The following is a 95,044-nucleotide window of genomic DNA, read 5'->3' as shown; positions in this document are numbered from 1 at the left end:
TCAAGATGACTTTTATCCAATATACCTTTGGTATACGGTCCATGCGCCAAACCATTAAAGAGATTGAAACCAACATGGCATACCGATGGTTTCTAGGCTTTGGTTTCCATACCGAGGTTCCCCATTTCTCAACTTTCGGGAAAAACTATGTCCGTCGTTTTGCAGACACAGATCTATTTGAGCAGATTTTCTACAGAGTATTAAAGGAGGTCGCAGATCGTGGGCTCCTAAGCCCGGATCATGTCTTTATTGATTCGACCCATGTGAAAGCTAGTGCGAATAAGAGAAAGTTTGAGAAGAAGGTTGTTCGTAAAGAGACGCGGGCTTATGAAAAGAGGCTCCAGGAGGAGCTCAACCTCGACCGGGAAAAGCATGGGAAGAAACCATTCCCACCTGAAAAGTTTGAAAAGGAAGAGTACAAGGAGATTAAGGAATCGACAACAGATCCTGAAAGTGGTTACTACGTAAAAGATGAACGGACAAAGCAGTTCGCCTATTCTTTTCATGCTGCAACAGACGAGAAGGGTTTTGTGCTTGCAAACATTGTCACACCTGGAAATGTTCACGACAGCCATATGCTTGAACCACTGGTTCAGAAGGTCATCGACCGGGTGGGACGCCCAGTCGTTGTTGCCGCTGATGCAGCCTACAAGACACCAGCTATTGCGAATTTCCTTTTAGAGAATCATGTCCTTCCTGCACTTCCGTACAAACGACCAATGACAAAAGAAGACTTCTTTAAAAAACACGAGTATGTTTATGACGAACATTATGACTGCTATCTCTGTCCCGAAGGACAGGTTCTTAACTACCGAACAACAACGAAGGAAGGTTATCGCCAGTATGCCTCAACTCCTTCTATTTGTGCCACGTGTCCAGTGATTGACCAATGCACGCAGAGTAAGAATAAACAAAAGATGATTCAACGTCATATCTGGCAAGATTATTTGGATGTAGCTGAGGACTTACGTCATAACTATGAAATGAAAGAAATTTATGGGAAGCGTAAAGAGACGATCGAGCGTGTCTTTGCCGATGCCAAAGAAAAGCATGGTATGCGATGGACAACCTTAAAGGGTCTTAAAAAATTGTCCATGCAGGCGATGCTAACTTTTGCTGCCTTAAATCTTAAGAAGTTGGCCAGCTGGACCTGGAAAATGCCAAAAATGGCGTAAAACAAAAAAATCGAGAGTTGAATTAGCTCTTTTTCCAGAATGTAAACTGTGATAATAGCAAAAGGGTTGGAAATCGTTTCGATTTCCAACCCTTTTGTCTACACTCTGAGCTTATTGATTTTAAAATCATAAGCTGTTTATTTTTTTTATTTAATTTCCTTTTAGGAAAGCACCTATTATCTTTCCTACTTTTCTTGATTTGTCATGATGAGAGGGCGGGGAAGCAATAATTTCTTTATTCATGACATAGTACTTTGACAGACATAGTAATTTGATATACATTGTAATAAGAGGTGATAGGCTTGTCAGAAAATGAAGTAAGTGCTGATTTAATAAGGGGTCATATCGATACCATTATTTTAAAGGTTTTAAAGGCAGGAGATAATTATGGATATGAAATTATGAAGGCTATCTCAGTCGGTAGCAATGGAGAGTATATATTGAAAGAGCCGAGTTTATATAGCAGTCTGAAACGATTAGAAAAGATTGGATTTATCCAGGCATACTGGGGTGATCAGTCACAAGGTGGCCGACGAAAATATTATACGATTACAAAAGAAGGCTTAGCGGCCTACGAAGAAAATGTAAGAGCATGGAATCGCGCAAAGGTGCTCATTGATCGATTAGTGTTAGGAGGAAGTGATTAAGATGAATGAGGTTCGAAAGTATGTTAATAAGATGTTCACTGGATACCCAAAAAATGAAGAAACATTAGAGTTGAAAGAAGAAGTCATCGGAAATTTAGAGGCAGAAATTGAAGACTTAGTTGCGAATAAGGGTTTAACTGCAAAACAAGCTTTTAGGATTAGTACCGAGAAAATGCCTAAACTGGATAGTGTAATAGAAGGCTTACAAACAGTTCAATTAAGCAAAGTGTTGGTCGAGCTTACGCAATGGTCGCTGATTTATTTATTGATAGCATGGATCATCTCTATTCCGTTTAATGTTTTTAGTTCCTTAAGGGCTACGAGCTGGCTGTTGTTAATAATCATATTAATAATTGGCGTATTTTATATCGTGTTAAAAATCATAGCAGGTTCTTTAACGAATGAAAGAACAATCCAATTAGCTTTTATGAATAGATGGCAAAAATGGATTTGGATTATTTGGGCATTGTTTATGGTAGCGCAGTGGGGAATGATTACTGCCATCCATTTTGGTAGTGATCTATGGTTTGGCCGTAATATCTCTATTGAAGGTCCTTATCAATTCGGTCAGACTATAGCAGCCTATTTGGCTCCATTTTTCTCCATCATTGTACCTTTATTAATTAACAGATTTAAAAACATAGTTATCAGAGGAGGTAATGAAGCGAACTATGAAGAATAAGTTAATAATTGGATTATTCATTACTGGGCTTATACTTTTTGGATGGATGAACCTTTTTTACCTACCAGAAAAAGAAAATTTACAAGCGGAAGAAATGCTACGGCAGCTTGATCCAGAGACCCATGATTTTAGCAAGGTGCTAGTATATGAAAATATATATATGGGAAACAACTCAAATAATGCTCATTTGTTTCAATCACTTCCTTTACAAAATTATTTGAATGGCTTTGAACAGGACCCTGATCGTTTTTTGTTAATCGTGAATTATAAAGATTTAAGTGACGTTTCTCCTCGTCAAGTACAACAATCGGTCATTTATAATACTACAGCTGCTTTTGTACTTATTAAGAATTTGGAACAAATAGAGTTAAGACTTCCAAATGAAACTTTTCTCGTTAACAGAAGCAATGTAGAGAGTGTTCTAGGGAATTTAGATGAGCTTTTAGATCCTCTGTTATTTGAAAAAGAAGTGCAACAGCGATTAAAAACGGAAGAGATAAAGGATTGGTTTGACCAGTATTTACAAGTCAGCAAGGAGGGCTAACATGAAGGATCGTGTCATTCAGGCGTATAACCAGCTCGCCGATGATTATGAATTTAACGTCGATCAAAGAAGTATATATAACACGGAGTATGAGAGACCAGAAATGGTCAAACAAATGCCTTCTAATTTAAATAATTTAAGCGTTTTGGATGCGGGTTGTGCTGCAGGATGGTATACCTCCCAGCTTATACGTGAAGGGGCAACGGTTACAGCAATCGATATCAGTCCTAAAATGGTAGAGGCAACGAAAAGAAGAGTAAGGGACAAAGCTAATGTTCTTTGCTTAAGCCTAGAAGAAGAACTTCCCTTTGAAGACAATAGTTTTGATCTCATTATTAGCTCATTAGTCCTTCATTATATCAATGATTGGGAATTGACATTTAGAGAGTTTCAAAGAATCTTAAAGCCAGGCGGTCAATTCATATTTTCGGTACACCACCCATCTATGGATATAAGATTGGCTAAGGAAGGAGATTATTTTTCACATGAATTTATAATAGATCAGTGGAAGCGTGATGGGAAAATAATTGAAGTGCCTTTTTATAGGAGACCTATGCAAGCCATCTTAAACGAAACTTTAAAATTCTTTAAATTAGAGCGTCTTATAGAGCCACAGCCTACTGAAGAATTTAAGAAGATAGATCCTAAAGGTTATCACAAGCTGATGACAACTCCACATTTTTTGATAATTAACGCAAGAAACTGAGGGACATAAGGGTTAAGGGGGGGATTAAATGTGTCTAAAGAGTTTATTGCCATAATATCAATAGTTTCTGTAGTGATCTGGATTGTAGTTTCCCAAGAGGCTGTAAAACCCTCAAAAGAGATAAATTGGTGGAAAATGATAAGCTTACTTTCTGTAGGAACCGTATTGGCATTAGGGTTAACCATTTCCCTTTTTCAAAGCCTGCCGTTCTAGGATAGGTAACTGGGTTCTTGTTGAATATCTAAACAACCATATGATTTATAAAAGGACTTAGTTTGTTTGAGTAAGCTAAGTTCTTTTATCCTACTAAAATGATTACACTTTATAATAAATTTTATATTTACTTATCTTGGAGGAGTTAAAATGTCTATAAAAGTAATCCATCATTACACTGAAAAGCATTTAACAGACTTGTATCAATTATTTCAAAATGAATGGTGGACAAAAGAGCGTAGCTTAGCTGATATAAAAACAATGATTGATTTGAGTCATGTAACGATAGGCTTAGTTGATCAGGACTCAGGTGATCTAGTGGGTTTCGCAAGAGCAATTTCAGATGGGGTATACAGGGCGTTTATTTTTGATGTAATTGTAAAAGAAAACGGTCGGAAGCAAGGATATGGGTTAACTCTAATGAACAGTCTGTTAAATCACTCAGTCATTCAGGATGTAGAGCGAGTCGAGCTTTATTGTCCTGAAAGATTAGTTTCCTACTATGAGCAATTTGGATTTTCTACCGATGTGAATGGTAGTACATTAATGAGGTTAAAATGATAACGGAAAGGACAAGGAACAGGGGGAAATATGGCTTTTATAGATTGATTACCTTTACAAGGGGGGAAACAAAATGATTGAAAGGAAATATCTAAGTATAGAAGAGATTATTTCATTACCAACTTTATCGGATATCCATATTAGTGAGGATGGTAAAAAAGTAGCGTTTGTTAAGAAGACAGCCAGCTGGCAACACAATAAATACAAAAATCATATATGGATATATGGAAAAGATAAAGAGGACTGTAACCCATTAACAACTAGAGATATAGAAAGTACATATCCGTTATGGGCTCCAAATTCTAAAGATATTGCATACCTTAGTCCAGTTGGTGAACAGGCTGATAAAAAGAATCAAATCTTTGTTAAATTGAAAGAAGGAAATAGATCAGTTCAAATTACTGATGAAAAAGAAGGAGTCAGTAAATTCAAATGGGAGCCAACTGGCAAGGGTATATATTATCTTGCACAGTCAAAAGAATCTGAGGTACTAAATAAACGAAAGGAATTATATGGGGATTATCTTCATATAGGTAAGGAATACGAAAATAATTGTTTATATTATATAAATCTTGGTAAAGAGGTACAAAATGACAATCCAGAAAAACAACATAAAGTAGTTCAACTTACCAATGGGAAAGATTTTCATGTTCAAGAATTTGATATTTCATTAGACGGAAAAAAAGCAGGAATTTTGGCTACACCTAGCCCTGATATGGGTGATTATATAAAGAGTGACTTATACATATTGGATATTCAAGCTGTCGAGCTTCAAAAGCTGAATATAGATAGGCTATTGGGTGGCTCCATTTGCTTCTCTCCAGATGGCAACAAAATTTGTTACCAAGCAAGTATTAAGGAGAAAGATTACTATGAAACTCATATAGAAGACAGCACGTTAGAAATTTATGATATGAATAGTGGAAAGGTAATTCATCCGTTAACTGATTTTGATAGTACGGTAGTTCCTATACGGTGGACAACTAAAGGGATTTTAATCAAATGGCAGGACAAAACTAATTACCTTATGGGATTGTTATCTGAGTATGGAGCGCTAGAAATGCTAAGTGAAAAAGTAGATAGTTTTATAATGAATGCTTACATAACGAAAGATGGAAATCATATATCCTATACTAAGGCTAAAATAAATGAAACCTTTGAAATCTATTTAAACGATAAAAAGATTACGAATGAAAACAGCTTTTTTAAAGGAAAGCTTAAAAGTAACAGGGAAGTAACCTCATGGAAAAGTAAGGATGGGGTTGATATAGAAGGGGTTTTATCAACACCAGTAGATTTAGACCCGAATAAAAAATATCCTTTATTAGTGGTAATCCATGGTGGTCCTGCTTGGGCAGCATTCCCAATATTTTCGGACTGCTTTAATGAGAAGTATCCTATAGAGCAGTTTATAGAAAAAGGATTTATAGTTTTAGAACCTAACTACAAGGGAAGTTCTGGTTATGGTAATGAATTCTTAAAAGCAAACTACAGAAAACTTGGAATTGCTAACTATGATGATATTATAGCTGGAGTAGATAAACTGGTTGACGTAGGGATTGCGGATCATGATAGGTTAGGAGTTATGGGATGGAGCAATGGAGGATATTTATCCGCATTTTGTTCTACTTTTAGTAATAGATTTAAAGCTGCTTCCGTTGGAGGTGGTATTACTAATTGGAGAACCCATTATGTTAATACAGATATACCATACTTTATTCGGATGTGTTTAGGAAATAATCCATGGAATGACCCAGAGATATATTCAAAAACGTCACCAATGCATTATATTACATCCGCCTCTACTCCGACTTTAATACAACACGGCGAAATGGATGCAAGAGTACCCATTCCAAATGCATATGAGCTATATCAGGGATTAAAGGATATGGAAGTTGATACAGAGTTAGTTATATTTAAAGGGATGGCGTATAGTCCCGATCAACCGGGAATGAATGTGGCTATTATGAAACAGAATTTAATGTGGTTTTCACATTATATTCTTGGAGAAAGTATGAAGGACTTTTAGGAGTAATAATAAATGAATCCCATAAAGCTATAAGTGTCTAATTCAAAATAAAGCTCCAGAAATTTTGCTTTTTGCAAAATTTTTGGAGCTTTTTAGAGGGGCAATTTTATTCCCTGCAAATATTCGATTATTTATTATTCCTTTTTATTAGCTCTGTTTGTTTAAGCATTCGTTTATTTGCTTTATGGTCATGTACTACAAGGATAGCATGAATAATTCCAGGTACGTAACCTAAAAAACATAGTAGTAAATTAAGAAAAGCTTGAAATGGCTTCCCGGAGAATAAAACTGCTACTGGTGGTAACACAATAGCTAAAAGATACATCATAGTTACTAGCTCCTTACAAGGATTTGTACACAATCATACAGAACAACTTGTAGGATTAGCAAACTATAATATAGTGGTATATAATGGGTACTTTTCCTGAAGTAATAATATTAATTAATGCTTTCTAATGCAATCTTTAAATTAGGGTAAATGACATCTGCAGCCACATCTATTCCTTCATTAATGGTCATTTTAGCTAAATCAGGGCAAATCCCTGTTGCCATAACACTAATTCCCATTATACGAATCATTTGAACCAATTCGTTTATATATTGAACGTTTCCTTTATCGATTTTATATACCCCTGAAAAGTCAATTATAACGTAAAATACACCAGCACTTGCAATTTTAGGAGTTAAATTTTCTATCATATAGTCTATCCGATATATATCAATGTGTCCTACCAATGGCAAAACTATAATTCCTTCTTTAACAGGAACTATTGGTGCTCCGACCTTTGCTAATTCCATTTGGGACATCTTTTGGTATTCGCTTGCTAGATACTCATAATTGGCAACCGTTTCGTTAAGGCTCATATCTAACATTCTGTTAACCTGTTTAATCAATTTACTTAGCTCTTTCAAATTAAGATCGAATGTGATTGCTAAATTAGTCAGTATGTCAGTAATTACATTGCGAGTAGGGAGATATCTGACTACTAGGGTAGATAGATTACCATCAAGAGAAACCATTGCTGCATTCTTTTTACTCCATATTAATAAGGATTCAGGGATTTTCTCCTCACCACTTAAAATATACTCTCCAATAAAGGTAACAAACTCAATATACATATTTTTAGCTTGTTCCTGTTCCCAACGAGGTATATCCATATCAAGAGAATTTATTACCTCATCAACGATATTACTAGCCAACAATTCTTTATTATTAAAGATATAATCTGAAATACTAATAAGTGGGCTCATATTTCTTCTCCCTTTTTTTTGGCTTCTTACTCATCATAAAAATTCATTTCTTTTAAGTCAAGCTTTCTCTTGTTCAAGTAGGATATTCTATAACCAAGAGAGATTAAAATTATGATTTCAAGCAGGTAAAAACGTTAATATGATAGAAGATAGTATTATTAGAAAATTGAAAAGATGCTAAAGAGTCGATAACTAATGTTAGCAGGGGGTTACGAAGTTGAGGTGAATCCCATTATATATGGACCTGTTACTGGCTTATGGATGCCACCTGAAGAGAATAGTGCTGAACTTATAGTTGAGAAGGCATTAAACCTATTAATAAATTAATTATTAAGAAAATATGCTAAGTAAGTCATGTAACAATGATTGAGCCAATATAAATAAAACCCATTTTGAAATATCAAAATGGGTTTTATTTATTAAATTAAGCATTAAATTTTTGTACTTCGATAAATTGGATATGATTGTCTTGTTTTTCATTGATGGAGAATATATAACCTCCATACTCAATTTGTTCATCCATGTGTAACTCTATGTCCTGAGTGTAATACCATCCACCAATTGTATCTACATCAGGATTATAAAGATCTATTTTCAACAATTTCGCGACATCATCAAGTAACACATTTGTGTGAATGATATAGTGGTCTTCTTTGACTTTCCGAACATCTGCTATTTCGTCGTCATCAAATTCATCTCGAATTTCTCCTACAATTTCCTCCAAGATATCTTCAACGGTTACAAGCCCAGACGTACCACCATATTCATCTAACAATATAGCCATATGAATACGCTCTTTTTGCATTTTCAATAACAGACTGTTAATCGGAGTAGTTTCTATAGTATTAATCACAGGATTAACAAAATCCTCTATATTGAAGTTCTCCAATGTTATACGATTATTAATACCTAGTGTTAAGAAATCTTTAATATTAATAAATCCGATGATATTATCTCTATCTTCTTCATAAACAGGGTAGCGTGTATAACGTTCCTCAGAAATCGTAGTTAATACCTCATTAAAGGTAGCTTTTCTTTCAAAACCAATAATTTGAGTACGAGGTACCATGATTTCACGAGCAATGCGGTCATCGAATTCAAATACATTATTTACATACTTCAATTCATTTTGGTTAATTTCCCCGCTCTTATAACTCTCCGCAAGTAATAATCGAAGCTCTTCTTCTGTATGAGATAGTTCATGTTCTGATGCTGGTCTCATACCAAAAAGCCCAACGAGCAAGCGAGCAGATCCATTTAGGAACCAAATGAATGGATATAGGATTTTATAGAAAATCATAATCGGTTTAGCAAAAACAAGGGTAACTGCTTCTGCTTTTTGGATAGCTATTGTTTTTGGAGCCAACTCACCGACCACGACATGTAAAAAAGTAGCGATTAAAAATGCAGCACCAATCGTAAAGTAATGAATGTTGTCCGTACTAATTCCAATTGTTTCAAACAATGGATGTAGGATAAATTCGAATGTCGATTCACCAACCATCCCTATTCCTAAAGCAGTTACAGTAATACCAAGCTGACAGGCAGACAGGTATTCATCTAAGCGTGATGTAACTTGTTTTGCAGCCTTAGAACCTTTACGACCTTCTGCTACTAACTGATCTATTCTGGAATGACGTACCTTTACGATAGCAAACTCCGTAGCTACGAAGAATGCGGTTAAAGCGATTAATATGACAAAAATAGTTAAATTCAATGCGGTCAATAAGTTGTCTTACTCGAAAGTAAGACTTCACCTCCTAAGTGATTAATAATAATAAGGATTGCATAAGAGCAACACTTTCTGATGAAACTTTCTGTTTGATGGAATGCTTTGTGTTATCTTCCTTCTCATTTATTTGTTCCAATAAGTGAGAAACTTCTTTTTCTAAATATTGCATCTGTAATCGTATTTCCTGGATATCAATCTCTTCTATACTATCTTTGGCAAGCTCTCTTTTTATTTCTTCAAGTGACATACCTTTTAACTTTTTCTCTTCTATAACTCTTAGTCTTTCAATAGCCTCATAAGGGTAGTAACGATAGTTGGAACTAGAACGTTCAGCATCTAATAGCCCTAGAGTAGTATAATAATCGATGGTACGCTTAGTAATGCCACTTTTTTCAGCTAACTCGCCAATTCTTAGTTTCTCTGTCCCAATAGTATCACTCCTAACCATAACGTTAGGGTTTAGTATAGTATGAATTTGAGGTAAATGCAAGGAACATGAAGGGTTACAAGCTGTGAGCAGTGGAGGATTAAAGCAATCTCTTTATTCCAATTTGTATGAAAAGTTATTATTAAATAATAAGTTTTTCTTCCAAGACCTAAGTTTACCTAATAAATCGAATCAATGAAGCAACTGTTCTTGTTATAATTGTAGAGTAGGAGAAACTACATGTAACTTATTAAAGGTAGTTTTCTGGAAAATGTATTATGCATAAACGGAGGATGCTATGAATATCAGGCTTGCGCAGAAAAAAGATATAGCTCAGTTAATTCAAATGCGTTGGGATTTTACAATAGAGCATAATGAAAAAGCGACTGATCATAATCTAGAGGAATTTCAAATGGAATGTAGACAATTTTTGGAACGAGCAATCGAAAGTAATTCATGGGTTATATGGATTGCAGAAATAAATGAACAGGTAGTATCTCATATTCATATGGAGCTTATTCATAAGGTTCCTCGTCCAGGTAGAATTACTCATCCATTTGTATATATGACCAATGTTTACACTATTCCCGCGGAACGAAACAAAGGAATTGGCTCTAATCTTCTTACAGTAGTGAATAAATGGGTGGAATCGAACGAGTACGAGTTTGTTATCGTTTGGCCAAGTGATGATAGTATTGAGTTTTATAAACGTAAAGGTTATATCAGCTGTAATGAAGCAATGACATTTACGCCTTCAATTAAGAGTTAACCTATTTACGAAAGGGAAAAATAATGCCAACTATTATATATGAGATTTTAATAGATGCTCCAATAGATCTTTGCTTTGATTTATCACGGGATGTAGCCATACACACTCAAACGACTGGAAAAACAAAGGAAAAGGCTGTTGGTGGTAAAGTAAAAGGGTTATTAGAAAAAGGAGATAGTGTAACATGGGAAGCTACACACTTCGGTGTTCGGCAAAGGTTAACTGCAAAAATTATTGAGATGGACAAGCCTCATACTTTTAGAGACGTTATGGTAAGCGGAGCCTTCCATTCATTTACACACACCCATCAATTTAGCAGACAAGAAAATGGTACATTGGTAAGGGATGAGTTTGTGTATCGTTCCCCTTTGGGAGTTCTGGGGAGGTTGGCAGATTTATTATTCCTCGAAAAATACATGACAAATTTTATTAAACATCGTTCTCTGGAATTAAAAAGGATAGCGGAGAGCATAGAAAGTAAAAGCTAAAACGGAATTTTAAATTTGTTGCTTAATGTTCTATTTTAATAGTTTTGTAATCTATTATCATTAGAAATGGAGAGGATAAAATTGGCAATTACTACTATGAGTTCAACTGCAAATTTAGTGGATAAGCTTCAAGTGGAGGTTGGAACACGCGGACATCAAGTTAACATCGACGAACCGGAACGTTTAGGTGGTACAGACAAAGGTATGAATCCTTTAGAATTATTGCTTTCATCGCTAGGTGCCTGCCAAACAATTGTTGCGCAAATGTCAGCAAAGAAATTTGGCATTCAGTACGATCATATATCTGTTGATTTAGAAGGAGATATTGATACGGATGGTTTCCTTGGACTTTCAGATATTCGTCCTGGTTTTTTAGAGGTAAGATATAAAGTTAATATTCAATCTAGTGAATCGCCTGAGAAAATTGAAGAATTCATTACATATGTAGAGAATCATTGTCCCGCACTCGACTCTTTAATTAATGGTGTTAAGGTTGTTTCTCAAGGTATAGAGATTCAGCAAACAGACAAGATATAATTTAAAAAAGCTATGGAGATTTTACAGTCGTAAAATTTCCATAGCTTTTTTATATTTGGTTTCAATTTTGGTTCTGCTTAAGGGCTTAGAATCCTCTTCTATATGCCTTTGGAACATTTGCTTTTCCGTCTAATACTTCTTCCGTATGCAATGCCCAATAAGGGTCTTTTAGCATACCTCGACCGATGGCTATCAATTCTATATCCTCTTCTGCCAAAGTCTTTTCAGCTAAAACTGGCTCTTCTAAAATTCCTACAGCAATGACCGGTAAATCTAAAGCTTGTTTATAAGCTCTTGCAAATGGAACTTGATAACCAGGTGTATTTGCCGGCTTCACTTTCCCTGGATTTGCTTCACCACCGCTGGAAACATGGAAAACGTCCACTCCTGCTTCTTTGTACTGTTTTGCTATTTCCAATGAGTGCTCCAAGCCATAGCCACCATCAATATACTCAATTGCGGATATACGGAACAAGAGAGGCATATCTTCTGGTATAACGCTTTTCACTGCTCTTATAACTTCCATACCAAATTTAGCATAATCCTTTCCGTATTCATCAGTTCGGTTATTAATAGAAGGTGAGTGGAACTGGTGTATTAAATAACCATGGGCTCCGTGTAATTCTATTGTATCGAACCCGGCCTCTACTGCCCGGCGAGCCGCTTCTTTATATTTATTAACCATTTCGTTTATCTCATCAATTGTTAAGGGTCTTGGTTCCTTCCATGTACCATCAGATTCAACAGGAATGTTGGAAGAACTAACTGGTTGTTTAGCATCTGTTGCTTTTCTTCCAGCATGAGCAATTTGTATACCTATTTTGGCATCGTGTTTATGTACTTCTTCAACTATTCTTGCATAAGCAGGAATCTGTTCATCTGACCATAAGCCTAGATCATAATCGGTAATTCTTCCATCAGGCTCTACGTCTGTCATTTCTACAATGATTAAGCCGGTCCCGCCTACTGCGCGAGATACATAATGGACGAAGTGCCAGTCATTAGGAGTTCCATCCTTGGCCTCGACAGAGTATTGGCACATAGGAGCCATTACTATTCTATTTTTTAAGCTTAAGCCTTTTACGCTATATGGTGTAAATAATTTGGACATTTCTTTGAATCACTCCTTTTTCATATTATCGCTTGTTTTGTCCGTTGATTCAAATAATGCGCGTTAAGAGAGTAATAGTTTTTATAAATAATTAATATATTTGTATAATTAATAAATTTATAGTTGTATTTATGCATTTTGAGTGTTACATTATGTATATTAATACAAAATAACCGTATATAAATACATTGGAGGAATATTTAATGAACAAAAAAGTTGTTTTAGCATACTCAGGTGGATTAGATACTTCTGTAGCAATTACTTGGCTTAAGGATGAGGGCTATGATGTAGTAGCTGTTTGTTTAGATGTAGGAGAAGGAAAAGATTTAGAATTTGTGAAGAACAAAGCCCTAGAGGTTGGAGCTATTGAAAGCTATATGATTGATGCAAGAGAAGAATTTGCAAATGAATATGCATTGATTTCTTTGCAAGCTCACACATGGTACGAAAATAAATATCCTTTAGTATCTGCGCTATCAAGACCGCTAATTTCTCAGAAACTAGTAGAAATTGCAGAGAAAACTGGTGCTACTGCTGTTGCACATGGTTGTACTGGTAAAGGAAATGACCAAGTTCGTTTCGAAGTTTCTATCAATGCTTTAAATCCGGAGTTAGAAGTAATTGCCCCTGTTCGTGAGTGGAGCTGGAGCCGTGAAGAAGAAATCGCTTATGCCAAAGAGAAAAACATTCCAATTCCAATTAACCTAGACAGTCCATTTTCTATAGACCAAAACCTTTGGGGACGTGCGAATGAATGTGGCATTTTAGAGGATCCATGGGCAGCACCACCAGAGGATGCATACGATTTAACAGTTTCTTTAGAAAATGCACCAGACGTTGCAGATATTATTGAAATTGAATTTTTACAAGGGGTTCCTGTAGCTATAGACGGAGTTAAATATCCATTACATGAACTTATTCTTAAGTTAAACGATATTGCTGGTAAGCATGGGGTTGGTCGTATCGATCATGTAGAAAATCGCCTAGTTGGTATAAAATCGCGTGAAGTCTATGAGATACCTGGCGCACACACACTGCTTCTGGCACATAAGGAGCTTGAAGACATTACGTTAGTGAAAGAGCTAGCTCACTTTAAGCCAGTAATGGAAAAGAAATTGACAGAACTTATTTATGAGGGTCTTTGGTTCTCTCCATTAAAAACTGCTCTTGTGGCATTTTTAAAGGAAACACAGCAATATGTAAATGGTACTGTACGTGTGAAACTATTTAAGGGCCATGCAATTGTGGAAGGGCGTAAATCTCCAAACTCTTTATATAATGAAAAACTTGCAACGTACACTGCAGATGACGAATTTAACCATTCTTCTGCTGTTGGGTTCATTGAACTGTGGGGACTTCCAACAAAAGTACATGCAATGGTAAACAAAGGAGAAAAGAAGGTGCAAGTATGAGTAAGCTATGGGGTGGAAGATTTCAGAAATCTGCCGAACAATGGGTGGATGAATTCGGAGCTTCTATTGAATTCGACCAAAAACTAGTAATGGAAGATATCGAGGGTAGTATGGCACACGTTAAAATGCTTTTCGATTGCAATATTTTACCCCATGAAGATGTAAGGGATATTCTTGGTGGCTTACTCCAGCTAAAGCAGCTTGCTACTGAACACAAGCTTGAATTCTCTGTTGCTAATGAGGATATTCACTTAAATTTAGAAAAAATGCTCATTGATCTAATAGGTCCGGTTGGTGGAAAGCTCCACACAGGACGAAGCCGTAATGACCAAATTGCAACAGATATGCACTTGTTTTTAAAGAACCGAGTAAACGAAATCATTGAATTGATAAGAGTTTTTCAAGAAACAATAGTTAACCAAGCAGAGAAGCATATAGAAACATTGGCGCCTGGTTATACACATTTACAACGAGCACAACCCATTTCCTTTGCCCATCATTTAATGGCTTATTTCTGGATGCTAGAGAGAGACAAGGAACGCTTTTTAGATTCCATGAAACGTATAGATATTTCTCCTCTTGGGTCTGGGGCACTTGCAGGAACAACATTTCCAATAGATCGCAAGCTGTCTGCAGATTATCTAGGGTTTACTAACGTATATGCAAATAGTATGGATGCTGTAAGTGATCGCGACTTTATCGTTGAATTTTTAAGCAACTCATCCTTACTTATGACGCACCTTTCTCGTTTTGCGGAGGAAATAATTTTATGGTCTAGCTCAGAGTTTAACTTTATTGAATTGGATGATTCCTTTTCAACAGGCTCAAGCATCATGCCACAAAAGAAAAATCCTGACATGGCAGAGTTAATACGTGGTAAGACGGGTCGTGTCTATGGGAATTTAATGGGTCTTTTAACAACATTAAAAGGATTGCCTCTAGCGTATAATAAGGATATGCAAGAGGATAAGGAAGGGATGTTTGACACGGTAGAGACAATTGTTGGGTCCCTTAAAATCTTTGAGGGAATGGTTCGAACAATGTCCGTGCATACAGAGCGTTTGCATGAAACAGTACACAATGACTTCTCTAATGCAACGGAGCTTGCAGACTACTTAGCTGCAAAGGGACTTCCTTTCCGTGAAGCTCATGAAGTAACAGGTAAACTAGTTTTCCTTTGTATACAACGAGGATATTTCCTTCTGGATCTTCCATTAAGTGATTTACAAGAAGCTAGTAGCTTAATAGAAGCAGACATTTATGATGTCTTGTCCCCATTAGCTGCAGTTAGAAGAAGAAATTCATTAGGCGGTACAGGTTTCGATCAAGTTAAAATACAAATAGAAGAAGCTAAAAGTAAATTAAGGTAACTTATAGACCGTGTTAAAGGAATAAACCCTTTAACACGGTTTTGCTTTTTACCAACTAGGAAGGTAGTTTATTGATTGATTGTTAAGGGCTATGACATTAACTCAAGTTAAGTAAAGAGAGATAAGATTCTATATTATTTAGTTTAGATAAATATAAATACACATTCAAAGGTATAATTATTATTAATAAAACTATGGTTATATAAAATAACATATTCTTTTTATTTTTGCTTATATATGAAACGATATCAAATATAAATCCTAGAATGACCATACAGCTTACAATCCAAAGTATTTTCAAACTGGTAATTTCACTTTTTAGTAAGATAGCCCTTAGCTCGTTATCATGAGTGATTGTAATTTCTATGTTTTCTTTTTTTAGAAAACTGGTTTTTTCAATAGAAAATGATTCAGTCGTCTCATTTTCAATGGAGTATCCACCAGGATAAACATTAAAAATAGATAGTATTAACAAAAAGGCCAAGAATCCAAAAATAAGAATACTGAGGTTACGTAATTGTTTACTCGAAGTATCTTGAGTATCTTTAAGATTCAATTAATCACTCCCTGAGTTTTTTAATAATACTCTATTTAGGGGTTTTTAAAACCATAGAGTCCAGCAAATATTATCATTGAATAATTTATCAAACTAAATATTATGATAAAAACTAAATAATTTCTAAAGGTATTCCTTTTACCCAATGCTGCAAGTAATAGGGCTATAAGCACCAAAAGTATTGGCATAAAAAATCCTAAGTTTCCATCAATTCCGTAAGTAAAATAGTCTGAAGAGTTAAGAAATATTATCAAAGCAAAGGGTATAGTAGATGCTAAATAGAAAAACAAGGAAAAATAAAGAAGATTATTTTTGTGCAAGAAGCCACCACCATTAACTTGTTAATATTTAGTTTCAGTTAAATATTAACATATAAAACAAAATTTCACTCATATTCGTATGTTACTCTCTCATTCTTTTATATCTATATCTAGATATAAATATTTTGGATAGGTCTTATAGCTTTAACTACAATATGCTTGTACTCTTCAGCAAGTAACTAGCGTCTTTAAGAGCAAAGGTTCCCTTAACGGAAAGAAGATGATATGATAATCGAAGAATTTTTTTCAAAGGAGATTATCATGGAAAGTTTAAAACAACAATGGTTTGGAAATATACGGGGCGATATCTTATCCGGAATAGTAGTTGCTCTTGCCCTTATTCCTGAAGCCATTGCTTTTTCAATCATAGCTGGTGTCGATCCGATGGTAGGGCTATATGCTTCTTTTTGTATAGCAGTCATTATTGCCTTTGTAGGCGGACGACCAGGTATGATATCTGCAGCGACTGGAGCAATGGCTCTAGTTATGGTGCCTCTTGTTAAAGAATACGGATTAGATTATTTATTAGCAGCAACCATCTTGACAGGGATTATTCAACTACTATTTGGTGTATTTAAGATTGCTAAGCTGATGAAGTATATTCCTAATGCTGTGATGATTGGGTTCGTCAATTCGTTAGCAATACTAATATTCATGGCTCAAGTACCACATTTCATTGGGATCTCAACGATGACGTATATTTTTGTAGGAATTACACTTATTCTTGTTTATACATTACCACGTTTCATCAAAGTAATACCGGCACCGTTAATAGCGATCGTCACATTAACTATCGTTGCTATTTACAGTGGATTTGAATTAAAAACGATAGGTGATTTAGGAAATATTTCACAAACCTTACCATCCTTTTTGCTTCCAAATGTTCCTCTAAATTTAGAAACGCTACAGATAATTTTCCCATTTTCTATAGCACTTGCAATAGTGGGATTAGTAGAGTCGTTACTTACATCTCAAATTTTAGATGATATGACTGCAACCGAAAGTGATAAAAATAAAGAGGCTAGAGGTCAAGGTATTGCTAACTTCGTAACAGGATTCTTTGGTGGTATGGCAGGATGTGCGATGATTGGACAATCAGTGATTAACGTTAAATCAGGAGGAAGAGGTCGACTTTCTACTCTAGTAGCAGGTTTGTTCCTTATATTCCTAATCATTGTTTTAGGTGACTTGGTCGTTAAAATTCCAATGCCAGTCTTAGTTGGAATCATGATTATGGTATGTATCGGTACATTTGACTGGAACTCATTTAAGTATTTAGTAAAAGCACCAAGAACAGATGCACTGGTCATGCTGACTACTGTAATAATTGTAGTGTATACACACGACCTGTCAAAGGGAGTTATCGCAGGAGTTATATTAAGCGCGGTTTTCTTTGTTGTAAAAATTTCTACCCTAAAAGTTATAGAACAGGATCAGCGATACATTATAGAAGGGCAGCTATTTTTTGCCTCTACTGATAGCTTTGTAGATTACTTTAAAAAGTCGACTACACTATCGGATACTATACAAATTGATTTTACTAATAGTAGGATCTGGGATGATTCCGGGGTAGGAGCATTATTTAAAGTGAAGGATTTACTAAGTGAGCGAGGACTTCAAGTAGAATTAATCGGCTTAGATTCATATAGTAAAAAAATGATTGCTCAAATAGATGCTCTATCCACTCATTAAAGGGGGAATCCGCACCATGTATAACCATATTGTTTTAGCAGCAGATGGCTCTGAAAATGCTGTTCGAGCAGCGAAGGAGACAATCAAAATTGCTTCTTTAAATAAGCAATGTTTGGTGGAAATAGTTTATGTAGCAGATTTTGAAAAAGCAAGGACAGAGGTACTGCATGCAGGCTCTACAGAGGTGTTAGAATTAGAACGTCGAAAGAAAAAAAAAAATGTTGAGCTACTTTTAAAGGAATCGGAAATTAGCTATAAAATCAATATACTGCATGGTATCCCTGGTCCTGAGATTGTTAAATTCGCCAATGAAAATAAGGTAGATCTTTTAGTCATTGGGAGCAGAGGCTTAAATTCCCTACAGGAAATGGTTTTAGGAAGCGTCAGTCATAAGGTAATAAAACAAGTTCAATGCCCAGCTTTAGTAGTTAAGTAAATTCATGTTAAAGTCCTGTTTATAACAGGGCTTTTATTTTTGGTGGAGTTTTCATATAATTTAATAAACTAGAGGAGGTTACTAATGGGCACTCAAGAAGGAATATATATTCGTCTTCTTCAAATGAAAGATACAGAAGCGGCACTGGACTTAGAAATAAGAAACAAGGAATTTTTCAAGCACTATTCAGTTTTAAGAGAGCCGGATTTTTACACATATGAAAAAATAAAGGAACGCATTGAAAATGGGATAACAGGTGCAACAAATGATACATTGTATGCGTTCGGCATCTTTTTATCCAAAACAGATGAATTAATTGGCAATGTTGCCCTATCACACATCTCTCGAGGTCCAGCTCAAAGTTGTATGATTGGTTACACCTTAGACGAACAGCAAAATGGGAAGGGCTACATGACGGAAGCAGTTAAGATGGCCGTTGCTTATGGCTTTGAAACATTAAAATTACATAGAATCGAGGCTGGAGTTATGCCCCACAATACACCTTCAATAAAAGTGTTGGAAAAAGCAGGCTTTCATAAAGAAGGGATTGCTAAAGAAAATGTACAAATAAATGGTAAATGGCAAGACCATCTCATCTTAGCTATTATTAATCAAGAAAATTAAGAGGGCTTTAAGTAATTAGAGTTTTATAGGAGACAAAGAAAATGATAGATATGAAAAGAATTAGTTTAGAGCCTGGCAAAAGAGTAATAGTGATCTCGGATATACATGCAAACTTACAGCTATTTAAAAAGTTATTAGACAGAGTCAATTACCAGCTGGATGATTATCTATTTATTAATGGGGACTTATGCGAAAAAGGAGATAACAGCTTAGAGGTTGTGGAATTTGTCCGCTCGCTTCAAAAGAGCTCAAGCAACGTTTTTATTGTCAAAGGTAATTGTGACGTTGTTCATCGGTACGTTTTTCAAGAAAGTGAAGGAATAATTCCTTACATGAAAAGTCGAAAATCTATTTTAAATGAGATGCTTGCAAAGAATAACAAGCGTGTTGAGGAATTTAATAGCGTAAAACACTTGTCAACGTATTATAAAGCACATTTTCAAGACATAATTGATTGGCTAGAAGCTCTACCGGTCGCTTATGAAACCGATGATTTTATCATCATTCATGCAGGAATTGATCCTAAAACAGATTGGAAGCAAACGGACGAAAAAATTGCTTTATATACCTCCTTTTTTCTAGATAAATCTCATCAGGCAGGTAAGCCAGTAATTGTTGGTCATTGGCCAGTGATTAACTACAGAGCAACCGATGTAAGCTCCCATAACCCTTTGGTAGATTTAGAGAAGAATATAATAGCCATTGATGGTGGAAACCAACTGAAACAAGACGGTCAGTTGAATGCTTTAATCATTCAGGACGGGACATATTCCTATACATTTGTGGACAGTCTTAATCATTACATAATAATAGAACATGATCATATGGCTGACTTAAACAGAACTGGTACAGTCACTTATCCTAATTACGAATTAAAAATAATGAAAAGGGGGGCATTTTTTACACGATGTCAAAATGTACTCCTAGGAACAGAACAATGGATTAAAAATGAATATATTATAGAAAAAAATGATTCCATCCTATGTAAAACAGATGTAAGCACTACCTTCCTTCCGGTAAAGCGAGGAGAAAAGGTTTGGGTAGTTGATGACACATGTGAAGGATATATCCTTGTTAAAAATGAAAATGGAGAAATAGGATGGATTGAACGTTGAGAGATGCTTAATGACTGTTTTGTAATTTTATCCAACTACCACAATCAATCGAATTGTTGGTAGTTTTTTGAATTAATATATATTTTAACCTAGTTAGATGGTATATTAATTATAAGTTTTTTGAATATTTGTTTACAATTCTTTTCGGCAAAAGAAAGCAACACTTAGTACCATATTAAAATTTTTAAAAATTATACATTACGAGTCCATACATAGGAGTGTTTTATAGTGAGCCAAAAATGGTTGGAATGGGCCAAACGAATACAAGCATTATCACAATCTGGATTGGCTTTTTCAAAGGATATATACGATATCGAGCGATATGAAGAGTTAAGAGCTATAAGTGTTGAAATTTTGGCGGAGCATACGGGTTTAGAATTTCAAAAGGTAAGTGATTTATTTGCTACAGATAAGGGATATCAAACACCAAAAGTAGACGTGCGTGGGGTAGTTTTTAAGGACAATCAAATTTTAATGGTTCGTGAAAGCCTGGACAACAAATGGGCATTACCGGGTGGTTTTTGTGATATCGGATTATCCGCAGCGGAAAATATCGTAAAGGAAATAAAAGAGGAATCTGGTTATGAAGTAAGGCCAGTAAAATTGCTTGCATTAATGGATAAGGACAAGCATCCCCATCCACCTGAGGCTTACCATTACTATAAAATTTTTATTCGTTGTGAAATTACTGGAGGGGCACCTGCTAGCGGAGTGGAGACAAATCATGTTCAATTCTTTTCTCCAACTAACTTACCTACACTATCTACTAACAGAAATACAGAATCTCAGATTAAGACTATGTTTGAATTTCTCATTAATCCAGATAAAGAAACGATCTTCGATTAACGTATGGAGGTACATGAGCCGATGATATATGTAGTACGACACGGAGAAACAGATTTAAATAAGGAAGGTCGCTTACAAGGTAGAAACGGCCTCCCATTAAATGAAAAAGGAAAACAGCAAGCTGAATACGTAAGAAAACTTTTAAAAGAAGTTCCTTTTCACTTAGTTTTTTCTTCCCCTCAGGAAAGAGCAATACAAACTGCAGAAATTGTAACGGGTAGAACAGCTACCATAGATTCCAGGCTAGATGTTTTTGATTTGGGTGGGGCAGACAGAGTAAAAAAAGAAGAAGTGAAGCTGGCAGGTGCGATACCTGATCCAACTATTTATAAGGGTGTGGAAGATATCACTATATATGTTACACGAGTATTTGATTTCATGTTTCACCTAGAAAAGACATACAACAAGTTTCAAGGAAATATACTCATCTCTGGGCACCGTTGTACGACAGGTTGTATAGGTGCTTATTTTGAAGGTATACCGAAAGATAAAAATATCTTACGCTATTCCTCAAATAATGGAGAGTTCAAAGTCTATACCTTTAAGGAGGAGTTACATGTTCATTGTTAATGTGGAGGGTGCTATATATAAAGAAGGAAAGTGGCTTCTAGTGAAACGAAGTGAGCAGGAGGAGCATGGTGCGGGAGGCCTGGCTCTTGTTGGTGGTAAGGTAGATCAAGAAGGGAATTCAAGTGATATTTTCGAAAGAACGCTAATTCGAGAGATTGATGAAGAGGTAGGCATTGAAGTAACAAATCTTCAATATGTGAATAGCTCGACCTTTATATCAGATACAGGAAAACCTGTTGTAGATATTGTCTTCGTTTGTGACCACTTCTTTGGGGAACCATACGTGAAATGCAAAGAAGAATTAGACGAAGTAATATGGATGACCACGGAAGAAATCTTAAATGGGGAAGAGTTTCCAGATTACCTTAAACGGAATATTACTCAAGCAGAACAGTTAAGAACACTAACAGAACAAATTAAAGTAGGTTAAAATATAGAAGTTACCTCAACTTGTAATTTCAATCCAAAATGGTATAATTTAGAAAAAGTGAGCGATTTTATAATAAAGCAAATACATATATTGTTGTTCAAGGGAGAAAAGAACGGATGGGAAATTCTCAAAGCAGGTTGAAGAAGAAATCTTCTTCTAAAAAGAGAAAGATTAAAAATATAGTATTAATTGGTTTAATGGCATTGACTTCGGCTATTATTTTCTTCGCGATTAATTTATCCTGGGAAGCCAAGCATGCAAACAATAAAATGTTTGTGCCATTGGAAAAAGACCTAAAAGACACTTCGATTAAGAATGAGCTAGTAGCAAAGGCGGATGACTCACCTTTTACTATTCTTTTAACAGGCGTTGAGCGAGGAAAGACGGAAAAATATGGTCGTTCAGATATGCTAATTGTAGCAACTGTTAATCCGTCTACAAACAAAATTTCTATGGTAAGCATCCCTAGAGATACGTTAGTTCATATCGAAGGATTAGACAGGGAAGATAAGATTAACCATGCTTATGCAAACGGGGGAATTGATTGGGTATCAGAAGCAATAGAGACCATGCTAGGTATACCTATCGATTATTATGTCTCCACTGACTTTCAGGGCTTCCAAGATATAGTCGATACCATAGGAGGCGTTGAGGTAGATGTACCTTTTACATTTAAAATTCAACTCGCTAACTTTGAGTGGAAAACTTTTACGGAAGGTCCTATGTTTTTAGAAGGTGACGAGGCACTGGCGTATGTACGAATGCGAAAAAAAGATCCTGAGGGAGATAAGGGCCGTAATGAACGGCAACAGCAAGTTATCGAATCATTATTAAACAAGATGACCAATGTGGGCATGATTACTAAAATTGATGATTTAATAGAGGATGTAGGGGATAATGTCAAAACGAATATCCCGTCCTCAGATTATTTAAAACTAGCCAAAATGTATCAAAAATTTAAAAACAGTCCTATTGAGCATTTACAGTTAGATGGCAGTGGTAAAATGATCTACAGTAAAGAAGCAGGACTGGACCTTTGGTATTTTGTTCCAGAAGAAGACTCACTTAGTAAAGTCGGGGAGCAGCTAAAATCCAACCTAGTTAGTACTACATATAAAGCAGATGTAGAAGAAGTAAAGGATTTATCAATAGGTAAATAAAACGTGTCCGGGTACCATCCCCGGACACGTTTTTTATTTTGAGATAAATTGTTTGCTTCCTAAGTGAACATTTGATATTATAACTGACGAACGTTCGTTAAAAGGAGCGATAGGTGTGAAACATATAGAATTAAAAGAAGCTGCTCTCAAGTATTTTACGATTCATGGATATGAAGGAGCCTCATTATCTCAAATAGCTGAAGAAGTGGGTATGAAAAAACAGTCCATATATGCACACTTTAAAGGAAAAGATGACCTTTTTCTTCAAGTCTTAAGAGATGCCAAGCAAATCGAGCTGAACACAAAGCTTCATTATTTTCGTCCTCTTGATGCTGAAGATCCTTTAAAGGATTTATATGGCTTCTTAAAAATGGTTATTAATCTTTTTCAAAAAGACGAGCATTTAAAATTTTGGCTAAGGATGTCATTTTTTCCTCCAGCGCACTTAGCTAAAGATATCGAAGAAGATGTACTTGATATAGAGAAACAAGTGCAAGCTGTATTAGAAGAAAAATTTCAACAATGGATAGATGCAAAGCTAGTTGACGGTGAGTCAGCATTGATTTTGACATATGCTTTTTTAAGCATGATAGATTCGATGATGCTTGAACTTGTCTATAACAACGATGAGAAGCGTTTATCAGAGAGATTAGATGCCTCCTGGAAGGTATTTTGTCGTGGTATATCTAATCATTAAAGTTAAAGAAAGAAGTGCGTAGGATGAACAAACCATTAAAAGAACAAAAATCCGTAGTTATTATACTTCTTAGCAATATATTCATTGCTTTTTTAGGAGTAGGCTTAGTAATACCTGTTATGCCATCATTTATGAATATCATGAATCTTACAGGAAGTACAATGGGGTATCTAGTTGCGGTATTTGCAGTTGCCCAATTGATAACCTCCCCCTTTGCAGGTCGATGGGTTGATCAAATCGGCCGTAAGAAAATGATTACTCTAGGACTATTATTGTTTGCTATTTCCGAGCTTATTTTTGGAGCTGGAACAAATGTTTGGGTGCTTTACTTATCAAGAGCATTGGGTGGGATTAGTGCAGCCTTTATAATGCCTGGTGTAACTGCTTATATTGCAGATATAACTACGATAAAGGAACGTCCAAAAGCGATGGGCTATATTTCAGCAGCTATTAGTACTGGTTTTATCATTGGACCAGGAATCGGAGGGTTTTTAGCTGAATTTGGCATAAGAGTACCTTTTTACTTTGCAGCAGGTATAGCATTTATTGCTTGTATCACCTCTTTATTTATCCTAAAGGAACCACTCTCTAAAGAAGAGCTTGCAGAAATATCCACTAATAGTAAGCAAACCAATTTTATAGGCGACTTGAATAAATCATTTAAACCAATGTACTTCATAGCCTTTATTATTATATTTGTGTTAGCATTCGGATTATCTGCTTACGAAACTGTGTTCAGTTTATTTTCTGATCATAAATTTGGCTTCACTCCAAAGGACATTGCTCTCATTATAACTATCAGCTCGATATTCGGTGTAGTCGTGCAAATATTTATGTTTGGCAAGCTTGTTGATTGGCTAGGAGAAAAAAAGTTAATACAAATCTGTTTAATAGTTGGGGTCTTATTAGCGTTTGTTTCTACAATGGTTACAAGCTTCCTCATGGTACTATTAGTCACAAGTTTTATTTTTCTAGCATTTGATTTACTGCGTCCTGCTTTAACGACATTTTTATCAAGAGCGGGAGGAAAAGAGCAGGGATTTGTTGCGGGCATGAATTCCACTTATACGAGCCTAGGTAATATAGTAGGACCAGCTCTCGGAGGTATTCTTTTCGATGTGAATATTCATTACCCTTACCTGTTTGCCGGACTTGTTATGTTGGTGGGGCTTGTGATCACTGTGTATTGGAAGGATAAGCAATGGGAGACTAGTTTATAAAAAATTTAAAACTATTAAGAAGTATTGCAACGGAAACGTTTAGCAATACTTCTTTTTTGCAGGGATGTATTTCATAGAACGGGAAGAAATCGGAATCTGAGCTAATACCAATTGGCGATATTAAAGGTAAGGTTGATTTTAAATACACATAAAAAAATAAGCTTGGATATTTTTCCTGATTCATTTTACTTTAAAATTATTTTTTATTAACGAACCCTCTAGCTTGATAAGACCTTTTTATATTTTACCTTCTTTTATCCATGTCCGAATTTGGTAACTTCCGAACACTGATGCTAAGAAAAGTAAAAGCATAATTATAACGTAAAGCGAAAGTCTATTGATTTCTAGTAAGCCTTCGCCGGTTGCCACTGTCCAAATGGATAATCCAAATAGCATTAAGTAACAAAATACATTAGGAACAATCCATGCGATTCTTAACTTTGTATTTTTCAAAAAAATTCCCCCTCGGACTATATACGAAAGTCAACATGAATAGATTCCAAATAAATATTTCCTTCTCGAAGTAAAGCACACCGTTATTTCAACAAGAAACGTAGCTCCTTTTAATTATTTTTAGTGAAATTAACCCATTGGTCAGTAGGTCCTGTGTTATCTATTATGAATAAACTACCGTCTTTCTTATAAAGAAAAATTTCATTCCCAGATTCAGCACCATCTCCTAATGCTGTTAATGTGTTTGTTGAGACAATTTGACTCATATCCACTTCATCTTTAGGAATAATCCTTTTAAAAACATACTTCTCACCACCATAATTTATCCATTGCAGTGGAGTAGGTTCGCTAATTTCAGGCTCTTCAGTAGTTTCTTTCTCCGATGAATTGTTACTAATAGCTGATGAATCGTTAGTGCAACCCGATAAGATAGCAATAGCTATTAATGAAAAGAAAAAGTATTTTATTCTAATACGATTTTCCTCCTTTTCCCAATAAGTCGTTAATTTTCAGTTAAAGTTTCATTTATTGTTATTAAACTAACCAGCGTCGCCGCCTAATCAACATATATTATTCTCTCTATTATTGTTCACGTTTTTACAAAATATCAGGAGTAGTTATTTCAATTTAAAGGAGTTAACTATTCTGATATGGAATACTAATATAGGATCTTCCATAAGGGTGTCTACCTTGAATTAATTTTGCATCGTAGTCATTTTGATATTTCTTTTTATGGCTATTCTTATATAGCTTTGGTAGAAGGCTGAAATGTATGATTTACAAAAGTAGGATATTAGCAGTTTAGAAAATAGGGGGCATTGTATGTGGACGCAAGGTTTTATTGAGACGACTAGAGGTACATTTGAATTATTTGAGAAAGGTTCTGGACCACCTATGGCTATTACTCACCTTTATAGTGCGTTTGATAGTCGAGGAAATCATTTTGCAAATCCTTTCACAGACCATTACCATGTCTATTTGATAAACCTTAGAGGTGCCGGAAATTCCGTACAGGCTAAAGAGGAATCGGAATATAGCATGGATGAATCGGTATTAGATTTAGAGGCAATACGGATAGCCTTGAATATAGATACATGGGCATTTGGTGGACATTCCACAGGGGGCATGCTTGCTTTAAAATATGCTACATTAGCTCAGAAGTCATTAGACAAAATAGTAGCAGGTGGAGCTTCTGCTAGTGTTGCTTATAGTCAGGATGTAGAAAGTATTTATAATCAACAAAACCCTAATTTTAAAAGAATAATAGAAATAATGGATTTACTAAACGATGTACAAACTCCAATCGAAATTCGCCAAAGTATAAGCTATGAATGGACTTTGATGTCTTATCATAAAGAGGAGAACTTAAAGGAAGCCTTAAGGACACCTAACAGTGGAAAGACAGTGGGGCCAAGGCTTGATTATTTTAGAAAAGTAGAATGTGCTACATATGATATTCGAGAAGAATTGAAAAGTGTCTATATACCTGCGTACATATATGCTGGAAGATTTGATACACAATGTCCGTATAAGTATGGAGAAGAGATAGCTCGATTATTGCCTAATTCAACGTTTGTTTCTTTTAATGAAAGTAATCACTTTCCTTATTCAGAGGAAGCAGAAAAATTTCATAAATTCGTGATCCAAACACTTGATTAGATAGCTCTGCACTTGAAATATCATAAGACATTTTTATTAGCAAATAAATTTTAGGAGTATGGTCTAGATGAATATACTAAGACTAAAAGAAGAGTGGCTAATGGAAGAAGCGAAAAGCTTTAAAGGATGGGATTTTTCTCATTTAAAAAACCGTTGGGAAGAGCAAGCGACACCATGGGATTATCGAAAAATTATAGATCAATACTTATCTAATGAGCATTCTCTTCTAGATATGGGAACAGGTGGAGGTGAGTTCCTGCTCACCTTAGGTCATCCCTATGAAAATACATCCATTACAGAAGGGTGGGAGCCCAATATAAATTTATGCAAAGAGACTTTGGAGCCATTAGGGATACATGTTAAGCAGGTGTTTGATGACAATCTATTACCTTTTGAGGACCAAACCTTTGATGTTATTATTAATCGCCATGAATCCTATAATTTGAAGGAAGTTCGAAGAGTTCTTAAAAAAGACGGCATCTTTATAACCCAGCAGGTAGGGGGAAGGGATAATGAGTGGCTTTCTAACAATTTAATCCCTAACTTCAAGTCTCTATATCCTAATTTCTCTCTCGAGAACGAAGCCCAAAAGTTTACGGCTGAAGGATTTTCTTTACTATATAAAAACGAATCATATCCTTCGTTGAAGTTTAGGGATGTCGGAGCAATTGTGTACTATGCAAAAATTATAGATTGGGAATTTCCAGGATTTACAGTCGACTCCTGTCTGGAACGATTAATAGAATTAGAGAAAATGAAGGAAAGTCAAGGATATATAGAAAGTCTACAACATCGCTTTATATTAGTGGCGAAAAACGGGTGAATAAAAATATTTAACAAGAAAATTGTCATTAAATTATATTCATTTAATAAACGATATAATCCCGAATAAATGCACTATTTCTCTATGAATATGATTATCTAGCAAATCATGTGCCTGCATTTAATTTCACATAAGCCATTAAAATATTATTTAAATCTATTGAATTTAATGTTCCGCGATAAGTTTCCGCATCTTCAAGATTAAAATATTCTTCAGAATCTATTTCTGCATAGGATGGTTTGTCGAGCATAGCTTCTTGCCAATATGTAATTTTAACGCGATTAGGATACCTATTAGTTGGAGCGGTACCAGTAATCTTTACCATAAGGGCTAAAGCAGTACCATCTTGAGAAACTGAAATAATTAATGCCGGTCGACCTTTTGCAGAAGAACCGTCCGCAGGAAGTGGTGGTTTAAATGGAAAAACAACATCGTAGATATCCCGGCTTTCATTAGTCTTCTAGCCACCTCTTATGATTCGGATTATTATAGTCAAAATTAGTAATTACTCCTGCTTTATTTACTTTAAGTACTTCTGTATTATTTTTAAATTTTATTTGAGCTATTTGATTGGAAAGTAATTCATTTTTCATTTCTAAACTTATTTTTCTATTTTGACGACCTAGTTTAACTCTTCTCGAAGATGGAACTCTCGCTAATTTAATCATCTTCTTTTCCCTCCTTTTCCTCATTTACAGCACATCCTTCATATTTATTATACATAGTATATGCTGTAAGAATTAAAAATAACCTTTTCTTACTTATATATTACCCAATCTCAAGATAAATAGTCAATACTTGGAAAAAAGTTGGACACTGCTTATGTGACAATCCACATGCTTCAAATAATTATTGTAATCCATATATAGCTAAATGAGCGATAAATTAGGCAATACGTACTCACTAGTGTTTTAAATTTTACTTTTGTATTCATTTATAAATGAGTAATTTTTTTATTTATTGATTGTAGGGCAGGCGGCGACTCCAGTAGGATGAGGGAGACAGATAAGACATCACAACCACGCGCGTTAGCGATGGGTGATGGCTTATCGCTCACCCCACGGAAAGCGTCCGAGATATGAGCGGAAACCAATTCTACTTTACACATAAAAAAATAATCCTACTTCAACAATTAATTTTAGGTAAATTAGCATATCTTGGACTAGCCTTTTTAACTGAAATGTCGTTTCTGCCTTACATAGTAAAGGAAATAACCCTCTACACATCGAATTAGTAAAATACTAATCCCGTGTGTAGGGGGTTAATCGTTTTATAAGAACATAAAGGGGGGAAGGAAAAGAACGTTGTTAAGGAATTAGCCTGTATAAAATACTTTAAAAGGGGAGATATAAAAATGACTAATTATACACCCAAGAAAAAATATTATATTCCAACTAACATTGAAGATAAACTTTCAAAGGATTTCGTTCAAGGAATAACACGTAATTTTGAAATGTTAGATGAAATGGATGGTGGAACAGCTAAGACGATTAAGGCCGACACAACCGGACGGACAATGATTCAAGAATTAATCCAACTTGCTTTTGATCACGCTAGAGATGGAGACACGTTAATTCTCCCACCAGGGCGTTATTGGCTAGAAAAAAACAACAAACTAAAGGATTTTCCAAATAATGACCAGCCATGCCTGCTCCTTAGAGGGAAAAAAAGAGTGCATTTAGTTGGCTACGGTGCAGTATTGTTTACAAGGACACATGCCCAAGGAATTTTAGAGCTTCAGCAATGTGAGGATTGTGTAATCGAGGGGATTACGTTTGAAGGGTATGGGGAATTTCCGGGCATAGATCCAGTCACAGGATATGGGGAAAAAGGAACGAAAGCTGGAGGATATCCCACGTCTGGTTTTTGGAACTACCGTAAAAATAATAGCTTTGATACAAGCGAGCGCGCAAGAAATGATGGAAAACCTTTTGGAATATTTGGTGGCGGGTTCATCGGGAATGTCGGCAGCGGAGTATTAGTGCATCGTGGCTGCAAAAATGTTCTATTTAAGTCATGTGAGAGTAGTGGTTTTAACTTTTCTGGTTTTGCAGTTGGTCATTTGGGAGACTATTTGCCAACAGATTTACAATACGAGGATAACAAAGACATTACCTTTCTAGAATGTAATGCCCATGACAATTACTCAAGTAATTTTGTTTTTTCTGCAGTGGAGAGACCGAGAGTGATTAATTGTATAAGCGATCGAGCTGGTCATCCAAACGCCTCTAAGCTGCATACGTATGTTGATCCGGGTTATGGAATAAATGCTCTTGGGACTATGTTTCCTAAGGCAAACGACCTTTTAGTAACTGGATGTACATTAAGAGGAAATAAGCGAAAAGCAATCGATGGACACGCAGCAGGTGGCTTAATCGCAACTGATAATTTAATCTCGGACTCCATGGTCGGTGGTGTGTTCTATAAATGGACGAATGTGGACCAGTTTACGAAAGACTGCATCGTAGTGAACAATAAAATTGAAGATTGTGGCTATGCTAAAAATCCACTTGGAGCGATATATGTTGGTGGGGTACAACGAGAATCAAGGGAAAATCAAGAAATGAATACGATAATCTCAAACAATCATATAAAGAATTGTTTTGGAACCGAGGGTGTGATTTTTGCTGGAGCATTTGATCGACTGATTATTGAGGGAAATATCGTTCATGGCACACCACGGGAGTTAGACGTAGCTAACACTACTTTTGAGCCATACGTTATGTATGTTGGATATTCGATTGCTACACAGCCAAACTTTGCTGGTAATATATCTAATAACGTAATTGATGTAAATCATCCACAAATAGCTGGAGGGATTTTAGTTCGAAATTTGGAGGACGGCTCTGTTCTAGGTAACACGATTAAAACACAGAATCCATTGACTCTTTACGGCTTAAGATTATGGAACTGTAAGGACGTAGGGGCAGTTGGGAATACGATTAAAATGGGTCCAGAAGGAATACCTTTGGATGCAGAAACAACAGGGGTAGTAGCACACAACACATTGTTTGGAGGAAATGCTGCATTTCAGCCTCTTCAGGGTCAATCAATTTTCTTTACTATCAATGCAAATAACGGGAATGGTGCGGTGCAATTTAAAAGCGGACAATCTTATATTTCAATCATAGAAAGCAATGAAAAAGGACTAGAGGTTAAGCTTCGAAATACCTCTCCTGGTATTCAGCCAATGGTGAAGGTTTCCCAAACGGGAGAAAAGGGGCTTATTGCTTCCGAGCAATTCATCAATTATATTTATACCCATCAAGTATCTCAACAAAGTATCATTATTGGTATAAAGGCTGACAAAGAGTCTAATCATATACCTTTTGCAAATATGACCCATGGTGGTCTTGAAATTGAAATTATTATTTAGGTGAGAAAAATAGTTTGACAATTTAAAGTATTCCTATTAACATAGACAATAACTTTTATGTTCGGGTAAAGGCAGAAGGCATTGAGAGCAATGTCGCCATTAGAACAGACGAGTCGAGATGAGTATAGCTGAGAAATTGTTTAAATAAGAGAAGTAGCATCAGTGATGCAATTAAGAGAGTCAGTGGTAGGTGTGAACTGATTTGCAACTGATGTGAATGGACTTATCAGAGCTACCTTGATAACATTTTTGTTTTAGAGGTAGACGTATTTCCTACGTTATAAGGAACAAAGGGGGAGTATATATACTCCAACTAGAGGTGGCAACGCGGTTAACATCGTCCTCTTCATGGGAATTTTTATATTCCTATGGAGAGGATTTTTTTATTTAGCTGAGATGAGACGAGGAGAGATTAGATGAGAGAGTATATTGAACAGGTGAATAATAATGAGCATTTATCATTCGAGGAAATGAAGGAAGCTTCCAGAATTATTTTTGAGGAAAGTACAGATTTAAACTTGATACAGGAATTTTTGATTGCTTTATCTAAAAAAGGAGAAACGGCAAACGAAGTAGCAGCCCTTGCTACGGTAATAAAATCTTTAGCCGTCAAGGTAGATGTACCCTCCGGTAATTATATGGATAATTGCGGAACTGGAGGTGACGGATCTAATAGCTTTAATATTAGTACGGCCTCAGCGTTTGTTATGGCAGGTGCGGGTGTAAAGGTAGCTAAGCACGGGAATCGAAAAATCTCCAGTGCATCTGGAAGTACAGATGTATTAGAGGCACTGGGAATAGAATCTATGATTGATATACAAGATTCTTTAAATATATTAAAAAATGAAGGCATTACATTTTTATATGCACCAATCGTACATCCGAAACTAAGAAGAATCGGCCTAGTAAGGCAGCAAATAGGTAAACCAACTATCTTTAATCTCGTTGGTCCACTTACAAACCCAGTTCCACTCATCAGTCAATACACCGGCATTAACCGGCCAGACTTTACGATGGAATATGGGAAGGTACTACATATGCTTGGAAGAGAACGAGCAATTGTAGTTTGCGGGACAGGAGGTATGGATGAGGCTTCCCTAGCAGGCAGTAATTCTTTCGTGTTAGTAGAAAAGGGGGACTTGATTCCTTTCACCCTTTCTCCTGAGGATGTCGGCCTAACCACATATCCAGCCTCAGCTGTACAAGGAGGAACTGCTCAGGAAAATGCCATTATAATGCGGAACTTGCTTAACGGTAAGCAAGATGCTTATTTTGATAGCGTTATATTTAACGCAGGTATCGGTCTTTTTGCCAATGGAGTTGTTAATAATATACCTGAGGGTGTAAAACTAGCTAAAGACAGCATTCTCTCTGGCAAAGCTTTTGATAAATTGGAGGCGGTTATCGCCTATAGCTCCTCTGCAGCGCAGGAGGTAATACTATGACTACGATTCTCGAAAAAATTCTTAAAGAAAAAGAGAGCTTTGTTAATCAGTTGATGCAAAAAAAGCTACCGATATCTAAAAAAGATATTAAAAGATCTTCTCTTTTTGAGCTTTTATATAAGAACAAGCAGCTCCAAGTCATTGCAGAGATTAAACGAGCATCCCCTTCCAAGGGTTTAATTCAAGGCATGGTTGACCCTGCTCACCAAGCTTTTCTCTACCAAAATTCCGGGGCTGCCTGCATATCCGTTTTAACCGATACTCCTTTCTTTCAAGGTAGTTTTGAAGATTTAATGACTGTAGCAGATACAGTAGACATACCGATTTTGTGCAAGGACTTTATCATACACGAAATACAAATAGATTTTGCTAAAAGTGCTGGTGCGTCTGTCATTCTTCTCATTGTCGCAGCACTTTCAAAGGAAAAGTTAACAGATTTATATGCATATGCAGTGTCAAATGGTCTAGAGGTGCTAGTAGAAGTTCATAACGCCCGAGAGCTTGATGTAGCACTTCAATTAGATGCAAAACTTATTGGAGTGAATAACAGAGACTTACATTCATTTGAAGTTCATTTAACTAATACCGCTGATTTGGCAAAGCATTTTCCATTTCAAGAGAAAAGGGTGTTAATCAGTGAAAGCGGTATATGGACTGCAGAGGATGCCAAAAGAGTTGCGGGCTATGGTGCCAGTGCAGTACTAGTAGGGGAAGCCTTAATGAGAAGCGGTAAAGTGCAGGAGTCTATCCGTAGCTTACAAGTTGAACGGGAAGTGGTTGTCCTATGACTAAGGTGAAGATATGTGGTTTGATGCAGAAAAGTCATGTGATTGCAGCAGTAGAAGCCGGCGCCGATGCCGTAGGCTTTGTTTTTGCACCTAGCAAAAGGAGAATCACAATAGACCGGGCGCATGAGCTAGCAAAACTAGTTCCAGCAGAGTTGTTAAAAATAGGAGTGTTTGTTAATCCGGAGGTAGAGGAACTGGAACAAGCAATCCGTGAAGTCCCTCTGGATTATATACAATTACATGGTAATGAGGGATCCGAATTAATAGAGGCTGTTAAGTTTCCCACTATTAAAGCAATTGCTATTAGAGAAGAACAGGACGTTGAGAAAGCGAGTAATTTTGATACAGAATATATGCTTTTTGATGCCCCAGGCACGAATTATATGGGCGGTAGTGGTATGACCTTTGACTGGAAGCTTTTAAATGGACACCGAATATCCCCTAAGCGAGTAATTTTGGCCGGTGGGCTGAATGTATCTAACGTAAAAGAGGCTATTGAAAGAGTAAAGCCTTTTATGGTGGATGTATCCAGTGGAGTTGAGATAGATGGAAAAAAAGATGAGCAATTGATACGTGAATTTATACTTACGGTCAAGGATGAGGAGAGATGAGCATGGTACAAACGAAGGCTGGACGATATGGACGTTTTGGGGGGCAGTATGTCCCGGAAACATTAATGACTGCATTAGGGGAATTAGAGGCTGCCTATGAATTAGCAATCCAAGATGCCTCCTTTTTAGAGGAAGTGAACTATTACCTAAAAGATTATGTTGGAAGAGAGACACCTTTATATTTTGCAGAAAGACTCACCAAGGAAATAGGTGGGGCAAGAATTTTATTGAAACGCGAAGATTTAAATCATACTGGTGCACACAAAATTAATAATACGATTGGGCAGGCATTACTCGCTGTTAGAATGGGAAAGAAAAAGATTGTAGCTGAAACAGGTGCAGGTCAGCATGGAGTCGCAACCGCTACTGTTTGTGCCCTATTCAACCTCGAATGTATCGTTTTTATGGGGAAAGAGGATGTACGCAGACAGCAACTGAATGTTTTTCGAATGGAGCTACTAGGTGCCAAGGTAGTGTCAGTAGATCAAGGCTCTGGAACCTTAAAGGATGCAGTCAATGAAGCTCTTAGGTACTGGGTAGCCAATGTAGAGGACACCCATTATATATTAGGATCTGCCCTTGGTCCTCACCCATTCCCTAGAATAGTTCGCGACTTTCAACGTGTCATTGGTGTTGAAACTAGGAAGCAAATAGTTGAAAAGGAAGGGAAGCTACCGGATGCCATCGTAGCCTGTGTTGGCGGAGGAAGTAACGCCATTGGAATGTTTCATCCATTTATAGACGATATAAACGTTGCTTTATACGGAGTTGAGGCAGCGGGAGAAGGTATCGAAACTGGAAAGCATGCTGCAGCCATTGCAGGCGCTAAAGAAGGTGTACTACATGGTGCGTATATGTATATCCTCCAGGATGATGATGGATTTATACAGGAGGCACATTCTATTTCAGCTGGGTTAGATTATCCGGCAGCTGGGCCAGAGCATAGTTATTTAAACGATATTGGAAGAGTGAAGTATGATGCAGTAAGAGATTCTGAAGCATTAGAAGGATTACAATTACTCGCCAGAACAGAAGGCATTATCCCAGCCTTAGAAAGTGCCCATGCTATCTATTATGCAGCCAACCTGGCTAAAGAAATGAGTCCTGAAGAAACACTAGTTATCTGTCTATCTGGTCGTGGGGATAAGGATGTCCATACAGTCAGAGATGCTTTAGGAGGGTTGAATCATGACTAAAAAGAAAAGGAAACTTGAACAGGCAATAGTAAGCTGCTTAAAAAATGGACAAAAAGCTTTCGTTCCTTACATTATGGCAGGGGATGGTGGTCTAGATAAGTTGAAGGATAGAATTCTATTCCTTCAAAAGGCAGGAGCTACTGCTATTGAATTAGGAATTCCATTTTCAGATCCGGTAGCGGATGGACCAACTATTCAACAAGCGGGCGAAAGAGCTCTTCAAAGCGGAGCTACCTTAAAAAATATCATGAGGGAATTAGAGGATTTCTTTCATGAGGTGACTATACCTTTGATTCTAATGACATATTATAATCCTTTATTAAGCTATGGATTAAGTAATTTTGCAAAGGATTGTCATCATCTTGGTATTGGTGGCTTAATCGTCCCTGATGTGCCTTACGAGGAAAGTGAGTCTTTACGGACAGTACTTAGTGAAACGGACGTAGCATTAGTGCCACTTGTGTCTTTGACAAGTCCTAAAGAACGTATCAAGAAAATCGTAGATGCTGGTGAAGGATTTATATATGCAGTCAGCATCAATGGCATAACTGGGGCTCGGACTGAATTGAATAATAATTTAGGTGAGTACCTCTCTTCTATTAAAGAAATAAGTAATTTACCAGTGATGGTGGGGTTTGGGATATCTACTCCCGATCAAGTAGAAAAAATGACCGAAATAGCAGACGGGGTTATTGTTGGTAGTGCAATTGTAGAGGCGTTTAATGAAGGAGATTCTGAGCAAATAAAAAATTTAATAAACGCTTCCAAAAGTAAAATAATTTCTTGAATAAGCTTAGCAATCCGATAAAAAAGACATCGGATTGCTATTTCTTTATAAAATGGTTTGTGGAAGTTACTTCTTAATATATATATCACTGGATTGGATTGTTTAAAATCTGTATTCAACTTGCCTTTTTTATGAATAGCTGTCTTCTTTTTTACTATAGGCTTCATAAGCAAAGTATCCAAATAAGAAACCGAACCCAGTTGCCCAATTGATTGCAGTTAGTAAGGAGATTGGGAAGAATATGTTTAAAAGTACAGCAATTGCAAGTCCACTCATCAATCCAAATGGTATTAAACTATCTAATAAAATTTGATCACTTTTTGATTTTTTCTTACCAAGGGTACCGTTTTCATACTTTTTCTTCATTCGGAGTATAACAAATACTACAATTCCTCCGACTATTACAAGAGGAAATAATGTATTAATCATGTCCAATGCTATATACATACTTTAAGCCCCCTTCTTGAGATGTCTAATTTATTCCAATTTTAGCACAATATTCACCAATTCTCTAATCATCCACATTTTACACGTTGGAAATTACTGTTTATAACATTGTCTACTCCTCTAAAATAAAGAGGATTTCTAGCCGATATATAGAATTACTGTATTAGGCTCATAATAGGAGCAGGAGAAACTAATAACCCCTTTGAACCAAGCTTCTTTAGTAAGCACTATATTATAATTAGAATAGAGGCAATAACATGTTAGAAATTAATAAGCCAACGAACCTAACAAAGCTTTCAACATTTCTTGAAACACTTAATAATCAATCCATATACCATATCGGCTATTGTGGACTAGACGCGGAGGAAATAAAATATACAATACTACACGAGTTTTCTGATTTGGATTTAGAGCATTCCTTTGCTGTAGCCTCTGAGCTAGACACGATTAAAGGTGCTCTTGGCTTTGACATAGATGAGGAAGAGAGAACCATTGAGGTATGGGGACCATTTGTTTTAGAGTCAGAGCAATATAAGGAAACAGCAGATGCCATGTGGAAACACCTGGTTTCAAAGCTGCCTTTTGAAATTAAAACCTTCGAATTCTTTGTCGGTAAGGAAAACTTTCGTACAAGAGAATATATTCGTGAAACTTGCGGAGTGGAAACCGGTCAGCATTTGATCCTAACAGCTAAAAAAGGAAGCTTTTTTGCAGAAAGTACAGAGGTTGTTGAATACGACCATTCTTTTAAAGAATCATTTGAAGCCCTTCACACTGTTACGTTTCCAGAGACCTACTATAATAGTTCAGAAATTTTAAGTAGGTTGGACAAACATAATAGACTAATGGTGGTAGGAGACGGAAATAAAAAAATAAAAGGTTATGTTTATGTAGAGGCAGAGCCTAGTTTTAACGATGGGACAATAGAGTATATAGCAGTTTCTATTGAATATCAGAAACAAGGAGTAGGGACCCAGCTTCTGCAAGCTGCCTTACAATACTTATTTTCCTACGAAAGTATTACGGAAATTACTTTAAGCGTTAGTTCTGGTAACGACGAAGCGTTAGGTCTTTATAAGTCATGTGGTTTTGATTTAAAAAGTGAGCTAGTCGCCTATAGGAAGTGATCTTGGGACTTAATAAAGTAAATAAATTTAACTTCCTAATTATGAACATATATTAAAGGGGAATAACAAATGGAATTATACCATTATGTAGGACACCAGCAAGATAGTAATGAATACATCAATCCAGAGCAAGCAATGAAACAAGGGTTAAATATTTCTACAAAAACAGGTTCCTATACAAACGGAGGCCGATTGTTTTCTAAAGTAACAGAAAAATATAGACCACTACGTGCACCGACATGGATTGATTTTGGTCAAGCAATAGGAGCAGAATTTACGGAACCCTCCAAGCCTTATTTCAAGTTTCCTATTTTCACAAACAAAATCCTCATTTTTAATAGAGAAATCTCTAGTGATTTGTTTGCTTACATAGAGGACGATTATATGAAAGAAGAAACAGGGGGAGGTTATTTTACTAAGGGGCTCCCTTCTAAGGAAACCTTAGTAAAACAATACTGGGAAAGCATGATCAGTATCGAGGATTATTTAGCAAATAGGCCATATGAAAATGCAGAAATCCTAATTTTTATGACGGTTTCACCGGAAATACTTGAGTTTATTGAATAGGTAACTTACATATTTATTCAATATGAAAGAAATAAATCTTTGCAGAGGCACTAGCTTTGGTTAGTGCCTTTGCTATTTAAACTAATTTTAGGAAGGGTGCTAATTATGGAGTTTCACAAAATACATTTTCTCCAAAACTACTCGTCGTTCCAACTAATAGAGGAAGGATATTCAGAGGACGAGAAATGGTGTGTAGATCAAAAATATTTACTCCGTTTATCCAGTAATACAGATCTTCAACAATTAAAAAATCAAGCTGAGCTCACAAATAAAGTACATAAATTAGATCACCATATCCCATATGTCTATGAGGTTGGGGTTTTAAAGGATAGAAGTTACGTAATTTTAGATTACATAAAAGGCGAAAATGGAGAAACGAAACTTCCTACTCTATCAAAAAAGGTTCAATATCAAGTAGGTATACAGGTTGGAGAAACACTCCGTAAAATGCATAGTATCACAGCTCCACCTAATACTCCTTGTTGGGAGGAAGTATGGACAAAGCGTATTATAAAATTGACACCACAATTTCTACCTATAGTAGAGGCAAATCCTGATTATAAATGCATACTTCCTTTTATAGACAGTCAAATTCACCTATTAAAAGGAAGACCAAGCTGTATTCAGCATTATGACTTTCATACTGGTAATATTTTAATTGATGATGACAAGTTTAGTGGTTTAATCGATATGCAAAAAATTAGATATGCCGATCCAGTCAATGAATTTTATAAGCTTGAATATTTTAATGTACAGGTTAGTAAATTTTACTCAAAGGGAGTATTAGATGGATATCATAAGCAAGGGGAAATACCTTCTAGCTTTTGGGAGTTACATCGGTTTTATGCTGCAGTTCATCTAATTTCAGCTGAGGTATGGGGACATCAAGTTGCAATCAAACAAAAAGAAAAGTTCCAAGCATTTACCCGATTTACGTTAGACCAATTTAATAATTTCCAGCTTTTAATACCTAAATGGTATACCGATCAATAACTAAAGTGTATAAGAAGACTGCTCCTGTCATTTAAATATCGAGAGGGAATTTTGCTAGTGCCTGACCATATAGTAAGCAACTATTCTTCTAGTAAATATAAAAATGTCTAGTATTTTTTTATATACTCATCTACAATTGGCACTAGGTACTAATTGTAGATGACAAGGTGGTTAATATGTATAAGTTTGTATTAGGTATAGCTAAAATTATTGTAAGATCTTTTGGTAAAGTAGAGGTATTGCACCAGGATCGTTTGCCAAAAGAAGAGGGGTATATTGTCACATGCACTCATAGAGGGTGGCTGGAAATAGTTATATTAGGAATTGCAGTTCCAGTACCAATTCATTTTATGGCAAAAAAAGAGCTATTCAATAATAGAATCATCGGTTTTCTGTTACGTAAAATCAATGCGTTTCCAGTAGATCGTGACAATCCTTCACCGAGTACTATTAAAATTCCAGTTAAATTATTAAAAAGCAAGGAAGTAGTAGGTATTTTCCCAAGTGGAACACGCAATTCTGAAGGAGCTCCATTAAAAAGAGGGGCAGTGACAATTGCAAACCTATCTAAAACTCCAATTATTCCAGCTTATTATGAGGGACCTCGTACTTTAAAGGAATTAAAGCAAATGAAAAAAGCTACCATCATATTTGGGGAACCCATTTTTATACAAGTAAAAAACAAAGATGAATTTGCCTTATATACCGAGCTGTTAAATGACCAGACACAATTATTGGCAGAAAAATTCCAAAAAACTAAACATCCATAAATAATCAGACCTAAGGCTTAGTAAACAAAAGCCTTAGGTCTATTTTAGATCATTCCTACATTTACTATAATTTAGGAAAGGTCTAAAAAGGTGGTGAGTTCGTGAAAAACATTAAAAAGAAGTTAATTATTTGTACAATTTTTTCCGCAATTTTATTCAGTATCCTCTTAGTTGTGACTTCTTTATCTCCAATGGCTGATATTGGTGAAAACTCAAATAAGTTTGGAACAACGGGCATGTGGCTAGGTTTAGCATTCTTATTAGTTTGCTATCTAGTGCCCTTACTTTTATATTCCGTCGGTATTTCTTTTATGAAATATATTATGGCTGTTGCATGTGCATTAGGTGCAATTAGCATATTCTTTTTAATCATTGCATTTGTGATTATTGGTGCGATCTATTCGATTGGAATACAGCTATTTATAGCAATAGGAATTAGTATCTTATTGCTGATCGTAAACAGCCGTTGGATGTACCTTGCTTTTATTTCAAAGCCTATTACGCAGAGCGATTAAGCTTAAATGATATTTGTTTCAAAATACAGCCCCTTTGACATAGAAGGGATGGAGGGAAAGTATATGAATTTAAAAAGGATAGTCTACGTTTGTATAACCATTTTATTGGTTGGAATTGTTATTAATATTGCCTTTAATGTAAGAGGATTTTATCAAGTAGACGCCGCTAAGGTAACAACCATAACTGAGCAGTTTGATCATGTGGAAGTCACTTCTGACAATGCATCTATTAGTGTATTACCTTCGTCTAGTTCGGATGCGTCAGTTGAATATACATCCAAACAAAACAGAAAAAATCTTTCGGTAAAAGTGAAGGACAATACTCTATTAGTAGAGCTAAAGCAAAAGTGGTGGAATAATTTTCGATTTGTAATAAACACGAGCAGTAATAAGCTAATCATTTATTTACCTGAAAAAGAATATGAAGAAATAATGGTGTCTACATCAAATGGCAGTGTTGAAGGAAATGAGATTAAGGCAAATCAACTTATTTTTGAATCTGATAACGGTTCAGTAGAATTAGAAGACATTATTGGCAAAGATGTCTATGCCGAAACGAATAACGGTAAAGTTTTCATGAAAAATGTCGAAGGAAAAATCGAGGCAGATTCAGACAATGGATCGATTACTTTAGAAACGAAAACCTTGGATCAGTATATCAGCCTAAGCACTGACAATGGTAGCATTGAAGTGAACTCTGATCAGGAGCCTACAAACGCAACCATTACAGCAAGCAATGATTTCGGTGGTATTAATATTTACGGATCCTCTGATAAAACCATCACATATGGTAAAGGCAAGTATCAAATTGAGCTGGATACGGATTTAGGCAGTATATCTGTTAAATAAATTTTTAAGGAAGATATAATAAGAGTTAGAATGGACTTTTATAGTTCATTCTTTTTTTAATGGGGAATGTTTTGATCAAACCTGCTAGAGTATAAAAACCTTGCACAGAAGTAAATAAATCTTGTGGAGACAAAAGAGAATCTTGCAGAGATGGGTAACAACCTTGCAGAGATGAACTCAAACATTGCGGAAATGAACCAGAACCTTGCAAAGTACAAACTAGAAACTCTTCACATCAAATAATTCCTTGCAAATCAATAGTTGTATGTACTTACCAGAAAGGGTCATAATATTTGATTATATCCAACGTATTGTTAGTTGAGCTTTAGCTTTTAAACTTCCTCTATTTTCACCTTGATAATAGACTTCTTCAATCAATGATTATTCATCTATACGAACTGCCATCTTCCTGCTTACTGTTTGCATTCCAAGACTTTTGTAAAAGGAAATGGCTCCATTATTGAATTCCCACACGTTCAGTTCCAATGAAGTAGATCCATGGCTTTTTGCCCAGTCCATGCATGCATGGAATATTTTTTTGCCGATACCCTTTCTGTTATGCTTGCTTGCCACTCCAAAGTCATTGATATATGCAAATTTTCTTGGGGTTAGTGAGTCGAACAGAGGAGCTTCTTTAACCTCTAATACCGCAAACCCAACTACCTCATTAGCAAGCCTCGCTATTAATATTTCACTGGATGGATTTGTTAACAACGAATGGAAGTATTCATGCGGCATTACTTGGTCGACCTGTCTAAAAATATTTGGTAAGGCAAGGGAATGTTCGTCATGCCCTTCTTTAACTAATAAATTAATCGAATTAAAATCATCTAAAGTTGCACATTCTATTAATATTTCCATTCTATGTCTCCTACTTATACTATATATTTTAATTTATTTTACTAGAGTGCTATGTTTTTGCAACTCTAAAATTCAAATTTTCTTACTTTATAAAATAAACAAGGAATATAATAGAGAAAACTAGTTTTTCAAGTATAGGTCAAATAACAATAAAGGATGAAGGCAAAATGAAGTATCCAGCAGCATTTGTAGATAAAATAACAGGAGCTTTCCAAGAAGAAGGAAAGCAATGGCTCAATCAATTACATCTAATAATAGAAGAATATAAAGAAAAATGGGAGTTGTCGATAGAGGAACCAGTAGACAATTTGTCTTATAACTATGTATTAAACGTAACGCAGCAAGATGGAACACAGGCAATTCTCAAAATAGGAGTTCTTAACTGGGATTTTTCTAATGAAATTAACACGCTTATTACATATAACGGAACAGGATGTGTAAAATTAATTCGATTTGATCACAAGGACGGGATTATGTTACTCGAAAAACTATCCCCAGGCAATATGCTTTCTGATTTGCCAGAGGAAGAGGCAATCGAAACATATGTTGAGGTATGGAGCAAACTACCAAGAATAGTAAATCCGACATACTCAATGACAGAAATCATTACATGGTTCTCAGGTTTTGATCGTTTTTTGAGGAGTGAGTATGCAGACAAGTATCCTTTGAAGAAATTTGTATTAGAAGCCAAATCTTTTGTTAGCGACTTTATAAACAACAAAGATGAGATATTTCTTTTGCATGGAGATTTGCATCATGAAAACATCCTATTTTCCGACTCACATGGTTGGACAGCTATAGATCCAAAAGGAGTGATAGGTCATCTATATTTTGACTTTACTTCCTTTATGGTCAATCATCTTCCGAAAAATCAGGATGTGAAACAAGTATTACACAACAGAATAAATAAAATTTCTGCTTTATTACATTTAGATAAACAAAAACTAATTAAAGCTAGTTTTATAATGGGAACTTTGAGTGCTTGCTGGGCAATCGAAGACAAAGATCCGAGCTGGGAGATATCTTACATAAGCACTCAACATTTTCGTAGCTTCCTAGTTGAGTAAGTTATTTAGCTTGGTTATGTTAAAAGCTCGGGTTGATTTTTAGGGAAGTGGTTTTATTTGGGAAATGTTACACTTAAACTAACGTACGCAGGCTAGTTGAACAAGGAATTTTTGGTAGGATGTCGAATAGTTAATAAAAAGGGGAGGTAGCATACATTGAAGAAAATTTCTATGTACGTTTTTATTATCTTTTTAATGTTGATGTTAGCCTCTTGTCAAAACAATAGTGGTTTTACATTCAAAGGCGAAGGTGTAAATTGGAATGGCGAACTAATTACTAAATATGATTTTTTGGGAAAAGAGATTCAGAGTATAAAGATTACCTATAAAGGGGAAACACCTGAACTACTAAGTGTACTTAATTTACTTGTAGAAAGTTCTGACTTCTTAACTTGGGGTAAAGGCGAGATAGAATTAGATAAAAAAGGTATCTATTATGGTGAAGATGTTTTTGAATTGGAAACTAAAACTCCCTCTTCGTCTCAGATAATATTAACAATAGATGGTGAAGAGTCTGAAAGTATAACGTTAATTTCAAATTCATAAAACACTATTAAATTTTTCAGCTAACGAGGTACTTTACTTCAAGAAGGGGTGCGAAATGAAAAAAACACTATTACTTTTAATATTTCTGTTATTATCAGTAGTTTTAATCGCGTGTAACAATGATAACCAGGAGTCTCAAAAGAAGGAAGAGCCAAGTCAAGTATCCAAAGAGAGTACTAAAAAAATACAGACTGAAAAAAATACTGTTGAAAATGAAGAAAATTTCCTTCCAGCTTTTAAGGCTCTTGTCACCCCTGAAATTACCCATTTGTCTGCTGAGGGGAACGTGAAATATCTGTTTGATTCCTCGTATGGAGAAGTATGTTGGAATAATTGTGATGAATTAATTCATTACAATTACCCTAATATCCATAGCGGAGACGTTGAAGCTGGTAATCGACTTCAAATTGATTGGAGTTCGTTAAAACCACAACCAACAGAAATTCATTTAATACACGTTGTTAATAGAGATGAATATGACTCAAAAGAAGTGAGTAGAAAACAAAAGACTCCTGAAAATACACCTTTAACAATTACAGTTGATGAAGAAATGATTGGAAATCAATATGCTTTCGAATTCATATGGAAAAATGGAGAAGTGGTTGAGGGAAGAAGTATAATGAATTTTAAACTTGAGTAGTGGATTTATCAAAAAGGTCTTCTTACACTAAGGTACTTTAGTAAAATATAATATTAAAGTAAAATGAGCCAGGAGAAAACATCCTAGCTTATTTTTTATTTAACTTCTATTCATAAAGAAGTTTCTTATCAGCTACGGATGCTTGAGAAAGGATTACACAAATGGATCTTGAGCCGAAGAAAATTAACTTCCTTAGAAAGCATATAAATGTCATAGTTCTCTATTTATTTAGCATAAAAATTCATAAATGGATTTTGAAATCCACTTTTTGGAATATAATCGTTTACAAGGTTCTTATAAAGGGAAGCGTCTAATAAATATAGAAAAGGGGTGTACTAATGAAAGCTGCAACACAATATAACGGCCTAGTGTTACTAAATGGATATCTTCAAAGGCTTTATGTATTTGAAAAAACAAAAGGCTTACTTAATAATGGTTCATTTAATGTAGAAAAAATAGATACGATCACCCAACAATTAAAAAAAGTACTAGATATAGCAGAGGTTTTTAATAGTAAAAAAAGTTTAGATGAGCCTAACAAGAATAATTTGTTAGAAATCGCCGAAATAACAGAAAAATTATCTGAAGAATACAAAAACGAAATGATAAAAAGCAAGGTGTTTAAGGAAGAGCTTGCAGTGACTGCATCAGCAATTTATGCCGAGGAGCATATAAATAATGGAATAATACAAATGGGAGAGCTATTTAACCCAGAGGTTAAAGATCGCTTTATGCAGCATATACTTTATTACAGAAATCGGGTAGCTGTTGTGAATTCTGTTGTCCAAAAAGAAACGGAGGGAACAGAGCAACTATTAGAAGATACCTTTCAAATCAAAACATGGTTTATTCAAACATTACAAAACGCTGAATACATTTCGAAGGATTTTGAATCTATAAAAGAGTATCTTAGGAGCAAATAATAGAGTGGATTTTGAGAGATATGTTAGAGGTAACTATACGGAAATAATATTCTAAAACGCTCTCAGAGGCAATCTCAAGCGCCCGAAATAATAACATAAATTCCACTTTAAGTTATTTTAAAAAAAGAATTTTAATAAGGTTCCCAAATTCATATTTGGGAACCTTATTTTGTGATAAAATGGATGTTATGAGGTGAGCGAAATGCAACAAGAAATTCCGAGATTATTAAAGGACTTTTTAGTATATTTGACAACTATTAAAGGGAAATCTCCTCGAACTAGAAAAGAGTACGAATATGATATTAGTCTGTTCTTACGTTTTATAAAATCTATGGACGAGGACATTCCAGCAAACAAAATAGAAGAAGTAAATATAAAAGATATTCAGATAGATCGAATAAGAGAAGTCACATTAGAGGATCTTTATATGTTTATTGAATTTTGTGAGGTACAGAGAAATAATAGTGCAGCAACTAGAGCGAGAAAGGTTGCAACACTAAAATCTTTTTTCAAATATTTAAAGGGGAAACGAAAATTATTGGAGGATAATCCTGCAGATGAGCTGGAAAGCCCTAAAATCGGGAAAAAGTCTCCTATTTACATGAACCAAGTAGAGGCAGAACAATTTATAGCAGGTATAAAGCGTAACAATCATTACTATAGAAACTACTGCATGATTATGCTGTTTTTGAACTTAGGACTTCGTGTCTCTGAGCTATGTAGCTTAGATCTTAATTCGATACATGATCGAACCCTTCGAATCGTCGGTAAAGGAAACAAGGAGCGCACGGTATACTTAAATAACGCCTGTATTAATTCTATTCAAATGTATTTTGAGAAGGAAAGACCAACTATACAAGGGGCAAAAGACAATAATGCTTTATTTTTATCTCAAAAAGGAACACGTCTAACAAGACAAACCGTTGCTAAAATAGTGAAAAAGATCAACGTAGACTCTGGACTTAAAAATGATAAAATTACTCCACATAAGCTACGGCATTCAGCTGCAACTATTATGTACAAGCATGGAGCAGACATAAGAAGTCTACAGCATATTTTAGGTCATACGAGCGTTTCCACTACTCAAATCTATACGCATGTGGAAGACAAAGAAATACAACAAGTTTTAGAGAGCAATCCATTCAATCAAATCAATTAGTTACATATAACTTTATTATGTAAACTAGACATAGCCTAAAAGACAAACACTGGATTCTGTTAACTTCTTATCCTTTAGATCGTAATGGAGTAGTGTAATGCATTAGAATCAACACAGAAAAAGTCGAGTCCGATTACATAAGGATTCGATTTTTCCTGTTTTTCTTATAGCTGATAGTCTTGGATTAGATTAAAGCGAAGATCCTTATTTTTCTTCTACTACATTTAAAAGGCATCGGTCTTGTGGACAATATAAGAGAAAGGATTACAAGTGCTTGTTCAACAAAAGTGGTACAAAATAATGGTTGTTTTCATTTTATTTACTTATAATATTATTATGTAAACTAATTGTTCATCCTTTTTTACCGATAACTTAAGTCATTTTTTCATGGACGAATATACTACAACAGGAATATGAAAAGATGAGGGGAAGCAATGAAAATAAGGGACATATATAATCGTTTACTAAAGGGTGAGAAGTTCAAAGACGTCAGTGAAATAAAGCTAAACCAATTACCCGTGAAGCATCCAGCAGACTTGGTTGGACCATCGCCAATTATGCAGGAAATGGCTGAAAAGCACTCGAAGCATTTCAAAGAAAAAAATAGAAAGTACCCACTTTAAAATAGTGGGTACTAACTGTTGTTTTGAAAATAAGTTATTCTCTTCACTAATGGCTCTGTTTTTTTTACGTGGATTGGTTTAACTAGGTCTCCCGTAATCGCTACCGTCTTAACATGTTTGGTGCTTTTTTTGGATGCATTGAATCCACTTAGCTTTTTTGCTGCCCGACTCCTCACATCTTCCGTGCAAATAGGAACCTTTTCACTTAGCATACTCAACACTCCTTAAGAAATAAAATATTTATTGGTTTTCCATTTGTTCCGAGTTAGTTAAAGCTACCATGTACTCGATGTTTTCAATATTTTTTGCAATAGTTTTATGAAGCAGCTCAAAGAGATATTTGTCAATAATATCAAATGAATAGGTAAAGCTTTCAATCACGGTTATAAATTCTAGGTCGTCATACGTGAAATGATAAACTAAATAATTTTTCTTCCATATATTTAACTCATCTGTCTTATTAAACACGACAGCCTCGCCGGTTTCCTTCGATTCCTCTATTAAATCAATCAGCTTTTCTGGGGTATCTCTTGTATAGACCTGAAAAGAGAACGCTCCATGAATCGGATAATTTTTGTATCCTACTTGTGTTTCCTCTAAAAAGTACTCCAAGACCTCTTTGAAATCGATTGCCGATCTGAACAAAAATTCTAATGTCCTACCTGAGGCATCGTCTCCTGTAAAATATGCCATGAGCTTTGCCTTTGTTCCACTAATTTCCACAGTTTCAATAGCCGCCTGCTCAATATTATCCACTTCAAATTCTAAATTCATAAACTTAAACCTTTTCAATCTCTTAAAGGCAACTGGAATCAATAGAAAAAGCAAAAACCATATAAAAAGCAAAAAGATGCCTCTAAATATGACCTGATGAAAATTAGATTGTACAAAGGGTTGTATAATAATCGAAAAAGCAGTGTCTTGGATCACTTGCTCGGCTTCTATTTCTTTAATCTCGGCATTTTGAAGGAAAAATGCTTTAGGACTCTCTTGCCATGTAGAAATGCCAATAAGCAGGGAGGAGGTAGCCATCCAGGCGACAATGATTAGAATTCCAATTGTATAAATGTAAGGGATGATCATATTTATCCATTGAAAAAGAGTACGTCTTTCTTGGAATGGGAATCTCATCTTTGGACTAAGCCTCCAGACATACTTAACGTTTTTATATTTGTCTATCATTTGATTTTATGTGACAGAGCCCAAATTATGACCTTTTCTATTAAACATATATAAGCTGTTTACAAAATTAATACTACAAACCAATAAGAGAAATAGATCAAAAACATAGGAGACATTTTCATGTGTGGTTAATCCGAAACGTTATTGACGGAGAGTCCTAATTGGAGAGTGGGATATTTTAAATGACTTCTTGTGTTAAAAAAAGACTTCTATAGGAAGGGTATATAACTAGCTGTAATACTACTTGGATTGAATAATTAACTAAAAATCTTCCCATACTTCATCACAAAGGGGGAGTCGTATTGCAACAGAAAACAGAAATACACAAAGAAATCCAACGACTTAATAAACAATTCCTCCACTCATCTGATTTCATATCAAAAGAAATCCCCTTGGGACCAAATGAGCTGGTTATTCTTTGTTTTTATTCTTCCCTTGTGAAAAAAAGTGAAATAGATCGCCTACTTTACTTACTAAGAGCATCAAGAAAAACGGTCTCAGGCTCTGGGTCATATACAGCACAAAACAAATCCAACCTGACTGAAAACATTCAGTCTGATCAGATAGAAAATAACGCTCAGTTAGAGCTAAGCGAACAGTTGCCTTTAACGACACCAATACTAGACGATTCAGTAACCATTACAACGGAGCCATATAATAATCAAAAACTAATCGAATATGTTTGCAATGGTGAATCAATTGTAATACTGCTAGATACAAATGAAATGATTAGACTTAATAGCCCTAACTTTGTATACCGAACACCAGATGAACCCGCCAATGAAGAAGTTTTACGAGGATCACACGAAGGATTTGTAGAGAATTATGATTCAAATGTTTCTCTAATTAGAAAACGTATAAAAAATAATAAGCTTATTGTTAAAAAGATTGTAATTGGAAAAGAGACTAATACTCTTGTTTATTATTTTTATATGGAAGATGTAGTGGATCAGGAGGCACTGAAAACGGTAGAGGAACGTTTAAACGCAATTGATATTGATATGTTTTATAGTGGGGGGCAGCTTAGCGATTATTTAGATGATCAAGTTTGGTCCCCGTTCCCTCAACTTTTAAATACAGAGCGACCAGACCGAGTCGTTGCTAATATACTAGAAGGCAAAATAGCAATCATGACAGATATTACACCAACCGCTCTCATAGGTCCCGTGACATTTTTTTCATTTTACCAATCTCCTGACGATTTTAACTCACGTGTATTAGTTGGAACGTTCTATCGGGTAATGCGGATATTAAGCTTTTTAACAGCTATTTTTTTGCCAGCATTCTATATTGCAATTGTCAGTTTTCATTTTGAAGTGTTACCACTTGAATTGGCAAATAAAGTAAAGTCAGATATTAATCAGATCCCATATCGACCACTTATTGAAGCACTAATCATGGAAATTACTATTGAATTAATTCGAGAGGCGAGTGTTCGTCTACCAAAATCGATTGGACAGACCATTGGTATTGTTGGGGGACTAGTCATAGGTGAATCGATTGTGAGTGCAGGTTTAGTATCTAACTTAATGGTAATTGTCGTTGCATTTACAGCCATTTCAAGTTTTGTAGCACCATCTGTGGAGCTTAACACTTCTATTCGGGTACTACGGTTTCCGTTTATGATCTTGGCTTCGTTGTTCGGCTTTTTTGGTATTATGATTGGGACCTTTATATTAGTTGTACATTTACTGAATTTAAGTTCATTAAAAAGGCCATATTTTTCACCGATTATTCCATTTGAACCAAAAGAGCTGCATAAGATTTTCTTCCGGGAGCCCTATTATAAAGCGAAAAAACAGGTAACAAGCTTTTCGCCGCAAAAGGATGAAGAGTCGTGAAGATTAAATTAACGAAAGTACAACTATTCCTTTTAATGTTCGTTATGCAGACCGGTTTAGTGTATACCTCTTTTCAAAATGTTTTAATTGAGCAAGGCAAACGTGACTCCACGATTCAATTCATCATAGTAGCCATTTTGTTCTTTTTACTTTTGTTGTTTTTTGAGCGAATGCATAAGTTTTTCTTTTTGAATCGTTTTACGAAAATACTCTACCTTACGTACTGGTCTTTGTACCTTGTTGTATTCATCGTTTATATTACCTATGTGTTAACGACGTGGGTATTTCCAAATACTCCTGATATTGTACTAATAGCCGTGTTTTTATCTGTATGTTTTTATGCGAGTGTTAGCAGACCTGAAACAGCCGTCAATATCGGGGTTGTATTACTGCCGATGCTTTTCTTATTTCTCATTTTTATGTTTCTAGCTATTCCAAATTTACATATCACAAATTTGCTACCGTTGTTTCACGAGGATAAGGATACTTGGATGATGGGGTTAATTTATTCGACGTATGCCTTTGGTGGGGCAGAAATGTTTGTGATGCTACGGAAATATATAATAGAGAACAAAAAGATTAAAAGTAAAGTATTGGCCACATACGCTATCATTTTGACAGGCTTTTATTTTATGTCCATTTTATTTACACTGATGTACTTTTCACTTGAAGAAATTCTTTTAATTCCTGAACCGCTTATATATATACTTCATTCATTAGAGGTTACATTTGTTAAGCGTCTCGATTTATTTTTTATTTATATTTGGTTATCTTGGTCGTTAGTAGCAATAGTGAATTACGTACTTGTAATGCGACTCGTTTATTTTGAAAACAAACGTAAAGCTCCTGTCCTCCAGCAACTCATTTTTTTACTAGTATTGGCGTGATTTCTAGCGTTCTTACCCGCTTTGCTGTACTTGACATTTTTAAAAATTACTTAGTTTATGTAAATATTACATTTTCATTTTTATTACCTACTATTATCATCGTAGTAAATAAAATAAGGAGGCGATCTTTATCCAAATTCGAATCTTCATCTTAGTGTTAGTACCGCTAATACTGGTAGGTTGTTGGGATGAGCGGCTTTATAAAAACTCATCAGTAGTCTCACTAACTGGCTTTGAAGGGAAAATGGGCGATGTTAAGGGGTATTATGCATATCCGGAAGCAACAACGGAGGAAATGAAGACAATTGTAATTACTGGAGAAGGAGTGTCACCACGAGCTGTTCGACAAAGTGCTGAGATAAAAGTAGAGCAAACATTGGATTTATCTGTACTGTCAACCATCCTTATTTCTGAAGATACTGCCAAAAATGATATTTATGAGTATTTAGATATTTATTTTCGAGATGCGGCCAATCCGATTACTTCAAAAGTAGCCATTATCCAAGGTGAGTTGAAGCCTTTTTTTGAACTGAATGAACAAAAGCAAAGTACATCTGGAGAATTTTACGATCGTTTTATTACTAGTTTGGAAGAAAACTCCATGGTCATTCCCTATACTTTGCAAACAGCAGGGTCGATTCTTTTTGAAAAGGCGCAAGATTTAGCACTTCCATATATCAAAATGGATAAGGAAGATAGACCGATAGCAGACGGTGTAGCGTTATTTTCAGGTCGTTCGTTTTCCGGCGAAACCTTAAATCCAGAGCAAGGAGTTCTATTAAATATTTTAAATGAGACACTTGGACATTCCACACGGATTACTTATCTATATGAAGGGAGTCCGGTGTCAATCCGTATCAATAAATCAAAAAGAAATATCACTGTTTTAGAAACTGAAATTGAAATCGAACAAAAAATTGAAGTTGTCGTAACAGAATTTCCGCAAGATCATTTAAAAGATAAACAAATTCGAAGTAAGCTTCAACAATTTCTTACGGAGAACATAGAGAAAGATATGAATGAAGTAATGGAAAAATTACAAAAAGCAAAAAGTGATGCAATTGGACTTGGCCGAATTGTCCGAGCATATCATCCTAGTTTGTACAATGAAGATTGGAACGAACATTTTTCAACATTAAATATACCCGTAAAAGTCAATGTTGAATTAGTGAAAACTGGAATATTATACTAAAAAAATTCTAAAAATCAAATTACCCTACAAGTAGGCTCTTAAAAAGGCATACTTGTAGGGTACTTTAGATCAAAAAATTATAAGTTGAAAGCGGAAAAAATATTAATAACTTTACTTTACCCTATCCATACTTTCCCTAGGCGTTGCTATTTTTAATTTAGCTTGTCATGAATATCTAGGAGCTTTAATAATAGCGTAACCGTTACATCCAAGAGTTAACGTACTACCATCGATATGCGCTGTATCGTTATATATTAACTCATGCTCACTCGCTTCACCAAACTCCACTGATTGCTCCAATCGTTCTGGATTAAATAACACAGTGATAGAATATTTTTCATTGAATTTTTCATAACCGAAAATCCCATTTTCAGTAGTGGGAAGTATAAATCTGACGGAGCCTTCGTTGGCAAGCAGCTTTTCTTGTTTTCTCAAATCAATCAGTGTCTTAATATGATTTTTTAAATCCTGATTATGGTTAGATTCATCCCAATCCATACATTTTCTACAACCAGGGTCCTGACCACCAGTTAAGCCAATCTCATCTCCGTAGTATATACATGGCGTACCCATGAAAGTTAGTAGAAGGGTAAATATTTGCTTCACTTTACTTATATTGTCGTCACATTCTGTTAATAATCTAGCAGTGTCATGGCTACCAACTAAATTAAATGTATAGTCAAAAACATTTTTAGGATAGTTATAGTAGACCCTTGTGATATTTTCTACAAACTGTGTAGAATTAATGCTTTCATTTACTAAAAGATTAAATAGATTTGTTTTGAACGGATAGTTCATTACTGCATCGAACTGATCTCCACGAAGCCACGGCATGGAGTCATGCCAAATTTCACCTAGAATATATACGTCAGGCTTAATTGCTTTAACAGTTTCCCTAAACTCACGCCAGAATTTATGGTCCACTTCATTTGCCACATCTAATCTCCAACCATCAATGTCATATTCCTCTATCCAATATGCACCTACATCCAATAAATACTTTTTAACTTCCGGATTGGCAGTATTTAGCTTCGGCATAGACTCTACAAAACCAAATGCCTCATAGTTCGGTCTTTCACCACCACGAACAGGATAACTATGGATATGAAACCAATCCTTATAACGTGAACTTTCCCCATTAACTAAGACATCTTGGAACGGGGGAAAGTAGTAGCCACTATGATTAAAAACAGCGTCTAACATCACTTTAATGCCACGCTCATGACACTCTTTTACAAGTCGCTTCAAGGATTCTTTGTCACCAAACTGTGGGTCTATTTCCAAATAATCAATTGTATCGTATTTATGGTTGGAGCTTGCCTTGAACACAGGAGTGAAGTAAATACCGTTTACACCTAAATCACTCAAATAGTCTAAATGCTGAATGACGCCTGCGAAATCCCCACCAAAGAAATTGTTTATAGCGGGGGGCTCGCTACCCCAGGCCTTAGCCGTTGGAGGATCTATAGAAGGATCACCGTTAGCAAAGCGTTCTGGGAAAATTTGATACCAAATGGTGTCCTTTACCCAGGCTGGTGCGTCAAAAAGGTCAGTATTGTGCAAATAAGGAAAACAAAAATAGTAGTCCGAATCTTTAGGGGGAGTAGAGTAAAACCCTTTTTCTGTATAAATTACTTCTTCATTACTAGAAATTAACTTAAAGCCATATCGGATTCTATTTGTTTCTGAGAAAATCTTAATCTCCCAATAATCATGTACGCCGTCTGTTCCAGCTAAGTACATCCTTTCCATATCATGCATCCATTCACCATCTGCCCAAATGTATGGGTCTCCATGAATCAGTAAAACTTTTTGAAGGTCATTTGCTTTCGTTTTTAATCGTATGTGTAACGTTTTGTTATCGAGTAAATAAGCTAGGTTATCTACCGGTCTATGAAATACAGCGGACTTTTCCATATGATTGCTCCTTTTTAGAAGTGAGAACAGCACACTTCATATTATGAAATAAAATATTTTTTATAAATATTAAAAAAAGTATTGTGCAAACTTACTTTAAATGTATAATAAAACCATAAGTTGTGCAATCGCTTTCATAACATTTTATTGAAACATTATGATTCTATTTATCTTAATATACTAGAAATAACTAGAATAAGTAGATTAGCATGTTCATATTCTAATTTTATGTGAGCGTTTTCATTTATATATTTGTGCAAACGGTTGTACAACTTTAGGAAAAAGAGATAAACAATTGGGAGGGTTAAAAGAAATGAAAAAAACACTATCATTCTTATCGATTCTAGTTTTATTGATGGCTATGTTAGCAGCATGCGGACCAGATCGAGAAACAAGCACAGGGTCATCTAACACAGGTGATAAAGAAAGTGAAGGCAACACGGAAGAACCAGCAAAGCCTGAAAAACTTGTTGTATGGGAAGATACAGATAAATCTGTAGCCTTAAAACCTGCAATTGAGTCTTTTGAAAAGGAATATGGGATTAAAGTAGAATTTAAAGAATTAGGAATGGCAGATAAGATGCGCGACCAGCTACGTATGGATGGTCCATCAGGAACTGGTGCTGACGTTGTTACTTTGCCGCATGACCAAATTGGTCAAGTAGTTACAGAAGGGCTTCTTCAAGAAATTGAAGTAAGTGACGAAGTACTTTCTACATTTAGTGAGTCTTCTGTAAATGCACAAAAATATGATGGAAAACTTTACGGGCTTCCAAAAGCAACGGAAACACCTGTATTTATTTATAACAAGGCTCTTATGACAGAAGCACCAGAAACAATGGATGATGTTTATGAGTTTTCTAAAGGCTTTACAGATGGTAAAAAGTTTGGCTTCATTGCAACTTGGGATGACTTCTATTTTGCACATGGTGTAATTGCTGGTATGGGCGGATACGTTTTCAAAGAAAATGATGGCGCTCTTGATAGAGACGACATTGGTTTAAACAACGAAGGAGCAGTTGAAGGAGCTTCTTATATCCAAAAATGGTATTCAGAAGGTCTTTTCCCTAAAGGGATTATTGGGGAAAGCGGTGGTTCTACAAGAGATGGACTATTTAACGAAGGTAAAATTGCTTCCGTTATGAATGGTCCTTGGTCTTTCCAAAGCATGAAGGATGCTGGAATTGACATCGGTATTTCTGCAATGCCTAAGCTTCCTAATGGTGAACCTATGAAAACGTTCATGGGAGTTAAAGGGTGGCATGTAACAGCATTCACTGAACATAAATACTGGTCTACAAAATTAGTAGAGTGGTTAACAAATGAAGAAAACGCGAAAATTCGTTTTGAAACAACACAAGAAATACCACCAGTTAAAACACTAATCGAAGATCCGATTATTGCGGACAACGAAGGGGCAAAAGCAGTAGCACTTCAATCTCAATATGCAGTACCAATGCCAAACATTCCAGAAATGGCAGAGGTTTGGGGTCCTGCAGCATCAGCGCTACAAACTATTGCAACAGGAAAAGCTGAGCCTAAAGCAGCAATGGACGATGCAGTTAAAAACATCAAAACAAATATCGAAACAAATCACCCTAACTGATGATTTAAATTGCAAAGGCATGTTTCCTATCATGGGAACATGGCTTTGCTTATATATAATATAATTTTGAAAAGAAATTCTCCTTTCAAAGGAAAGAGGGAGGCCGCATTAGCGATGGACAGTATTGTCACAAACAAACATAGAAAAACCGCTGGGCTTTTATCGATTATTCCAGGTATTGGCCAGTTTTATAATAAACAGTATGTTAAAGGAATCATTTTCTTAGTTTTAACTGTAGCTTTTTTTGGAAGTTTCTATCAAACCCTTAACTGGGGCTTTTGGGGACTAATTACGCTTGGAGAAATTCCAGGTTTAGATCATTCCGTGTTCCTTTTAGTTGATGGAGTTATTGCCTTACTCGTAGCAGCAATCGGTTTAGGTATATATGCTTTTAATATTTATGATGCGTATAACAATGGGAAAAAAAGAGATGAAGGCTTTGAGTTAAATAGCGTAAGAGAGCAGTACCATAACTTATTAGATAATGGTTTTCCATATTTAATGATTTCCCCTGGATTTTTACTGTTAATCTTTGTAGTTATTTTCCCAATCTTTTTCGTTATCCTTCTTTCATTTACAAACTATGACCTATACCATACGCCACCTGCAAAGCTAGTGGACTGGGTTGGTATACAAAACTATATAGACATTTTTAAATTAGAATTATGGCGCTCTACATTCTTCAGTGTGCTAGGATGGACGATAGTTTGGACTTTTGGAGCAACAACACTCCAGGTCGCAGTTGGTATATTCCTTGCAGTTGTCATTAATCAAAAAGATTTAAAAGGGAAAGCAGTCTTCCGTACAATTTTAATACTTCCTTGGGCAGTTCCAGCATTTATATCTATCTTAATATTTTCTGGTATGTTCAATGAATCTTTCGGGGTTATTAACGATGGAATATTAAGCTTTCTTGGTATAGACCCTGTCCCGTGGATGACTTCTGAAATGTGGACCCGTATTGCATTAATAGGAATACAATCCTGGCTTGGATTCCCATTTGTTTTTGCAATGACTACGGGTGTTCTTCAATCGATTCCTGATGAACTATATGAGGCAGCTAACGTAGATGGAGCGTCCATTTGGCAAAAGTTCCGTAGTATTACTTTGCCGATGGTACTATATGCAACTGCTCCTATCATAATCACGCAATATACATTCAACTTTAACAACTTCAATGTTATTTTCTTATTCAACGGTGGTGGCCCTGCATTACCTGGTCAAAATGCCGGAGGAACAGATATTTTAATCTCTTGGATTTACAAGCTAACGATGACTTCTGCTCAATATGGTAAAGCTGCAGCAATCACGATGCTTTTATCATTAGTTGTAGTAGCCGTTGCTTTATGGCAGTTCAAACGTACAAATTCATTCAAAGAGGAGGATATGATGTGATATGAATACGAAAACAGAGAAAATTATTAGACTGACGCTTTCGTACTTTATTCTCTTAGTAGCTGCTCTAGTCGTTATCTATCCGCTTCTTTGGGTAATTGGGTCATCACTAAATCCAGGTCAGAGTCTTTCGGGGTCTACTATGTTTCCCGAAAACCCGACTTTTAAGCATTACCTAGAGTTGTTTGATATGGATAACTCTAATTATGTTTTATGGTATATCAACTCCATGAAGATTAGCTTGATCACGATGGCTTTGTCGGTCATCAGTGTATCACTAACTGCATATGCCTTCTCACGTTATCGCTTTGTCGGACGCAAAAATGGCCTACTAACGTTTTTAGTGCTACAAATGATTCCTAACTTTGCGGCGCTAATTGCAATCTTTGTTTTAGCTCAAAGAACTGGTCTTTTAGACACTCATTTAGGATTAATTTTAATCTATACAGGCGGCCAAATACCGATGAATACGTGGCTAATGAAGGGGTATCTCGATACCATTCCAAAAGAGCTTGATGAATCTGCAAGGATGGACGGTGCTGGACACCTTCGAATTTTTTGGCAGATCATTATGCCGCTAGCAAAGCCAATTATTTCAGTAGTTGCTTTGTTTTCTTTTATCGCACCTTTCGGAGACTTTATACTGGCTCGCGTAATGCTTCGCTCAGAGGAAAAATTTACGATGGGCGTGGGGCTGTATGAGCTAGTGTCTAAGCAATTTGGGAATGAGTTCACCACTTTTGCAGCTGGCTCTGTATTAATCGCAATTCCGATAACTATTTTGTTCTTAGCGTTCCAAAAGTATTTTGTTTCCGGACTAACTGCTGGGGGAACAAAGGGATAATAATGTTCAAAGAAACTATCGGGGGTGTATGACTATAAAAAGGTGTAGACATTTACTTTTCATTCTTATACTTTTAGTTAGCTTCCAGCCACTTTCAGTCTTTGCCAGTGGAGAGCGTACGATGCAGGATGAGATTATATATATGATCATGGTCGATCGTTTTCATAATGGTGATCCGTCCAATGATAAGGATGCTAACCCTGATGACCCTTATGCTTATCATGGTGGCGATTTTAAAGGTATTACGGATAAGCTAGGTTATATAGAAGAAATGGGTTTCACAGCTATATGGCTGACCCCGATCTTTGAAAATATGCCAAAAGGGTACCATGGCTATTGGACAAAGGATTACTATAAAACAAATGAATATTTCGGCACAATGGATGAATTTAAGACCCTTGTAGATGAGGCACATAAGAGAGATATAAAAATTATCTTAGATTTTGTTGTCAATCATGTGGGACCAAATCATGAATGGCTAAGTGACCCTTCTAAGGAAGACTGGTTTCATCCCCAACAGCCCATAACTAATTGGAATGACCAGCAGGAAGTAGAAACCGGCTGGCTATATGATTTACCAGACTTAGACCAAAGCAATCCTGAGGTAGCTGCCTATTTAATAGAAGCAGCGAAATGGTGGATAGAAGAAACAGATATAGATGGTTTCCGTTTAGATACAGTCAAACATGTATCGAAGGATTACTGGAAAGAATTCGCTTCTGCTGTGAAGGCTGATAAGGAAGACTTATATTTGATAGGGGAAGTGTGGCACGACAATCCAAATGTCGTTGCCAGCTATGAGGAGACAGGAATAGATAGCTTTTTTGACTTTTCCCAAAATGGCAGTCTGCGCACTGCTTTCGAGAGATCAAATCAATCACTTGGCTGGCTGTTCTCAAACGCTGAAAGAAACGAGAAGGTTTTTGATCGGTCCCACTTGCTTGGACAGTTTGTCGATAACCACGACATGACAAGGTTTAGTCATCTGGTGATCAATCAAAAAGAAAATCCTTTGACTCAACTTAAGCAAAGCCTCACCTTTCTATATACCGCTCCTGGAGTGCCTATCATTTATTATGGTACCGAGATGGCGATGGATGGAGGAAATGATCCGGATAATCGTCGTATGTTGGATTTTAATACTGAAAACAATGTAGTTGACTACATATCTAAGCTTGGAACAATAAGAAAAGAGCATCCAGCTTTAACCAATGGTGAGATGGAGCTGCTATATGAAGAAGAAGGGACCGCAGTTTATTCTAGAAAATTAGATGGAGAAATGATCGTTGTTGCCATAAACAACACGTCGAGTGATCAAACCATTGTGCTTAAGGATAAGCTTGAAAATGGGAAACGGCTAGTTAGCCAGCTCACTGAAGCTATCGTTAAGTCGAATGGGAATGAATACTCAATTAAATTAGAGAGTGGTCAAGCAGAAATCTTCAAGTTAACGGAGAAGCCTGGACCTAACTGGTTATTTATAGTTCTTTCATCTGCAGTAATTGTGTCATTCTTCATTATTCTTATACTAGGAATTAGAGAAGTGAGTAAGCGATCTAGATTGTAAGGCCTGGAAGAAGCTTTAAAGAAAGTCTAAAAGTTATGGGATAGAAGTACACAACTCATAACGAAGGGAGTATTTTTTATATGAATAGAAATTGGTGGAAAGAAGCGGTCAGCTATCAGGTTTATCCTAGAAGCTTTATGGATAGCAATGGTGATGGCATAGGAGATTTGCGTGGAATCATAACAAAGCTTGATTACTTAAAAGATTTAGGAATAGATGTCATTTGGGTATCTCCCTTTTTTAAATCACCAAATGCGGATAATGGCTACGATATTAGCGACTACCAAGGGATTTCAGAGCAATTTGGGGATATGAAGGATTTCGATGAATTATTAACAGAAACGCATGCACGAGGTATGAAGCTTATTTTAGACCTTGTTATCAATCATACAAGTGATGAGCATCCTTGGTTTATAGAGTCACGGTCCTCCAAAGATAATCCAAAGAGAGACTGGTACATTTGGCGTGATGGCAAAGGGACGGAGCCACCAAACAATTGGGAAAGCATTTTTTCTGGGAGCGCATGGGAATATGATACAGCAACAGAACAGTATTACATGCACCTTTTTGCCATCAAACAACCAGATTTAAATTGGGAAAACGAAGAAGTAAGATCGGAATTGTATAAGATGGTTAATTGGTGGCTGGATAAGGGGATAGATGGTTTCCGTGTAGATGCGATCAGTCATATTAAAAAACGAGAAGGCTTTCCAGACATGCCAAATCCGGATGGACAGCAGTTTGTTTCCTCTTTTGATATGCATACAAACCAACCAGGCATCCAAACATTCCTAAGTGAACTAAAGGAAGAAACGTTCTCTAAATATGACATTATGACGGTTGGAGAAGCTAATGGTGTAGGTATAGAAGAGGCAGATGAATGGGTTGGAGAGTTAAACGGGAAATTTAGTATGATCTTCCAATTTGAACATTTAGGGCTTTGGAACAAGGATGCCAATAAGTCTGTAGATGTCATTGGTCTAAAAAAGACGCTAACAAAATGGCAAAAGGGGCTCCATGAAAGAGGCTGGAATGCGCTATTTTTAGAAAATCATGATCAAACAAGAAGTGTTTCTAGCTGGGGGAATGACCAGGAATATTGGAATGAAAGTGCTAAAATGCTTGGGGCATGCTATTTCCTTATGCAAGGCACACCTTTCATCTACCAGGGGCAAGAAATTGGTATGACAAATGTCCAACTACCTTCCATAGATGATTACGATGATATTGGTATGCGTAACTTCTATGAGATAGAAATAGCAAAGGGTCGTCCACATCTTGAAGTAATGGAAACTATTTGGACTAGTGGAAGAGATAATTCACGAACTCCAATGCAGTGGGATCGCACAGAAAATGCTGGTTTTACTACTGGTACACCTTGGATGAAAGTCAATCCAAACTATTCCTCCATTAATGTAGAGGCTCAATTAAAGGACGAACATTCTATTTACCACTTTTTTAAAAGCATGATTAAGCTTCGCAAGGAACATGAAGTGTTTGTTTATGGGGCATATGATCTTCTTTTAGAAACTGATCCAGATGTATATGTCTATACAAGATACTTAGATAATGTATTTGCGGTTATTCTATGCAATTTCCGTAACAAGACAGTAGAACTGGACCTTCATGAGGTGGAGCAGAAGGATTATCGCCTCGTGCTAAGTAATTTTGAGGGGGCACCTCAAACATTAACAAAAAAGGCGACTTTAAAGCCCTACGAGACAAGAGTATATCTGTCTAAATAATAGGTTTAACTTCTATATAGACTAGTTAATAACTTTCCTTATCTATATAATGATATTCTAAAGAATATTGAAGAAAACAGAAAAAGAGTGGTGAATTCCTTTGGCGGTTACGATTAAAGATGTAGCAAAATTAGCAGATGTAGCTCCCTCGACGGTCTCTCGGGTAATTGCCAATAATCCCCGCATTAGTGACAAAACTAAGAAGCGTGTAAGAGAAGCAATGGAGCAGCTAGGTTATCATCCTAATTTTATTGCTCGAAGTCTAGCAAATCAATCCACGAAAGTAATTGGCCTGGTATTACCGCCTTCTTCAGGTGCTTTCTTTCAAAATCCTTTCTTTGCAGAGGTTATGCACGGACTAAGTGATGGTGTGCATGAAAAACATTATGCCCTCCAAATGACTACTGGAACGACAGAAGAAGAACTATTTGATGGAGTAGTACAGATGGTCCAAGGCGGCAGAGTGGATGGAATTATACTTCTTTACTCTCGTGTTAATGATGAGATTTTAAGTTATTTAAGAACACGCCATTTCCCGTTTGTGATGATCGGTAAGCCTTTTGAGCATGTAGAAAAAATAACTCATGTAGATAATGACAACTTTTTAGCAGCTAAAGAGGCGACTGAGTATCTGATAGGACTTGGACATAAGCATATTGGTTTCATTGGAGGTAGTCCAAGCCTAACCGTAACATTGGACCGACTCCAAGGTTACAAGAATGCTTTGAGCGAGGAAGATCTACCATTACTAGAGGACTACATCATTCATTCTGAATACTTCTTGAGAGAAGGTGGCCAGCAAGCGGTCAACAAACTATTCTCAGCAAGTGTTTCGCCAACCGCTTTAATCGTGACGGATGATTTGATGGCCCTAGGTGTAGTTAACACGCTTACGGAAATGGCAATCGACATTCCAAACCAGGTCTCTATCATAAGCTTCAACAATGCGTTGTTTGCAGAAATGTCTCGTCCACCGTTGACATCCATTAATATCAATATTGTGGAGTTAGGTTATCAGGCAGCCAGAAGCTTAATTCAAATACTGGAGAATGAGAACGAACCTGTGAAGCGCATTATCATTCCACATCAGCTTGTGGTTCGTAACTCTTGTGCAATCTCACAAAAAGCAATTATAAAAGATAGTACAGTTTAAGTTAAACTAAATGGTGGTTATCCATGAAATATGGGTAACCATTTTTATTCATTATAATTTTATTATGTAAACAAAAAACTATTTCTATTATTCTAAAAATATTTTATACTCTATATAAGGAGGGATATATTATGTTTACATATGCAATTGATGACAAAATTACACTAAAAATGCTAGATTTACGAGACTCCGAACAATTGTTCTCTTTAACTGTAGGGTCTAAGAATTCTTTAAGAGAATGGCTACCGTTTATCGATTATACAAAAACGGTTGCTGATACGGAGAACTTCATCAAATCGACGATGAAGCAGTTCAGCGAAAACAATGGAATCCAAGCAGGAATATGGTATGAAGGCAATCTTGCAGGTGTTATCGGATTTCATAAAATAGACTGGAATAACAAATCCACTAGCATCGGGTATTGGTTGGGCGAAGATTATGTGGGTAATGGTCTCATGACTAAGTCCGTAAAAGCATTTGTAGATTATGCTTTAATCGATTTAGGATTGAATCGAGTAGAAATTCGCGCTGCAGTAGAGAACAAGAAAAGTAGAGCAATTCCTGAAAGGCTTGGTTTTACTCATGAAGGCACCATTCGTCAATCGGAATGGCTATACGATCATTATGTGGATCATGAGGTCTACGGTATGCTAGCAAGTGACTGGAAGAAATAGATTGAACAAGCGCCGAGCAGTTTAATACCTGCCAGGCGTTTTTGTATTCAAATATTTAGTAACAAACAACGGACTTGTTTAAAGATAAAAATGTGTGGTCAATCATACGATAGTAGAAGAACAGAAGAAGGGACAGGTCTTATGATTGCTTACATATCTACGCTCAGTCCGGTACTGCAGGCATTGTTAGCAACTGTATTTACTTGGGGCATGACAGCATTAGGTGCAACTCTAGTTTTCACTACAAAATCAGTAAATCAAAAGTTAATGGATGGCATGCTTGGCTCGGCTGGAGGAATCATGATAGCGGCAAGCTTTTGGTCGCTTCTTGCTCCTGCTATTGAAATGTCGAAGGAAGGGGCATTCCCTGCCTGGTTTCCAGCAGCTACCGGATTTTTACTAGGTGGATTCTTCTTGTGGCTGGCCGATAAACTCATTCCACATATGCATCCATCTTCTAACTCGAACCAAACAGAAGGGATAAAGCCAAAAGGCAAAAGAAGAAGTACGTTGCTTGTGTTTGCGATCACCCTCCATAATATACCAGAGGGTCTTGCTGTCGGGGTTGCTTTTGGAGCAGTCGCTGCAGGACTAGATACCTCTTCTTTAACTGCAGCCTTGGCATTAGCAATAGGCATTGGTATTCAGAATCTACCGGAGGGTGCAGCGGTTGCATTACCTTTGAGAAGAGATGGCATGTCTCGTAGAAAGAGCTTCTTTTATGGGCAATTTTCCGGAATGGTCGAGCCGATAGCTGCGGTAGTCGGTGTCCTTGCAGTCTCCTTTATGTCCCCTATTCTACCTTTTGCACTCGCGTTCGCAGCTGGAGCAATGATTTTTGTTGTGGTGGAGGAGGTAATTCCAGGCTCCCAGGAGTATGGGAACGGTGATTTAGCAACGGTGTGCTTGATGATCGGATTTACAATCATGATGATTCTAGATGTTGCTTTTGGGTAGTTCAATTTTTTTCAAAAAGCGCATCCTACTATAAGTTAGGATGCGCTAGTGTGTTTATATTTCAATAAGGATTGGCAGAATCATGGGTTTTTTCTTTGTACGAGCATATATTAGGTTTTCTACCGAGTTTTTAATATTCTTTTTGAGTGTACGCTGATTCTTATTGTTATCCCATTTTTCTACTGTTGTACGAACGGTTTGATTGATTAAATTGATTAGCTCTTCAGAGTCTGGACCATATACAAAGCCTCGAGTAAGAGTATCAGGTCCATTTAATACTTTTTTCAATCCTTTTTGTAAACTAATGACGATCACAACCATCCCGTCTCCAGCAAGAACTCTTCGATCACGTAGAATAATCTCACCAACATCTCCTATGCCTGATCCATCTACAAAGACGTCACCTGCTTCTACGGACCGTGTTTGTATGACCTCATTAGTATCTACAATATCCACAACATCTCCATTGTTCAGTAGAAAAATATTAGGTCGTTTAACACCGACTGACTGTGCTAGCTCTCGATGAATATGGAGCATGCGATATTCTCCATGGATCGGGACAAAGTACTTTGGCTTCATCAATGTTAGCATGAGCTTTAGCTCTTCCTGGTAAGCATGACCTGAAACGTGCATACCAGTCTTGCTTCCAGAGCCATAAATCACGTTAGCTCCTAATCTTAACAGATTATCGACTACCCTTGTGACATTCGTTTCATTACCAGGGATGGGGCTAGATGAAAAGATTACGGTATCCTCAGGATGAACCTCGAGTTTACGAAACCTAGAGCTTGCTAGTCTTGAAAGAGCAGCCATAGGCTCACCCTGTCCACCAGTACAAAGAATCGTCACTTCCTCGGGAGACATGGTTGGCACCTCACTTTCCTCCAGTAACATTCCTTCCGGTATTCTCAAATACCCACGCTGCATAGCAACTCGAACGACATTCACCATACTTCTACCGAGTAAGAGGATCTTTCTATTGTTTCTAATGCAAACGTCTACTATTTGCTGTACACGATGAACATTGGACGCAAAGGTCGTAATAAAAATTTTCCGCGTTGCCTTCCTAAAGGTTTCATCTAAATGCTCTTCTATAAGCTTCTCAGAAGGGGAGGAGCCAGGTCTCTCTGCATTCGTACTTTCAGAAAGAAGCAACAGCACACCTTCTTGACCGATTGCCGCCATTCGATGAATGTCTGCCGCTTGTTTATCCACGGGAGTCCAGTCAAACTTAAAGTCTCCCGTATGAACGATTGTGCCTAATGGAGTTTGAAAAGTAATTCCTAAGCAATCTGGTATACTATGGCTTGTTCGGAAGAAGGTTGTCCGTATGGTACCGAGCCTTAAAACACTATCCTCATCTATCAAAAATAGCTTACTATCCCTAAGAATCCCATGCTCCTTTAACTTAATCTCAATTAGACCAAGTGTGAGGTTTGTGGCATAGACTGGCACATTCAGCTGCTTTAGAAAGTAAGGGATTGCTCCAATATGGTCCTCATGTCCATGGGTGACGATCAATCCACGTATTTTGCTTTCATTTTCCTGCAGATATGTAATATCAGGAATAATTAAATCAACACCTGGCAGACTTTCATCTGGAAACTTTCCACCACAGTCAATAATCACAATATCATCGTATGATTCAATCACATACATATTCTTTCCGATTTCATTTATACCACCAAGTGCAAATACAGATACGGCCGAATTTTTAGTAGTCAAAAAGATACCTCCCGATTCAATAAACTATTTTAAGTATGAACTTTAAACTATTATTTATGAGATAAATATCGAAAAAGGTAATATTTACTACTTTGTAAAATAAACAAATAATCAGTTAAAAACATATTGGCTAATATGTCACGTTGTGATATAGTCATGATGTGACATATTATAAAGAGGGTGGAGCAGCTTGGAGAAATTAATTAAGAAATACATACCGATGACGGAGACCGCATTTTATATCCTCTTTTCTTTGACAGAACCACGTCATGGATACGGAATTATCAAAAGAGTAGAAGAGCTGACAAATGGAAGGCTTCATCTAGGTTCGGGAACGATTTATGGAACGCTCACTAAAATGCAAAAAGATGAAATGATCACTGTCTTTTCAGATGAAAAAAGAAAAACAATTTATGAAATTACAGGAATAGGCAAACTGATTATGCGAAAGGAAATGGAGAGGTTACAGGAAGTGCAAAACAATATTTCGCTTTATAAGGGGGAATTTGATGAAGAGATTTAGATGGTTTTGGAGCTACCGTATACAATCGACCGAGAAATGGCTAGAAAGCATGGCTTTGAAAGGTTTTATGTTAAAAGATTTCAATAGATTCACACGTATATTTACATTTAATAAAACAACACCTAGGAAAGTAACCTATTCGATACAATACAAATCTTGCAGTTTACCCGATCGGTTACAAAAAGCCGGCTGGCGAGATCCATTAAAGGCGGGTAAATGGAGTATTCTCAAAAATGAAGCATCTCATGTTCCGTTTTACCCATCTAGCGATAGCTTGTTTAAACGGATTCGATTACATGCATATTTATTTTTGATCATATCCATCTTTTATTTATCCACAAGTCCCGTGAATTTCTTGATTTTAAAATCATTTGATGATAATAATCCTAACTTTGCATCTATTATTATTCCGTTACTTATATTATTACTATTAGCAAGTGTTACGATTTTTGTCTTTATATCCTATAGAGCATATGAAAAATATATGTTTAATCTTAACGAAGAGGTCAAAAATAGTAGAAAGAGAATAAGGAAAATCCGTTTAGCATGGATGTATCAACCGCTTCAAACTAAAAAGTGGTTAGATGAAATGCACAGGAAAGGCTATGAGCTTGATCGCGTATATGCTGCCATATTTACTTTTGTTCCTTCTAAGCATGAAAAAATAGCATATGAGGTTACTTTTGAGCCTAAGCTGAAATCCGATTATTATACGCTTCACAAGGAAATCGGATGGAAGCTTAAGTATACGTCCAATATGTCCGTGCTGAATTACTCTATCTGGTCAATGCCTTATAGTGAGCAAGCACCTAAACCTTCGTTCACTTATGATATAGCAGAAAAACGACAGCAAATAAAAAAAGCATTTAAAATGAATATAACAATCACTCTATTCCTATTACTAGTTTTAGGCCAATCCTTGTATATGCAGTGGGTATTAGATATGCCTTCGTCTACATTTACTATTGTATTAAAGTACCTAATAACATTTATGACGTTTTTCTGGATTATTTTAACCACCAAAGTTATTATTGGATATAAAAAAGAGATGAACTTACTGAAGGAGTTTTAAAAAAGAATCCTAGCGATAGGGTTCTTTTCTTATTTCAGTTATAATAATTGAAACTTTCCAAATATTTAAACGTATGTATACTAGCGTGTAGAAGGAGAGGGTGTCATGCACTGGATTATGTGGGTTTTTTGGGGCTTCTTTTTAGGTATCATACTAGCTGCCTATCTTGTGGATCGTTTAGGTAGTAGAAAATATAATCTGGAGCATAAGAAAACAATGAACCAGGTAGCTGCCCAAGCCAACTCAGATAGAGAAGTAGAGAGGTATAACAATCAGTCATTTTAAAAGAATAAAAAGATAAGAAATTTGATTTTATGTAAACGAGAACTAAACCGGTTAATAAAGTAAAAGTTTAGGAGAAAATATGAAAACAATAAATACTAAACTAGAAGAAATAGACGCTTTAATAAATGGAGTTATAGAAGAAAAAGGAGTTGGAATTAGTGTCTCTATTGTTAAAAATGGGAAACTAATTTTTGCTAAAGGGTATGGATACGCTCAGCTGGAACCTACCCCTAAATTAATTGATGAAAATACGTATATGAGTATTCAGAGTGTAACTAAAAATTTTGTTGCAGTATGTATGATGAAATTAGTCGAAGAGGACTTGATTCAACTAGACAAGCCTATCGTACATTATCTGCCCTACTTTCGGACAAAAGAGAAAGACTCGAGTGATCATATCACAGTAAAGCAAGTATTAAGTCACACTTCTGGTTTTCCAGCTGATTTAGGGATAGCCAATTTGGTTGCGCCAAATGTAAGGGAGATTTATTCAGATACACCAACTGAATGGAGTGAGGCTTTAGCCCATTATCGGTTAAAAGAAGAAGAGGTAACTAGTATCCATAGTAGAGAGGATATCACTAGATGGTTTCGCAAGGTTGAGTTAGATTACCCTCCTGGACATACTTGGAACTATTGTACGGATGCTTATGTTATTTTAGGAGATTTGATAGAGAAGGTTACAGGTGAAAGCTGGGAATCCTTCCTTCAAAATCGGTTTATTACACCATTACAAATGAAGAGAACTACGGCAGATGTCCGTATCATAATGGACGATGACAATTATGCTAAATATTATATGGGGCCTGATAAAATTGAAACGCCTTATCCAACGAATTCATTGGCTGCTCCGATAGGCTTCCTTTACTCTACCGCAACAGATTTGGCAGCCTATATGTTGTTTCATTTGAACAAAGATTTTAACCAGTTACTTGACGTTTCTTCAAAAAAGGAAATGCAAAGTCGAGAGAGTCGCGTTTCTCAAGATTGGGATAACGAGACGAATACATGCTTTTATGGGCTAGGGTGGTTTATAGAGGATTATAAGGGCCAAACCATTGTAGAGCATGGCGGAGGGCAAATGGCAGTTAGAGCATTAATATCATTAATACCAGAGGAAAGTATTGGCATCGCCATTCTTTTAAACTTTGATAGTAGCGTCCATCGTGATATCAGTAGCAAGATCATGGATATCATGCTAGATTTATAGATTTTATTAATCGAATTAAATCATAGTTTGAATCTTCAACGTATATGATAAGTAGAAGGGGTGTTTGTTGATGAGTAGATATTCAATAGCTGAATTTATAAAAAGTACGGAGCAGGAAGATAAGGGAGAAGGCTTTTTTGAATTAGAAACGGAACGTCTACTGGAGGTTAATCTGGAGGGGCTAGTTTGGGCAAAGGCAGGATCCATGGTTGCTTATCATGGAAAGATTAAGTTTGAGCGTGAGGGCGTTTTTGAGCAGGGGATGGGTGCAATGTTCAAAAAAGCTTTAACAGGAGAAGGCGCCTCGCTTATGAAAGCAAATGGCCATGGTAAGTTATATCTTGCCGACAGTGGAAAGAAAATCATTATCCTTCATCTACAAAATGAAGCGATCTTTGTAAATGGGAATGATTTGCTAGCTTTTGAGCCTACGATTAAGCATAATATTAAAATCATGAAAAAAGTGGCAGGAATGATGTCTGGGGGCTTGTTTAATGTAAAGTGTGAAGGAACTGGTTTAGTGGCTATTACATCTCATTACGAGCCTCTTACATTGCGTGTGACTCCAGGAAAGCCTGTTTTTACAGATCCTAATGCTACCGTGGCTTGGTCCGGTAACCTTCAGCCTGATTTCCAAACAGACGTCTCCTTTAAAACCTTCGTCGGTAGAGGTAGTGGAGAGTCGATTCAAATGAAGTTCCAAGGAGACGGCTTTGTTATTGTACAACCTTATGAAGAGGTATATTTCCAAAGGCAGAGTTAAGTGTTAGCAATATATTTCGAAAAAATTCACCATAATTAATGGCATACAAAACGCTCAGAGTAATTCTGAGCGTTTTTTCGTATAATTCTTATCCTTGAATGATATTCGATAATAGATTCTTAAAACGGTAAGAACTACACCAATCATGAAAACTATAGCTAGTAAGAACATCGCAGCTGGAAAAAGACCAAATACATTCATTGTGGTCGAACTATTATTTTGTAATGTGGGAACAATAAAAAACAACCATCCGATTAATAATGATGGAATTATTTGAGGCATTAATCCAAGGACAAATCTCCAAGCGGTTTGTTTTTTCCGTTCCTCAGACCATCTTTTACTCCGCAGAATACCTCTAATTCCTATTAACAAATAGATCATTGTAATAACTCCAAGTGATAAATCAATAATTTTAGATACTGGAGCTTTTAGTTCAGGTTTTTGCCCCTCGGTCAATTGGATAATACCTGTACTTATCTCATAAGCGTGTTCAATTGTAGGAGTAAAACTATTTAATAGAACTGCAACTGCATAACCACTATTTGGTATTATATCGTGTTGTGCTTGATAGGTTGTTTCCACCCCGCTATGTGAAATGCGTGCTGGCTTTACATTAGGTGAGCTTAATTCCCAACCAAGACCATATTTTTCACTTCCAAGTTGTGGAGAATAAGTTTCTTCTAATAATTCTTTTGATAGTAATTGCTCTCCTTCTTCAGATTTACCCTCGTTTGTTTGCATAGAAAGCCATTTACCCATATCAGATGCTGTAGATATAATACTTCCAGCCCCCATATTCATCGCTTCTAGCTCTGACCAAGGCATTGCCTTTCCATATACGGTTACATATCCTCTAGGTAGACCAACTACTAAGTCTCCCGAATTAACATTAGCAAGTGAATCGTCCATTCCAAGCGGAGAGAATAACTTTTGTTTAAGATATTCAGAGAATTCCTGTTCACTAATTTTTTCTACTAAAAGTGCTATGATCCAGTAATTTGCGTTACTATAGTAATATTTCTCTCCTGGGTTTGCTTGAAGCCTCCAATCACTTAAACGTTCTACTCCCGCTTTTAAATTATTCGCTGGTGGAACAATAATCGGATTTGGTATACCTGATGTATGACTCAAAAGTTGACGAATCGTAACTTCCTTCCAGCGTGAATCATCAAGTGTGACCTCTGGCAAATACTTAATTACTCGATCATCGAGTTGTACTTTACCTTCCTCAACAAGCTGTAAAACAGCAAATGCAGAAAATGATTTAGATGCGGAACCAATTCTCATTAACGATTTTTCCGTTATAGCATTCCCTTCAGAATCGTGACCATATCCTTTTTCATATATTAATTGACCGTTTTTTACAACTACTATGGAAGCACCAGGTAGTCCGTGCTGCTTTAAATAGCTAGTGACAAACTTATCAATGTCTTCAGTTTTAAAGGTGTGATTAGCGTATACTTCACCTAAAAAGGGAAAGGGTAACTTAGCTAATAGGATAAATATTAATAGAAGAACAAAGCCTAGTTTCTTCGTATCAATAGATTTTTTCAATACTTTTCCTCCTGTATTTTTCTTATTTTACAGAAATATTCCATCTATTAACTCATCATACCGTAATAGTGTTAACTGGTTATCAGGCTCGAGGCTAAAATTGTCTAAGTCTGCAGTCTTATCTAGTCTTTTGTTTAATAATACTAGAGGAGAGGAGGTGAAGGGGGAAGCATACTGATTTAAAATCTCCATATTCAGCACATCCCATTGCTTATTTATGTAAAATCTAAAAACAGGTTCCTCATCTTAAGAAAGAGGAACCTGTTTTAGGATGATATACAACGTATTACAAAGGAGTACCGCCGTTAATATGAAGTACTTGTCCAGTTACATAAGACGAATCTTCAGATGCTAAGTATACATAGCCCGAAGCCAACTCGCTTGGATGACCTGGTCGTTTCATAGGTGTCTGACTACCGAAACCATCCACCTCATCAGCAGCAAAGGAGGCAGGAATAAGCGGCGTCCATATTGGTCCTGGAGCTACAGCATTTACTCTAATTCCTTGTTCTACAAGGGAACCTGCTAGTGAACGAGTAAACGTTAAAATAGCACCCTTTGTAGCGGAATAATCAATCAAATTAGGTGCACCTTGGAATGCAGTGATAGAAGTAGTGTTAATAATCGTACTTCCTTCTTTTAAATGATCAAGCGCAGCTTTAGTCAAATGGAACATACTAAACACGTTTGTACGGAAAGTTTTCTCCATTTGTTCAGCAGTTATGTCCTTTAATGATGCTTGAGTATGCTGTTCACCTGCGTTGTTCACCAATATATCAATCTTTCCAAATTCATCGATTACGTTTTTTATTATGTCTTGGCAAACAGATTCTTCTCCAATATCTCCGGGTAGTAAGACACATTTTTTTCCTTCGTTCTCTACATATTTTTTAGTTTCTTTCGCATCCTCATGCTCATCTAAGTAGGATACTGCTATATCTGCACCTTCTTTAGCATAAGCTACTGCTACTGCTCGTCCAATACCACTATCTCCACCAGTGATTAAAGCAATTTTTCCGGCTAGTCTTTGAGATTTTCCAGCAAGGTTTTGAGAGAAGTCTGGTCTTGGCTTCATTTCTGCTTCAATTCCTGGTTGGCGTTTTTGTTCTTGTGCTGGAATTTTTTCATTTTTTTGGTTTTCCACTAGAATCATTCCCTTCTTGAAAGCTAATTGTAATTTTCCATTATAATGATTAATTACCCATAGCAATAATGACCAAACATAAAAGGGAATATACGACTGGAGAAAAGGTTTAAGTAAAAGGGGAGGAAGATCATCGAAAATGCTTTGTATAAAGAATACAATTACTAGTTTCCTTACCCCTCCACAAAAATAGCAGATAGAACGGCACCAACAGCTTGTATCCAGCTACCTACTGTATTGATTTCCTGATTTTTTAAACTATTAGGTGGATATCTAACCGATAATGCTTGATAAGCAGCTCCAATTACTTGAATAACATCACCTATATTATTTAAAGCATTTTGTATAGATTGGTTTCCTGTGAAATCAATCGTTAATGCTCCACCAACTGCCTCGATCAAATCACCTTGTGAACTTAATACCGAGCTAACATTTTCATTTTCTATAAACTCTGCTTGTAAGGATACCAAGTTTCCAATCGCCTCCAGCTGGCTGCCTACAACGAATAAATAATCCTGATTTTGAGGGATTAGACTACTTCCAATAGCCTGTAATGCCAAACCAATGACATTTAAATCGTTTAGTATCTCATCTGATAAAACGGATGAAGGAGTGCTTCCTATAGCAGATAAAACAGTTCCTATTGCTTCAATCCAAGCACTTATTTGTGATTCAGTCCACATTTTCAATCATTCCAATAACAGTTGATTCGACCCTTTATTAGTATATGTCAGCATCTTTGAGGGAGTTAGACAGTTATTATTATGGAAAACAGACCTTGTGCTAAGGAACTACAAATATAGGAAAATAGGAAGATTTTAACTACTATTATATAATTCTTTTCAAAAATAATATAAAATACACACAAAGTACACATAAGGCCTTTATAGTGAGCCTTAGGGGTGATGACTAAGATTGAGGGAGAAATGGGTGTCTTAAACTATGAAACTAAAGGTATTGTTGATTGAGGATGACATGTTGATGAGGGAATTTATAACAGACTATTTCAAAAGGGATAATTGGGAAATTTATGAAGCAGATGACGGAAAAGCAGGGATTGAATGTTTCAATCAAACAAACTTTGACTTAGTTATTTTAGATATCATGTTGCCTAAAATGGATGGATGGTCTGTATGCAAGTACATTCGTGAAAAATCGGAGGTACCTATCATAATTATTACCGCAAAATCAGAAGACGATGATCAAATCTTGGGATTTGAGCTAGGTGCAGATGAGTATGTTACTAAGCCTCTAAGTCCAAGGGTATTGGTAGCCCGTGCCAATGCATTGATAAAAAGAAGGGAAGGTATTGTCGTACAGGATGGAGAGACGGAGATTTACGGGAATATACGTATTAATCGATCGGCACATACCGTTTCGGTTGCTCACGAAAAGATACTTCTCTCACCAAAAGAGTATGATTTGTTCATCTTTCTTATCAAGCATTACGGCAAGGTATTACACCGAGAATATATTTTAAACGCTGTATGGGGGTATGACTATATGGGAGATTTACGCACCGTAGATACACATATAAAAAAGTTAAGAGCGAAGCTTGGAGTAGAAGGGAAATATATTTATACCGTTATACGATCTGGCTATAAATTTGAAGTGGAATCATGAGAAGAAATAGTGTGGTTTTTAAACTGTTTATTGTAACAACTACTCTTATTTTAATTGTTTTTTCTTTTATCATGCTAGCTGAAGTGTTCTTTTTCGAAAAGTTCTACCATTCGTCAAAGGTACAAACATTAGAAGAGAATATGATTTATTTAAAAGATCAAATCAATAAAGAGGAACTAAATGAACAACAAATAAACGAGCAAATTGCTTCCTTAATGAATCAAAAAGATGCAACAATTTCTATACTAAATGAATACTTTAACCACATCCCAATAGAACCATATTATATCGAGCTAAACGTTGACCAAACCTTGATCTCTATTCGAATTCCCAATGAGGGGATGGAGGTGGGATCACTTCCACAAGAACTCGAGATTGGCAATACATTAGTTATAGATGGAATTTTCATAGATGAAAAAAATAAAATTTTACAGCCAGTTGAGATTAACCCTCCTCAATTTAGGGACGTCCAAATGGGACTGTCAAGAGTGCATGGAAAGGTAACTGATTTTCTACTACCAGAACAAAGGTCATACAACCCTCTCTATCAAGACACTCTCATCGATGAAGTCTTAAATGATTGGATACCTAATTCTCGAGAATTATCACTTTTGAAAGATGGATCTGTCGTACAAAGACAATGGCAGGACAAATGGAGTGGAGTAAATTACATTGTCTTAACATCCGCACTAGAGGATCAGGACAGGTATTTAATGGTTATGGCTTCTTTACAGCCTGTTGGAGAGGCCGTCGAGGTACTTCAACAATACTTTATCTTAATAGCTCCTATTGTTATTGCTCTGGTTATTATCCTGTCTATGATTTACTCTAGGATTGTTTCAAGACCGATAAGAATGTTAAGCCGTTCTGCAACGCGCTTAGCTAAACTCGACTTTTCTGAGCAAATAGAAATCCGTTCCAAGGATGAATTTGGTGGGCTTGCGCGAGACATGAATTCCTTATCGAATAATTTACAAGCAGCTTTAAATGATTTAACACTTGCAAATGGGAAACTACAAGGGGAAATAAAAGAGAAACAGCAGGCTGAGAAACTTCGCAAACAGTTAATTGCAAACCTCTCTCATGAGCTGAAAACCCCTCTTGGAATTATAAAAGGCTTCGCTGAAGGCTTGCAGGATAATATAGCTAAAGAAAAAAGCGAACGGTATCTATCTCTGATCGTTAGTGAAACAGATCGGATGAATGCCTTAATTTTAGATATGCTAGAGCTTTCGAAATATGAGGCAAAGGCTATCCGCTTACAGATGGAAAACTTCTCTTTAACCGATTTAATAGAGAATGTAGCTGAATCTTTTTCTCAGCAGTTGGAGAGCAAGCGATTATTACTCAGCTATGACTTTGAAGCTGATCAAATATTAGTTAAAGCAGATTACAGAAGAATTGAACAGGTTATCTTGAATCTTTTGAGCAATGCAATTCGGCATGCTTCCGAGAATACTATAATAACCGTTAGTATTACTCGAACAGAGGTGAGTAAAGTGACAGTAATAATAGAAAATGTTGGCTCATTCATCGCGGAGGAAGAGCTAAGCAATATTTGGGAACAATTCTACCGTATTGAAAACTCACGAAACCGCAAATCCGGTGGTACCGGTTTGGGGCTAGCCATAGTGAAACATATACTCGAGCTTCATCAAAGTGAATATCGAGGGATGAATACAAATCAAGGAGTAGCATTTTCTTTTACATTAAATGAGGATAGGGGAGAACAAGATGAATAAATCTATTTACATTATAGCTATAACGGTACTTTTCTTTACCAGCGGCTGTGGAACACAAATAAATTCTACTACATCTGACAAGTCGGAAGATAGTCAAAATGAATCAACAGCAGCAAAAGGAACATCGGATAACGAAAATGAAACTAAAACTGAAGACAATCAACTGAAACAAGTGACGGACGAGGAGATTTTAATTGTTATTGACCAAACAGCTAAACCAATTGAAGGGAATAGCTTTGACTTTGTCATAAAAGAAGTACCAGAGGGATTCTCCTTAACAGAAATGCAGTGGATTTCAAATAAAAGTCAAGTTATTAATACTGTTCAAGAAGCCATTGAACATGGAGCTAGCGGAGAAGAAGGGTTCTATATTAGTGGAAACGGCGAGTATTCCGGGTTCTTCTATTCTGATGCTATGAAAGGCGAGGAAGGTCAGGTTAAATTTATTTTCAAGGATGACCAGGGAAATGAGTTAACTTGGGAAAAAACTCTAACTTTATATTAATATCTGTATCTGATTATCTTTTTTTCTAAATCCACCTTTTGTAATTAATAAAGCTCATCTTTAATATTTTATGGTAAAATATACTAATAAATATAAAATATTCAATGAATGGAGTATTTATTAATGAAAATATCTAGAATCATTGCGGGCCATATAACTTGTTTGGTACTACTAGTTGGAATATATGATACAGCTTCAGCCGAGCCGACATGGGAAGCTAAATGTTCTTCATATGGAGATATTAAGCAAAATCAAAATCCATCATATCAACATATGAATTGCCTACTTACAAATGCAGCTTTAGATGCTAATATTCCTCCGGAGGTTGTGAAAGCTGTGGCGTCCAAAGAAAATGGTGGATGGAAACAATTTAATGAAAATGGACAACCAATCGTTTCAACGGACCAAGGGATAGGTATTATGCAGATAACTAATCAGGCAGCTTATGACCAAGAACGATTAAAATACCATGTCACCTACAATATTCAGGCTGGTGTGGAAATCCTTAAGAGTATGTATCAACGTAATGATCTACCGAAAATAAAAGGAGCAGGACCAGAAATTATCGAGAGCTGGTATTTTCCAGTCATGGCTTATAACGGTATAAAACCAGCTAATAGCCCTGTTTATAAATCCAATGGTTTAAATAATACCGAGGCATATCAGGAGAAGGTCTTTTCTTTTATCGAAAAGGACAGTTACTTGAACAATTCTAAATTAGGAAAGCTAGACTTCCGTTCAGAGGACTTTGAATATGATACTAGCAGCACCGAAAACATAGTTTTTAAGAAGAAAGAGTACACATTTACGAGTCCTATGCATGCTTCCTCGTATCATTTCCAAAAAGGAGACAAGGTTAGTGTAGCTCAAGACAATGTAAGGCTAAGATCGCAACCCAGCACTTCATCTGCTTCAACTACTTTAGGTAAGAATACGACCTTAATTATTGAAGGAACATTTTTATATGACCAGTCACTAACGAGCATAAATCAATTTGTATGGTATCCAGTTAGAACAGAAGACAAAAAACATGTTGGTTTTATATCCTCTGCTTACATTAACAAAAAAACGAATACTCAACCTGTTAAAAAGGTAATGTGGGGGAAAACTGAACTTAAACTAGGACAAATAGGTAAAGTTACTATCCTATCGAATACAAACCTAGTAAAAATGGATAGCAACGGTTCATTGACGACTGTCCGTACGCTTAAAAAAGGCGAAGAATACCGCGTATATAATTACAAGAGCAACAATGGCGGATTATATGGCGTAGGCGGGGGGAGCTACATCCAGAAGTCCTCCAATATAAAATACGAAACGCCATCTAAAAGCAAGCTAGCGTTACTGGGACAATAAAAAGTATTCATTTTAAACCATTCTACGACTTGAAGTAGAATGGTTCTTTTTTGTTTAATTGGAAATCCAAGGTTGCAATATTGTAATGTGAACGTCATCTAAAGCGAAGGCTCTTTGTAAAAATCTCCCCTATAATAGGGTTATAGCAAGGAAGATTAAAAAACAAAGGGGCTAAAAAAAATGAAAAAGTTACTAACTATATTTCTTACTACCGTTATAGCAACAACCGTATTAACAGGGTGCAATCTTTTTGCAAAAGCTAATGGGGTCATTCTGTATGGCGAACAACAAGATATTATAGATTCTGTAGAGCGTGATAAAAAAGAAATAATCGAAGAAGAACAGTTCACTATTAAAATGATAGAGCAAGGTCAACAAAAGGTAATGGTTCTAACGGAAGAAACAGCAAAAGAACTTGTAAGCAAACAATTAATCCGAGAAATAACTAACCAAGAAAAAGGAAAAACAAAAGTAGCTAAGTCTCTTTCGAAAGTTTCAGAAGGTGAGGGATTACTTTTCGCAAAGCAAAAGGTGGAAAAACTGGATGCTATGGAAAACGTAAAATATGAAGGTAATTTAATCATTGGTGAAGGTAGAGCATACACAGATATGTTCCTAATCGTCACTAATGCAGATTATGATGCAATAGAAGGTACGGAAAAAACGATGGCTGTACTTAAATATGATAAAGATCCGAGTGCTGATGGATTGAAATATGATGTAGAAAAAACTCAGCTAGTTAGAATAGAAAACTAATACAGTAAGGACTGTCTATTATAGGCAGTCCTATTTTATTTTCTAAGATTTTGAGAATCTACGCTTATTGTAATTACTTTGAGATAGTTAATAACAAAAATTAAAAAAAATTTTATTGTCTAGTTGATATTGTGAAAAAGTAATAATATGATTCTTATATTGATTAAATTGAAAAAAGATTATATCTTAATGTTCTTGCTATGTATTAGAGAGAAGGTTCAGCATGAAGAAGTATAAAGGTGAATTATTAATGATTATTACCGCTGTTATGTGGGGGAGCGGATTTGTTGGAATGTCAGTAGGCTTAGAACATTGGAGTGTAATGCAATTAATGGCGCTTCGTTTTACATTAGCAACAGTTCTATTAGCCATTATTTTCTCTAAAAAACTAAAACTAATTTCTAAAAGTGTTTTCTGGAAAGGCTCTATATTAGGTGCTATTCTATTTATTGCGTTTTCATTACAAACACTAGGGCTTGAGTATACAACTCCCTCAAAAAATGCCTTTTTAACAGCTATTAATGTGATCATTGTACCTATTATTGCTTACATCATTTATAAACGTCGATATGACCACTTTGAGATTTTGGCAGCTATCATCGCGATTGTAGGTATTGGATTTTTATCTCTACAAGATTCATTTACAATTAATGTCGGAGATATGTTATCAATTCTGTGTGCATTCGCGTTTGCATTTGATATTTTTTATACGAATATCTTCGTAAAAAAAGAAGATGCACTAGCATTAACAATTGTCCAATTCTTCGTAGCTTCGATTTTTAGTTGGATTGGTGTTCTTATACTTGGAGAAATTCCTACTTCAGCAAGTGTGGAGGGCGTTTTAACAATAATATATCTAGCTGTTTTTTGTACTTTAATTGCTTATGTATGTCAAAATATTGGAATGCAGTATGCAGATCCAACAAAATCTGCGTTAATTCTGTCGACAGAGTCCTTATTTGGAACATTTTTCTCGGTATTATTATTAGGTGAAATTTTAACAGGGAGAATGATTTTTGGAAGCTGCCTGATATTTACCGCTATTATTATCGCGGAAGTGAAACCATCCTTTAAAAAGTCTATAATAAACGCTTAACAACGAAACTGGGCTTACATATTATCTGGAGTCTGGTTTTTTGTTTCTATGGTGTAAAAGCCTAATTATAAACAAGTCTGATTTTTACCCAAAAGATCTACAATTTTTTGATAAAGGAAGTAATCAAGTCGTTGAAATGCTTAATTTCATCACTCATTTCAACCCAACACGTTCAAAGAGTAACGTTTTATATATTTTAGTATATTAATTGAACAGGGAATACGTAATCGAAAAAAATAGTTTGAACAGAAGGCATGAGGTGTTCTGTGCGAAATCGGCTTTTTAAGTAACAATTCCGATGTGAGTAAGCTAGATACCCTCGCTAAGAGTCAGGCAGCAGGAAGGGCTGTTGCTGAGCGAATCAAGAACTATATCGAAACATTGCCGGAATAATAAATCCAAAAAAAGAAGGGGTGTCGGATTTCCGAACTCCTTCTCTTATTCTATCTGGCACCCAAGTATACGTACTCCAGTTGATTGTCCTTGCCGTAATGGAACACGACTAGACTGTTGCTGTCGTATTGAGGGTTGTACATGTAATAGCCTATCTCGGTCATTTCATCGTCTTTGTTAAAGAAACCGATGTGTTTTGATTGTTTGGCCAGTTCGACTTCGAACGGTGCGTTGTTCTCCGGTTCTTTAAGGTGTATCGCTTTGTTTATCACTTCGAACTCGACGGGGAACTCGGCTTTTAGCGTCTCGAAATCCTCAGCTGCAAGTAGATCCATGAAACGTCTAGAAGTTCTGTCGGTTTCCTGTAGGAACGAGCTGTAATCACTCATGATGTCCTTTAACTCTTGGTTCTCTTTTTGTAGTGCCTCGATTTCCTTCTTGTAGTCTGTACCTGCGCCCATATTGTCTTTCTCGTCCGAGCAACCGGCTAAAATAATCGAAACGAGTGCTACTGTCAGTAGTTTTTCCAAATATTCCATCCTCCTTTTGTGTCAACACCTGAAATTGTATATTACCATTATTAGGAAAAAGTATTTTATTTTATTGAAAACTGGCTTTTGGATTAAAAATATACAAAGAAGAATTTGACTTCTTTCTTTGGTGAATTATCATGGGAACTTTTTACAATTCTTTATGAATGAAAAACTGTTGAAATGATTAAAAATTGAAAGACTAGAGGATACGTTTGCAAATTATAGAGATAATCTTACTATATTAGTAACAAAGGTAACAGATGAAGTTCCAGTAGCTCTAATAAGCTATTTAGCAAGTGAATTCAATTGTGTACTGTAAGTATTGCTTTAATGACTAATCAATTAGTTATTTGTAGAGGAGAAGAAAGATCTGCGATTAGAATGACTTTTTAAGTGAAGTGATCGCAAATTAAACAGCAAAACTATATTTAATCATTTAAATTAACACCACTAAAAAGAGATAAAATAATATTTCTAACATAAAAAACTGAATTAATATTTGAAAAAGGAGTGTCTGGATATTATTGTCCGAAGTGACGGTAGATTCTTGTTCATGTACATATACGGGAAGGTAAGTGATTGGTTATTGCTATTACTAAAAATATTTTAGTTTACATAATATAAATTATACGGAGTTACGTTTCATTACATAAGTATACTTGAAACAGTGAGATATTTGAGAAAAACGTGCTTTTTTTGGTTTGTTTATAAAATTACATTAGATTTATTGGTAGCATTAAAATTTATATTTTTTCTTCTTAATGTTTGTTTGCAATTCTTAGCCTTACTTTCGATTTTAATTCCTTCTTATATATTCCTTCTTTTAATAGTTCAATTTATCTTACAATATTCCGTTAGAATTTTTGATCATCCAGATCTACAAATATTCTTTCTCTTTATATCTGTATCACAGAAAAAATTTTGCCTTCTGAAGTTTTCAACATCTTCCTCTTAAATGGAAAATGTTATATGTTTATACGACGAGTTAATGTGTCCTTTGTCAAATATTCATGTCAGCTAGTCGGATAGTTATACTGGTAATTAGTAAGCAAACTTTTTCTATTAGAACACTATAATAAACTCATTTCGCCTATGCTCCCTCTTCGTAGACAGTAGACACCTATTGTTCTAAAGGGATTTAGTAGAAGAATTATTCCCTATTATAAGCGTTATAGATTTACGAAATAAGCCTATACGGGCTTATTCTAGCGCCATTCTTCATCCAAAACTTCCAATAAACATAAACAGAACACTTGTTTCCATCCCGTAAAATTCATCATTTTGGATAAAAAACGCCTGCTATTTTCCAACAGATTTTTCATTTTTATCTAATAGCTAGATAAAGCATACTTATAAAGTACCTCAATAATTCCAATTACTTCTTCATCGGAATATTTGTTCATTTCCAAGTCTGATCTAACTTGTTTGAATAAAATTCAATCGCCTTTTTATAGCTTTGAATATGTTCATCATTCGACGTCTCCATTATATTTTTCAGTAAAAGTTCCATCGCTTGCTGATGGCTCTCTAAATTGTAAAGAGTCATCGCTAAAAAAACTTGCATGGCTCTATTAGTTGGAAATTGTTTTAGCCCCTGCTCCAAGGTTTTTTGGGACTTATCATACTCTCCCAGAGTTCTATATGTGCTTCCAAGGCCTATAAATGCCCCTTCCTGGTCTTTTTCAGGTAAACCTAGGCTAATTGCTGTCTCATAAAACGGAACGGCCTGTGACTCGTCTCCTAGTGTGTCAAAGCTCCAGGCACATTGGTAGTTAATATAAGCATCTTGAGGAAATTCTTTGACCAATTGAAGAAAAATACGGTTCGATTCTAATAATTGGCCCTCTTTTCTTAAATGTAATGCTTGTTCTATCATTTTTTCCATCGTAACTCACCTTCCACTTTTAAAAGATACTAACCTTTATATAAAGAATACAATAGCTTGGCAATTTCAGACAATAGGTTACTTGCTGCTCACTCAGTCTCTGCTATCTAGAGAATCTGCTCCTATACGTTACTAATGCTGCTCCGTTAAAAGCCTTTTTAGATCGTGCTGTTCTTTATCCATAAATCTATGAAAATGTACGCAACTTACCTATACTGTATTAAAATTATTATGTTACGTTTAATGTGGATGTACGTACTTATACTACCTAAAGATAGAAAGGGCGATCTTATATGAGAACAAGTGAGATTGCTAAAAAAGCGCAAATTCATCCAAATACCGTTCGTCTCTACGAGGAGTGGAAGTTTATCTCTCCCGTTCCTAGAAAAGAAAATGGCTACCGGGAATATAGTGAGATTCATTTACGACAACTATATATTGCTCGGCTTGCCTTTAAACAAGAGTTTATCCAAAATAATTTACGTAAGAAGGCTACCGAAATTGTTTTACTTAGCGGAAAGGAATTGTTTCATAAAAGTTTGCTGTCTGCCAAAGCCTATCTAAGCTTCTTACATTCGGAATACGACTATATGACGAAGGCTATTCAGTCGGTGGATAAATTGCTTCATGAGGAAACAACAAATTTGCCCATTTTCACACATAAAGAGACTTGCAAACAACTGCAATTAACAGAGGAAACGGTTCGAAACTGGGAGCGGAACGGTTTATTTGCAGTTTCTCGAAGTGCACAAAATCGTCGTCAGTATGCGGCTTCAGATATGCAAAAGCTATTGATCATTCGTACATTACGTAGCGCCCATTTCTCTATCGCAAGTATCCTTCACCTTTTTGAAGAAATTGAATCGGTAAACCATGTAACAGATATTCAATCCCTTTTGAGCTCTGCTAAATTTAAAGATGAATTTTACCATGTAACCGATGAACTGGAAGTAAACCTAAAAAAAGCAATGAATAACGTTAAGTTAATCATTGCGATTTTAGAAAAGCTACAATAATGGAGATTTGTTGTTTGCATCGATGAACATTGTTAATTGGTGCATTGCTCTTGTAGTGGCTATATAAAGTAAGCCTTGGTCATATGACGTATGGTAGTTAAACTCATCTACAAAGGGAACCAAAACTGCATCAAATTCTAAGCCCTTTGCATACTGGATGGTTGTGACAAGAAGGCCAGCTTCAAATTTTTCTGTTTGTCCATCTAAAACATGAAATGGAACGGTTAAGCTGCTTATAAGCCTATTTAAATCGTTTTCTGTCTTACAAATGATAGCTGTTGTTTTATAATCATTTTGAATCATTTGATGAATCATCGCTATCATCTCATCAAAAGTCTTATAAATCATTTCTTCTGGCTCTTCCCCGTGACGAGCAATTGGATGAATATCACCGGTTCGCATAAATTTCTTTGCGTACATAGCTATTTCATAGGAGGATCGATAAGTTGTCGTCAATTCTACATATTCTATACTAGAGAATATGTTTTCGAAGGATTCCTTAGAAATAGTTTCATATGGCAGTAATGCTTGGCTGAAGTCACCTATTATCGTCCGCTTACAGTTAAACACTTTCGATAGAACTGCATATTGAATTGGCGTATAATCTTGCATTTCATCGAGCACAAAATGCTGTACCAGCTCGAAGGTTTTAATGCCTTTAAAATATAACTGAACGTATAGATATGGATATACGTCATTGAATTCAAACGTCTTTTTTGAGTACTTAAATAAATCTTCTCCTAGTTCCTCTATGAAATGACGATAGATATCTAATGGAGTCGTGTATAACAATCGTTTTTTTAATCTCTTCACAATCTCATTCTTACTTGGGTATGTCCCTTCCCCGTTTCGTTTAGCTTTTAATACCTGAAGAATATCATCTGCCAGCAGCTCTAAACGAGTAGCGACCGGTTCTTTTCGATACTGAAAGAAACGTCCTTTTAAATAATCAGCTGTAAATTCTGTATCTGCAATCGATATGGATTCTTTCTTTAATAACTTTGTATCTAAGTCGCTTAAGAATGTGTTTAGTCGTTCCACAAATGAATAATTAGACTTTATTTTCGCACGTGTAGCTAGCTCTCCAGAAGGGTCCATTATAATTGCTCGCGTTTCCTGCTCATAGGAAGTGAACGTGACAGCCGGCGGCAATAAGCTTTCCGTCAGATCATCAATAGTAAAGGAACGAATAGGCTGCTCCCCTAGCTCTGGCAATACGGACGAGATATAGTCCCCAAACACTTTGTTTGGAGACAGTATGAAAATTCGATCTGCACGTAAGCTGTCTCTATATTTATAAAGGTAATAAGCTATACGGTGTAATGCAACTGCTGTTTTCCCAGACCCAGCAACCCCTTGTATAATGACGTTATAGGCTGATTCATTACGCACAATCTTGTTTTGCTCTTTTTGAATGGAAGTGACGATTGTTTTCATCTTCTCGCTAGCATGTTGATTGAGTGTTTGTTGTAGTACCTCATCTTGAATCGTCAATGAGCTTTCTACGACATATTTAATCTGTGAGTTTTCTATTTTGATTTGACGTTTGCCTATGAGTTCTCCTTCAAAACATCTTCCCATGGCTTCGTAGTAAGCTTTTCCTAGCTCAAATTCATAATACATATTACAAATAGGGGCACGCCAGTCATAGATAAGCGAAGTACCTTCTTCATCTCTAAAACCAAATCGCCCAATGTAAAAGGTTTCCGCATCGACCTGTTCTTCACCATTATAGACAAAATCAAATCGACCGAAATAAGGTGACTCAATCAGCTTTTTTATTTGTTCTCTTTCTAATACTTGTGCAAGCCCTTGTTTATCAATCATATTTAGCGTCTGTTGATAATCATACACTTCAAATTTATCGAGCTCATTTTTATACTCAATCGTATATTTTTGTAATTCTTTATAGTTTTGATCCTGATTATTTATATCTTCAGATAGACGTTGATAAGCTTCTTCAAGGTCAGCTTCAATCTTTTCAAAATATGTTATCTCTTTTTTATCCATCATTGTTTGCCCTCCCTTTAAACACCAAAGCCAATTCTAACAATTATTATTTCGCTGGGGTTATAATGGAGGGTTTGACACAAGAAAAGCGCAAGCGCCTGTCGGGGCAAGGCGGTGGAGCTAGACATCAATTTATTACAGGTTCAGAATTTTATAATTTAAAACCATAAAAAAAGACGGGCAGCGAACTACCCATCTCGTTTGTTTAAGGAACTGGTACTCCCTTTGTTTCCTCTAAATCAACTTGTAAGCCTTCTTTTTTATTTTTCTTCGCCTTCATAAAGAAGAGTGCAGTAATAATTACCGTAAAGATTAGAGCACCAATATGTGCTGTTCCGTAAGCTAATCCAAACCCAAGCTTTGCGTCATTTAGTATATAGACTGCTATCATGTCGGTAATAAAAAGTGCAGGAATTAAGCTGACATAGTAATTCTTCCCTTTTACCATTAGATACATCGTAGCAATCCATAAAGCTAGTGCAGATGTTCCTTGGTTTGCAAAAGAGAAATATCTCCATAAAATATTAAAATCTATTTTCGTTAATAGAAATGAAATTGCAAACAATGGTATCGCGATTGCAAGACGTTTGGTTAATTTTGCTTGATTGATATTTAAATAATCAGCAATAATCGAACGGGCTGCACGGAATGCTGTGTCACCAGATGTGATCGGTAGTACAATTACACCTAATACAGCGATTGTTCCACCTACTGCTCCTAGTAAGGTCATAGATACCTCTTTAACTACTAAAGAAGCGGTACCCTCATTGATTAATCCTTGTAACCCCTGCCCATCGAACATGCTCATTGCAGCAGCAGCCCAGATCATTGCGATAACTGCTTCGGTAATCATCATTCCGTAAAAAATGTACCGTCCCTGACTCTCATTTTGAGTAGTCCTCGATATAATCGGAGATTGTGTTGCGTGAAAGCCAGATAAAGCTCCACAAGTAATCGTTAAGAATAGGATTGGGAATATAGGTAGCCCTGCTGGGTGCATATTCGTTAAAGTCAATTCAGGAATTGTATAATCAGAGAACATTAATGCTCCGCCAACTCCAAGTGTCCCGATTAATAAAACTGCACCGAAGATTGGGTAAAAGCGACCAATGATTTTGTCAATTGGTAATACTGTGGATAAGAAATAATAAATAAAGATAGCTGCAATAATATAACCTAGTGCTATTCTATTATCCAGGAGTGCGCTAAATAAGGAAGCTGGTGTAGTAACAAACACAGTACCAACTAGTAATAGCAATAAAAGTGCAAAAACATTTACTAAGTGTTTGGAAAACTTTCCTAGGAATTTCCCAGCAAGTTCAGGAATATGTGCTCCACGGTTCCGAATGGAAATCATGCCTGTTAAATAATCATGTACTGCTCCAGCAAAAATAGCTCCTACGACAATCCAGATAAAGGCAACAGGTCCATATAAAGCTCCCATGATCGGTCCGAAGATTGGTCCTGTCCCGGCTATGTTTAGTAATTGTATCAAAGCGTTTTTATTCTTGCTCATAGGTACATAATCTACCCCGTCTTGATTAGCATAGGCGGGCGTCATTCTGTCTTCTTTGGGACCAAATATTTTTTCAATAAACTTCCCGTACGTAAAATAAGCAATCACAAGGATCACAATTGCAATTAAAAAGGTAAACATGTTTTTCCCCCTCTATAATTATTTTTTAATTTTAAATTTAAAACCTATATTTCTCAGTCGAAACATTATTCAAAAATCCTTTTATTATGTAACCGTTTTCTTGTATTTATATTTATCTTCTAAAGTAGTTATTCCTTTTTATATAATTATAATTTCTTATTATCTAACCCGTGAGGAACTCTGATGAACCCGCAATTTATTAATTATATTGCACACACAATCTCAGAATAAGATTAATACACTTTCTTGGCTATGTATTTGACCAAATGATTGAAAAGGCAGCATTTCCATTTCACAGCACTACTTAATGTTTAATGTATTAATGACCGTCTATATTAGGATCACGTTGATCTCTATGACGTCTATGAAAAAATCTCCATAAGTAATAGATGATCCAGGCAATAAAAATTATCACTTGTGGAATGTAAGTGTATTTAGGATTAATAAATAATAAGGTTATACTGCATGCGACAGCTGTCGGCAATATAATATAAAACCACATCCTAACTTCCTTGTTTTTAAAACTCAAATCAAATCGCTCGCTCATCCGCTCCCCACCATTTCTCTGTATGTATACTAAGAGAATAAGAAATTAATAATCTAAAGACGTATAGTTTCTCTCTCTCCCGTTAATAATTCCTCTTCAGATGAATAATGCATTTTTTTCTTATTACTTGGAACTACTATTGTCCCACCTATTAAATCGTGTATACCTCGCTTGTCTTTGCGAAATATGATCATAAAAAAGCTTACGACGGTAGTTATACCAAAACTTACAACCCCCAATAAGTACCTGCCGACTAGTTCTCTTAATAGCATATTTTGGAAGGTTACCAGTTCTCCATCTACACGAACTATTTTAATGTTGAGCATTTTCTTGCTAGCGGTATAGCCGCTCCAAACGACTGGGAGAATCGTTAAATATAATGCAAAGATTGCGTCCCAATATTTGCTGTCTATAAAACTTCTATCAAAATCACCTTTGACAATGAATGAAATGATAATAGCCAGTAAAAAAAAGAGTAAGCTATCCACTAAAAATGCTATAATTCTTCTGGGAGCACTTGCTAGGTTAAATAATATTCTTTCCATAGTTTTTCACTCTCCTTCTCTTCAAGTAATCTTTTATTTAACTCTTTATTCAGACAAATACAATATTAATTATACTATGTAAATCTAAATAAACTATTATTTTGTCAGAAAATATAGGAATTACCATATTTATTACACATTTTTTAGGAGTGTATATTTTGAAACCAATTATTCATTTACGTATCACGTATTTGGCACTTACTTTGCTCATGATCGTATCTGGACTAGCTTCTAGAAAATATGATTACTTGCTTATAGAAATCGTAGCCGAAAATGCGGGTGACGCTCTTTGGGCAGCCATGGTGTACTTTGGGGCACGATTCATTTTCGTTACTAAACCACCTCTTCTTTCCTTATGCATCAGTTTAATCTTTTGTTTTGGAATTGAATTTAGTCAGTTATATCAAGGTCAGTGGATGAATAGTATTCGAGGAACTACGCTTGGGGCTTTAATATTTGGAAGTGGATTTTTAATCGAAGATCTTTGGAGATATACATTAGGTGTAGGTATAGCATATTTGTTTGATGCTTTATGGAACAAGTTCCCTAAACAAACCACCTCCTAACTAAATACATTTATTAAAATTGAAATATACTTATATGATAATCATCCTCAGGAAAGTCTCCTAAATAATCTAGGTCACAGCTCATATAAAATGACTTAAGCTTGTTATTTCCGGACCAGCAGTCTAAATACATATCTTTTTTGTGTTCCTTAGAAAAAGAACGGCAAAAGTTAATAATGGAGGCACCAAGGTTTTTACCTTGATATTCAGGTAGAATAGCAATTCTTCCTACATAGAGACTGTTTGGGTTAATATGAAGGCTATTTAGTCGAGGGATAGGCGTTATCATAAAAGTTCCCACTATCTCATTATCTAGCTCCATCTTAAAGACTAAGCCTTGCTTTATTTCCTCTTCCACAATTGATGATGGCCACGGATAAGACCATTGCTCAATTCCTTTCCTTAATAGTTTCAGCGTCGTTTTGTCTAGAATATTTATAATGGAAACGAGATCATTTCTTTCAGCCAGTTTCATATTCATTTCATCACTCCCTTTAGATTGATACTAGCATAAAATATTGGTATACTCGTGTTAAGAAATGTATAAAATAAAAAAACCGCTTAGATGTTGGTAGCATCCGAGCGGCAAAATAGACTAGTTCCCTTCAATGGGGATTGGCTCTTAAGGCAAAGTAACCCATCCGAGCGCTAACTCACAGGTGGGTTACTTTTTTTGTGTCATTGAAAGTGCCAAAGTAATTAAAGCAATAATTAGCGAACCAAAGCTAATCATAATTACAAGGGATTCAAATACAGTCAAAAAGGCAGCACCTCCCTCCTGTCTCGCTTTGCCGTGACATAAGGGATCATTGTGCCAACCACCCATGAGATTACTAATCTATTTGATTTCTATTATATCTCATAACTCTCCCATATATAAACTTTAATCCTTTCCTAATGTAGAGCTTCTTCTTTCTAATAATACGACGTCTCTCCAGACACCGTTCAGCTTACCCATTTGTTTGCGCGTACCGACTGTTTCAAATCCATATTTTTTATGTAAGTGAATACTTCCTTCATTTTCTGGAAAGATCATGGATTGAATTGTCCAAAATCCTTGTTCTTCACTTTCTTCTATCAAATGCTTTAAAAGCTTTCCGCCAATCCCCATACCGGTCGCGGAACCAGATATATAAATGCTTACTTCAGCAACTCCAGAAAAGGCCTCTCGACTCGAAATTGGGCTTAGGGCAACCCAGCCTACGACTTGATCCTCCAACACCGCTACATATCTGCAATTGGCTGTATGGCTAGCATCCCATTCCTCCCATGTAGGAGCCTCCGTTTGAAAGGTTGCGTTTCCGGTTTGAATACCCTCTTTAAAAATCGCACGCACCTTTTCCCAATCGTTCTCTATCAGTTTCCTGATAGCTATCTCTTTATGAATCATGCCTAATCCCTTCATTTCTCCATGTTTTCTCATATTATACGACAAGTAATTATGAGTTTATATATAAATATAATAAAAAAACACTTCTTCAAAGGAGAAATTCCTTGTAAGAAGTGCTTTTTTAGTTAATACGCTATTACGCTAAATGAGATGGCAAATAACGCACATAGGACTAATAAAATACTCATAATAAATGAGAATATTGGTGGCATTTTTTTGATAAAGGAATAGATGCTAATAGCTAAAAAGGCCATAGCTAGAATACCAAAAGAAATACCTTTGTAATTTGCCACAAGCTCCACTGTTAAAGGAACTAAAGAGCCTTCACTAGACGGTAAGATACCGAAGGCTTGTAAAAGTGTTTCATTACTTAGCAACACATTGTTGTGTGGTGGTTCCTGCTGGCTCATAGCACCTGTTGCTGCAAAGATAAATAATACGATAACAGATTCTAACCGAGTCCAAGGTCGCGGATCTACATTTTCTTTTACACGTAGCTTTCTTTTCATCAAGAATCCATTAATGAATGCATAGCCTATCAAGGGAAGGATAAGTAAATGTTTGATCAGAAGACTTTGACCATAAGGCTGCATCCATGAATTCGGATATTCCGTGATAGTCATCGAGTATGACATTAAAGTTAGACCAGTCACAAAGATAATTGCAAAGCAAAAAACAGCCATTGTATGGAACCAACTTAAAAAGGCCATCCAATTCTCTTTGTTAATAGAAAACCAAGCTACCATTGTTAAAACACCTATCCAAACGATCACAGTCCCAAAATGGATAAAATGCGTGATAAAGCCTTGTATACCATAAACAGCGTGTGAGTGAGTAGTCCAGCTCATTGCTGCGACCATCGCAAGCAATAATCCAATCCCCAAAATAGGATAGGCAGGTGAATTTCTATCGTCAAATAAACAAATAAAGACTGCTAGAAAAATGGTGATCACAATCGTTACGATCCAAGCCTTACCTATTTCAAACGTCAATAATACTGATTCTAATACATAGAGAAAACTGTATTCCTCCAGCAAATAAATCATTATATTGAATACGGGCATAAAGGAAAATACTGCTATACCAGCAACTGCAATTAACTTTGCCTTTTTAGAAACTACAATCGTTGGCTTTAGATCTTCTGGGATGAGTGAAAATATAAAGCTCCCCATTAACAATGCAAAGCAGGCATATAGAAAGGCTTCGCTAATGGTTGATAAAAGCATCATCATTTTTTATTTCGCCCATTTATCACCCAAAAACTAGCCGCTAAAACAATTACTAAACCGATAATCATCCATATAAAGAAACCGCTGGAGGATGAGTCACTTCCCACCTCGTTTGTCTCTACGATAGGAGCAGTTTCTTCAACATCAGTCTCAGCTTCTTCAGTTACCTCCACTGGATTTTCAACAACAGGAAGATTTACGGTAAATGATAGGTCTCCTTGAATCGGATGTCCATCAGCACCTATGATATTCCATGTTAGTGTATACTCTCCATTATCCATACCTTCTACTGTTCCAGTCATTAGATCATCGACCACAACAATGTCTTTTACCGGAATCTCTTTATTATTTGTTCCTTTTATCTTAAAAGAACTAGTTTGTTCTATCTTAGTTAAAAAAGTAAGTGTTATTTCTTCTATTGGATCTGTGATTGTACTGCCATCCGAAGGATTTGAGCTTTCTAAACCTGTATGAGCAAAAGCTTTCCCTCCAAATAGAAATAAACAGATCGCAATTAAGCTTAATATTTTTTTCATAAGTTTGACCTCCAAAGTAGTATGTATGCTTAAATAAATATAGTGCTCTCTATTACTTATACCACATTCTATAGAATTACGATAAAGATTGAATTTTACAATCAATTTCTCTAATATGGAAGATGTAAACTATTATAAAGGGAGAGATTCATATGGCTAAATCACATGCCAAGAAAAAAAGACTTCATCAGCTAAGAACAACTGGAAAAGATGTATCATCGATGAGAAATGACATTGAATTCAGCACGCATGTTAGAAAAACTAAAACTAAAAAGGAAAAATTGCATCACCTTCATAACAAACATAAAAAGCATTTCCAACAAGGTTTATACCCCGATGGAAATGCTTTTTATTATGTTCATGCAGTTGGTATCTGAAACGATAGCTTTCTTTTTTGAATTTGCAACAGAAAAATAGTTGTTAACCCTATACTAAATACACCGAATATGACCATCATGTACGGAAGACCAATTAAATCTAACATGGCACCTGTCGATAACAAAACAATCTGGAACGAAATTCGGTCCAGCATATTTCGAAAAGAGAAGAATCGACCATGATACTCTGTCGGCACTTGCTTTTGGAAAATGGTTAATGCTGTTGGATAAAAACAACCAATAGAGAAACCAAACAAAGCAAAGCTTACTAGTGTTAATATTGGGTTTGCAACAAAATACATAGATATCTCAGCAAGACCAATGACAAATACGAAAGTGAAGAGAATAGATTTAGTGCTATATCTTTTCCCAATATACTTAATAGCAAGGGTACCAATCATGAAGGCTACACCCTCGACTGCATAAATGACTCCCTTTATAGAAGATGAATCTTGAATCTCACTAATATTAATGACGATCAAGTTAAAGGAACCTAAAAATAAAACAGGTATTAGGGTTAGGAGTAGTGTCAGCATGACAGGCATATTCCCTTTAAGCATAGGAAAAACCTCTTTAAAACCATCTTTTCTAGGTCCATTACTCACTAGCATTTTTTCTCTAGCAGTTTCGTCGATTCGGAGCATAAAGGTAAATGCAAGAATCCCTGCATAAGCAATCATTGAAATAATATACAGAGATTGGATTGGCCAGTAAACTAACGCAAGACCTCCAATTGCAGTACCTGCTACTCTAGCAATAGTGGAAACATTCATATGCCAACCATTTAACTGAAGTAAATCCTCATCCTTAACAATTAACGGCAGAGTAGCCTGTAAAGCTGGAAAGTAAAAGGATGCGGATACCTGCAGACTTATTAGAAATAATAACATCCACCAAATGGATCCTGTAGCAATAGCAACAAACATAAATAACACACTAAATAGTCGACCGATACCAGAAAGGATTAATACTTTTTTCTTATTGGACTGGTCGATGATTCTACCTGCTAGTGGGCCTACAAGAATTCCTGCAAGTAAACCACTAGCAAGCAGCAAGGACTTGTGGAAATCAGAGGGGACCTTTTCCTGCATAAATTCCAGGTTTCCTATTATACTGCTCCAAAGTCCTAAGCCAGCAACTAATTCCCCTATTAGAACAATCCAAACGTTTCTATTTCTCCACATATCCTTTTTCCCTCTTTTAGGATTCTTGTTCTACTGGCTTCTTCCAAGCTCTTAGAAGTTGCCCATCCTTCTCTGTATCTATCACAAATGAGCCATTAGAATAACGATCTGTTGGACGGAAGCTATTCACTTCAATCGTTTCCTGATGTCCTTTTACCGTTTCTACTACTAAGCCTTCTGACTTGTTAGCTAGAACAACTGCAAACACGCGATGCGGGTTAGTTTTTAATTCTCTAAGTGTCACAAGTCCTCTTTTTGCCCGAGCTCCTGGCTCGACTTCAGAAAGGTGCATTCGTTTAATGGAACCACGCTGAGTGATCAGCATAATGTCTTCCGTACTTTGTTGTGATATTACGTTTACACTTACGACATAATCATCCTCTTTAAGATTGATCCCTTTCACGCCACTTGTTTTTACTCCTGTAATTGGCACTTCGTCTAAAGAGAAGCGAACAGAATAACTTAAATGAGTTGTCATTAGTATTTCATCTGACGGTGCTACTAGCTGAGCCAATATAAGCTCATCTGTTGGCTTGAGTTTAATCGTTTTTATAGGTCGAGCATAACGCTGTACTACGTAATCTGAAAGGAGTGAGCGTTTAATCTGTCCTTCTTTCGTTGCAGTTAAAACGCATAAGTCTAAATCAAATGATTCAATACCGATGACGTTTATAATTGTCTCATTTGCATCAAGAGGAACAATGCTAGATATATGCTGACCAAGGTCCTTCCATCGAATATCAGGCAATTCATGCACTGGCTGATAAATATAGTTCCCTTTCGATGTGAACAACAGCAAGTGGTGCTGGGTGTTGATGGACTGCTGATAAAGAAGGTAATCCGACTCTTTTATAGCAAAGTCCTGTCCACTGGATGCATTAAAGGATCTCATGCCTGTTCGTTTAATGTAGCCATCCTTTGTAACCGTAACGATTACCTCTTCAGATGGTATAAGCACATCTAAAGTAACCTTTATCTCTTCAATTTCATTTTCGATAACTGATTTACGTTGTTCAGCAAACTGCTTACGAACAACCTGTAGTTCTTTCTTGATGGTTTTCATCAAAACAGATTCCTTCGCAAGTATGTTTTCTAAACTCGTGATCAGCAGATTTAATTTTTTCTCTTCCTCTTGTAGCTCCGTTATATCTGTATTAGTTAAACGATATAGCTGCAAGGAAACGATTGCCTCCGCCTGTGCCTCAGAAAAGTCAAAGGATTTAATCAGATTGTTTTTGGCATCTTTTTTATCCTTAGAAGCACGTATCGTCTTAATAACTTCATCTAAAATAGATAAGGCTTTCATCAAACCTGAGA

At 36.0% G+C, this 95,044-nt stretch carries 100 protein-coding genes and 1 other annotated feature (1 of these 101 running past the window's edge); of the genes, 69 read left to right on the top strand and 31 right to left on the bottom strand.

The window, feature by feature from the left end; translation table 11 throughout:
- The 8 genes from Q0371_RS02010 to Q0371_RS01975 form a co-directional block, all read left to right on the top strand.
- Positions 1–1,175, top strand: a 1,175-nt coding sequence (locus Q0371_RS02010) for an IS1182 family transposase (protein WP_298467645.1), incomplete at its 5' end; no start/stop codon positions are given.
- Positions 1,176–1,477: 302 nt separating this feature from the next.
- On the top strand, positions 1,478–1,822 hold the full coding sequence (locus tag Q0371_RS02005; RefSeq protein WP_298467642.1) for a PadR family transcriptional regulator: 345 nt from the start codon (positions 1,478–1,480) through the stop codon (positions 1,820–1,822).
- 1 nt (position 1,823) lies between these two features.
- Positions 1,824–2,504 carry a permease prefix domain 1-containing protein gene (locus Q0371_RS02000; RefSeq protein ID WP_298467640.1) on the top strand — a complete coding sequence of 227 codons (681 nt, stop codon included), beginning with the start codon at positions 1,824–1,826 and terminating at the stop codon, positions 2,502–2,504.
- Positions 2,494–3,048, top strand: a complete 555-nt coding sequence (locus Q0371_RS01995) for a DUF4825 domain-containing protein (protein WP_298467637.1) — start codon at positions 2,494–2,496, stop codon at positions 3,046–3,048. The genes Q0371_RS02000 and Q0371_RS01995 overlap by 11 nt, the downstream gene beginning before the upstream one ends.
- Position 3,049: 1 nt before the next feature.
- A complete protein-coding gene (locus tag Q0371_RS01990) occupies positions 3,050–3,754 on the top strand; it encodes a class I SAM-dependent methyltransferase (protein ID WP_298467634.1) in 705 nt (234 codons plus the stop codon).
- A gap of 30 nt (positions 3,755–3,784) precedes the next feature.
- The gene (locus Q0371_RS01985; RefSeq protein ID WP_298467631.1) at positions 3,785–3,967 is read left to right on the top strand and encodes a hypothetical protein; all 183 of its coding nucleotides are present in this window, start codon (positions 3,785–3,787) and stop codon (positions 3,965–3,967) included.
- Between the two features lie 150 nt (positions 3,968–4,117).
- Complete coding sequence (locus Q0371_RS01980; RefSeq protein WP_298467629.1) at positions 4,118–4,528, top strand: GNAT family N-acetyltransferase; 411 nt, start codon at positions 4,118–4,120, stop codon at positions 4,526–4,528.
- Between the two features lie 73 nt (positions 4,529–4,601).
- Entirely contained in the window at positions 4,602–6,557 is a 1,956-nt protein-coding gene (locus tag Q0371_RS01975) for a S9 family peptidase (protein WP_298467626.1), read from the top strand.
- Between the two features lie 127 nt (positions 6,558–6,684).
- Here Q0371_RS01975 and Q0371_RS01970 read toward each other — a convergent pair whose 3' ends face one another.
- Both Q0371_RS01970 and Q0371_RS01965 read right to left on the bottom strand, forming a co-directional pair.
- Positions 6,685–6,885 carry a YqaE/Pmp3 family membrane protein gene (locus tag Q0371_RS01970; protein ID WP_298467623.1) on the bottom strand — a complete coding sequence of 67 codons (201 nt, stop codon included), beginning with the start codon at positions 6,883–6,885 and terminating at the stop codon, positions 6,685–6,687.
- A 110-nt stretch (positions 6,886–6,995) separates the two neighbouring features.
- Entirely contained in the window at positions 6,996–7,808 is an 813-nt protein-coding gene (locus tag Q0371_RS01965; protein ID WP_298467620.1) for an STAS domain-containing protein, read from the bottom strand.
- Positions 7,809–8,003: 195 nt separating this feature from the next.
- Here Q0371_RS01965 and Q0371_RS01960 point away from each other — a divergent pair, with 195 nt between their 5' ends.
- Positions 8,004–8,135: a hypothetical protein gene (locus Q0371_RS01960; protein ID WP_298467659.1), complete on the top strand. Its 132-nt coding sequence runs from the start codon at positions 8,004–8,006 to the stop codon at positions 8,133–8,135.
- A gap of 97 nt (positions 8,136–8,232) precedes the next feature.
- Here the strand turns inward: Q0371_RS01960 and Q0371_RS01955 are convergent, their stop codons facing one another.
- Both Q0371_RS01955 and Q0371_RS01950 read right to left on the bottom strand, forming a co-directional pair.
- Positions 8,233–9,534 (bottom strand): hemolysin family protein, encoded by a 1,302-nt coding sequence (locus tag Q0371_RS01955; RefSeq protein WP_169358283.1) that lies wholly within the window; start codon positions 9,532–9,534, stop codon positions 8,233–8,235.
- 34 nt (positions 9,535–9,568) lie between these two features.
- A complete protein-coding gene (locus tag Q0371_RS01950; protein WP_298467615.1) occupies positions 9,569–9,988 on the bottom strand; it encodes a MerR family transcriptional regulator in 420 nt (139 codons plus the stop codon).
- Between the two features lie 277 nt (positions 9,989–10,265).
- Between Q0371_RS01950 and Q0371_RS01945 the strand changes: the two genes are divergently transcribed.
- From Q0371_RS01945 to Q0371_RS01935, 3 genes are all read left to right on the top strand, one after another.
- Complete coding sequence (locus Q0371_RS01945; RefSeq protein WP_298467612.1) at positions 10,266–10,736, top strand: GNAT family N-acetyltransferase; 471 nt, start codon at positions 10,266–10,268, stop codon at positions 10,734–10,736.
- A 23-nt stretch (positions 10,737–10,759) separates the two neighbouring features.
- Positions 10,760–11,224 carry an SRPBCC family protein gene (locus Q0371_RS01940; protein ID WP_298467608.1) on the top strand — a complete coding sequence of 155 codons (465 nt, stop codon included), beginning with the start codon at positions 10,760–10,762 and terminating at the stop codon, positions 11,222–11,224.
- Positions 11,225–11,305: 81 nt separating this feature from the next.
- Positions 11,306–11,761, top strand: coding sequence for an OsmC family protein (locus Q0371_RS01935; protein WP_298467605.1), 456 nt, complete (start codon positions 11,306–11,308; stop codon positions 11,759–11,761).
- Positions 11,762–11,846: 85 nt separating this feature from the next.
- On the opposite strand, the gene Q0371_RS01930 is transcribed toward Q0371_RS01935, so the two are convergent.
- The gene (locus Q0371_RS01930) at positions 11,847–12,872 is read right to left on the bottom strand and encodes an NADH:flavin oxidoreductase/NADH oxidase (RefSeq protein WP_298467602.1); all 1,026 of its coding nucleotides are present in this window, start codon (positions 12,870–12,872) and stop codon (positions 11,847–11,849) included.
- Between the two features lie 203 nt (positions 12,873–13,075).
- Here Q0371_RS01930 and Q0371_RS01925 point away from each other — a divergent pair, with 203 nt between their 5' ends.
- Both Q0371_RS01925 and argH read left to right on the top strand, forming a co-directional pair.
- Positions 13,076–14,284 (top strand): argininosuccinate synthase, encoded by a 1,209-nt coding sequence (locus tag Q0371_RS01925; RefSeq protein ID WP_169358287.1) that lies wholly within the window; start codon positions 13,076–13,078, stop codon positions 14,282–14,284.
- Complete coding sequence (argH, locus tag Q0371_RS01920) at positions 14,281–15,654, top strand: argininosuccinate lyase (RefSeq protein WP_298467598.1); 1,374 nt, start codon at positions 14,281–14,283, stop codon at positions 15,652–15,654. The genes Q0371_RS01925 and argH overlap by 4 nt, the downstream gene beginning before the upstream one ends.
- A 97-nt stretch (positions 15,655–15,751) precedes the next feature.
- On the opposite strand, the gene Q0371_RS01915 is transcribed toward argH, so the two are convergent.
- Positions 15,752–16,210: a hypothetical protein gene (locus Q0371_RS01915; protein WP_298467595.1), complete on the bottom strand. Its 459-nt coding sequence runs from the start codon at positions 16,208–16,210 to the stop codon at positions 15,752–15,754.
- Positions 16,211–16,788: 578 nt separating this feature from the next.
- Here Q0371_RS01915 and Q0371_RS01910 point away from each other — a divergent pair.
- The 10 genes from Q0371_RS01910 (at position 16,789) to Q0371_RS01865 (ending at position 25,320) form a co-directional block, all read left to right on the top strand.
- Positions 16,789–18,222 (top strand): SulP family inorganic anion transporter, encoded by a 1,434-nt coding sequence (locus Q0371_RS01910; protein WP_298467656.1) that lies wholly within the window; start codon positions 16,789–16,791, stop codon positions 18,220–18,222.
- 16 nt (positions 18,223–18,238) lie between these two features.
- Complete coding sequence (locus Q0371_RS01905) at positions 18,239–18,658, top strand: universal stress protein (protein ID WP_298467592.1); 420 nt, start codon at positions 18,239–18,241, stop codon at positions 18,656–18,658.
- Between the two features lie 84 nt (positions 18,659–18,742).
- The gene (locus Q0371_RS01900) at positions 18,743–19,282 is read left to right on the top strand and encodes a GNAT family protein (RefSeq protein WP_298467589.1); all 540 of its coding nucleotides are present in this window, start codon (positions 18,743–18,745) and stop codon (positions 19,280–19,282) included.
- 41 nt (positions 19,283–19,323) lie between these two features.
- The gene (locus tag Q0371_RS01895) at positions 19,324–20,397 is read left to right on the top strand and encodes a metallophosphoesterase (RefSeq protein ID WP_298467586.1); all 1,074 of its coding nucleotides are present in this window, start codon (positions 19,324–19,326) and stop codon (positions 20,395–20,397) included.
- 228 nt (positions 20,398–20,625) lie between these two features.
- The gene (locus Q0371_RS01890) at positions 20,626–21,243 is read left to right on the top strand and encodes an NUDIX hydrolase (protein ID WP_298467582.1); all 618 of its coding nucleotides are present in this window, start codon (positions 20,626–20,628) and stop codon (positions 21,241–21,243) included.
- A gap of 21 nt (positions 21,244–21,264) precedes the next feature.
- Positions 21,265–21,813: a histidine phosphatase family protein gene (locus Q0371_RS01885; RefSeq protein WP_298467580.1), complete on the top strand. Its 549-nt coding sequence runs from the start codon at positions 21,265–21,267 to the stop codon at positions 21,811–21,813.
- Positions 21,800–22,243, top strand: coding sequence for an NUDIX domain-containing protein (locus Q0371_RS01880; protein WP_298467578.1), 444 nt, complete (start codon positions 21,800–21,802; stop codon positions 22,241–22,243). The genes Q0371_RS01885 and Q0371_RS01880 overlap by 14 nt, the downstream gene beginning before the upstream one ends.
- A gap of 116 nt (positions 22,244–22,359) precedes the next feature.
- Positions 22,360–23,403 (top strand): LCP family protein, encoded by a 1,044-nt coding sequence (locus Q0371_RS01875; protein WP_298467573.1) that lies wholly within the window; start codon positions 22,360–22,362, stop codon positions 23,401–23,403.
- Between the two features lie 115 nt (positions 23,404–23,518).
- The gene (locus Q0371_RS01870) at positions 23,519–24,100 is read left to right on the top strand and encodes a TetR/AcrR family transcriptional regulator (protein ID WP_251553078.1); all 582 of its coding nucleotides are present in this window, start codon (positions 23,519–23,521) and stop codon (positions 24,098–24,100) included.
- Between the two features lie 23 nt (positions 24,101–24,123).
- Entirely contained in the window at positions 24,124–25,320 is a 1,197-nt protein-coding gene (locus Q0371_RS01865; RefSeq protein ID WP_298467569.1) for an MFS transporter, read from the top strand.
- A gap of 237 nt (positions 25,321–25,557) precedes the next feature.
- Here the strand turns inward: Q0371_RS01865 and Q0371_RS01860 are convergent, their stop codons facing one another.
- Both Q0371_RS01860 and Q0371_RS01855 read right to left on the bottom strand, forming a co-directional pair.
- Positions 25,558–25,773: a hypothetical protein gene (locus tag Q0371_RS01860; protein WP_298467567.1), complete on the bottom strand. Its 216-nt coding sequence runs from the start codon at positions 25,771–25,773 to the stop codon at positions 25,558–25,560.
- Positions 25,774–25,883: 110 nt separating this feature from the next.
- Positions 25,884–26,039 carry a hypothetical protein gene (locus tag Q0371_RS01855; protein WP_251553080.1) on the bottom strand — a complete coding sequence of 52 codons (156 nt, stop codon included), beginning with the start codon at positions 26,037–26,039 and terminating at the stop codon, positions 25,884–25,886.
- A gap of 556 nt (positions 26,040–26,595) precedes the next feature.
- Here Q0371_RS01855 and Q0371_RS01850 point away from each other — a divergent pair.
- Both Q0371_RS01850 and Q0371_RS01845 read left to right on the top strand, forming a co-directional pair.
- Positions 26,596–27,432, top strand: a complete 837-nt coding sequence (locus Q0371_RS01850) for an alpha/beta hydrolase (protein ID WP_298467564.1) — start codon at positions 26,596–26,598, stop codon at positions 27,430–27,432.
- Between the two features lie 67 nt (positions 27,433–27,499).
- Positions 27,500–28,255, top strand: coding sequence for a class I SAM-dependent methyltransferase (locus Q0371_RS01845; protein ID WP_298467561.1), 756 nt, complete (start codon positions 27,500–27,502; stop codon positions 28,253–28,255).
- 452 nt (positions 28,256–28,707) lie between these two features.
- Here the strand turns inward: Q0371_RS01845 and Q0371_RS01840 are convergent, their stop codons facing one another.
- The gene (locus tag Q0371_RS01840) at positions 28,708–28,923 is read right to left on the bottom strand and encodes a hypothetical protein (protein ID WP_298467558.1); all 216 of its coding nucleotides are present in this window, start codon (positions 28,921–28,923) and stop codon (positions 28,708–28,710) included.
- Positions 28,924–29,609: 686 nt separating this feature from the next.
- Here Q0371_RS01840 and Q0371_RS01835 point away from each other — a divergent pair.
- The 6 genes from Q0371_RS01835 to trpA all read left to right on the top strand — a co-directional run bounded on the left by Q0371_RS01835 (position 29,610) and on the right by trpA (position 36,458).
- A complete protein-coding gene (locus Q0371_RS01835) occupies positions 29,610–31,631 on the top strand; it encodes a hypothetical protein (RefSeq protein WP_298467555.1) in 2,022 nt (673 codons plus the stop codon).
- Positions 31,632–31,762: 131 nt separating this feature from the next.
- Positions 31,763–31,979: a binding site (T-box leader), on the top strand.
- A 68-nt stretch (positions 31,980–32,047) separates the two neighbouring features.
- Positions 32,048–33,076 carry an anthranilate phosphoribosyltransferase gene (gene trpD / locus Q0371_RS01830; RefSeq protein ID WP_298467552.1) on the top strand — a complete coding sequence of 343 codons (1,029 nt, stop codon included), beginning with the start codon at positions 32,048–32,050 and terminating at the stop codon, positions 33,074–33,076.
- Positions 33,073–33,864 (top strand): indole-3-glycerol phosphate synthase TrpC, encoded by a 792-nt coding sequence (gene trpC / locus Q0371_RS01825; RefSeq protein WP_298467549.1) that lies wholly within the window; start codon positions 33,073–33,075, stop codon positions 33,862–33,864. Before trpD ends, trpC begins: the two co-directional genes overlap by 4 nt.
- Positions 33,861–34,475: a phosphoribosylanthranilate isomerase gene (locus Q0371_RS01820; protein ID WP_298467545.1), complete on the top strand. Its 615-nt coding sequence runs from the start codon at positions 33,861–33,863 to the stop codon at positions 34,473–34,475. Before trpC ends, Q0371_RS01820 begins: the two co-directional genes overlap by 4 nt.
- On the top strand, positions 34,472–35,671 hold the full coding sequence (trpB, locus tag Q0371_RS01815) for a tryptophan synthase subunit beta (protein ID WP_298467542.1): 1,200 nt from the start codon (positions 34,472–34,474) through the stop codon (positions 35,669–35,671). Before Q0371_RS01820 ends, trpB begins: the two co-directional genes overlap by 4 nt.
- Complete coding sequence (gene trpA / locus Q0371_RS01810) at positions 35,664–36,458, top strand: tryptophan synthase subunit alpha (RefSeq protein WP_298467539.1); 795 nt, start codon at positions 35,664–35,666, stop codon at positions 36,456–36,458. Before trpB ends, trpA begins: the two co-directional genes overlap by 8 nt.
- A gap of 129 nt (positions 36,459–36,587) precedes the next feature.
- Here the strand turns inward: trpA and Q0371_RS01805 are convergent, their stop codons facing one another.
- A complete protein-coding gene (locus Q0371_RS01805; protein ID WP_298467653.1) occupies positions 36,588–36,893 on the bottom strand; it encodes a hypothetical protein in 306 nt (101 codons plus the stop codon).
- A gap of 269 nt (positions 36,894–37,162) precedes the next feature.
- On the opposite strand from Q0371_RS01805, the gene Q0371_RS01800 reads away from it, so the two are divergent.
- The 6 genes from Q0371_RS01800 to Q0371_RS01775 all read left to right on the top strand — a co-directional run bounded on the left by Q0371_RS01800 (position 37,163) and on the right by Q0371_RS01775 (position 41,726).
- Positions 37,163–38,032 carry a GNAT family N-acetyltransferase gene (locus Q0371_RS01800; protein ID WP_298467536.1) on the top strand — a complete coding sequence of 290 codons (870 nt, stop codon included), beginning with the start codon at positions 37,163–37,165 and terminating at the stop codon, positions 38,030–38,032.
- Between the two features lie 69 nt (positions 38,033–38,101).
- Positions 38,102–38,599, top strand: coding sequence for a hypothetical protein (locus Q0371_RS01795; protein WP_298467532.1), 498 nt, complete (start codon positions 38,102–38,104; stop codon positions 38,597–38,599).
- Positions 38,600–38,704: 105 nt separating this feature from the next.
- Positions 38,705–39,592 carry an aminoglycoside phosphotransferase family protein gene (locus tag Q0371_RS01790; RefSeq protein WP_298467529.1) on the top strand — a complete coding sequence of 296 codons (888 nt, stop codon included), beginning with the start codon at positions 38,705–38,707 and terminating at the stop codon, positions 39,590–39,592.
- Positions 39,593–39,768: 176 nt separating this feature from the next.
- A complete protein-coding gene (locus Q0371_RS01785) occupies positions 39,769–40,362 on the top strand; it encodes a lysophospholipid acyltransferase family protein (protein ID WP_298467527.1) in 594 nt (197 codons plus the stop codon).
- Between the two features lie 101 nt (positions 40,363–40,463).
- Complete coding sequence (locus Q0371_RS01780; protein ID WP_298467524.1) at positions 40,464–40,877, top strand: DUF5391 family protein; 414 nt, start codon at positions 40,464–40,466, stop codon at positions 40,875–40,877.
- A 63-nt stretch (positions 40,878–40,940) separates the two neighbouring features.
- Positions 40,941–41,726 carry a DUF4097 family beta strand repeat-containing protein gene (locus Q0371_RS01775; protein ID WP_298467521.1) on the top strand — a complete coding sequence of 262 codons (786 nt, stop codon included), beginning with the start codon at positions 40,941–40,943 and terminating at the stop codon, positions 41,724–41,726.
- Positions 41,727–42,107: 381 nt separating this feature from the next.
- Here Q0371_RS01775 and Q0371_RS01770 read toward each other — a convergent pair whose 3' ends face one another.
- Positions 42,108–42,587: a GNAT family N-acetyltransferase gene (locus Q0371_RS01770; RefSeq protein ID WP_298467519.1), complete on the bottom strand. Its 480-nt coding sequence runs from the start codon at positions 42,585–42,587 to the stop codon at positions 42,108–42,110.
- A 167-nt stretch (positions 42,588–42,754) separates the two neighbouring features.
- Between Q0371_RS01770 and Q0371_RS01765 the strand changes: the two genes are divergently transcribed.
- The 6 genes from Q0371_RS01765 (at position 42,755) to Q0371_RS01740 (ending at position 47,545) form a co-directional block, all read left to right on the top strand.
- Positions 42,755–43,654 (top strand): aminoglycoside phosphotransferase family protein, encoded by a 900-nt coding sequence (locus tag Q0371_RS01765; RefSeq protein WP_298467516.1) that lies wholly within the window; start codon positions 42,755–42,757, stop codon positions 43,652–43,654.
- Positions 43,655–43,810: 156 nt separating this feature from the next.
- Positions 43,811–44,200 carry a hypothetical protein gene (locus Q0371_RS01760; protein WP_298467513.1) on the top strand — a complete coding sequence of 130 codons (390 nt, stop codon included), beginning with the start codon at positions 43,811–43,813 and terminating at the stop codon, positions 44,198–44,200.
- Positions 44,201–44,255: 55 nt separating this feature from the next.
- Positions 44,256–44,840, top strand: a complete 585-nt coding sequence (locus Q0371_RS01755; RefSeq protein WP_298467510.1) for a hypothetical protein — start codon at positions 44,256–44,258, stop codon at positions 44,838–44,840.
- 338 nt (positions 44,841–45,178) lie between these two features.
- The gene (locus tag Q0371_RS01750) at positions 45,179–45,763 is read left to right on the top strand and encodes a hypothetical protein (RefSeq protein WP_298467507.1); all 585 of its coding nucleotides are present in this window, start codon (positions 45,179–45,181) and stop codon (positions 45,761–45,763) included.
- A 202-nt stretch (positions 45,764–45,965) separates the two neighbouring features.
- Positions 45,966–46,922 carry a tyrosine recombinase XerC gene (locus Q0371_RS01745; protein WP_298467504.1) on the top strand — a complete coding sequence of 319 codons (957 nt, stop codon included), beginning with the start codon at positions 45,966–45,968 and terminating at the stop codon, positions 46,920–46,922.
- A 434-nt stretch (positions 46,923–47,356) separates the two neighbouring features.
- Positions 47,357–47,545 (top strand): hypothetical protein, encoded by a 189-nt coding sequence (locus tag Q0371_RS01740; RefSeq protein WP_251553101.1) that lies wholly within the window; start codon positions 47,357–47,359, stop codon positions 47,543–47,545.
- A gap of 11 nt (positions 47,546–47,556) precedes the next feature.
- Here the strand turns inward: Q0371_RS01740 and Q0371_RS01735 are convergent, their stop codons facing one another.
- Both Q0371_RS01735 and Q0371_RS01730 read right to left on the bottom strand, forming a co-directional pair.
- Positions 47,557–47,757 carry a hypothetical protein gene (locus tag Q0371_RS01735; RefSeq protein WP_298467500.1) on the bottom strand — a complete coding sequence of 67 codons (201 nt, stop codon included), beginning with the start codon at positions 47,755–47,757 and terminating at the stop codon, positions 47,557–47,559.
- A 28-nt stretch (positions 47,758–47,785) separates the two neighbouring features.
- Positions 47,786–48,676, bottom strand: coding sequence for a hypothetical protein (locus Q0371_RS01730; RefSeq protein ID WP_298467497.1), 891 nt, complete (start codon positions 48,674–48,676; stop codon positions 47,786–47,788).
- A gap of 353 nt (positions 48,677–49,029) precedes the next feature.
- Between Q0371_RS01730 and Q0371_RS01725 the strand changes: the two genes are divergently transcribed.
- The 3 genes from Q0371_RS01725 (at position 49,030) to Q0371_RS01715 (ending at position 52,647) form a co-directional block, all read left to right on the top strand.
- Positions 49,030–50,568 carry a spore germination protein gene (locus Q0371_RS01725; protein ID WP_298467495.1) on the top strand — a complete coding sequence of 513 codons (1,539 nt, stop codon included), beginning with the start codon at positions 49,030–49,032 and terminating at the stop codon, positions 50,566–50,568.
- The gene (locus tag Q0371_RS01720) at positions 50,565–51,455 is read left to right on the top strand and encodes a GerAB/ArcD/ProY family transporter (protein WP_298467493.1); all 891 of its coding nucleotides are present in this window, start codon (positions 50,565–50,567) and stop codon (positions 51,453–51,455) included. Before Q0371_RS01725 ends, Q0371_RS01720 begins: the two co-directional genes overlap by 4 nt.
- Positions 51,456–51,609: 154 nt before the next feature.
- Positions 51,610–52,647, top strand: a complete 1,038-nt coding sequence (locus tag Q0371_RS01715; RefSeq protein WP_298467492.1) for a Ger(x)C family spore germination protein — start codon at positions 51,610–51,612, stop codon at positions 52,645–52,647.
- Between the two features lie 165 nt (positions 52,648–52,812).
- On the opposite strand, the gene Q0371_RS01710 is transcribed toward Q0371_RS01715, so the two are convergent.
- A complete protein-coding gene (locus Q0371_RS01710) occupies positions 52,813–54,564 on the bottom strand; it encodes a glycoside hydrolase family 13 protein (RefSeq protein WP_298467490.1) in 1,752 nt (583 codons plus the stop codon).
- 313 nt (positions 54,565–54,877) lie between these two features.
- Here Q0371_RS01710 and Q0371_RS01705 point away from each other — a divergent pair, with 313 nt between their 5' ends.
- The 8 genes from Q0371_RS01705 to Q0371_RS01670 all read left to right on the top strand — a co-directional run bounded on the left by Q0371_RS01705 (position 54,878) and on the right by Q0371_RS01670 (position 64,505).
- Positions 54,878–56,170, top strand: coding sequence for an extracellular solute-binding protein (locus Q0371_RS01705; protein WP_298467487.1), 1,293 nt, complete (start codon positions 54,878–54,880; stop codon positions 56,168–56,170).
- Positions 56,171–56,284: 114 nt separating this feature from the next.
- Positions 56,285–57,565: a sugar ABC transporter permease gene (locus Q0371_RS01700; protein WP_298467484.1), complete on the top strand. Its 1,281-nt coding sequence runs from the start codon at positions 56,285–56,287 to the stop codon at positions 57,563–57,565.
- A gap of 1 nt (position 57,566) precedes the next feature.
- The gene (locus Q0371_RS01695; protein WP_251553106.1) at positions 57,567–58,409 is read left to right on the top strand and encodes a sugar ABC transporter permease; all 843 of its coding nucleotides are present in this window, start codon (positions 57,567–57,569) and stop codon (positions 58,407–58,409) included.
- Positions 58,410–58,437: 28 nt separating this feature from the next.
- Positions 58,438–59,976, top strand: coding sequence for an alpha-amylase family glycosyl hydrolase (locus tag Q0371_RS01690; protein WP_298467478.1), 1,539 nt, complete (start codon positions 58,438–58,440; stop codon positions 59,974–59,976).
- 80 nt (positions 59,977–60,056) lie between these two features.
- Entirely contained in the window at positions 60,057–61,721 is a 1,665-nt protein-coding gene (locus Q0371_RS01685) for an alpha-glucosidase (RefSeq protein WP_298467476.1), read from the top strand.
- A gap of 100 nt (positions 61,722–61,821) precedes the next feature.
- A complete protein-coding gene (locus tag Q0371_RS01680) occupies positions 61,822–62,874 on the top strand; it encodes a LacI family DNA-binding transcriptional regulator (protein ID WP_298467474.1) in 1,053 nt (350 codons plus the stop codon).
- Positions 62,875–63,005: 131 nt separating this feature from the next.
- Entirely contained in the window at positions 63,006–63,548 is a 543-nt protein-coding gene (locus Q0371_RS01675) for a GNAT family protein (protein ID WP_298467472.1), read from the top strand.
- 141 nt (positions 63,549–63,689) lie between these two features.
- Positions 63,690–64,505, top strand: a complete 816-nt coding sequence (locus Q0371_RS01670) for a ZIP family metal transporter (RefSeq protein ID WP_298467470.1) — start codon at positions 63,690–63,692, stop codon at positions 64,503–64,505.
- A 54-nt stretch (positions 64,506–64,559) separates the two neighbouring features.
- Here Q0371_RS01670 and Q0371_RS01665 read toward each other — a convergent pair whose 3' ends face one another.
- A complete protein-coding gene (locus Q0371_RS01665; protein ID WP_298467468.1) occupies positions 64,560–66,230 on the bottom strand; it encodes a ribonuclease J in 1,671 nt (556 codons plus the stop codon).
- A gap of 220 nt (positions 66,231–66,450) precedes the next feature.
- Between Q0371_RS01665 and Q0371_RS01660 the strand changes: the two genes are divergently transcribed.
- From Q0371_RS01660 to Q0371_RS01640, 5 genes are all read left to right on the top strand, one after another.
- On the top strand, positions 66,451–66,753 hold the full coding sequence (locus tag Q0371_RS01660) for a PadR family transcriptional regulator (protein ID WP_169359219.1): 303 nt from the start codon (positions 66,451–66,453) through the stop codon (positions 66,751–66,753).
- The gene (locus tag Q0371_RS01655; protein ID WP_298467465.1) at positions 66,740–67,825 is read left to right on the top strand and encodes a DUF2812 domain-containing protein; all 1,086 of its coding nucleotides are present in this window, start codon (positions 66,740–66,742) and stop codon (positions 67,823–67,825) included. Before Q0371_RS01660 ends, Q0371_RS01655 begins: the two co-directional genes overlap by 14 nt.
- A 105-nt stretch (positions 67,826–67,930) precedes the next feature.
- Positions 67,931–68,110 carry a hypothetical protein gene (locus tag Q0371_RS01650; protein ID WP_251553112.1) on the top strand — a complete coding sequence of 60 codons (180 nt, stop codon included), beginning with the start codon at positions 67,931–67,933 and terminating at the stop codon, positions 68,108–68,110.
- A 79-nt stretch (positions 68,111–68,189) separates the two neighbouring features.
- Entirely contained in the window at positions 68,190–69,320 is a 1,131-nt protein-coding gene (locus tag Q0371_RS01645; RefSeq protein ID WP_251553113.1) for a serine hydrolase domain-containing protein, read from the top strand.
- Between the two features lie 70 nt (positions 69,321–69,390).
- A complete protein-coding gene (locus Q0371_RS01640) occupies positions 69,391–70,083 on the top strand; it encodes an AIM24 family protein (RefSeq protein ID WP_251553114.1) in 693 nt (230 codons plus the stop codon).
- A gap of 54 nt (positions 70,084–70,137) precedes the next feature.
- On the opposite strand, the gene Q0371_RS01635 is transcribed toward Q0371_RS01640, so the two are convergent.
- From Q0371_RS01635 to Q0371_RS01620, 4 genes are all read right to left on the bottom strand, one after another.
- The gene (locus tag Q0371_RS01635; RefSeq protein WP_298467461.1) at positions 70,138–71,637 is read right to left on the bottom strand and encodes a serine hydrolase domain-containing protein; all 1,500 of its coding nucleotides are present in this window, start codon (positions 71,635–71,637) and stop codon (positions 70,138–70,140) included.
- A gap of 27 nt (positions 71,638–71,664) precedes the next feature.
- Positions 71,665–71,829, bottom strand: a complete 165-nt coding sequence (locus Q0371_RS01630) for a hypothetical protein (RefSeq protein WP_298467459.1) — start codon at positions 71,827–71,829, stop codon at positions 71,665–71,667.
- Between the two features lie 94 nt (positions 71,830–71,923).
- Complete coding sequence (locus Q0371_RS01625) at positions 71,924–72,790, bottom strand: SDR family oxidoreductase (protein WP_298467457.1); 867 nt, start codon at positions 72,788–72,790, stop codon at positions 71,924–71,926.
- Between the two features lie 164 nt (positions 72,791–72,954).
- Complete coding sequence (locus Q0371_RS01620) at positions 72,955–73,464, bottom strand: hypothetical protein (protein WP_298467454.1); 510 nt, start codon at positions 73,462–73,464, stop codon at positions 72,955–72,957.
- 259 nt (positions 73,465–73,723) lie between these two features.
- Here Q0371_RS01620 and Q0371_RS01615 point away from each other — a divergent pair, with 259 nt between their 5' ends.
- The 6 genes from Q0371_RS01615 (at position 73,724) to Q0371_RS01590 (ending at position 79,859) form a co-directional block, all read left to right on the top strand.
- Positions 73,724–74,404, top strand: a complete 681-nt coding sequence (locus Q0371_RS01615) for a response regulator transcription factor (RefSeq protein ID WP_298467451.1) — start codon at positions 73,724–73,726, stop codon at positions 74,402–74,404.
- A gap of 11 nt (positions 74,405–74,415) precedes the next feature.
- Positions 74,416–76,146 carry a sensor histidine kinase gene (locus Q0371_RS01610; RefSeq protein ID WP_298467449.1) on the top strand — a complete coding sequence of 577 codons (1,731 nt, stop codon included), beginning with the start codon at positions 74,416–74,418 and terminating at the stop codon, positions 76,144–76,146.
- Complete coding sequence (locus Q0371_RS01605; protein WP_251553120.1) at positions 76,139–76,651, top strand: hypothetical protein; 513 nt, start codon at positions 76,139–76,141, stop codon at positions 76,649–76,651. Before Q0371_RS01610 ends, Q0371_RS01605 begins: the two co-directional genes overlap by 8 nt.
- Before the next feature lie 123 nt (positions 76,652–76,774).
- The gene (locus tag Q0371_RS01600; protein ID WP_298467447.1) at positions 76,775–78,007 is read left to right on the top strand and encodes a transglycosylase SLT domain-containing protein; all 1,233 of its coding nucleotides are present in this window, start codon (positions 76,775–76,777) and stop codon (positions 78,005–78,007) included.
- A 180-nt stretch (positions 78,008–78,187) separates the two neighbouring features.
- Positions 78,188–78,763, top strand: a complete 576-nt coding sequence (locus Q0371_RS01595; RefSeq protein ID WP_298467445.1) for a lipoprotein BA_5634 family protein — start codon at positions 78,188–78,190, stop codon at positions 78,761–78,763.
- Between the two features lie 223 nt (positions 78,764–78,986).
- The gene (locus Q0371_RS01590) at positions 78,987–79,859 is read left to right on the top strand and encodes a DMT family transporter (RefSeq protein WP_251553123.1); all 873 of its coding nucleotides are present in this window, start codon (positions 78,987–78,989) and stop codon (positions 79,857–79,859) included.
- 443 nt (positions 79,860–80,302) lie between these two features.
- Here the strand turns inward: Q0371_RS01590 and Q0371_RS01585 are convergent, their stop codons facing one another.
- Positions 80,303–80,782 (bottom strand): hypothetical protein, encoded by a 480-nt coding sequence (locus tag Q0371_RS01585; protein ID WP_251553125.1) that lies wholly within the window; start codon positions 80,780–80,782, stop codon positions 80,303–80,305.
- Positions 80,783–82,184: 1,402 nt separating this feature from the next.
- On the bottom strand, positions 82,185–82,670 hold the full coding sequence (locus tag Q0371_RS01580) for a tetratricopeptide repeat protein (protein WP_251553128.1): 486 nt from the start codon (positions 82,668–82,670) through the stop codon (positions 82,185–82,187).
- 293 nt (positions 82,671–82,963) lie between these two features.
- Between Q0371_RS01580 and Q0371_RS01575 the strand changes: the two genes are divergently transcribed.
- On the top strand, positions 82,964–83,686 hold the full coding sequence (locus Q0371_RS01575; RefSeq protein ID WP_298467438.1) for a MerR family transcriptional regulator: 723 nt from the start codon (positions 82,964–82,966) through the stop codon (positions 83,684–83,686).
- On the opposite strand, the gene Q0371_RS01570 is transcribed toward Q0371_RS01575, so the two are convergent.
- The 3 genes from Q0371_RS01570 to Q0371_RS01560 form a co-directional block, all read right to left on the bottom strand.
- The gene (locus Q0371_RS01570) at positions 83,678–85,699 is read right to left on the bottom strand and encodes an ATP-binding domain-containing protein (protein ID WP_298467435.1); all 2,022 of its coding nucleotides are present in this window, start codon (positions 85,697–85,699) and stop codon (positions 83,678–83,680) included. The two genes, Q0371_RS01575 and Q0371_RS01570, sit on opposite strands and share 9 nt — an antisense overlap.
- Positions 85,700–85,901: 202 nt before the next feature.
- Entirely contained in the window at positions 85,902–87,353 is a 1,452-nt protein-coding gene (locus Q0371_RS01565; protein WP_298467432.1) for a carbon starvation CstA family protein, read from the bottom strand.
- A gap of 600 nt (positions 87,354–87,953) precedes the next feature.
- Positions 87,954–88,445, bottom strand: coding sequence for an RDD family protein (locus Q0371_RS01560; RefSeq protein WP_298467429.1), 492 nt, complete (start codon positions 88,443–88,445; stop codon positions 87,954–87,956).
- Positions 88,446–88,603: 158 nt separating this feature from the next.
- Between Q0371_RS01560 and Q0371_RS01555 the strand changes: the two genes are divergently transcribed.
- The gene (locus Q0371_RS01555) at positions 88,604–89,011 is read left to right on the top strand and encodes a DUF2809 domain-containing protein (protein ID WP_298467426.1); all 408 of its coding nucleotides are present in this window, start codon (positions 88,604–88,606) and stop codon (positions 89,009–89,011) included.
- A 13-nt stretch (positions 89,012–89,024) separates the two neighbouring features.
- Here the strand turns inward: Q0371_RS01555 and Q0371_RS01550 are convergent, their stop codons facing one another.
- From Q0371_RS01550 to Q0371_RS01530, 5 genes are all read right to left on the bottom strand, one after another.
- The gene (locus Q0371_RS01550; RefSeq protein WP_298467424.1) at positions 89,025–89,492 is read right to left on the bottom strand and encodes a GNAT family N-acetyltransferase; all 468 of its coding nucleotides are present in this window, start codon (positions 89,490–89,492) and stop codon (positions 89,025–89,027) included.
- A gap of 183 nt (positions 89,493–89,675) precedes the next feature.
- Positions 89,676–89,771, bottom strand: a complete 96-nt coding sequence (locus tag Q0371_RS01545; RefSeq protein WP_222123056.1) for a putative holin-like toxin — start codon at positions 89,769–89,771, stop codon at positions 89,676–89,678.
- A 123-nt stretch (positions 89,772–89,894) separates the two neighbouring features.
- Positions 89,895–90,401, bottom strand: coding sequence for a GNAT family N-acetyltransferase (locus Q0371_RS01540; protein WP_298467417.1), 507 nt, complete (start codon positions 90,399–90,401; stop codon positions 89,895–89,897).
- A 125-nt stretch (positions 90,402–90,526) separates the two neighbouring features.
- Complete coding sequence (locus Q0371_RS01535) at positions 90,527–91,633, bottom strand: CopD family protein (RefSeq protein ID WP_298467416.1); 1,107 nt, start codon at positions 91,631–91,633, stop codon at positions 90,527–90,529.
- The gene (locus Q0371_RS01530) at positions 91,630–92,166 is read right to left on the bottom strand and encodes a copper resistance CopC family protein (RefSeq protein WP_298467414.1); all 537 of its coding nucleotides are present in this window, start codon (positions 92,164–92,166) and stop codon (positions 91,630–91,632) included. Before Q0371_RS01530 ends, Q0371_RS01535 begins: the two co-directional genes overlap by 4 nt.
- A gap of 152 nt (positions 92,167–92,318) precedes the next feature.
- Here Q0371_RS01530 and Q0371_RS01525 point away from each other — a divergent pair, with 152 nt between their 5' ends.
- Positions 92,319–92,543 carry a hypothetical protein gene (locus tag Q0371_RS01525; protein ID WP_251553138.1) on the top strand — a complete coding sequence of 75 codons (225 nt, stop codon included), beginning with the start codon at positions 92,319–92,321 and terminating at the stop codon, positions 92,541–92,543.
- On the opposite strand, the gene Q0371_RS01520 is transcribed toward Q0371_RS01525, so the two are convergent.
- Positions 92,525–93,727: an MFS transporter gene (locus tag Q0371_RS01520; protein ID WP_298467412.1), complete on the bottom strand. Its 1,203-nt coding sequence runs from the start codon at positions 93,725–93,727 to the stop codon at positions 92,525–92,527. The genes Q0371_RS01525 and Q0371_RS01520 overlap by 19 nt on opposite strands.
- A gap of 16 nt (positions 93,728–93,743) precedes the next feature.
- Positions 93,744–95,044 carry the 3' portion of a DNA topoisomerase IV subunit A gene (gene parC, locus Q0371_RS01515; RefSeq protein ID WP_251553140.1) on the bottom strand. The gene runs 1,132 nt beyond the window's last position, so 1,301 of the gene's 2,433 nt are visible here — the last part of the coding sequence; its start codon lies beyond the right edge, outside the window; it ends in the stop codon at positions 93,744–93,746.

This window comes from uncultured Psychrobacillus sp. (genome assembly GCF_938022135.1).
GTDB lineage: Bacteria > Bacillota > Bacilli > Bacillales_A > Planococcaceae > Psychrobacillus.
This window is presented reverse-complemented; position numbering and strand designations above follow the sequence as displayed.

Bases quoted from the DNA above. Each gene is read 5' to 3' on its own strand.
- Q0371_RS01735 (WP_298467500.1), bottom strand. From the start codon at position 47,757: ATGCTAAGTGAAAAGGTTCCTATTTGCACGGAAGATGTGAGGAGTCGG.
- Q0371_RS01945 (WP_298467612.1), top strand. From the start codon at position 10,266: ATGAATATCAGGCTTGCGCAGAAAAAAGATATAGCTCAGTTAATTCAA.
- Q0371_RS01840 (WP_298467558.1), bottom strand. From the start codon at position 28,923: ATGATTAAATTAGCGAGAGTTCCATCTTCGAGAAGAGTTAAACTAGGT.
- Q0371_RS01790 (WP_298467529.1), top strand. From the start codon at position 38,705: ATGGAGTTTCACAAAATACATTTTCTCCAAAACTACTCGTCGTTCCAA.
- Q0371_RS01685 (WP_298467476.1), top strand. From the start codon at position 60,057: ATGAATAGAAATTGGTGGAAAGAAGCGGTCAGCTATCAGGTTTATCCT.
- Q0371_RS01625 (WP_298467457.1), bottom strand. From the start codon at position 72,790: ATGATTCTAGTGGAAAACCAAAAAAATGAAAAAATTCCAGCACAAGAA.
- Q0371_RS01800 (WP_298467536.1), top strand. From the start codon at position 37,163: ATGTTAGAAATTAATAAGCCAACGAACCTAACAAAGCTTTCAACATTT.
- trpA (WP_298467539.1), top strand. From the start codon at position 35,664: ATGACTAAAAAGAAAAGGAAACTTGAACAGGCAATAGTAAGCTGCTTA.
- Q0371_RS01645 (WP_251553113.1), top strand. From the start codon at position 68,190: ATGAAAACAATAAATACTAAACTAGAAGAAATAGACGCTTTAATAAAT.
- Q0371_RS02000 (WP_298467640.1), top strand. From the start codon at position 1,824: ATGAATGAGGTTCGAAAGTATGTTAATAAGATGTTCACTGGATACCCA.
- Q0371_RS01710 (WP_298467490.1), bottom strand. From the start codon at position 54,564: ATGGAAAAGTCCGCTGTATTTCATAGACCGGTAGATAACCTAGCTTAT.
- Q0371_RS01755 (WP_298467510.1), top strand. From the start codon at position 44,256: ATGAAAAAAACACTATTACTTTTAATATTTCTGTTATTATCAGTAGTT.
- Q0371_RS01865 (WP_298467569.1), top strand. From the start codon at position 24,124: ATGAACAAACCATTAAAAGAACAAAAATCCGTAGTTATTATACTTCTT.
- Q0371_RS01640 (WP_251553114.1), top strand. From the start codon at position 69,391: ATGAGTAGATATTCAATAGCTGAATTTATAAAAAGTACGGAGCAGGAA.
- Q0371_RS01995 (WP_298467637.1), top strand. From the start codon at position 2,494: ATGAAGAATAAGTTAATAATTGGATTATTCATTACTGGGCTTATACTT.
- Q0371_RS01745 (WP_298467504.1), top strand. From the start codon at position 45,966: ATGCAACAAGAAATTCCGAGATTATTAAAGGACTTTTTAGTATATTTG.
- Q0371_RS01770 (WP_298467519.1), bottom strand. From the start codon at position 42,587: ATGGAAATATTAATAGAATGTGCAACTTTAGATGATTTTAATTCGATT.
- Q0371_RS01795 (WP_298467532.1), top strand. From the start codon at position 38,102: ATGGAATTATACCATTATGTAGGACACCAGCAAGATAGTAATGAATAC.
- Q0371_RS01565 (WP_298467432.1), bottom strand. From the start codon at position 87,353: ATGTTTACCTTTTTAATTGCAATTGTGATCCTTGTGATTGCTTATTTT.
- Q0371_RS01540 (WP_298467417.1), bottom strand. From the start codon at position 90,401: ATGATTCATAAAGAGATAGCTATCAGGAAACTGATAGAGAACGATTGG.
- Q0371_RS01605 (WP_251553120.1), top strand. From the start codon at position 76,139: ATGAATAAATCTATTTACATTATAGCTATAACGGTACTTTTCTTTACC.
- Q0371_RS01925 (WP_169358287.1), top strand. From the start codon at position 13,076: ATGAACAAAAAAGTTGTTTTAGCATACTCAGGTGGATTAGATACTTCT.
- Q0371_RS01575 (WP_298467438.1), top strand. From the start codon at position 82,964: ATGAGAACAAGTGAGATTGCTAAAAAAGCGCAAATTCATCCAAATACC.
- Q0371_RS01620 (WP_298467454.1), bottom strand. From the start codon at position 73,464: ATGTGGACTGAATCACAAATAAGTGCTTGGATTGAAGCAATAGGAACT.
- trpC (WP_298467549.1), top strand. From the start codon at position 33,073: ATGACTACGATTCTCGAAAAAATTCTTAAAGAAAAAGAGAGCTTTGTT.
- Q0371_RS01990 (WP_298467634.1), top strand. From the start codon at position 3,050: ATGAAGGATCGTGTCATTCAGGCGTATAACCAGCTCGCCGATGATTAT.
- Q0371_RS01980 (WP_298467629.1), top strand. From the start codon at position 4,118: ATGTCTATAAAAGTAATCCATCATTACACTGAAAAGCATTTAACAGAC.
- Q0371_RS01940 (WP_298467608.1), top strand. From the start codon at position 10,760: ATGCCAACTATTATATATGAGATTTTAATAGATGCTCCAATAGATCTT.
- Q0371_RS01695 (WP_251553106.1), top strand. From the start codon at position 57,567: ATGAATACGAAAACAGAGAAAATTATTAGACTGACGCTTTCGTACTTT.
- Q0371_RS01660 (WP_169359219.1), top strand. From the start codon at position 66,451: ATGACGGAGACCGCATTTTATATCCTCTTTTCTTTGACAGAACCACGT.
- Q0371_RS01730 (WP_298467497.1), bottom strand. From the start codon at position 48,676: ATGAGATTCCCATTCCAAGAAAGACGTACTCTTTTTCAATGGATAAAT.
- Q0371_RS01885 (WP_298467580.1), top strand. From the start codon at position 21,265: ATGATATATGTAGTACGACACGGAGAAACAGATTTAAATAAGGAAGGT.
- Q0371_RS01750 (WP_298467507.1), top strand. From the start codon at position 45,179: ATGAAAGCTGCAACACAATATAACGGCCTAGTGTTACTAAATGGATAT.
- Q0371_RS01845 (WP_298467561.1), top strand. From the start codon at position 27,500: ATGAATATACTAAGACTAAAAGAAGAGTGGCTAATGGAAGAAGCGAAA.
- Q0371_RS01670 (WP_298467470.1), top strand. From the start codon at position 63,690: ATGATTGCTTACATATCTACGCTCAGTCCGGTACTGCAGGCATTGTTA.
- trpD (WP_298467552.1), top strand. From the start codon at position 32,048: ATGAGAGAGTATATTGAACAGGTGAATAATAATGAGCATTTATCATTC.
- Q0371_RS01970 (WP_298467623.1), bottom strand. From the start codon at position 6,885: ATGATGTATCTTTTAGCTATTGTGTTACCACCAGTAGCAGTTTTATTC.
- Q0371_RS01560 (WP_298467429.1), bottom strand. From the start codon at position 88,445: ATGGAAAGAATATTATTTAACCTAGCAAGTGCTCCCAGAAGAATTATA.
- Q0371_RS01675 (WP_298467472.1), top strand. From the start codon at position 63,006: ATGTTTACATATGCAATTGATGACAAAATTACACTAAAAATGCTAGAT.
- Q0371_RS01880 (WP_298467578.1), top strand. From the start codon at position 21,800: ATGTTCATTGTTAATGTGGAGGGTGCTATATATAAAGAAGGAAAGTGG.
- Q0371_RS01630 (WP_298467459.1), bottom strand. From the start codon at position 71,829: ATGGAGATTTTAAATCAGTATGCTTCCCCCTTCACCTCCTCTCCTCTA.
- Q0371_RS01875 (WP_298467573.1), top strand. From the start codon at position 22,360: ATGGGAAATTCTCAAAGCAGGTTGAAGAAGAAATCTTCTTCTAAAAAG.
- Q0371_RS01950 (WP_298467615.1), bottom strand. From the start codon at position 9,988: ATGGTTAGGAGTGATACTATTGGGACAGAGAAACTAAGAATTGGCGAG.
- Q0371_RS01655 (WP_298467465.1), top strand. From the start codon at position 66,740: ATGAAGAGATTTAGATGGTTTTGGAGCTACCGTATACAATCGACCGAG.
- Q0371_RS01705 (WP_298467487.1), top strand. From the start codon at position 54,878: ATGAAAAAAACACTATCATTCTTATCGATTCTAGTTTTATTGATGGCT.
- Q0371_RS01900 (WP_298467589.1), top strand. From the start codon at position 18,743: ATGGGCACTCAAGAAGGAATATATATTCGTCTTCTTCAAATGAAAGAT.
- Q0371_RS01595 (WP_298467445.1), top strand. From the start codon at position 78,188: ATGAAAAAGTTACTAACTATATTTCTTACTACCGTTATAGCAACAACC.
- Q0371_RS01690 (WP_298467478.1), top strand. From the start codon at position 58,438: ATGACTATAAAAAGGTGTAGACATTTACTTTTCATTCTTATACTTTTA.
- Q0371_RS01520 (WP_298467412.1), bottom strand. From the start codon at position 93,727: ATGTGGAGAAATAGAAACGTTTGGATTGTTCTAATAGGGGAATTAGTT.
- Q0371_RS01615 (WP_298467451.1), top strand. From the start codon at position 73,724: ATGAAACTAAAGGTATTGTTGATTGAGGATGACATGTTGATGAGGGAA.
- Q0371_RS01850 (WP_298467564.1), top strand. From the start codon at position 26,596: ATGTGGACGCAAGGTTTTATTGAGACGACTAGAGGTACATTTGAATTA.
- Q0371_RS01570 (WP_298467435.1), bottom strand. From the start codon at position 85,699: ATGATGGATAAAAAAGAGATAACATATTTTGAAAAGATTGAAGCTGAC.
- Q0371_RS01855 (WP_251553080.1), bottom strand. From the start codon at position 26,039: ATGAGTCAAATTGTCTCAACAAACACATTAACAGCATTAGGAGATGGT.
- Q0371_RS01895 (WP_298467586.1), top strand. From the start codon at position 19,324: ATGATAGATATGAAAAGAATTAGTTTAGAGCCTGGCAAAAGAGTAATA.
- Q0371_RS01525 (WP_251553138.1), top strand. From the start codon at position 92,319: ATGGCTAAATCACATGCCAAGAAAAAAAGACTTCATCAGCTAAGAACA.
- Q0371_RS01580 (WP_251553128.1), bottom strand. From the start codon at position 82,670: ATGGAAAAAATGATAGAACAAGCATTACATTTAAGAAAAGAGGGCCAA.
- Q0371_RS01740 (WP_251553101.1), top strand. From the start codon at position 47,357: ATGAAAATAAGGGACATATATAATCGTTTACTAAAGGGTGAGAAGTTC.
- Q0371_RS01590 (WP_251553123.1), top strand. From the start codon at position 78,987: ATGAAGAAGTATAAAGGTGAATTATTAATGATTATTACCGCTGTTATG.
- Q0371_RS01960 (WP_298467659.1), top strand. From the start codon at position 8,004: ATGTTAGCAGGGGGTTACGAAGTTGAGGTGAATCCCATTATATATGGA.
- trpB (WP_298467542.1), top strand. From the start codon at position 34,472: ATGAGCATGGTACAAACGAAGGCTGGACGATATGGACGTTTTGGGGGG.
- Q0371_RS01775 (WP_298467521.1), top strand. From the start codon at position 40,941: ATGAATTTAAAAAGGATAGTCTACGTTTGTATAACCATTTTATTGGTT.
- Q0371_RS01975 (WP_298467626.1), top strand. From the start codon at position 4,602: ATGATTGAAAGGAAATATCTAAGTATAGAAGAGATTATTTCATTACCA.
- Q0371_RS01700 (WP_298467484.1), top strand. From the start codon at position 56,285: ATGGACAGTATTGTCACAAACAAACATAGAAAAACCGCTGGGCTTTTA.
- Q0371_RS01600 (WP_298467447.1), top strand. From the start codon at position 76,775: ATGAAAATATCTAGAATCATTGCGGGCCATATAACTTGTTTGGTACTA.
- Q0371_RS01785 (WP_298467527.1), top strand. From the start codon at position 39,769: ATGTATAAGTTTGTATTAGGTATAGCTAAAATTATTGTAAGATCTTTT.
- Q0371_RS01905 (WP_298467592.1), top strand. From the start codon at position 18,239: ATGTATAACCATATTGTTTTAGCAGCAGATGGCTCTGAAAATGCTGTT.
- Q0371_RS01550 (WP_298467424.1), bottom strand. From the start codon at position 89,492: ATGAATATGAAACTGGCTGAAAGAAATGATCTCGTTTCCATTATAAAT.
- Q0371_RS01835 (WP_298467555.1), top strand. From the start codon at position 29,610: ATGACTAATTATACACCCAAGAAAAAATATTATATTCCAACTAACATT.
- Q0371_RS01930 (WP_298467602.1), bottom strand. From the start codon at position 12,872: ATGTCCAAATTATTTACACCATATAGCGTAAAAGGCTTAAGCTTAAAA.
- Q0371_RS01765 (WP_298467516.1), top strand. From the start codon at position 42,755: ATGAAGTATCCAGCAGCATTTGTAGATAAAATAACAGGAGCTTTCCAA.
- Q0371_RS01965 (WP_298467620.1), bottom strand. From the start codon at position 7,808: ATGAGCCCACTTATTAGTATTTCAGATTATATCTTTAATAATAAAGAA.
- Q0371_RS01650 (WP_251553112.1), top strand. From the start codon at position 67,931: ATGCACTGGATTATGTGGGTTTTTTGGGGCTTCTTTTTAGGTATCATA.
- Q0371_RS01530 (WP_298467414.1), bottom strand. From the start codon at position 92,166: ATGAAAAAAATATTAAGCTTAATTGCGATCTGTTTATTTCTATTTGGA.
- Q0371_RS01535 (WP_298467416.1), bottom strand. From the start codon at position 91,633: ATGATGATGCTTTTATCAACCATTAGCGAAGCCTTTCTATATGCCTGC.
- Q0371_RS01820 (WP_298467545.1), top strand. From the start codon at position 33,861: ATGACTAAGGTGAAGATATGTGGTTTGATGCAGAAAAGTCATGTGATT.
- argH (WP_298467598.1), top strand. From the start codon at position 14,281: ATGAGTAAGCTATGGGGTGGAAGATTTCAGAAATCTGCCGAACAATGG.